Annotated in this window: 114 protein-coding genes (2 of these 114 cut by a window edge); 72 read left to right on the forward strand and 42 right to left on the reverse strand. The window is 55.5% G+C overall.

All coding sequences use genetic code 11. The features are described from left to right. From pyrC to grxB, 3 genes are all read right to left on the reverse strand, one after another. On the reverse strand, positions 1-232 hold the 5' end (the start) of the coding sequence (gene pyrC / locus EBC_RS09920; protein WP_013201649.1) for a dihydroorotase. The gene continues 815 nt to the left of window position 1, outside the view; only the first 232 of its 1,047 coding nucleotides appear in the window; its start codon is at positions 230-232; the stop codon falls past the left edge of the window. A 164-nt stretch (positions 233-396) separates the two neighbouring features. Next, positions 397-963 (reverse strand): lipoprotein, encoded by a 567-nt coding sequence (locus EBC_RS09925; RefSeq protein WP_013201650.1) that lies wholly within the window; start codon positions 961-963, stop codon positions 397-399. Between the two features lie 154 nt (positions 964-1,117). Then, positions 1,118-1,765, reverse strand: coding sequence for a glutaredoxin 2 (gene grxB / locus EBC_RS09930; RefSeq protein ID WP_013201651.1), 648 nt, complete (start codon positions 1,763-1,765; stop codon positions 1,118-1,120). A 282-nt stretch (positions 1,766-2,047) separates the two neighbouring features. Between grxB and rimJ the strand changes: the two genes are divergently transcribed. The 4 genes from rimJ to murJ all read left to right on the forward strand — a co-directional run bounded on the left by rimJ (position 2,048) and on the right by murJ (position 5,833). Beyond that, on the forward strand, positions 2,048-2,638 hold the full coding sequence (gene rimJ / locus EBC_RS09935) for a ribosomal protein S5-alanine N-acetyltransferase (RefSeq protein ID WP_013201652.1): 591 nt from the start codon (positions 2,048-2,050) through the stop codon (positions 2,636-2,638). Positions 2,639-2,642: 4 nt separating this feature from the next. Next, complete coding sequence (locus tag EBC_RS09940) at positions 2,643-3,284, forward strand: DUF480 domain-containing protein (protein ID WP_013201653.1); 642 nt, start codon at positions 2,643-2,645, stop codon at positions 3,282-3,284. 1 nt (position 3,285) lies between these two features. Next, positions 3,286-4,209 (forward strand): Gfo/Idh/MocA family protein, encoded by a 924-nt coding sequence (locus EBC_RS09945; protein ID WP_013201654.1) that lies wholly within the window; start codon positions 3,286-3,288, stop codon positions 4,207-4,209. An 85-nt stretch (positions 4,210-4,294) separates the two neighbouring features. Next, positions 4,295-5,833, forward strand: a complete 1,539-nt coding sequence (murJ, locus tag EBC_RS09950; RefSeq protein ID WP_013201655.1) for a murein biosynthesis integral membrane protein MurJ — start codon at positions 4,295-4,297, stop codon at positions 5,831-5,833. A gap of 37 nt (positions 5,834-5,870) precedes the next feature. Here the strand turns inward: murJ and EBC_RS09955 are convergent, their stop codons facing one another. The 5 genes from EBC_RS09955 to flgA all read right to left on the reverse strand — a co-directional run bounded on the left by EBC_RS09955 (position 5,871) and on the right by flgA (position 8,399). Further along, positions 5,871-6,209: a helix-turn-helix domain-containing protein gene (locus tag EBC_RS09955; protein WP_013201656.1), complete on the reverse strand. Its 339-nt coding sequence runs from the start codon at positions 6,207-6,209 to the stop codon at positions 5,871-5,873. Continuing rightward, positions 6,206-6,544: a type II toxin-antitoxin system RelE/ParE family toxin gene (locus EBC_RS09960; RefSeq protein WP_041691966.1), complete on the reverse strand. Its 339-nt coding sequence runs from the start codon at positions 6,542-6,544 to the stop codon at positions 6,206-6,208. Before EBC_RS09960 ends, EBC_RS09955 begins: the two co-directional genes overlap by 4 nt. Positions 6,545-6,893: 349 nt before the next feature. Continuing rightward, positions 6,894-7,325, reverse strand: a complete 432-nt coding sequence (flgN, locus tag EBC_RS09965) for a flagellar export chaperone FlgN (RefSeq protein WP_013201657.1) — start codon at positions 7,323-7,325, stop codon at positions 6,894-6,896. A gap of 4 nt (positions 7,326-7,329) precedes the next feature. Next, the gene (gene flgM / locus EBC_RS09970) at positions 7,330-7,629 is read right to left on the reverse strand and encodes a flagellar biosynthesis anti-sigma factor FlgM (protein WP_013201658.1); all 300 of its coding nucleotides are present in this window, start codon (positions 7,627-7,629) and stop codon (positions 7,330-7,332) included. 101 nt (positions 7,630-7,730) lie between these two features. Continuing rightward, a complete protein-coding gene (gene flgA / locus EBC_RS09975) occupies positions 7,731-8,399 on the reverse strand; it encodes a flagellar basal body P-ring formation chaperone FlgA (protein WP_013201659.1) in 669 nt (222 codons plus the stop codon). A 157-nt stretch (positions 8,400-8,556) separates the two neighbouring features. Here flgA and flgB point away from each other — a divergent pair, with 157 nt between their 5' ends. The 11 genes from flgB to flgL all read left to right on the forward strand — a co-directional run bounded on the left by flgB (position 8,557) and on the right by flgL (position 18,488). Next, positions 8,557-8,970: a flagellar basal body rod protein FlgB gene (gene flgB / locus EBC_RS09980; RefSeq protein WP_013201660.1), complete on the forward strand. Its 414-nt coding sequence runs from the start codon at positions 8,557-8,559 to the stop codon at positions 8,968-8,970. Between the two features lie 3 nt (positions 8,971-8,973). Beyond that, positions 8,974-9,378 (forward strand): flagellar basal body rod protein FlgC, encoded by a 405-nt coding sequence (gene flgC / locus EBC_RS09985; RefSeq protein WP_013201661.1) that lies wholly within the window; start codon positions 8,974-8,976, stop codon positions 9,376-9,378. Between the two features lie 11 nt (positions 9,379-9,389). Then, positions 9,390-10,061 carry a flagellar hook assembly protein FlgD gene (gene flgD / locus EBC_RS09990; protein WP_013201662.1) on the forward strand — a complete coding sequence of 224 codons (672 nt, stop codon included), beginning with the start codon at positions 9,390-9,392 and terminating at the stop codon, positions 10,059-10,061. 29 nt (positions 10,062-10,090) lie between these two features. Continuing rightward, positions 10,091-11,335, forward strand: coding sequence for a flagellar hook protein FlgE (flgE, locus tag EBC_RS09995; protein ID WP_013201663.1), 1,245 nt, complete (start codon positions 10,091-10,093; stop codon positions 11,333-11,335). 21 nt (positions 11,336-11,356) lie between these two features. After that, positions 11,357-12,112: a flagellar basal body rod protein FlgF gene (locus EBC_RS10000; RefSeq protein ID WP_013201664.1), complete on the forward strand. Its 756-nt coding sequence runs from the start codon at positions 11,357-11,359 to the stop codon at positions 12,110-12,112. A 17-nt stretch (positions 12,113-12,129) separates the two neighbouring features. Further along, positions 12,130-12,912: a flagellar basal-body rod protein FlgG gene (flgG, locus tag EBC_RS10005; RefSeq protein ID WP_013201665.1), complete on the forward strand. Its 783-nt coding sequence runs from the start codon at positions 12,130-12,132 to the stop codon at positions 12,910-12,912. Between the two features lie 66 nt (positions 12,913-12,978). Next, entirely contained in the window at positions 12,979-13,677 is a 699-nt protein-coding gene (locus tag EBC_RS10010; RefSeq protein WP_013201666.1) for a flagellar basal body L-ring protein FlgH, read from the forward strand. Between the two features lie 11 nt (positions 13,678-13,688). After that, on the forward strand, positions 13,689-14,798 hold the full coding sequence (locus EBC_RS10015; RefSeq protein ID WP_013201667.1) for a flagellar basal body P-ring protein FlgI: 1,110 nt from the start codon (positions 13,689-13,691) through the stop codon (positions 14,796-14,798). Next, a complete protein-coding gene (flgJ, locus tag EBC_RS10020; RefSeq protein ID WP_013201668.1) occupies positions 14,798-15,736 on the forward strand; it encodes a flagellar assembly peptidoglycan hydrolase FlgJ in 939 nt (312 codons plus the stop codon). The genes EBC_RS10015 and flgJ overlap by 1 nt, the downstream gene beginning before the upstream one ends. A gap of 118 nt (positions 15,737-15,854) precedes the next feature. Next, positions 15,855-17,507: a flagellar hook-associated protein FlgK gene (gene flgK / locus EBC_RS10025; protein WP_013201669.1), complete on the forward strand. Its 1,653-nt coding sequence runs from the start codon at positions 15,855-15,857 to the stop codon at positions 17,505-17,507. A gap of 21 nt (positions 17,508-17,528) precedes the next feature. Then, the gene (gene flgL, locus EBC_RS10030) at positions 17,529-18,488 is read left to right on the forward strand and encodes a flagellar hook-associated protein FlgL (RefSeq protein ID WP_013201670.1); all 960 of its coding nucleotides are present in this window, start codon (positions 17,529-17,531) and stop codon (positions 18,486-18,488) included. 160 nt (positions 18,489-18,648) lie between these two features. On the opposite strand, the gene rne is transcribed toward flgL, so the two are convergent. Further along, positions 18,649-22,482: a ribonuclease E gene (gene rne / locus EBC_RS10035; RefSeq protein WP_013201671.1), complete on the reverse strand. Its 3,834-nt coding sequence runs from the start codon at positions 22,480-22,482 to the stop codon at positions 18,649-18,651. 571 nt (positions 22,483-23,053) lie between these two features. On the opposite strand from rne, the gene rluC reads away from it, so the two are divergent. After that, on the forward strand, positions 23,054-24,016 hold the full coding sequence (rluC, locus tag EBC_RS10040; RefSeq protein WP_013201672.1) for a 23S rRNA pseudouridine(955/2504/2580) synthase RluC: 963 nt from the start codon (positions 23,054-23,056) through the stop codon (positions 24,014-24,016). A 92-nt stretch (positions 24,017-24,108) separates the two neighbouring features. Here rluC and EBC_RS10045 read toward each other — a convergent pair whose 3' ends face one another. Continuing rightward, positions 24,109-24,693 carry a Maf family protein gene (locus EBC_RS10045; protein ID WP_013201673.1) on the reverse strand — a complete coding sequence of 195 codons (585 nt, stop codon included), beginning with the start codon at positions 24,691-24,693 and terminating at the stop codon, positions 24,109-24,111. Positions 24,694-24,835: 142 nt separating this feature from the next. On the opposite strand from EBC_RS10045, the gene yceD reads away from it, so the two are divergent. The 22 genes from yceD to EBC_RS10155 all read left to right on the forward strand — a co-directional run bounded on the left by yceD (position 24,836) and on the right by EBC_RS10155 (position 43,443). Next, positions 24,836-25,357, forward strand: coding sequence for a 23S rRNA accumulation protein YceD (gene yceD / locus EBC_RS10050; RefSeq protein ID WP_013201674.1), 522 nt, complete (start codon positions 24,836-24,838; stop codon positions 25,355-25,357). Between the two features lie 14 nt (positions 25,358-25,371). After that, positions 25,372-25,542 (forward strand): 50S ribosomal protein L32, encoded by a 171-nt coding sequence (rpmF, locus tag EBC_RS10055; RefSeq protein WP_013201675.1) that lies wholly within the window; start codon positions 25,372-25,374, stop codon positions 25,540-25,542. 26 nt (positions 25,543-25,568) lie between these two features. Continuing rightward, the gene (plsX, locus tag EBC_RS10060) at positions 25,569-26,603 is read left to right on the forward strand and encodes a phosphate acyltransferase PlsX (protein WP_013201676.1); all 1,035 of its coding nucleotides are present in this window, start codon (positions 25,569-25,571) and stop codon (positions 26,601-26,603) included. Between the two features lie 5 nt (positions 26,604-26,608). Beyond that, a complete protein-coding gene (locus EBC_RS10065; protein WP_013201677.1) occupies positions 26,609-27,562 on the forward strand; it encodes a beta-ketoacyl-ACP synthase III in 954 nt (317 codons plus the stop codon). Positions 27,563-27,576: 14 nt separating this feature from the next. Further along, positions 27,577-28,500, forward strand: coding sequence for an ACP S-malonyltransferase (gene fabD, locus EBC_RS10070; protein ID WP_013201678.1), 924 nt, complete (start codon positions 27,577-27,579; stop codon positions 28,498-28,500). Positions 28,501-28,518: 18 nt separating this feature from the next. Continuing rightward, a complete protein-coding gene (gene fabG, locus EBC_RS10075; RefSeq protein ID WP_013201679.1) occupies positions 28,519-29,253 on the forward strand; it encodes a 3-oxoacyl-ACP reductase FabG in 735 nt (244 codons plus the stop codon). A gap of 154 nt (positions 29,254-29,407) precedes the next feature. Beyond that, positions 29,408-29,644, forward strand: a complete 237-nt coding sequence (gene acpP, locus EBC_RS10080; protein WP_013201680.1) for an acyl carrier protein — start codon at positions 29,408-29,410, stop codon at positions 29,642-29,644. A 94-nt stretch (positions 29,645-29,738) separates the two neighbouring features. Next, entirely contained in the window at positions 29,739-30,980 is a 1,242-nt protein-coding gene (gene fabF / locus EBC_RS10085; protein WP_013201681.1) for a beta-ketoacyl-ACP synthase II, read from the forward strand. Positions 30,981-31,149: 169 nt separating this feature from the next. Next, positions 31,150-31,950, forward strand: a complete 801-nt coding sequence (pabC, locus tag EBC_RS10090) for an aminodeoxychorismate lyase (RefSeq protein ID WP_013201682.1) — start codon at positions 31,150-31,152, stop codon at positions 31,948-31,950. Positions 31,951-31,962: 12 nt separating this feature from the next. Then, on the forward strand, positions 31,963-32,982 hold the full coding sequence (gene yceG / locus EBC_RS10095) for a cell division protein YceG (protein ID WP_013201683.1): 1,020 nt from the start codon (positions 31,963-31,965) through the stop codon (positions 32,980-32,982). Continuing rightward, positions 32,972-33,604: a dTMP kinase gene (gene tmk / locus EBC_RS10100; protein WP_013201684.1), complete on the forward strand. Its 633-nt coding sequence runs from the start codon at positions 32,972-32,974 to the stop codon at positions 33,602-33,604. The genes yceG and tmk overlap by 11 nt, the downstream gene beginning before the upstream one ends. Further along, positions 33,601-34,599, forward strand: coding sequence for a DNA polymerase III subunit delta' (gene holB / locus EBC_RS10105; RefSeq protein WP_013201685.1), 999 nt, complete (start codon positions 33,601-33,603; stop codon positions 34,597-34,599). The genes tmk and holB overlap by 4 nt, the downstream gene beginning before the upstream one ends. A 9-nt stretch (positions 34,600-34,608) precedes the next feature. Next, positions 34,609-35,403, forward strand: coding sequence for a metal-dependent hydrolase (locus EBC_RS10110; protein WP_013201686.1), 795 nt, complete (start codon positions 34,609-34,611; stop codon positions 35,401-35,403). A gap of 290 nt (positions 35,404-35,693) precedes the next feature. Next, positions 35,694-37,127 carry a PTS glucose transporter subunit IIBC gene (ptsG, locus tag EBC_RS10115; protein WP_013201687.1) on the forward strand — a complete coding sequence of 478 codons (1,434 nt, stop codon included), beginning with the start codon at positions 35,694-35,696 and terminating at the stop codon, positions 37,125-37,127. Positions 37,128-37,297: 170 nt separating this feature from the next. Continuing rightward, positions 37,298-37,648, forward strand: a complete 351-nt coding sequence (gene hinT, locus EBC_RS10120; RefSeq protein ID WP_013201688.1) for a purine nucleoside phosphoramidase — start codon at positions 37,298-37,300, stop codon at positions 37,646-37,648. A 25-nt stretch (positions 37,649-37,673) separates the two neighbouring features. Then, the gene (locus EBC_RS10125; RefSeq protein ID WP_013201689.1) at positions 37,674-38,042 is read left to right on the forward strand and encodes a YcfL family protein; all 369 of its coding nucleotides are present in this window, start codon (positions 37,674-37,676) and stop codon (positions 38,040-38,042) included. Positions 38,043-38,052: 10 nt separating this feature from the next. Beyond that, the gene (lpoB, locus tag EBC_RS10130) at positions 38,053-38,649 is read left to right on the forward strand and encodes a penicillin-binding protein activator LpoB (RefSeq protein WP_013201690.1); all 597 of its coding nucleotides are present in this window, start codon (positions 38,053-38,055) and stop codon (positions 38,647-38,649) included. Further along, the gene (thiK, locus tag EBC_RS10135; RefSeq protein ID WP_231853685.1) at positions 38,609-39,478 is read left to right on the forward strand and encodes a thiamine kinase; all 870 of its coding nucleotides are present in this window, start codon (positions 38,609-38,611) and stop codon (positions 39,476-39,478) included. The genes lpoB and thiK overlap by 41 nt, the downstream gene beginning before the upstream one ends. A 22-nt stretch (positions 39,479-39,500) precedes the next feature. Further along, on the forward strand, positions 39,501-40,511 hold the full coding sequence (gene nagZ, locus EBC_RS10140; RefSeq protein ID WP_041691968.1) for a beta-N-acetylhexosaminidase: 1,011 nt from the start codon (positions 39,501-39,503) through the stop codon (positions 40,509-40,511). A gap of 24 nt (positions 40,512-40,535) precedes the next feature. Beyond that, entirely contained in the window at positions 40,536-41,078 is a 543-nt protein-coding gene (ycfP, locus tag EBC_RS10145; RefSeq protein ID WP_013201693.1) for an alpha/beta hydrolase YcfP, read from the forward strand. Positions 41,079-41,299: 221 nt separating this feature from the next. Continuing rightward, positions 41,300-42,604 carry an NAD(P)/FAD-dependent oxidoreductase gene (locus tag EBC_RS10150; RefSeq protein WP_013201694.1) on the forward strand — a complete coding sequence of 435 codons (1,305 nt, stop codon included), beginning with the start codon at positions 41,300-41,302 and terminating at the stop codon, positions 42,602-42,604. A 299-nt stretch (positions 42,605-42,903) separates the two neighbouring features. Continuing rightward, positions 42,904-43,443, forward strand: a complete 540-nt coding sequence (locus tag EBC_RS10155) for a glycine zipper 2TM domain-containing protein (protein WP_013201695.1) — start codon at positions 42,904-42,906, stop codon at positions 43,441-43,443. Positions 43,444-43,559: 116 nt separating this feature from the next. Here EBC_RS10155 and mfd read toward each other — a convergent pair whose 3' ends face one another. Both mfd and EBC_RS10165 read right to left on the reverse strand, forming a co-directional pair. Beyond that, positions 43,560-47,003 carry a transcription-repair coupling factor gene (mfd, locus tag EBC_RS10160; RefSeq protein WP_013201696.1) on the reverse strand — a complete coding sequence of 1,148 codons (3,444 nt, stop codon included), beginning with the start codon at positions 47,001-47,003 and terminating at the stop codon, positions 43,560-43,562. Between the two features lie 74 nt (positions 47,004-47,077). Beyond that, positions 47,078-47,287 (reverse strand): hypothetical protein, encoded by a 210-nt coding sequence (locus EBC_RS10165; protein ID WP_013201697.1) that lies wholly within the window; start codon positions 47,285-47,287, stop codon positions 47,078-47,080. A gap of 272 nt (positions 47,288-47,559) precedes the next feature. Between EBC_RS10165 and lolC the strand changes: the two genes are divergently transcribed. The 5 genes from lolC to cobB are packed head-to-tail and all read left to right on the forward strand — an operon-like array spanning position 47,560 to position 52,460. Then, complete coding sequence (lolC, locus tag EBC_RS10170; protein WP_013201698.1) at positions 47,560-48,759, forward strand: lipoprotein-releasing ABC transporter permease subunit LolC; 1,200 nt, start codon at positions 47,560-47,562, stop codon at positions 48,757-48,759. Next, complete coding sequence (gene lolD / locus EBC_RS10175; RefSeq protein WP_013201699.1) at positions 48,752-49,456, forward strand: lipoprotein-releasing ABC transporter ATP-binding protein LolD; 705 nt, start codon at positions 48,752-48,754, stop codon at positions 49,454-49,456. Before lolC ends, lolD begins: the two co-directional genes overlap by 8 nt. Then, positions 49,456-50,700, forward strand: a complete 1,245-nt coding sequence (lolE, locus tag EBC_RS10180; RefSeq protein WP_013201700.1) for a lipoprotein-releasing ABC transporter permease subunit LolE — start codon at positions 49,456-49,458, stop codon at positions 50,698-50,700. The genes lolD and lolE overlap by 1 nt, the downstream gene beginning before the upstream one ends. 4 nt (positions 50,701-50,704) lie before the next feature. Next, positions 50,705-51,616, forward strand: a complete 912-nt coding sequence (gene nagK / locus EBC_RS10185; RefSeq protein WP_013201701.1) for an N-acetylglucosamine kinase — start codon at positions 50,705-50,707, stop codon at positions 51,614-51,616. A 10-nt stretch (positions 51,617-51,626) separates the two neighbouring features. Continuing rightward, on the forward strand, positions 51,627-52,460 hold the full coding sequence (gene cobB / locus EBC_RS10190; RefSeq protein ID WP_013201702.1) for a Sir2 family NAD+-dependent deacetylase: 834 nt from the start codon (positions 51,627-51,629) through the stop codon (positions 52,458-52,460). 708 nt (positions 52,461-53,168) lie between these two features. Here cobB and EBC_RS10195 read toward each other — a convergent pair. Further along, the gene (locus tag EBC_RS10195; RefSeq protein WP_013201703.1) at positions 53,169-54,569 is read right to left on the reverse strand and encodes a PTS transporter subunit EIIC; all 1,401 of its coding nucleotides are present in this window, start codon (positions 54,567-54,569) and stop codon (positions 53,169-53,171) included. 291 nt (positions 54,570-54,860) lie between these two features. Here EBC_RS10195 and EBC_RS10200 point away from each other — a divergent pair, with 291 nt between their 5' ends. Continuing rightward, a complete protein-coding gene (locus EBC_RS10200; RefSeq protein WP_013201704.1) occupies positions 54,861-56,060 on the forward strand; it encodes an enolase C-terminal domain-like protein in 1,200 nt (399 codons plus the stop codon). Here EBC_RS10200 and EBC_RS10205 read toward each other — a convergent pair. Both EBC_RS10205 and EBC_RS10210 read right to left on the reverse strand, forming a co-directional pair. Then, positions 56,057-56,773 carry a GntR family transcriptional regulator gene (locus tag EBC_RS10205; protein WP_013201705.1) on the reverse strand — a complete coding sequence of 239 codons (717 nt, stop codon included), beginning with the start codon at positions 56,771-56,773 and terminating at the stop codon, positions 56,057-56,059. The genes EBC_RS10200 and EBC_RS10205 overlap by 4 nt on opposite strands. 31 nt (positions 56,774-56,804) lie before the next feature. Then, positions 56,805-57,995 carry a benzoate/H(+) symporter BenE family transporter gene (locus EBC_RS10210; protein ID WP_013201706.1) on the reverse strand — a complete coding sequence of 397 codons (1,191 nt, stop codon included), beginning with the start codon at positions 57,993-57,995 and terminating at the stop codon, positions 56,805-56,807. A 92-nt stretch (positions 57,996-58,087) separates the two neighbouring features. Here EBC_RS10210 and EBC_RS10215 point away from each other — a divergent pair, with 92 nt between their 5' ends. From EBC_RS10215 to EBC_RS26015, 3 genes are all read left to right on the forward strand, one after another. Beyond that, on the forward strand, positions 58,088-58,648 hold the full coding sequence (locus EBC_RS10215; protein WP_013201707.1) for a helix-turn-helix domain-containing protein: 561 nt from the start codon (positions 58,088-58,090) through the stop codon (positions 58,646-58,648). A gap of 113 nt (positions 58,649-58,761) precedes the next feature. Then, positions 58,762-59,991: a peptidase T gene (gene pepT / locus EBC_RS10220; protein ID WP_013201708.1), complete on the forward strand. Its 1,230-nt coding sequence runs from the start codon at positions 58,762-58,764 to the stop codon at positions 59,989-59,991. 110 nt (positions 59,992-60,101) lie between these two features. Continuing rightward, positions 60,102-60,677, forward strand: a complete 576-nt coding sequence (locus tag EBC_RS26015; protein ID WP_197535584.1) for a hypothetical protein — start codon at positions 60,102-60,104, stop codon at positions 60,675-60,677. A gap of 65 nt (positions 60,678-60,742) precedes the next feature. On the opposite strand, the gene EBC_RS10235 is transcribed toward EBC_RS26015, so the two are convergent. The 8 genes from EBC_RS10235 to rluE all read right to left on the reverse strand — a co-directional run bounded on the left by EBC_RS10235 (position 60,743) and on the right by rluE (position 68,655). Continuing rightward, positions 60,743-61,870 carry a ribosomal protein uL16 3-hydroxylase gene (locus EBC_RS10235; protein ID WP_013201710.1) on the reverse strand — a complete coding sequence of 376 codons (1,128 nt, stop codon included), beginning with the start codon at positions 61,868-61,870 and terminating at the stop codon, positions 60,743-60,745. A 103-nt stretch (positions 61,871-61,973) separates the two neighbouring features. Beyond that, positions 61,974-63,434: a two-component system sensor histidine kinase PhoQ gene (gene phoQ, locus EBC_RS10240; protein ID WP_013201711.1), complete on the reverse strand. Its 1,461-nt coding sequence runs from the start codon at positions 63,432-63,434 to the stop codon at positions 61,974-61,976. Positions 63,435-63,438: 4 nt separating this feature from the next. Then, positions 63,439-64,107 carry a two-component system response regulator PhoP gene (gene phoP, locus EBC_RS10245; RefSeq protein WP_013201712.1) on the reverse strand — a complete coding sequence of 223 codons (669 nt, stop codon included), beginning with the start codon at positions 64,105-64,107 and terminating at the stop codon, positions 63,439-63,441. Positions 64,108-64,234: 127 nt separating this feature from the next. Then, positions 64,235-65,605, reverse strand: coding sequence for an adenylosuccinate lyase (purB, locus tag EBC_RS10250; RefSeq protein WP_013201713.1), 1,371 nt, complete (start codon positions 65,603-65,605; stop codon positions 64,235-64,237). Between the two features lie 28 nt (positions 65,606-65,633). After that, complete coding sequence (gene hflD / locus EBC_RS10255) at positions 65,634-66,278, reverse strand: high frequency lysogenization protein HflD (RefSeq protein WP_013201714.1); 645 nt, start codon at positions 66,276-66,278, stop codon at positions 65,634-65,636. Positions 66,279-66,351: 73 nt separating this feature from the next. Further along, positions 66,352-67,455 (reverse strand): tRNA 2-thiouridine(34) synthase MnmA, encoded by a 1,104-nt coding sequence (mnmA, locus tag EBC_RS10260; RefSeq protein ID WP_013201715.1) that lies wholly within the window; start codon positions 67,453-67,455, stop codon positions 66,352-66,354. Between the two features lie 57 nt (positions 67,456-67,512). Then, entirely contained in the window at positions 67,513-67,989 is a 477-nt protein-coding gene (locus EBC_RS10265) for an NUDIX domain-containing protein (protein WP_013201716.1), read from the reverse strand. Between the two features lie 33 nt (positions 67,990-68,022). Next, positions 68,023-68,655, reverse strand: coding sequence for a 23S rRNA pseudouridine(2457) synthase RluE (gene rluE, locus EBC_RS10270; protein WP_013201717.1), 633 nt, complete (start codon positions 68,653-68,655; stop codon positions 68,023-68,025). A 132-nt stretch (positions 68,656-68,787) separates the two neighbouring features. Here rluE and icd point away from each other — a divergent pair, with 132 nt between their 5' ends. Beyond that, positions 68,788-70,038 carry an NADP-dependent isocitrate dehydrogenase gene (gene icd, locus EBC_RS10275; RefSeq protein ID WP_013201718.1) on the forward strand — a complete coding sequence of 417 codons (1,251 nt, stop codon included), beginning with the start codon at positions 68,788-68,790 and terminating at the stop codon, positions 70,036-70,038. Between the two features lie 131 nt (positions 70,039-70,169). On the opposite strand, the gene EBC_RS10280 is transcribed toward icd, so the two are convergent. The 3 genes from EBC_RS10280 to EBC_RS10290 form a co-directional block, all read right to left on the reverse strand. Beyond that, entirely contained in the window at positions 70,170-70,640 is a 471-nt protein-coding gene (locus EBC_RS10280; protein ID WP_013201719.1) for a GNAT family N-acetyltransferase, read from the reverse strand. Beyond that, positions 70,640-71,167 carry an AAA family ATPase gene (locus EBC_RS10285; RefSeq protein WP_013201720.1) on the reverse strand — a complete coding sequence of 176 codons (528 nt, stop codon included), beginning with the start codon at positions 71,165-71,167 and terminating at the stop codon, positions 70,640-70,642. The genes EBC_RS10280 and EBC_RS10285 overlap by 1 nt, the downstream gene beginning before the upstream one ends. A 221-nt stretch (positions 71,168-71,388) precedes the next feature. Next, entirely contained in the window at positions 71,389-72,219 is an 831-nt protein-coding gene (locus EBC_RS10290) for an alpha/beta fold hydrolase (protein ID WP_013201721.1), read from the reverse strand. A 315-nt stretch (positions 72,220-72,534) separates the two neighbouring features. Here EBC_RS10290 and EBC_RS10295 point away from each other — a divergent pair, with 315 nt between their 5' ends. Together EBC_RS10295 and EBC_RS10300 are read left to right on the forward strand one after the other, a co-directional pair. Further along, the gene (locus tag EBC_RS10295) at positions 72,535-72,915 is read left to right on the forward strand and encodes a putative holin (RefSeq protein ID WP_013201722.1); all 381 of its coding nucleotides are present in this window, start codon (positions 72,535-72,537) and stop codon (positions 72,913-72,915) included. Further along, a complete protein-coding gene (locus EBC_RS10300; protein ID WP_013201723.1) occupies positions 72,902-73,189 on the forward strand; it encodes a phage holin family protein in 288 nt (95 codons plus the stop codon). Before EBC_RS10295 ends, EBC_RS10300 begins: the two co-directional genes overlap by 14 nt. Before the next feature lie 8 nt (positions 73,190-73,197). On the opposite strand, the gene EBC_RS25740 is transcribed toward EBC_RS10300, so the two are convergent. Both EBC_RS25740 and EBC_RS10305 read right to left on the reverse strand, forming a co-directional pair. Next, on the reverse strand, positions 73,198-73,335 hold the full coding sequence (locus EBC_RS25740) for a hypothetical protein (protein WP_157868011.1): 138 nt from the start codon (positions 73,333-73,335) through the stop codon (positions 73,198-73,200). A gap of 121 nt (positions 73,336-73,456) precedes the next feature. Continuing rightward, complete coding sequence (locus EBC_RS10305; protein ID WP_013201724.1) at positions 73,457-74,146, reverse strand: XRE family transcriptional regulator; 690 nt, start codon at positions 74,144-74,146, stop codon at positions 73,457-73,459. Positions 74,147-74,425: 279 nt separating this feature from the next. On the opposite strand from EBC_RS10305, the gene EBC_RS10310 reads away from it, so the two are divergent. From EBC_RS10310 to EBC_RS10330, 5 genes are all read left to right on the forward strand, one after another. Next, positions 74,426-74,893, forward strand: a complete 468-nt coding sequence (locus EBC_RS10310; RefSeq protein WP_013201725.1) for a lysozyme family protein — start codon at positions 74,426-74,428, stop codon at positions 74,891-74,893. Further along, positions 74,890-75,240 carry a DUF7940 domain-containing protein gene (locus EBC_RS10315; protein ID WP_013201726.1) on the forward strand — a complete coding sequence of 117 codons (351 nt, stop codon included), beginning with the start codon at positions 74,890-74,892 and terminating at the stop codon, positions 75,238-75,240. The genes EBC_RS10310 and EBC_RS10315 overlap by 4 nt, the downstream gene beginning before the upstream one ends. Continuing rightward, positions 75,237-75,509: a hypothetical protein gene (locus tag EBC_RS10320; protein ID WP_041691969.1), complete on the forward strand. Its 273-nt coding sequence runs from the start codon at positions 75,237-75,239 to the stop codon at positions 75,507-75,509. Before EBC_RS10315 ends, EBC_RS10320 begins: the two co-directional genes overlap by 4 nt. A gap of 161 nt (positions 75,510-75,670) precedes the next feature. Then, on the forward strand, positions 75,671-77,422 hold the full coding sequence (locus EBC_RS10325) for a glycosyl hydrolase family 28-related protein (protein ID WP_013201728.1): 1,752 nt from the start codon (positions 75,671-75,673) through the stop codon (positions 77,420-77,422). Positions 77,423-77,721: 299 nt separating this feature from the next. Further along, a complete protein-coding gene (locus EBC_RS10330) occupies positions 77,722-77,919 on the forward strand; it encodes a hypothetical protein (RefSeq protein WP_013201729.1) in 198 nt (65 codons plus the stop codon). A gap of 15 nt (positions 77,920-77,934) precedes the next feature. Here the strand turns inward: EBC_RS10330 and EBC_RS10335 are convergent, their stop codons facing one another. Together EBC_RS10335 and EBC_RS10340 are read right to left on the reverse strand one after the other, a co-directional pair. After that, entirely contained in the window at positions 77,935-78,177 is a 243-nt protein-coding gene (locus EBC_RS10335) for a hypothetical protein (protein WP_231853687.1), read from the reverse strand. Positions 78,178-78,273: 96 nt separating this feature from the next. Continuing rightward, positions 78,274-78,519, reverse strand: coding sequence for a DinI-like family protein (locus EBC_RS10340; RefSeq protein ID WP_013201731.1), 246 nt, complete (start codon positions 78,517-78,519; stop codon positions 78,274-78,276). 205 nt (positions 78,520-78,724) lie between these two features. On the opposite strand from EBC_RS10340, the gene EBC_RS10345 reads away from it, so the two are divergent. Together EBC_RS10345 and EBC_RS10350 are read left to right on the forward strand one after the other, a co-directional pair. Then, the gene (locus tag EBC_RS10345; RefSeq protein ID WP_013201733.1) at positions 78,725-78,949 is read left to right on the forward strand and encodes a YgdI/YgdR family lipoprotein; all 225 of its coding nucleotides are present in this window, start codon (positions 78,725-78,727) and stop codon (positions 78,947-78,949) included. Between the two features lie 111 nt (positions 78,950-79,060). Beyond that, entirely contained in the window at positions 79,061-79,465 is a 405-nt protein-coding gene (locus tag EBC_RS10350; RefSeq protein WP_041691970.1) for a hypothetical protein, read from the forward strand. A 7-nt stretch (positions 79,466-79,472) separates the two neighbouring features. Here EBC_RS10350 and EBC_RS10355 read toward each other — a convergent pair whose 3' ends face one another. Both EBC_RS10355 and ldcA read right to left on the reverse strand, forming a co-directional pair. Continuing rightward, positions 79,473-80,135: an MBL fold metallo-hydrolase gene (locus EBC_RS10355; RefSeq protein WP_013201735.1), complete on the reverse strand. Its 663-nt coding sequence runs from the start codon at positions 80,133-80,135 to the stop codon at positions 79,473-79,475. Positions 80,136-80,150: 15 nt separating this feature from the next. After that, positions 80,151-81,071, reverse strand: coding sequence for a muramoyltetrapeptide carboxypeptidase (gene ldcA, locus EBC_RS10360; RefSeq protein WP_013201736.1), 921 nt, complete (start codon positions 81,069-81,071; stop codon positions 80,151-80,153). Between the two features lie 292 nt (positions 81,072-81,363). On the opposite strand from ldcA, the gene emtA reads away from it, so the two are divergent. After that, positions 81,364-81,987, forward strand: a complete 624-nt coding sequence (gene emtA, locus EBC_RS10365; protein WP_371732187.1) for a membrane-bound lytic murein transglycosylase EmtA — start codon at positions 81,364-81,366, stop codon at positions 81,985-81,987. 53 nt (positions 81,988-82,040) lie between these two features. On the opposite strand, the gene EBC_RS10370 is transcribed toward emtA, so the two are convergent. Further along, on the reverse strand, positions 82,041-82,778 hold the full coding sequence (locus EBC_RS10370) for a flagellar brake protein (protein WP_013201739.1): 738 nt from the start codon (positions 82,776-82,778) through the stop codon (positions 82,041-82,043). Positions 82,779-82,963: 185 nt separating this feature from the next. Here EBC_RS10370 and EBC_RS10375 point away from each other — a divergent pair, with 185 nt between their 5' ends. Further along, complete coding sequence (locus EBC_RS10375) at positions 82,964-83,212, forward strand: GlsB/YeaQ/YmgE family stress response membrane protein (RefSeq protein ID WP_013201740.1); 249 nt, start codon at positions 82,964-82,966, stop codon at positions 83,210-83,212. Between the two features lie 62 nt (positions 83,213-83,274). Here EBC_RS10375 and EBC_RS10380 read toward each other — a convergent pair whose 3' ends face one another. From EBC_RS10380 to treA, 3 genes are all read right to left on the reverse strand, one after another. Beyond that, positions 83,275-85,392 carry a TonB-dependent siderophore receptor gene (locus EBC_RS10380; protein ID WP_013201741.1) on the reverse strand — a complete coding sequence of 706 codons (2,118 nt, stop codon included), beginning with the start codon at positions 85,390-85,392 and terminating at the stop codon, positions 83,275-83,277. A 226-nt stretch (positions 85,393-85,618) separates the two neighbouring features. Beyond that, positions 85,619-86,896 (reverse strand): MFS transporter, encoded by a 1,278-nt coding sequence (locus tag EBC_RS10385; protein WP_013201742.1) that lies wholly within the window; start codon positions 86,894-86,896, stop codon positions 85,619-85,621. A 119-nt stretch (positions 86,897-87,015) separates the two neighbouring features. Next, positions 87,016-88,683 (reverse strand): alpha,alpha-trehalase TreA, encoded by a 1,668-nt coding sequence (gene treA, locus EBC_RS10390; protein WP_013201743.1) that lies wholly within the window; start codon positions 88,681-88,683, stop codon positions 87,016-87,018. Between the two features lie 410 nt (positions 88,684-89,093). Between treA and EBC_RS10395 the strand changes: the two genes are divergently transcribed. From EBC_RS10395 to glnT, 9 genes are all read left to right on the forward strand, one after another. Beyond that, entirely contained in the window at positions 89,094-89,984 is an 891-nt protein-coding gene (locus EBC_RS10395) for an ABC transporter substrate-binding protein (RefSeq protein ID WP_013201744.1), read from the forward strand. Beyond that, the gene (locus tag EBC_RS10400) at positions 89,984-91,648 is read left to right on the forward strand and encodes an FAD-dependent oxidoreductase (RefSeq protein WP_013201745.1); all 1,665 of its coding nucleotides are present in this window, start codon (positions 89,984-89,986) and stop codon (positions 91,646-91,648) included. Before EBC_RS10395 ends, EBC_RS10400 begins: the two co-directional genes overlap by 1 nt. Then, on the forward strand, positions 91,636-92,418 hold the full coding sequence (locus EBC_RS10405; RefSeq protein ID WP_013201746.1) for an SDR family NAD(P)-dependent oxidoreductase: 783 nt from the start codon (positions 91,636-91,638) through the stop codon (positions 92,416-92,418). Before EBC_RS10400 ends, EBC_RS10405 begins: the two co-directional genes overlap by 13 nt. Then, positions 92,415-93,185, forward strand: a complete 771-nt coding sequence (locus EBC_RS10410) for an amino acid ABC transporter ATP-binding protein (protein WP_013201747.1) — start codon at positions 92,415-92,417, stop codon at positions 93,183-93,185. Before EBC_RS10405 ends, EBC_RS10410 begins: the two co-directional genes overlap by 4 nt. 88 nt (positions 93,186-93,273) lie before the next feature. Beyond that, positions 93,274-94,191 carry an amino acid ABC transporter permease gene (locus tag EBC_RS10415; protein ID WP_013201748.1) on the forward strand — a complete coding sequence of 306 codons (918 nt, stop codon included), beginning with the start codon at positions 93,274-93,276 and terminating at the stop codon, positions 94,189-94,191. 57 nt (positions 94,192-94,248) lie between these two features. Beyond that, positions 94,249-95,322 carry an LLM class flavin-dependent oxidoreductase gene (locus EBC_RS10420; RefSeq protein ID WP_231853711.1) on the forward strand — a complete coding sequence of 358 codons (1,074 nt, stop codon included), beginning with the start codon at positions 94,249-94,251 and terminating at the stop codon, positions 95,320-95,322. Continuing rightward, on the forward strand, positions 95,312-96,478 hold the full coding sequence (locus EBC_RS10425) for an aromatic ring-hydroxylating oxygenase subunit alpha (protein WP_013201750.1): 1,167 nt from the start codon (positions 95,312-95,314) through the stop codon (positions 96,476-96,478). The genes EBC_RS10420 and EBC_RS10425 overlap by 11 nt, the downstream gene beginning before the upstream one ends. A gap of 9 nt (positions 96,479-96,487) precedes the next feature. Further along, on the forward strand, positions 96,488-97,474 hold the full coding sequence (locus tag EBC_RS10430) for an aldo/keto reductase (protein ID WP_013201751.1): 987 nt from the start codon (positions 96,488-96,490) through the stop codon (positions 97,472-97,474). 12 nt (positions 97,475-97,486) lie between these two features. Next, the gene (gene glnT, locus EBC_RS10435) at positions 97,487-98,854 is read left to right on the forward strand and encodes a type III glutamate--ammonia ligase (protein WP_013201752.1); all 1,368 of its coding nucleotides are present in this window, start codon (positions 97,487-97,489) and stop codon (positions 98,852-98,854) included. A 56-nt stretch (positions 98,855-98,910) separates the two neighbouring features. Here the strand turns inward: glnT and EBC_RS10440 are convergent, their stop codons facing one another. Next, positions 98,911-99,549, reverse strand: coding sequence for a TetR/AcrR family transcriptional regulator (locus EBC_RS10440; RefSeq protein WP_013201753.1), 639 nt, complete (start codon positions 99,547-99,549; stop codon positions 98,911-98,913). 88 nt (positions 99,550-99,637) lie between these two features. On the opposite strand from EBC_RS10440, the gene EBC_RS10445 reads away from it, so the two are divergent. Next, positions 99,638-100,639 (forward strand): alpha/beta fold hydrolase, encoded by a 1,002-nt coding sequence (locus EBC_RS10445; protein WP_013201754.1) that lies wholly within the window; start codon positions 99,638-99,640, stop codon positions 100,637-100,639. Positions 100,640-100,695: 56 nt separating this feature from the next. On the opposite strand, the gene EBC_RS10450 is transcribed toward EBC_RS10445, so the two are convergent. The 3 genes from EBC_RS10450 to EBC_RS10460 form a co-directional block, all read right to left on the reverse strand. Then, positions 100,696-101,121, reverse strand: a complete 426-nt coding sequence (locus EBC_RS10450) for a DUF3830 family protein (RefSeq protein WP_013201755.1) — start codon at positions 101,119-101,121, stop codon at positions 100,696-100,698. A gap of 16 nt (positions 101,122-101,137) precedes the next feature. Beyond that, positions 101,138-101,617, reverse strand: coding sequence for a cucumopine synthase-related protein (locus EBC_RS10455; protein ID WP_013201756.1), 480 nt, complete (start codon positions 101,615-101,617; stop codon positions 101,138-101,140). A gap of 235 nt (positions 101,618-101,852) precedes the next feature. After that, the gene (locus tag EBC_RS10460) at positions 101,853-102,866 is read right to left on the reverse strand and encodes a LacI family DNA-binding transcriptional regulator (RefSeq protein WP_013201757.1); all 1,014 of its coding nucleotides are present in this window, start codon (positions 102,864-102,866) and stop codon (positions 101,853-101,855) included. A 260-nt stretch (positions 102,867-103,126) separates the two neighbouring features. Between EBC_RS10460 and ascF the strand changes: the two genes are divergently transcribed. Together ascF and EBC_RS10470 are read left to right on the forward strand one after the other, a co-directional pair. Continuing rightward, positions 103,127-104,587, forward strand: coding sequence for a PTS cellobiose/arbutin/salicin transporter subunit IIBC (gene ascF, locus EBC_RS10465; RefSeq protein ID WP_013201758.1), 1,461 nt, complete (start codon positions 103,127-103,129; stop codon positions 104,585-104,587). A gap of 14 nt (positions 104,588-104,601) precedes the next feature. Further along, entirely contained in the window at positions 104,602-106,032 is a 1,431-nt protein-coding gene (locus EBC_RS10470) for a 6-phospho-beta-glucosidase (protein ID WP_013201759.1), read from the forward strand. A 57-nt stretch (positions 106,033-106,089) separates the two neighbouring features. Here the strand turns inward: EBC_RS10470 and fumA are convergent, their stop codons facing one another. Both fumA and EBC_RS10480 read right to left on the reverse strand, forming a co-directional pair. Continuing rightward, entirely contained in the window at positions 106,090-107,736 is a 1,647-nt protein-coding gene (gene fumA / locus EBC_RS10475) for a class I fumarate hydratase FumA (RefSeq protein ID WP_013201760.1), read from the reverse strand. A 165-nt stretch (positions 107,737-107,901) separates the two neighbouring features. After that, positions 107,902-109,413 (reverse strand): anion permease, encoded by a 1,512-nt coding sequence (locus EBC_RS10480; RefSeq protein WP_041691971.1) that lies wholly within the window; start codon positions 109,411-109,413, stop codon positions 107,902-107,904. Positions 109,414-110,035: 622 nt separating this feature from the next. On the opposite strand from EBC_RS10480, the gene EBC_RS10485 reads away from it, so the two are divergent. Continuing rightward, positions 110,036-112,778, forward strand: partial view of a flavocytochrome c gene (locus EBC_RS10485; RefSeq protein ID WP_013201762.1) — the 5' portion only. Its footprint extends 35 nt past the window's final position; the window shows 2,743 of its 2,778 coding nt (coding positions 1-2,743); its start codon is at positions 110,036-110,038; its stop codon lies beyond the right edge, outside the window.

The following is a 112,778-nucleotide window of genomic DNA, read 5'->3' on the forward strand; positions in this document are numbered from 1 at the left end:
TCATCAGTGGGGTGAAGTGATGCCCGTCAGGGATGGCATCCAGAATACGATTGCGGTAAGCAATGGCGGCAGCAACGCTGGTGACCGGTGGCACCAGGTTCGGCATCACAATCGCCCGGCCATTGACCTCGCTGGTAAAGGGCAGCACGGTTTTCAGCATCTCATCGTCACGCAGATGAATATGCCAGTCGTCAGGACGGCGAATGATAAGTTGCTGAGGTTGTGCGGTCATTTTGCTGCTCCGGCAGAAGTGAAATCGGGTTGGCGATTTAGCCGGGTACTAAGCATAGGGATAAAGGCAGGGGAATGCACCTGCTTTGTGTGCAGCGGGAGGAAATTAGCGTTTCAACCTGCGCTGAGCCGACAAAGGGCACAGCGCGTGCTGAAACGGCATGATTACTGGCTAACGAAAGGGATAATCAGCTCGCCTGGCTTCACTTCCAGCCCTTTGGCAAAACGTTTGGCCAGCGACTCAGCCTTGCTGCGATCGGTGCTCAGCACATAAGCCGGTTTCTGATTAAAGTAATCCTTCAGCGACTGGTTCAGGTAAGGCGTCAGGGTTTTCAGAATGCCCTGCATCTTTTCAGGCTGGACCTGAACGTCGACCAGTTCCATATCCTTCAGGAAGATGGCGCCTTGCTCTTTATCAAAGAACGGCTGCGCTTTCATCGTCAAGGTCATGTTCGCCTGCTGTGGGCCGAACAGCGAACTGATGTTGACCTTCGCGTTGCCTGAAAGAGTCACCTTATTCGGCTCTGCGCGGCCAATCTGGCTGCTGAGATCGGTCAGCACAATGTGGGCATCGACCAGACCGGCCACGCCAATCTGCTTCTCGTAGTTATTGTGTTTTGCCAGCGCCTGGTTCACTTCCTGTTCACTGATGCTGTACTGCGTCAGTTGATTACAGCCGGTCAGTAAACCCACCAGCAGCAGGGCGCATAGCCCGAAAAATGCTTTGTTCATGGTTATCCTCTGTCTACAAATCGTCAGCAACCCTTCTGACGTGAGACAATAGAGTGCCCGACAATGGCAATGGAGTCACCAGGACAAAGGGTAAACGGAAAGGAAAAAAAGTGTGAGGAAATGCAGCAGGGCCACGAATGTGGCCCTTGGAAAATCAGGACGCGATCGAGGACAACAGCGTGACCTGCGTCTGTTTGGCCATATTGTCACGGTAGTCCGCCACGCGGCTTGGGTACTCCACGCCTGCGATCAGCGACAGCGAACGCAGCACCGGGAACAGATGAATATCATCCATCGACAGCTCACCGTTGACCGCATTGGCTTTCACAATCAGCTTATCCAGCTTACGTAAGTCGTCGTTCACGTTCTTGATGTAGCCTTCGGCATGCAGCTTGAGCTCGGCGAAACTGCCCAGATTCGCTTCTTTCTTCTCTTTGAAATAGCGGCGGGCTTCCGGCGTAGCGAATTCAGCAAACGGTGCCTCAGCAATGCGTGGCAGCAACAGCTTATTCAGATAGCTGTTGATGTGGCGCAGCCAGTCAGAAATCGCCGGATTGGTTTTACCGGTCACCAGCGGCTCGCGATCCTTATTATCAATGTAATGCACGATATCCAGGCTTTCCGGCATGCAGCTGCCATCTTCTTTCATCAGGATAGGCGCCATCTTTTGCCCAATCAGCTTCTTCGGCAAGGCTTCATCGTCGCTCAGCATCACCACCAGTTCGACTGGCAGATTTTTCAGGCCGAAAATCATGCGGGCTTTTACACAGAACGGGCAGTGATCGTAGATATAAAGTTTCAAGAACGCCTCCTTACAGCGGTGACGGCGGGCGGGCCGCCATCAATCATTTGAATGCATTAGGGAAGTATGGAAGAGATCCCAGCACAGGGCAAACTGCGACCGGACATTACTTGTGCAAAAGAGATTTTCGGAAATTTTATGCGCATTATTTTACCGGTCACTGCCCTGGCGGTTATAGTGGTTTGTAAGCGCAGAAAATGTCGGCCATCTGGCCCAGGCTAAGCAGTTCTGCTGTGCGGGTTGACCCGCTTAAATCCTTTATCGGCCGGATCAGGAGAGAAGATGTTTGGCTATCGTTCCGCTGCCCCGAAAGTCCGCCTGACTACAGACAGGCTAGTGGTTCGTCTTGTTCATGAACGCGATGCCTGGCGTCTGGCGGATTACTATGCTGAAAACCGGGCTTTCCTTAAACCCTGGGAACCGATCCGCGATGAAAGCCACTGTTATCCGTCTGGCTGGCAGGCGCGTCTGGGCCTGATTGCCGAAATGCATAAACAGGGCAATGCGTTCTATTTTGTGGTGATGGATCCTGAAGAGAATGAAGTGCGTGGCGTGGCAAATTTCAGCAACGTGGTGCGCGGCTCATTTCATGCCTGTTATCTGGGCTATTCGCTGGGCGAGAAATGGCAAGGGCAGGGGATGATGTTTGAAGCCCTGCAGTCTGCGATCCGCTATATGCAGCGCCAGCAGCGCATGCACCGCATTATGGCCAACTATATGCCGCATAACCAACGCAGCGGCGATTTGCTGGCCCGGCTGGGTTTTGAAAAAGAAGGCTATGCCAAAGCGTATTTACTGATTGATGGACGCTGGCAGGATCACGTGCTGACTGCGCTGACCGCCAAAGAATGGACACCTGAACGTCGCGGATAACTTAATGAAAATTCACCTTTCGGCCGTAGAGGCCCGCATTATTGGCTGCCTGCTGGAAAAGCAGGTCACCACGCCCGATCAATATCCGATGTCACTGAATGGCGTAGTGACGGCCTGTAATCAAAAATCCAACCGTGAGCCGGTGCTGTCGCTGAGTGAAGTTAGCGTGCAGGACACGCTGGATATGCTGGTGAAAAAGCATCTGGCCACCCCGCAAAGCGGTTCTGGTCAGCGGGTAGTGAAATACGAACACCGTTTTTGTAATTCCGAGTTTGGTCAGCTGAAATTTACGGCGGGTGAACTGGCGCTGATCGCCACCTTATTGCTGCGCGGCGCGCAAACGCCTGGCGAGTTGCGCACCCGCAGCACGCGCCTGCATGAGTTTGCCGATATGGCAGAAGTGGAACAGGCGCTGCAGGCGCTGGCTTCGCGTGAAGACGGCCCGTTTGTGGTCAGATTAGCGCGTGAGCCCGGCAAGCGTGAAAGCCGCTATATGCATCTGTTCAGTGGCGAAGTCGATGAGGCCGCCTTAGCGTCAAACGACGTCCCACAGGAAAATGACGACCTGCGTGAACGTGTCGCCGAGCTGGAAAGAGAAATGGCTGAGATTAAGCAGGTTCTGGCACGACTAACCGGGGAAGACTGAGATGACGGCATTGAAAGTGGGCATTATTGGTCTCGGTGGCATCGCGCAAAAGGCGTGGTTGCCGGTAGTCACGCAAACCGCCGGCTGGGAGATTGCCGGCGCGTTCTCACCCAATCAGCAAAAAGCACGGGTGATTTGCGACAGCTATCGCATTCCTCTGATGGGCAGCGTGGCTGAGGTGGCGGCGGCCAGCGATGCGGTCTTTGTGCATACCTCAACCGCCAGCCACTTCAGCATTGTTAAAGAACTGCTGATGGCGGATGTGGATGTCTGCGTCGATAAACCGCTGGCAGCGAAACTCAGCGAGGCGGAACAGTTGGTCGAACTGGCTCACCGACGGGGACGCAAGCTGATGGTGGCCTTTAACCGTCGCTTTGCGCCGCGTTATCTGCAGCTGAAGGATCATCTTGGCAGCCTGGCGTCGCTGCGCATGGATAAGCACCGCAGTGACAGCGTGGGGCCACACGATCTGTTTTTCACGCTGCTGGACGACTACCTGCATGTGGTCGACACCGCATTGTGGCTGAGCGGCGGCAGAGGGAAACTGCAGAGCGGCAGCCTGCAGACCACCGATGCCGGCGAAATGCTGTATGCCGAACACCATTTTTCCCAGGATGACATTCACATCACCACCAGCATGCATCGCCGTGCCGGCAGCCAGCGTGAATCGGTGCGTGCCGTGACCGATGGCAGCCTGTTGCTGGTCGATGAGATGCGCGATTTCCATCAGGAAACGGCCGGTAAGCTGGTGATCGATCCGATACCCGGCTGGCAAACCACCCTTGAGCAGCGAGGCTTTGCCGGCGCGGCGCAGCACTTTATCGCTTGCGCACAAAATCAGACAATGCCGCAAACCTCCGGAGAGCAGGCGCTGATGGCGCAGCGGGTGGTGGAAAAGCTCTGGCGAGAGATTGACCGGGAATAATCCGCTGTAACAAAGCAGTGTGGTGATTTGCCGCAACATCAGTAAACTGTGCCCGAGATATTTCAAGCCAAAAAACCGGAAGAACATGAACCTGTTGAAATCGTTGGCAGCGGTCAGCTCCATGACCCTGTTTTCGCGCGTGCTGGGATTTGCCCGCGATGCCATTGTGGCAAGAGTTTTTGGGGCGGGAATGGCGACGGACGCCTTCTTTGTGGCGTTCAAACTGCCTAACCTGCTGCGGCGTATTTTTGCCGAAGGCGCGTTCTCCCAGGCCTTCGTTCCGATCCTCGCCGAATACAAAAGCAAGCAGGGCGAAGAAGCGACCAAAGTTTTCGTGGCCTACGTTTCCGGGTTACTGACGCTGGCGCTGGCGATTATCACCATCGCCGGGATGCTGGCGGCTCCCTGGGTGATTCTGGTGACCGCGCCAGGCTTTGCCGATACGGCGGATAAATTTGCCTTAACTTCCGCGCTGCTGCGCGTGACTTTCCCCTATATCTTCCTGATTTCTCTTGCCTCGCTGGCCGGGGCCATTCTGAATACCTGGAACCGCTTCTCCGTTCCGGCGTTCGCACCCACCTTGCTCAACGTCAGCATGATCGGTTTTGCCCTGTTTGCCGCACCGCATTTCCATCCGCCGGTGATGGCGTTGGCGTGGGCGGTCGTTGCGGGCGGCGTGCTGCAGTTAGGCTATCAGTTGCCGCACCTGAAGAAGATTGGGATGCTGGTGCTGCCGCGTCTGAACCTGAAAGATGCTGGCGTCTGGCGAGTGATGCGCCAAATGGGCCCGGCGATCCTCGGGGTGTCAGTCAGCCAGATCTCGCTGATTATCAACACCATTTTTGCCTCTTTCCTGGTGTCGGGTTCCGTCTCCTGGATGTACTACGCAGACCGTCTGATGGAGTTCCCGTCCGGCGTGCTGGGCGTGGCGCTGGGCACCATTCTGCTGCCTTCGCTGGCAAAAAGTTTCTCCAGCGGCAATCACGATGAGTATTCGCGCCTGATGGACTGGGGATTGCGGCTCTGTTTTGTGCTGGCATTACCCTGTGCGGTGGCGCTGGGCATCCTGGCGAAACCGTTAACCGTCGCCTTATTCCAGTACGGCAAATTCAGCGCGTTCGATGCCTCCATGACCCAGCGCGCGCTGGTGGCGTATTCGGTCGGTTTGATGGGCATTATTGTGGTGAAGGTGTTGGCACCGGGCTTCTATTCGCGTCAGAACATCAAAACGCCGGTCAGGATTGCCATCGCCACCTTAATTATGACGCAGCTGATGAACCTGGCGTTTATTGGCCCGCTGAAACATGCCGGTCTGTCGCTGTCGATCGGTCTGGGTGCCTGCCTGAATGCGGCGTTGCTTTACTGGCAGTTGCGTAAGCAGAAGATCTTCCATCCTCAGCCTGGCTGGAGCGGTTTCCTGCTGCGTTTGTTTATCGGTGTGGCGGTAATGGCGGCGGCATTGCTGGGCATGTTGCATGTGATGCCAGACTGGGCGACCGGTAATATGCTGTCGCGGCTGTTACGTCTGGCCGGCGTCTGTGCCGTTGGCGGCGCGGTGTTCTTTGCGGTGCTGGCAATACTCGGCTTCCGCGTTAAGGACTTTGCCCGTCAAACTCAGATCTGATAAAACGCAAAACCCCGCTCAGGCGGGGTTTATTTTTTTACTCGATAGTCATCTTGACGTGTTTGCCTGTATTGGCAACCATCGTCACTAAAGAGTCCAACGTAAATTTTTCTGTCTTCTGATTAACCACATCTGATACACGAGGCCGTGATATATGGAGCAATTTTGCTGCTTCACTCTGTTTATGCCCCTTATCTTCCATCCAATCTGAGATCACGCTCATTAATTGCCTTTTCATGGCCTTGGTTTGAGCAATATCGTCTTTGGATTTGGCCAGTAGCATTTCTGCTTCAGAAGGTTCAAAACCCAGTTCCGCAAAAATATTACCGCCAGCTTTAGTGATGTGGCGTGACGTGGTATCAATTTTATCAGTCATAATTCTCTCCGCTCAGCAACTACGGCCCTATAGCGTGCTTTAATTATTGCTACGTCAGATGGACTCGTCTTCTGCGTTTTTTTTTTAAAACTGTGTAGCACGTAGACTGCCTCTGCAAATTTTGCAACATAAACAACGCGATACTGATTTACATTATCCTCAAGCCGTATTTCAATAACACCGGCACCCCAGTCGTTTATTCTTTTGAAATCACGAGGGTCTTCACCATGTTGTACTCTTCCCAGTTCAAAACCGGCGATCCTTTTGGCATCATCGGGAAACGCTAAGAGGTCGTTGTACGATGAACCTCGCCAGTCAATTGCTTTTTCACCCATCCTTGAGCGTCCCTTTACACCGTGTTTATGTATAAAATTTTATACGCCCACATTACAAAGAGCAAGTTCCTTTGCTGGCGCAGTTCGTTTCATCTGGCCTAACTGATTGGATTGTGGTGAAAGTGTTACGGGCTGGCGTTTAGGAGCGGGAAGGGGGGAACTGCTTTCTGGCGGCTACATGGGTACGAGGAATAAACATTCGTCAAACGCAATCAAGCCGGGTATTCCTGGCCTTAAGGAAGGCCTGGCAATAGTGCTCTATAAAAATACCCGGCCATAAAGTGCAAATGTCAGATCGCTGATGCAGGCCGTTGACTGGCTGGGTTTTCCTGACTTTTGAAAACCCAGCCTACACTTTACGGCTGATAAAACTGCTGGTGGTCGCCTGGCCATCCGGGCCGTAAAACTTCTGAGTCTGGTGCGGCTTTAACACTTCCAGCGCCTGCTCGGTAAAGACAATCTGGTGATTCAGCAGCAATCCATTATGCAGATTGGTATCGCGCAGCTTCACGGTCTGCTCCTGAATGTCTGCCCAACGGCGGCCCATATCAGGATTGAGGCTGTAAGGGGCATGCAGCCCAGCCTCTTTTTCCGCATCACGGCGCATTTGCTCAATAAAATTAAGCGTCGCCAGCAGGGAGTTTTTGTCTTCGGTAATGCGTTGCAATAAGCTGCTGTTGATCTGACCGCCCGAGAGCTGTTGTTGCTCGGCTGTCATTACGTCGGCCAGACTTTTCAACACTTCCAGCATTTTATCAAGCGCGGTCAGCAGCTTCTGCATTTACTTAGTTACCTTCTAAAGAATCTTTTGCCTGCTGAATCAGGGCATCGGCAATTTTGCCGGTATCCATCTTCAATTCGCCATTGCGAATAGCTGTTTTTAACTCTTCAACACGGGCGGTGTTGATGTCTTGTGAACTGGCCTTGGTCAGCTGAGACTGTGCGCCGCTCAGAACAACCTGAGTGCCGGCTTCAGTGGTTTTGCTGCTTTCTGCCGGACGCGCTTTGGGTGCCGCTGTTTCGCTGGTATCGCGAGGTTGCACGGTTGCTGCCGGTTTCAGAGGTTGAGTTCTGTCAATGCTCATTATTTGACTCCTGTATAATCAGGCGGTGTATCGACCTGATAGCTAAGTGTACTATGTCTGTTATTAACACTATCGGCAGAACTGAACCCTTCTTTAGTGCTTTATAGCGTTATAAGAATAATCCCATCCGCCCCGACTTTTCCACTGACTATCTGACCTGAACTCATCCTCACCCGAACCAGCTGCGCGGTGGTGGCGTTGTTCATTGCGCGCCCCTCACTGCTGATACTAAAACCGCCGCCGTTGGCCGTCACCGTCACGTTCTGACCGGCTTTAACCCGCCATGGCTGCCGGACCATCATCTGCGTCAGCGGCTGGCCAGGAATGATATCCCGTAGCGCCACGGCGTCGGTCACTTCCTCTGCCGACATCACCGTCCTGGCGGGCAGGGTATCTAATCTGCCGCGCTGAATTTTCACATCGTCGGCGGTCAGGGTACCACCGCGGATCACCTGGCGGGCCGCGACCAGATAGTCGCCGGTCACCTGCACCTGAACCTGAATATAACGACGGTTCTGATCGCAGTTGGCGGCCACGCTCATATTGCCCCACATCCGGCTGTTGCCCGGCAGGGAGAATTGCGGCTCGGCACAGTCCGGCCACTGCGACTGCGGCGTTTTAACCACCACGGAGAGAGTATCGGCATTCTGGCCGGTTTCCCCATAGCGGGATTTAAAAAATTGATTGAGCTGAGCCGTTAAGTCGCCCGCACTGGCCGACAGGGTCACCAGTCCCAGCAAACTCACCCACAAGGCTGTCATTCCCCGCATTCTCGCTTCTCCCATAAATCAAACTGGCACTGATTCTACTCCTGGCCCGTTCAGGTCAAGGCGCAAAATAGCAACATAATTTAGCGCTATTCAGACGATGACTATTGCGTGCCTTGTTTATTCTGTCAGCTCTGAATTTTCATTTTGCGGAGGAAGCATGCTCGACAAACTGGACGCGGCACTACGGTTTAACACCGAAGCTTTAAACCTGCGTGCCCAGCGGCAGGAGATCCTGGCATCCAACATCGCCAATGCTGATACGCCAGGCTATCAGGCTCGCGATATCGATTTCGCCAGTCAGATGAATAAGGTGATGGAGCAGGGGCGTGCGGAAGGATCGGGACTGTCGCTGGCGGTGACGTCAGCACGCCATATTCCCGCGGAAACGCTGCAGCCCGCCTCTATCGATCTGATGTACCGGGTTCCGGACCAGCCTGCGATGGATGGCAACACGGTTGATATGGATCGCGAGCGTACTCAGTTCGCGGACAACAGCCTGAAATACCAAACCGACCTGACCGTGATCAGCGGTCAGATCAAAAGCATGATGGCCGTGCTACAGGGGCAATAATTTATGGCTTTACTGAATATTTTTGATATCGCCGGGTCCGCCATGAACGCCCAGTCACAACGTCTGAACGTCAGCGCCAGTAACCTGGCCAACGCCGACAGTGTGACCGGGCCGGATGGTCAGCCTTATGTCGCCAAGCAGGTCGTTTTCCAGACGGATGCGGTTCCAGGCTCACCGACCGGTGGGGTACGCGTTGCTCAGGTTGTTGACGATCCGACGCCAGCCAAGCTGGTGTACGAACCGGGCAACCCCATGGCGGATGCCAAGGGCTACGTGAAAATGCCTAACGTCGATGTAGTCGGGGAAACGGTCAACACCATGTCCGCGTCACGCAGCTATCAGGCCAACGTGGAAGTGTTGAATACCGTCAAACAAATGATGATGAAAACCCTGACGATGGGTCAATAAGGAGCAGGCTGATGGGCATTGCAGTTGGCGTCAATGAGAAACTTGATAATTCCTCCATCACTACCGCCGCGTCGACTACCGACACGTCGGCAGCGGACCTGCAAAGTAACTTCCTGACGCTGTTGGTCACCCAGTTACAGAACCAGGATCCCACCAATCCGATGGATAACAGTCAGCTGACCACCCAGCTGGCGCAGATCAATACCCTGAGCGGCATTGAAAAACTGAACACCACGCTGGGATCGATTTCCGGCCAGATCAACAGCGGACAGTCTTTGCAGGCGACCACGCTGATTGGTCACGGTGTGATGGTCGATGGTACTCAGGTGCTGGTCGGCAGCGGGCAGACCACGCCGTTTGGCGTGAGCCTGGAGCAGGCGTCTACTGCGACCACCGCAACCATTACTGATTCATCCGGCAAGGTGGTGCAAACCATCAATCTGGGCGGCCTGAGCGCCGGCGTGCATACCTTCTCATGGGATGGCAGCACCGCCGATGGCACCACCGCGGCAGACGGTAAATACAGCGTTTCACTGAGCGCCAGCAACGCATCCGGGCAACTGGTTACGCAGCCGCTGAACTATGCGCTGGTTAATGGGGTGACTAACGACACAAGCGGTGCCGTTTTAGACCTCGGCACGATGGGTACCACTACCGTCGCGAATGTTCGTCAGATTATTTAACAACTTAACCCTCTTTCAGGAGTGAACACATGGCATTTTCACAGGCAGTCAGTGGCTTAAACGCCGCGTCCAGTAACCTTGATGTAATCGGCAACAACATCGCCAACTCCGCAACGGTCGGCTTTAAATCCGCTACCGTTTCTTTTGCCGACATGTTTGCTGACTCTAAAGTGGGCCTGGGCGTAAAAGTGGCTGCGGTAACACAGGACTTTAACGACGGTACCACTACCTCTACCAGCCGTGGCCTCGACGTGGCGATCAGCCAGTCTGGCTTCTTCCGTATGACCGATACCAGCGGCGCGGTGTACTACAGCCGTAACGGCCAGTTCACCCTGGACGCTAACCGCAATATCGTTAACGCCGACGGCCTGCAGTTGACTGGCTACCCGGCAACCGGTACGCCGCCAACCGTGCAGACCGGTGCTAACCCGGTGGCGCTGAACGTGCCAACCACCGCGATGTCAGCAAAAGCCACTTCCGCTGCGGCGCTGGTTGCTAACCTGAACTCCACTGACAGCACGCCAACCAAAGACTGGGCAACCACCAATACCGACCTGTCCAGTATTGACGTTGATACCTATAACAGCAAAGCGACGATGACCACCTATGACTCGCTGGGTAACGAACACAACATCAACCTGTACTACGTTAAAACCGGTGATAACAGCTGGAAAATGTATCCGGTTGATGGCACCACGGGCCAGAGCGCAGCAGGAGCCGGTGCCAACACCGATGGTAGCTACAATGTGACCTTCAACTCGAGCGGCCAGATGACCAGCCCGACCGCCACAGTACAGCTCGCCACCGCGACGCTGAATGGTTCGGCAGCAGGCACCTTCAACCTGAACCTGGCCGGCAGCCAGCAGCAGAACACCGGCACCAGCACCTTCGGTAACCCAACGCAGGATGGCTACAAGCCAGGTGACCTGACCAGCTACCAGATCAACAACGACGGCACCGTCGTCGGCACCTACTCGAATGAGCAGACGCAGACGCTGGGTCAGATTGCTCTGGCTAACTTCGCTAACCCGGAAGGCCTGAAGTCTGAAGGTAACAACGTCTGGTCTGCCACTAACTCTTCTGGCCAGGCGCTGGTGGGGCTTGCCGGTACCGGTAACCTCGGCACCCTGACCGCAGGCGCGCTGGAGTCTTCCAACGTCGATCTGAGTAAAGAGCTGGTGAACATGATCGTGGCACAGCGTAACTATCAGTCTAACGCCCAGACCATCAAAACTCAGGACCAGATCCTCAACACCCTGGTCAACTTGCGTTAATCCGGCTAACAGGATCGTCTTATGGATCACGCGATATATACCGCAATGGGGGCTGCCAGTCAGACCCTCGAGCAGCAGGCAGTGACGGCGAGCAATCTCGCCAACGCCTCCACACCGGGCTTTCGTGCGCAGCTGAACGCGCTGCGCGCCGTGCCGGTGGAAGGTCTGTCGCTGCCAACCCGTACGCTGGTGACGGCTTCTACCCCTGGGGCAGACACCTCCCAGGGATCTCTCGACTACACCGAGCGTCCACTGGACGTGGCTGTCCGTGAAGACGGCTGGCTGTCAGTGCGCGCGCCGGATGGGACGGAAGCCTATACCCGCAACGGTAATATGGAACTGAACCCGGCCGGTCAGCTGACCATTCAGGGCAACCTGGTGATGGGCGACGGTGGACCGATTGCCGTGCCGCAGGGTTCGGAAGTGACCATTGCTGCTGACGGCTCTATTACCGCGCTGAACCCGGGCGATCCGCCGAATGCCACCGTCCAGTTGGGCCGTCTGAAACTGGTGAAGGCTGTCGGTTCAGAAGTGACGCGCGGCGATGACGGTTTATTCCGTCTCACCGCGACCGCTCAGGCACAGCGTGGTGCCGTCCTGCAAACCGATCCCACCATTCAGGTGATGCCCGGTGTGCTGGAAGGCAGCAACGTCAAACCGGTTGAAACCATGGTCGATATGATCGCCAACGCACGCCGCTTCGAGATGCAAATGAAAGTGATCTCAAGCGTCGATGAGAATGAACAACGCGCTAACCAGCTGCTGTCAATGAGCTAAGCGCAGAGGAAATCACTATGATCCGTTCCCTATGGATTGCCAAAACCGGTCTTGACGCTCAGCAAACCAACATGGACGTCATCTCGAACAACCTGGCAAACGTAAGCACCAACGGCTTTAAACGCCAGCGCGCCGTGTTCGAAGACCTGATGTACCAGACAATTCGTCAGCCAGGCGCCCAGTCGTCTGAGCAGACTACCTTACCGTCAGGTATGCAGCTGGGTACCGGTGTTCGTCCGGTCGCCACCGAGCGTTTGCATACTCAGGGTAACCTGAACAAAACCGACTCGTCGAAAGACGTGGCGATCAGCGGTCAGGGTTATTTCCAGGTGCAGATGCCAGACGGCACCCTGGCCTATACCCGTGACGGCTCTTTCCAGACTGACCAGAACGGCCAGCTGGTGACCAACGGCGGCTTCCCGGTTCAGCCGGCGATCACCGTTCCGGCGAATGCCTTAAGCATGACTATCGGCCGTGACGGCGTGGTCAGCGTAACGCAGCAGGGGCAGACGCAGCCGGTGCAGGTTGGACAGTTAACCCTCAGTACCTTTATTAACGATGCGGGCCTGGAAAGTAAGGGTGAGAACCTTTATCAGGAAACGCAGGCTTCCGGTGCACCGACCGACAGTACGCCAGGCAACAACGGCGCCGGTCTGCTGTATCAGGGCTATGTGGAAACCTCCAACGTTAACGTCGCCGAAGAGCTGGTCAGCATGATCCAGACTCAGCGCGCTTACGAGATCAACAGTAAAGCAATCAGCACGTCCGATCAGATGCTGGCCAAACTGACGCAGTTGTAATGCCAATGTGGTCGGGTTCGCCCGACCCTGAATAAAAGAACTCTCATTATTAAAGGTAGTGATTCCATGGCGAAGCAAATCCCAATGCCTGGACGTTTGTTGGTAGCCTCGTTGCTGCTGACACTTAACGGTTGTGCTCTTGTACCCCGTACGCCACTGGTCGAAGGTTCGACAACGGCCCAGCCGCTGCCTGCTTCGCCGCCGGTTGTTAACGGCTCTATTTTCCAGGGGTTGATGCCGATGAACTACGGCTATCAACCGCTGTTTGAAGACCGTCGCCCACGTAACATTGGCGACACGCTGACCATTACCCTGCAAGAGAACGTCAGTGCGAGCAAAAGCTCCACGGCAAGTGCAGGACGCGACGGCAGCACCACGCTCGGTCTGACCGTGCCAAGTTCGCTGACCGGCCTGTTGGGCGGTGATAAAACCAATATCGATGCCTCCGGCAAAAATGACTTTGCAGGCAAAGGTGGCGCCACGGCCAACAACACCTTTACCGGCACCATCACCGTTACCGTCAATCAGGTGCTGCCGAACGGCAACCTGAAAGTGGTCGGTGAAAAGCAGATTGAAATTAACCAGGGAACGGAATTTATCCGCTTCTCGGGCGTGGTTAACCCTCGCACCATCAGCGGCAGCAACGCCGTGGTGTCGACTCAGGTTGCGGATGCCCGCATTGAATACGTCGGTAACGGCTACATCAATGAAGCGCAGACGATGGGTTGGCTACAAAGGTTCTTCCTGAACCTGTCACCGTATTAAGAGGTTCCACCATGCGTAATATGATTTTTCGTTTCACCCTGCTGCTGCTGCTGGCTGGCTTCAGTGCTTTCGCCAACGCCGATCGCATCCGCGATCTGACCACCGTCGGCGGCGTCCGTGAAAACCAGCTGATCGGTTATGGCCTGGTTGTCGGGCTGGATGGTTCGGGTGACCAGACCACCCAGACCCCGTTCACCACCCAGAGTCTGAACAACATGTTGTCCCAGTTAGGCATTACCGTGCCGGCTGGCACCAACATGCAGTTGAAAAACGTGGCGGCGGTGATGGTCACCGGCAAGCTGCCGGCTTTCGGTCGCCAGGGACAAAACATCGACGTGGTGGTTTCCTCAATGGGTAACGCCAAAAGCCTGCGCGGCGGCACCCTGTTGATGACCCCGTTGAAGGGCGTCGACAACCAGGTTTATGCGCTGGCGCAGGGTAATATTCTGGTGGGCGGGGCAGGTGCGTCCGCGGGCGGCAGCAGCGTCACCGTCAACCAGGTAAACGGCGGTCGTATCACCGGTGGAGCGACCATTGAACGCGAGCTGCCGAACAACTTCGGCACTTCCAGCGTGATCAACCTGTTCCTGAATGAAGAAGACTTCAGCATGGCGCAGCGGATCACCGATGCCATTAACGCCCGCAGTGGTTATGGCTCGGCGCAGGCGCTGGACGGTCGTACCGTACAGGTGCAGGTTTCCGCTAACGGCACCTCGCAGGTGCGCCTGCTGGCCGATATTCAGAACATCGATGTTTCCGTACCGATCATGGACGCTAAAGTGATCATCAACTCGCGTACCGGCTCGGTGGTGATGAACCGCGAAGTGCAGCTGAGCAGCTGTGCCATTGCGCAGGGTAACCTGTCGGTCACCGTCAACCAGTCGCAGAACGTCAGTCAGCCGAATACGCCGTTTGGTGGTGGTCAGACCGTGGTGACGCCGCAGACGCAGATCGATCTGCGCCAGAGTGGCGGAGCGCTGCAAAGCGTCAATGCCAGCGCCAACCTCAACAGCGTAGTGCGTGCCCTGAATGCGCTGGGTGCCACGCCAATCGATCTGATGTCTATCCTGCAATCCATGCAGAGTGCCGGTTGCCTGCACGCAAAACTGGAAATTATCTGATGAGCGATTCCCAATCTCTGATGGGAGCGGCGTATGACAGCCGCTCACTGAACAACCTGAAGCGCCAGGCCAGCGGCGATCCTAAAGCACATGCAAAGGAAGTCGCCAAGCAGGTCGAAGGGATGTTCGTACAAATGATGCTGAAAAGTATGCGTCAGGCGCTGCCGCAGGATGGCCTGCTGAGCACCGAGCAAACGCGTCTTTATACCTCGATGTACGATCAGCAGATTGGGCAACAGATTGCATCTAAAGGGCTGGGCCTCGCCGACATGATGGTCAAGCAGATGGAGCAGGCGGCGCCGCTGGATGAGAAAGCCGGTACCGTGCCGATGTTGCTGGATAAAGGCTTTATCAACACGCTGCCGCCGCTGGCGATGGAGCAGCTGGTGCGCAAGGCCGTTCCGCGCCTGCCGGCGTCTGATGCCACCATGAGCGGTGACAGCAGCGACTTTATTTCCCAGCTTTCCCAGCCCGCTAAGATGGCCAGTGCGGAAAGTGGCATCCCTCATCACCTGATCCTCGCCCAGGCGGCGCTGGAATCCGGTTGGGGACAGCGTCAGATCCGCACCGCTGAAGGCAAGCCAAGCTATAACGTGTTTGGTATTAAAGCCTCGGCGAACTGGCAGGGAAAAACCACCGAAATTACTACCACCGAATATGAGAATGGCGAAGCGAAAAAGGTGAAGGCCAAATTCCGCGTGTATGACTCCTATTTCGATGCGTTAAATGACTACGTCAAGCTGATCGCGAATAACCCGCGATACAGCGCCGTAACCACTGCCGCCACGCCGGAGCAGGGCGCTAAAGCCTTGCAGGAAGCGGGTTACGCCACCGATCCGAAGTATGCCCAAAAGCTGGTCGGCATGATCCAGCAGTTTAAAAATATGGGCGAAAAAGTCGTCAAGGCTTACAGCCAGGATATTGGTGATTTGTTCTGATTTTTACTCAAGTTTGTCCCGGTTTTACCGATAACCTTTTCAGGCCGGATTTGTGTTAAAGCACCCCGGCGACTTTTAATGCCGGCCCGTGCTGTGTCAGGGTAAACAAGGAACCGACATGTCTAACTTAATTAATACCGCATTAAGCGGGATAAACGCGGCTTCGGCAGCGTTGAATACCACCAGTAACAACATCAGTAATTACAGCGTTGCGGGCTATTCACGTCAGACGACCGTCCTTGCTCAGGCCGGCAGCACGCTAAGCGGGACAAACTACTACGGTAACGGTGTTTCCGTTGCCAGCGTCAACCGTGAATACGATGCGTTCATCACCAATCAGCTGCGCGCGGCCAGCACGCAGTCCAGCGCACTGACCACGCAATATAATCAGCTGTCGAACATTGACGATATGTTCTCCAGCACCACCAATACGCTGTCGACTAACATCCAGGATTTCTTCTCCTCGATTCAGACGCTGGTCAGCAATGCTGATGATGCGTCTGCGCGTCAGGCGGTATTGGGCAAGGCCAGCGGCCTGGTAAACCAGCTGCAGGTGTCCGATACCTATCTGCGCAATCTCGACAGCAGCCTGAATACCTCCGTGACGTCCACGGTCGATCAGGTCAATGGCTACGCCAAACAGATCGCCAACGTCAACCAGCAGATCGCCAAGCTGAAAGGCTCTGGCGACGGCAACCCACCGAACGATTTGCTGGATCAGCGCGATCAACTGGTCAGCAACCTGAATAACCTGGTGGGCGTTACCGTCAGCCAGCAGGACGGCGGCAGCTATAACATCAGCATCGGCAACGGCATCTCGCTGGTTACCGGCGACAGCTACAACACGCTGGCAGCCGTCCCATCCAGCAGCGATCCAAGCCGGTTGACCATTGCGTCGGTGAATCCAACCACTGGCGCAACCAGTGAAATTCCTGAAAAGCTGGTAACCACCGGTTCACTCGGCGGCTTACTGGCTTTCCGCAGCGACCTGGATAATACCCGTAATCAGTTAGGTCAGCTGGCGATGGCGCTGGGCTCCAGCTTCAACACCCAGCATGAAGCCGGTTATGACAGCAACGGTGATGCCGGTGAAGCCTTCTTTAATCTGGGCAGCCCGGCGGTTATCTCCAACACCAAGAACACCACCACCGCCTCAGTGAGTGCGCAATGGACCGATACCAGCAAGGTTCAGGCCTCAAACTACAAGGTCAGCTACGACGGCACCAACTGGAGCGTGACCCGCAATTCAGATAACGCCAGCATCACGCCGACCATGGGCACCGACACTAACGGCAACTCCACCCTGAGCTTCGATGGCTTGCAGCTGACGGTCAGTGGTTCGCCGGCCAAAAATGACAGCTTCCTGGTGAAACCGGTTGCTGATGTCGTGGTAAACATGGGCGTCAATATTACCGATGAGTCTAAAGTTGCCGCAGCCGGTGCCGATGATGGTGTCAGTGATAACACTAACGCCCAGTCGTTGCTGGATCTGCAAACCAAAAACGTCATTACCGGATCAAAAACGCTGACGCAAAGCTACGCCAGTATGGTCGCGGATATCGGTAACAAAACCAGTAACCTGGAAACCACCAGCACCACCCAGACCAACGTCGTGACGCAGCTGACCAATCAGCAGCAGTCAATCTCCGGCGTAAACCTGGATGAAGAATACGGCAACCTGACGCGTTATCAGCAATATTACACTGCCAATGCCCAGGTCATTCAAACCGCCAGCACCATTTTTGACGCGCTGATCAGCGCCGTTAGCTGATGACCGAATAAGGAGTTCATGATGCGACTCAGTACTGCCCAAATCTATGATCAACAGATGCGTGGGATCTCAAGTTCTCAGGCCAGCTGGTTGAAAGTGGGCGAGCAACTCTCTTCAGGTAAGCGGGTTGTGAATCCGTCTGATGATCCTGTCGCTGCCGCGCAAGCGGTGGTGCTGTCACAGGCTCAGGCACAAACCAGCCAGTATTCTACGGCCAGGGGTTTTGCCACCAACAACATCTCGCAGGAAGAAACCAACCTGCAGCAGGTGACCAGCGTTGTTCAGCAGGCGCAAACCATCGTGGTTGCAGCCGCAAACGGCACCCTGTCTGATGATGACCGCGCGTCTTATGCGCAGCAGTTGACCGGGATCCGTGACCAGTTGCTGAACCTGGCGAACACTACTGACGGCAACGGCCGTTACATGTTTGCCGGCTATCAGACCGATAAAGCCCCGTTCACTCAGGATGCTAACGGGGATGTGACCTATGTCGGTGGCGATACGCCAATCAGCCAGAAAGTCGACTCTAACCGCACCATGGTCACCAACCATACCGGTAGCCAGGTCTTTACGTCACTGACCAGCAACCCAACGGCTGAGCCGGACGGCAGCGCCAGTGAGAGCAATATTTTTACCACGCTGAATACCGCGATTAAAGCGCTGAACACCCCGCTGGAAAGCGCGGACCAGGCGACGTCAGATGCCGCTTCTGCGGCACTGGATAAGACCAACCGTGGCTTGAAGAACTCGCTGAACAACGTGCTTGCTGTGCGTTCCGTACTGGGTACGCAGTTGACCGAGCTGGACAACCTGGACTCGAAAGGCGATGACACCAAGGTGAATCAGGCTACGCAGATGAGCAATCTGGTCGATGTTGACTACACCAGTGCTATCTCGTCTTACACCATGCAGCAGACGGCATTGCAGGCCTCTTATAAAGTCTTTACCGACATGTCCAGCATGTCACTGTTCAAAATGTAATTAAAGCTTCACCAATTTTGAGCGTGCTTAAACCGGGTACGTTCAGTTTCTCCCGCTATCAGCGTTAACCTTCTGATAGCGGGTTTTTTTTGCCCTGAATATATTGAGGTAAAAAAAAAGCCCCGGTCATAAGACCAGGGCTTTTTCAGTCAGGCGACAGTTACTCTGGGCGAGTTGCCGGAGCCGTTGCCTGATGGGTTGCAGCATGCCCGCCTGCAGAACCCTGACCATCGAACTGATAGTCAGGGCGTACCCAGTCACTTGCACGCGCAGGTTCAGCCTGATACTCAGGTGCAGGCGCTTTAGTCATTGGCGCCGTTGCGTGGTGCTTGTAAGCGGGCTGAGCGGTAACCGCTGCAGCAGCAGGTGCCTGAGCCGCTGGTGCTTCAACTGGCGCAGCAACAGGAGCCTGAGCCGCTGGTGCTTCAACCGGCGCAGCAACAGGTGCCTGAGCAACTGGTGCTTCTACTGGTGCAGCCACAGGGGTCTGAGCAACTGGGGCTTCAACCGGCGCAGCAACAGGTGCCTGAGCCGCTGGTGCTTCTACTGGTGCAGCAACAGGAGCCTGAGCAACCGGTGCTTCAACCGGCGTAGCAACAGGAGCCTGAGCAACCGGTGCTTCAACCGGTGCAGCAACAGGAGTCAGAGCAACTGGGGCTTCAACCGGCTCGTCACGGGCAGGAACAGGTGCATGCGGCTCGGTTGCAGTGACATCGGCCACGGCTTCCGGTGCTGCCAACACTTCTTCTACCTGCTGTTCCAGCGCCGGGCTGACGTCAGAGGCGGCTTCTTCAGCCTGATGGCTGGCTTCTTCTGCCACACGCTGCTCTTCAGCCTGCTTCGCTTCAACCACAATCTCTTCTACCGCGTCGACAGCCTGAACTGCCGGAGCCTCTTCAGCTGGCACAGCCTGTTGAGTCACAGCATCAGCGATAACTTCGTCAGCGGCAGACACCACAGACGGCTCTTCATTAACGGCTGTTTCGATAGCAGTCGTTTCGTCAGTGTTCACCAGCGTCACTGCCGGGGTATTTTCCGGCTGTGGCTCAGAGAAATGCACCGGCTGAGCTTCAGCAATCACTTCAGGCTGTGCAGCGTCTGCTGTTGCAGCCACGGCAATCGCATCAGCCGTATCCTGATGACCGTACTCTGGCACCACAGACTGCTCGTGTTCATGCTCATCCGTTGCCTGAGCAACAGGATAGGTGATCCACACTTTACCGGAAGCCATTTCTGGCGACGCAGCCGCGAAGGTCAGTGGCATTGGCGACTGGTTCGGGTAGCGCTCATCACGGTAGCGACGGCGACGTTGACCGCTGACGCGCAGATGACGAGGAGAGCGACGTGAACGACGTGGCATGCTGTTGCTGTCACGATCTTCGCCTTCTTCCGCGTCACTGGCGTGTTCTGCCGCAGGGAAGTCAGCAGTCTGCTCCAGTACCGGTGCAACCTCGTCTTCTGTCGGCGCAAAAGAGCGAGCCGCAGTTTGCTCAGCCGTTTCGATACGCACTTTCTGATCCAACTGACGCGGCTTACGGCGCGGCATAACCTGAACGTGCTCATCACCGTCAACATCAACGGAAGCATCAACAACGGTTTCAGGAATCTCAGCGATTTCAGCGACTTTCTCTTCCTGCACTGGCGCGCGTTTTTCGTCCTGACGACGACGTGGCTGACGCTCACGACGCGGCTGTTGCTGTTGTGCATCTTCGGCGACAGCCTGCATCAGCAGATCTTCCGGAGACTCAACGGCCGGCGCATTACGCTTGTTACGACGGTTCTCTTCACGGCTTTCAGCAGCAGGATCGCGGTCGCGAGTCATGCGCTCATTGCGGTTAGAGTTACGGTCGTTACGCGGGGTGCGCTCGCTGCGATCGTTACGCTCATTACGTTCCGGACGGTCAGAAGTCCGCTCGTTGCGATCCGCATTGCGGTCAGTATTGCGATCGGCGTTACGCTCGTTACGGTCAGAACCGTTACGGTCATTACGCTCGTTGCGGTCATTGCCATTACGCTCGGTGCGTTCGTTACGCTCAGAACCATTACGATCGGCATTGCGTTCGTTACGGTCGCCATAGCGCTCACCGCGTTCGCCGCTGTTATTGCGGTCACGACGGTTATTCTGACGGCGGTTATTACGACGTTCACCCCGTGGCGCTGCCGCTTCAGGAGCTTTCTCTTCCACCACAACGGCTGGCTGAGGCTGTTGTTCTACTGGCTTCTCTTCACCGGCAAACATTTTCTTCAGGCCGCGGAAGAAGCGACTCATCAGGCCGGTTCCCGCTTCGGCAGGGGCTTTAGCCGCCGCCGCAGGGGCTGGCTCTGCTGCTACTGCTGCCACCGGTGGCGCTTCAGCAACAACCGCTTCCTGTGGTGCTGGTGGCGCATCAGGCATCACAAACGCGGCCAGAGCCGGTTGCTCAGGACGTTTGCGCTCGGCGTGCTCTTCTTCAGAAGGCAGCGCCATTTCGGCTTCATGCAGCTTCGGCAAGTGGTAGCTGAGGGTTTGTGTCTCTTCACCGGTGCGCACACGCAGAACGGAGTAGTGTGGGGTTTGCATCTGATCGTTTGGCACGATGATGGCCCGCACGCCGCCCTGGCGTTTTTCAATCGCGCTTACCGCTTCGCGTTTTTCGTTCAGCAGGTAAGAGGCAATCTGCACTGGAACGATTGCGTGAACTTCTTTGGTGTTCTCTTTCAGCGCTTCTTCTTCAATCAGACGCAGAATAGAGAGTGACAGCGATTCGTTATCACGGATGGTGCCGGTGCCGCTACAGCGTGGGCAGACGTGATGGCTTGACTCACCCAGTGATGGGCTGAGGCGCTGACGGGACATCTCCAGCAGGCCGAAACGCGAAATGTGGCTGATCTGAATGCGGGCGCGGTCCTGACGAACGGCTTCACGCAGACGGTTTTCAACCGCACGCTGGTGACGAACCGGGGTCATATCGATGTAATCGATAACGATCAGGCCGCCAAGGTCACGCAGGCGCAGCTGACGGGCAATTTCGTCTGCCGCTTCCAGGTTGGTGTTGAAGGCCGTTTCTTCGATATCGCCACCGCGCGTTGCGCGAGCGGAGTTGATATCAATGGCGGTCAGCGCTTCAGTGGTGTCGATGACAATCGAGCCGCCAGAAGGCAGGCGCACTTCACGCTGGAAGGCAGATTCGATTTGCGATTCGATTTGATAGTGGCTGAACAACGGAATTTCACCGGTGTAGAGCTTAATTTTGCTGCTGAAGTCCGGGCGGCCCAGGGCAGCGATATGCTGACGAGCAAGCTCCAGAACTTTCGGGTTATCGATAAGGATTTCACCGATATCCTGACGCAGATAATCGCGGAAGGCGCGGACAATAACGTTGCTTTCCTGATGGATCAGGAACGGAGCAGGGCGGCTGTCAGCGGCTTTTTTAATCGCGTCCCAGTGCTTCATCCGGAAGCTTAAGTCCCACTGCAGCGCTTCGGCAGATTTGCCAACGCCTGCGGTACGAACGATCAGACCCATCCCTTCTGGCAGCTCAAGTGCAGAGAGCGCCTCTTTCAGTTCAGTACGGTCATCACCTTCGATGCGACGGGAAATACCGCCAGCACGTGGGTTATTCGGCATCAGCACCAGATAGCTGCCGGCCAGACTGATAAAGGTGGTTAAGGCGGCGCCTTTATTTCCACGTTCTTCTTTATCGATCTGAACAATAACTTCCTGACCTTCACGCAGTACGTCCTTGATATTAGGGCGACCATGGGAATTGTAATTACTTGGGAAGTATTCGCGGGAGATTTCTTTCAGAGGGAGAAAACCGTGTCTTTCAGCACCGTAATCGACAAATGCTGCTTCAAGACTTGGTTCAATGCGGGTGATCTTGCCTTTATAGATGTTGGCTTTTTTCTGTTCGTGTCCTGGGCTTTCAATATCCAGGTCGTACAGGCGCTGTCCATCCACCAGGGCGACACGCAACTCCTCCTGCTGAGTTGCGTTTATCAACATTCTTTTCATCGTAACTTACTCATTATTCTTACATTAGTGACAAAGCTACGGGCAATAGTAACGCTGGACGCGAGTAACCGATGGCCCCGAGTCTCATCGCAAAAACGTCAACCTCACGGTTGTGGTCTGCTAAGGGGCGCAAAATCTCGGCAGCCTGTTTTTCATATGGAAAAACAGCGCTTTTAAAAAGGGGGGAACCGCCAGTGAGTAACCAGAGTGAACCAATCCCGTCTTGTCGTCCAGGCTGCAACCCGCAGCCCGCTAAATGCCTGATTGCACAATACGTCTTACGCCATTGCTGCGTGTATGGGCTATCCGGCAAACTTTCTTATTACGCTTTTTTCTTGTTTCACAAGGTTTAGCGAGGAAAAACAGTAGCATTATTCCATTGCTAACCTTGTGATAGCAAGGTGACTTTAGTGGCTCTGTGAAGTTTATTCCGGCTTTTATGGCGATTTGCATCTCAATTCCACAAATTGCCCAAAAACTGGTCATAAATCATCAGCCACAAGGGTCACCGTCAGTTAAGCACAGAAAAAGAGGTGGCGCTATCCTGGCGCTCTATTTAGAATCGCCGACCATGAAAACCAATACTCCCGCAGTACGAATGGTGACGATTTCTGCCGATGAGGCAGGACAGCGCATCGATAACTTTTTACGCACGCAGCTCAAAGGCGTGCCGAAAAGCATGATTTATCGCATTTTGCGTAAGGGCGAAGTGCGCGTGAATAAAGGTCGCATCAAGCCAGAATATAAGCTTGTTGCCGGCGATGAGATCCGCATTCCGCCGGTTCGCGTGGCAGAACGTGAGGAAGAGGCGATTTCGCCGAAGCTGGATAAAGTGGCGGCCTTAGCCCACGCCATCGTCTATGAAGATGATTACATCCTGGTGATGAACAAACCGTCCGGCACCGCCGTGCACGGTGGCAGCGGCCTGAGCTTCGGGGTAATCGAAGGATTACGCGCCCTCAGACCCGAAGCCCGTTTCCTTGAACTGGTACATCGCCTTGACCGTGATACCTCGGGCATCCTGCTGGTCGCGAAAAAGCGTTCAGCACTGCGCTCGCTGCATGAGCAGTTGAGAGAGAAGGGGATGCAAAAGGATTATCTGGCGCTGGTTCGGGGTTCGTGGCCATCGCATATCAAAGCCGTACAGGCACCGCTGTTGAAGAATATTCTGCAAAGTGGTGAGCGTATTGTGCGCGTGAATAGCGAAGGCAAGCCGTCTGAAACGCGTTTCAAAGTTGAAGAGCGCTACGCGCATGCCACGCTGGTTAAAGCCAGCCCGATCACCGGGCGAACCCACCAGATCCGCGTTCATACGCTGCACGCGGGCCATCCGATTGCTTTTGACGATCGCTATGGCGAGCGCGATTTTGATGCGCAGCTTGCGGGTACGGGTCTGAAAAGGCTGTTCCTGCATGCGGCTGCGTTGAAGTTCACCCATCCGAATACCGGTGAAGTGATGCGTGTCGAAGCGCCGCTCGACAATGAGCTGAAGCACTGCCTGGAAGTCCTGCGCAAAACCGCACCGGCGAAGTAGCCGTGGATTAGGTGGCGGATAGACAGTGCAAAAGTACTTAGCGTCGCTTTTGCACTGTGTTGCCCGATTAAACGGGCAACACTGACGCTTTTTCAATTCCTTAGCGGATCGATCCCGGCCGCACGTAGCATCTCGCAAAGCGCAATCAGTGGCAGCCCGACCAGGGTATTGGGATCGCGGCCTGAAAGGCGGTCGAACAGCGTGATCCCCAACCCTTCGCTTTTAAAACTCCCCGCGCAGTTCAGTGGCTGCTCTTTCGCCACATAACTCACGATCTCCTCTTCGGTCAAGGGACGAAAATCGACGTTAAACGGCTCGCAAATCACCTGTAACTGCTGAGAACCACTGTCGTACACCGCCAGACCGGTATAAAAAATCACGCTGTGGCCGCTGGCCTGGCGTAATTGCTGATGCGCATTGTCAGCAGTATGCGGCTTGCCGGTTATTCTTCCGTCAATCACGCAGACCTGATCGGAGCCGATAATCAGATGATCCGGGTAGGTTTCCGCCAGCGCCTGCGCCTTGGAAGCGGCGAGTCGCATCACAAGATCGGTAGCGGATTCATCAAGTTGCGCGCTTTCGTCCACCTCGGGTGCGGCAGTGATAAACGGGACCCCCAACTTTTCCAGCAGGGACTTTCTGAAAGGGGAGGTTGAAGCAAGCACCAGTCGTGTCATATTTTTTTCCAGAATAGATAGCGAATCAGTTCAAGGCATTTTAAACTGTGCGCCGCATTGGATGCGAATATTGGGTGAAAGATGCTGTAAACCGGCCTTTTTCTTTGACTCTATCTCGTTTGAAAGTTAATATGCGCGCCCTATGCAAAAAGTAAAATTACCCCTGACTCTCGATCCGGTTCGTACCGCTCAAAAGCGCCTTGATTATCAGGGTGTTTACACCCCTGAACAGGTGGAGCGTATTACCGAATCGGTAGTGAGTGTGGACAGTGATGTAGAGTGCTCGATGTCGTTCGCCATCGACAATCAGCGGTTAGCAGTATTTAACGGTACTGCGGCGGTCTCCGTAACCCTGTGTTGTCAACGCTGCAACAAGACATTTCCGCATCAGGTCCACGTGACGTATTGTTTCAGCCCGATCGTTACTGACGAGCAGGCTGAGGCACTGCCGGAAGCGTACGAGCCGGTCGAGGTCAACGAGTTTGGTGAAATCGATCTGCTGGCGGTGGTTGAAGATGAAATTATCCTCGCCCTGCCTGTCGTTCCGGTGCATGATTCTGAACACTGTGAAGTGTCCGAGGCGGACATGGTCTTTGGCAAGCTGCCTGCAGAGGCAGAAAAACCAAACCCATTTGCCGTATTAGCCAGTTTAAAGCGTAAGTAATAGGAGTAAGGTCCATGGCCGTACAACAGAATAAACCAACCCGTTCCAAGCGTGGCATGCGTCGTTCACACGATGCCCTGACCACAGCATCTCTTTCCGTAGATAAAGTTTCTGGCGAAACGCATCTGCGTCACCACATCACTGCGGATGGTTACTACCGCGGTCGCAAGGTCATCGTTAAGTAGTTCTTGCGGATACGCAAGGCGATACTTTGCCACGTCTGACCCTGGCGATAGATGCCATGGGCGGGGACTTCGGTCCCTGCGTGACAGTGCCTGCTGCAATGCAGGCACTGGCCTCTAACACACAGCTGCATCTTCTTCTGGTCGGCGATCCCGACAACATCTCGTCATTTCTCGCAAAAGCTGATTCTGCCTTATTGGCACGTCTGCAGGTGATCCCTGCTGAGTCGGTTATTGCCAGTGATGCCAAACCCTCACAGGCCATTCGCCACAGCCGTGGCACGTCCATGCGTGTGGCGCTTGAGTTGGTGAAAGAAGGGCGGGCGCAGGCCTGTATCAGCGCCGGAAATACCGGTGCGCTGATGGGCCTGGCAAAAATGATGCTCAAGCCGCTGGACGGTATTGAGCGCCCGGCGCTGATGACGGTATTACCGAATCAGCTCAAGGGTAAAACCGTGGTGTTGGACCTGGGCGCAAACGTCGAGTCCGACAGCGCGATGCTGGTACAATTTGCAGTGATGGGCGCGGTGATGGCGGAAGAAGTTCTGTCGATACACTCTCCCCGGGTGGCGTTGCTGAATATTGGTCAGGAAGAGACCAAAGGGTTAAGTAGTATTCGCGATGCCGCAGTTATCCTGCGTGCATCGCCAGAAATTAACTATATTGGATACCTCGAAGGCAACGATCTTCTTACCGGGAAAACGGACGTGATGGTCTGCGATGGTTTTGTGGGCAACGTCACCCTGAAAACCATGGAAGGCGTGGTAAGAATGTTTCTTTCGCTGTTGAAATCACAGGGCGAAGGTAAAAAAAGGGCCTGGTGGATGACGCTGCTGGCACGTTTGATAAAAAAACGTCTGGAAAAGCGCTTCGGCCACCTCAACCCCGACCAGTACAATGGCGCCTGTCTGTTAGGATTGCGCGGCACGGTGATTAAGAGTCACGGTGCGGCCAATCAACGCGCATTCGCTGCGGCGATCGAACAGGCAGAGCAGGCGGTGGCGCGGCAAGTCCCAGAGCGGATTGCTGCCCGCCTTCAAGCTGTATTACCTAAGAGTGAATGACGTACATGTATACGAAGATTATCGGTACAGGCAGCTATTTGCCTGAACAGGTGCGGACTAACGCCGATCTGGAAAAAATGGTGGATACATCGGACGAGTGGATTGTCACCCGCACCGGTATCCGTGAACGTCGCATTGCCGGGCCGGATGAAACCGTTGCCTCAATGGGTTTCCACGCCGCAGAACGCGCGCTGGAAATGGCCGGCATTGATAAAAATGATATCGGACTGATTGTGGTGGCGACGACCTCCTCCAGCCACGCCTTCCCAAGCTCAGCCTGCATGATCCAGCAACTGCTGGAGATTGAAGATGCCGCGTCTTTTGACCTTGCGGCTGCCTGTGCAGGCTTCACCTATGCCCTGAGCGTGGCTGACCAGTACATCAAGAACGGCGCGGTAAAAAATGCGCTGGTGATTGGTGCTGACGTGTTGGCACGCATGCTCGATCCTGAAGATCGTGGCACCATCATCCTGTTTGGTGATGGCGCAGGCGCGGTGGTGTTAGGCGCCAGCGAAGAACAAGGCATCATCTCGACCCATCTCCACGCTGATGGCCGTTACGGCCAGTTGCTGACCCTGTCTAATCAGGATCGTCAGAACCAGCAGCAGCCTTCCTACGTGACCATGGCCGGTAACGAAGTGTTTAAAGTGGCTGTTACCGAGCTTGCACATATCGTTGAAGAGACGCTGCAAGCCAATAACCTCGATCGTGAAGCCATTGACTGGCTGGTTCCGCATCAGGCCAACCTGCGTATTATCAGTGCCACCGCCCGCAAGCTGGGTATGGGCATGGAGAAAGTCGTGGTTACGCTCGATCGTCACGGCAATACCTCCGCCGCTTCCGTGCCTACCGCACTGGATGAAGCCGTGCGTGATGGTCGCATTCAACGTGGTCAGCTTATTCTGCTGGAAGCCTTCGGCGGTGGATTCACCTGGGGCTCGGCGCTGGTTCGTTTTTGATTAAGGATTTCACAATGACGCAATTTGCTATGGTTTTTCCGGGACAGGGCTCCCAGACGGTAGGCATGCTGGCTGAGCTGGCTGCAGAGAATCCGCTGGTTGAGAAAACCTTCGCCGAAGCCTCGGCTGCGCTGGGTTACGACCTGTGGGCACTGGTGCAGCAGGGACCTGTAGAAGAACTGAACAAAACCTGGCAGACCCAACCGGCTTTGCTGACCGCATCTGTTGCTATTTTCCGCGTTTGGCAGGAAAAAGGCGGTAAGATGCCTGCAATGCTGGCGGGACACAGCCTGGGCGAGTATAGTGCGCTGGTTTGTGCAGGTGTGATCGCCTTCGATGAAGCGATCAAACTGGTTGAATTGCGTGGCAAACTGATGCAGGAAGCGGTGCCAGAAGGCACGGGCGCCATGCAGGCCATTATCGGTCTGGATGATGCGTCAATCGCGAAAGCGTGTGAAGAGTCGGCTCAGGGACAGGTTGTCTCCCCGGTTAACTTCAATTCGCCTGGTCAGGTTGTTATTGCAGGAAATAAAGAAGCGGTAGAACGCGCTGGCGCAGCCTGTAAGGCTGCCGGTGCCAAACGTGCTCTGCCGTTGCCTGTGAGCGTACCTTCTCACTGTGCACTGATGAAACCCGCAGCCGATAAACTGGCTGTTGCGCTGGAAAAACTGACCTTCAACGCCCCGACATTCCCGGTGGTTAACAACGTTGATGTGCAGTGCGAAACCTCAGCAGAGGCCATTCGTAGCGCGCTGGTTCGTCAGCTGTACAACCCGGTCCGTTGGACTGAGTGTGTGGAGTTTATGGCGCAGGAAGGCGTGACGTCACTGCTGGAAGTTGGCCCTGGTAAGGTGCTGACAGGCCTGACGAAGCGTATTGTTGACACCCTGACTGCGGCTCCGGTAAACGATCCGGCCAGCCTGTCAGCGGCGCTTTAACAGTAGACGAGGATGAACATGAGCTTTGAAGGAAAAATCGCACTGGTTACCGGTGCAAGTCGCGGCATAGGCCGTGCTATCGCTGAAACGCTGGTAGCACGCGGCGCGAAAGTTGTCGGTACAGCGACCAGCCAAAGTGGCGCGGACGCCATCAGTGCTTATCTGGGCACCAATGGCAAAGGCCTGCTGCTGAATGTGACTGACAGTGCGTCAATTGATGCGGTGTTAGAAAATATTCGTGCTGAATTTGGCGAAGTGGACATTTTAGTCAATAATGCTGGCATTACGCGTGATAATCTACTGATGCGTATGAAGGATGATGAGTGGCAGGATATCCTGGACACAAACCTGACTTCCGTATTCCGCCTGTCAAAAGCGGTAATGCGCGCTATGATGAAGAAACGCGTAGGCCGAATCATTACCATTGGTTCTGTAGTCGGAACGATGGGTAATGCGGGCCAGGCAAACTACGCAGCAGCAAAAGCGGGTTTGATCGGCTTCAGCAAGTCACTGGCGCGTGAAATCGCGTCACGTGGTATTACCGTTAACGTCGTGGCGCCAGGTTTCATTGAAACCGACATGACGCGCGCGCTGACTGAAGATCAGCGTGCGGGCATTCTAGCGGAAGTGCCAGCGGGTCGCCTCGGCGGCGCGCAGGAAATCGCGAATGCCGTAGCATTTTTAGCCTCCGACGAGGCTGCGTACATCACTGGTGAGACGCTGCACGTCAACGGCGGAATGTATATGGTCTGATAATCACGAAATATATTTGCGTTATTTGCGGTTATACCCGCAAAATAGCGTAAATTCGTGGTTTGACCAGCCGGGATTTAGTTGCATCTTTTTCACCATTTTATACACTACGAAAACCATCGCGAAAGCGAGTTTTGATAGGAAATTTAATAGTATGAGCACTATCGAAGAACGCGTTAAGAAAATCATTGGCGAGCAGCTTGGCGTTAAGCAGGAAGAAGTCGTTAACACTGCCTCTTTTGTAGAAGATCTGGGCGCTGATTCTCTTGATACCGTTGAGCTGGTAATGGCTCTGGAAGAAGAGTTTGATACCGAGATTCCGGACGAAGAAGCTGAGAAAATCACTACTGTTCAGGCTGCTATTGATTACATCAATAATCACCAGGCATAAGTGAGCATCTCCAGGCGGTCATTCGACCGCCTGAGTTTTTTCTGTACACCCCATACTGTTCCATTGTCATTTTTTCCCTCCCTGGAGGACGAACGTGTCTAAGCGTCGTGTAGTTGTGACCGGTCTTGGCATGTTGTCTCCTGTCGGCAATACCGTAGAGTCCACCTGGAATGCTCTTGTTGCCGGTCAGAGTGGCATCAGCCTGATCGACCATTTTGATACTAGTGCCTACGCAACGCGTTTTGCTGGCTTAGTAAAAGATTTTAACTGTGAAGAATTTATCTCGCGCAAAGATCAGCGCAAGATGGATGCCTTCATTCAGTACGGCGTTGTCGCTGGCATTCAAGCCATGCAGGATTCCGGTCTGGTCATTACTGATGAGAACGCCGATCGTATTGGTGCCGCTATTGGCTCCGGTATCGGTGGTCTCGGTCTGATTGAAGAAAACCACGATTCGCTGATCCACGGCGGCCCGCGTAAAATCAGTCCTTTCTTCGTTCCCTCCACGATTGTAAACATGATAGCGGGTCACCTGACTATTATGTTCGGCATGAAAGGTCCAAGCATCGCTATTTCCACGGCCTGTACTTCCGGTGTGCATAACATTGGCCAGGCTGCACGTATCATTGCTTACAATGATGCCGACGTGATGCTGGCAGGTGGTGCCGAGAAGGGCAGTACGCCTTTGGGTATGGGTGGCTTTGGCGCCGCACGTGCGCTTTCAACCCGCAATGACAATCCTGAGGCGGCAAGCCGTCCATGGGATCGCGATCGCGATGGCTTCGTGCTGGGCGATGGTGCTGGTCTGGTGGTGCTTGAAGAGTACGAACACGCGAAAAAGCGTGGCGCGAAAATTTATGCGGAACTGGTTGGTTTCGGCATGAGCAGCGATGCTTACCATATGACTTCACCACCGGAAGATGGTGCAGGCGCCGCTCTGGCAATGAAAAATGCGCTGAGAGATGCGCAGTTGTCACCCGAGCAGATTGGCTATATCAATGCGCACGGCACCTCCACGCCAGCCGGTGATAAAGCTGAAGCCCAGGCAGTGAAAACGGTCTTCGGTGCCAGTGCAGGCAGCGTGATGGTGAGCTCCACTAAATCCATGACCGGTCACCTTTTAGGGGCTGCAGGCGCCGTAGAGTCGATTTTCTCTATTCTTGCCCTGCGCGACCAGGTTATCCCGCCAACCATCAATCTGGATAACCCGGATGTTGGTTGCGATCTGGATTTTGTCCCGCACACAGCCCGTCAGGTAAAAGGTCTGGAGTACACCTTGTGTAACTCCTTCGGATTTGGCGGAACCAACGGTTCGTTGATTTTCCGTAAAATTTGATTGTTGCCTTACCTTGAAGAAGGCCCGCTCTGCGGGCCTTTTTTGTTGCTAAGCGCGCAGCGGGTCGGGCTTTTTATCTCTCTATACAATTATGCACAGACAATCGGATGAATCTGCAGCGGCATAAAGGGTATCTTTACCGCTGTGCGATGTTCACTCAGGGGGAGCAATGGTCTGGATTAATGGCGAGCGGCAGGACAGCCTGCAGGCGCGCGATCGTGCCGTGCAGTTCGGTGACGGCTGTTTCACCACCGCCCGCATTTTGCAGGGTGAAATCGTGATGCCCGAGGCCCATGTGCAGCGCCTTAAACTCGGCTGCGAGCGCCTGATGATCGCCAACGTCGACTGGTCAGCGCTGCAGGATGAAATGCGTTTTGCGGCAGCGACCCGTACTGATGGCGTGCTGAAAGTGATCCTTTCGCGCGGAGTGGGCGGTCGGGGCTACAGTGCCGCCGGATGCCAACAGCCCTCACGGATGATCTTCCTCTCTGACTACCCCGCGCATTATCATCCGTTGCGCCGCACCGGCGTGACGTTGGCGTTAAGCTCGATCCGCCTCGGCAGAAACCCGCTGCTGGCCGGTATCAAACACCTTAACCGGCTTGAGCAGGTGCTGATACGTACAGAGCTTGACCAGACTGGCGCAGACGAGGCGCTGGTGCTTGACACTGACGGTAGCCTGGTGGAATGCTGTGCGGCAAATTTGTTCTGGCGTAAGGGAGAGCAGGTGTTTACGCCCGATCTTCGCCATTCAGGGGTGAACGGTATTCAACGCCAGCGGGTGATCCAGCGACTGCGCGAGCTGGGGACCGCCGTGCAGGAAGTCAGCCAGCCGCTTGAAACACTGGCCGACGCGGACGAAGCGATCATTACCAATGCGCTGATGCCGATCCTGCCGGTGCGGCAGATAGGGAACTGGCACTATTCCTCGCGGCAGCTGTTTACTCTGTTACACCCTCAAGACGATTAACATGGATATTTCATGACAGTAAAAAGAAAACTCTTCACCGGGATTGTCGTCATCGTCGTGGCGGCCATCGCCTTCAGCTACTGGCAGATCCGCCAGTTTGCCGACTCGGCGCTGACCATCAACAAAGAAACGATCTTCACGCTGCCGGCGGGTTCTGGACGTGTGGTGCTGGAAGCCGAACTTAACCGCCAGCATATCGTGCCGCAAACGGTCTGGTTTGGCTGGCTGTTGAAGCTGGAGCCGGAACTGGCGAAGTTTAAGGCCGGGACCTATCGCTTCACCCAGGGCATGACCGTCAGGCAGATGCTCGATCTGCTGGCCAGCGGGAAAGAAGCTCAGTTCCCGTTACGTTTGGTTGAAGGGCAGCGTTTGCAGGAGTGGCTGGCACAGCTGCGTGCAGCGCCTTATATCAAGCACACGCTGTCTGACGATAAGCTGGCGACCGTTGCCGCTGCACTGTCATTACCCGAACAGGATGTGGAAGGCTGGCTCTTCCCGGACACCTATGCCTATACCGCCAATACCACCGACGTGGCGCTGCTGAAGCGGGCTAACGAGCGGATGGTGAAACTGGTGGATAACCAGTGGCAGGGCAAAATGGACGGCCTGCCGTACAAAGACAAAAACGATTTGGTGACCATGGCATCGATCGTCGAAAAAGAGACGGCTTTAAGCGACGAACGCAGTAAGGTTGCCTCGGTATTTATCAATCGTCTGCGCGTCGGTATGCGTTTGCAGACCGATCCCACGGTGATTTACGGCATGGGCGACAGCTACAAAGGCACCCTGACGCGTAAAGACCTGGACACGCCAACCCCTTATAATACCTACGTCATTGCCGGTATGCCGCCAGGGCCGATTGCCATGCCGAGCAAAGCCTCGCTGGAAGCGGCTGCACATCCGGTGAAAACGGACTTCCTCTATTTTGTCGCAGACGGCAAAGGTGGACACACGTTTACCACTAATCTGGCCAGCCATAATCGTGCGGTTCAGGCGTGGCGTCTTGCGGTGAAGGAAAAAAATGGACAGTAAATTTATCGTCATCGAAGGGCTGGAAGGGGCGGGTAAAACCACTGCCCGGGATGTGGTGGTCGCCACGCTGCGTGAGCAGGGTATCAGTGACATCGTGTTCACGCGCGAGCCGGGCGGCACGCCGCTGGCGGAAAAGCTCCGTGACCTGATCAAGCAGGGCATTGACGGTGAGCGGGTGACGGATCAGGCTGAACTGCTGATGCTGTATGCCGCGCGCGTTCAGCTGGTTGAAAACGTAATCAAACCTGCGCTGGCCAGCGGTGCCTGGGTCGTGGGCGATCGTCACGATCTCTCTTCCCAGGCGTATCAGGGCGGCGGACGCGGCATGGACATTGCCCTGATGAGCCAGCTGAAACACAGCGTGCTCGGCGAGTTTGCGCCAGATATGACCATCTATCTCGACGTGACGCCAGAAATTGGCCTGCAGCGCGCCAGAGCCCGTGGTGAACTGGATCGCATCGAGCAGGAGTCGCTGAACTTCTTTATCCGCACCCGTCAACGTTACCTGGAGCTGGCCGCCAGCGACAGCAGGATCCAAACGGTCGATGCCACGCAGTCCATTGAGCAGGTCAGCGCCTCGATCCGTCAGGTGCTGGTCGCATGGCTGAAGGAACAGCGATGATCTGGTATCCGTGGCTGAATCAGCCCTATCGTCAGATCCTCAGCCAGCACCAGGCCGGGCGTGGTCATCACGCATTGCTGCTGCAGGCGCTGCCGGGGATGGGCGATGCCTCGCTGGTGTGGGGCATCAGCCGCTGGCTGATGTGCCAGCGCCGTGACGGGTTGAAAAGCTGCGGTGAATGCCATGCCTGCCAGCTGATGCAGGCGCACACCCATCCGGACTGGTACAGCCTGGAAGCGGAAAAGGGCAAGAGTTCGATTGGCATCGATGCGGTGCGTAGCATCACCGAAAAGCTTTACCACCATGCTCAGCAGGGTGGCGCGAAGGTGGTGTGGATCCCGGATGCGGCTCAGCTGACCGAAGCGGCGGCGAATGCGCTGCTGAAAACGCTGGAAGAGCCGCCAAAAAACACCTGGTTCCTGCTCTGCAGCCAGCAGCCTGCGCAACTGCTGGCGACGCTGCGCAGTCGCTGCCTTAACTTTCACCTTTCTCCACCGGATGAGGCGCAAAGCCTTAACTGGCTGCTGAAGCAGGTCTCCACCACAGAACAGGATGGCATAACCGCTTTACGTCTCAGTGGCGGTGCGCCGGCGGCTGCACTCAGTCTGTTAGAGGAAAAGCGCTGGGCGGCCCGCCAGTCGCTGTGTAACGCGCTACCGACGGCATTGCGCGAGGATATGCTAAGCTTGCTGCCCGCGCTGAACACCGATGATGCCGCGCAGCGCACCGGCTGGCTGTGTGCCTTACTGGTCGATGCATTGAAATGGCAGCAGGGTGGCGGCCAGTATATTGCCAACGTCGATCGGCAAGCGCTGATTGCCGATATGGCCCTGCAACTGCCGACCAGCGCACTGCATGAAAGCGTGCGCCAGTGGATGGTCTGCCGCGATCGTCTGCTTAACGTTGTTGCCGTAAACCGTGAATTATTACTGACCGACCAGCTGCTGGGATGGGAGCAAATGCTTACCCCGGCGGCGTCTGGTCAGACTGAATAGAGAAGAATTATGTTTTTAGTTGATTCGCACTGCCATCTCGATGGACTGGATTATGACACCTTGCACAACGATGTCAGCGACGTGCTGGCGAAAGCCGCCGCGCGCGATGTGAAATTTATGCTGGCAGTTGCCACCACGCTGCCGGGTTATAAAGCGATGGTTGAGCTGATTGGCGATCGCCCGAACGTCGCCTACTCCTGCGGCGTTCATCCGCTGAATCAGGAACAGCCCTATGACTTTGCCGAACTGCGCCAGCTGGCTGCAGACCAGCGGGTGGTCGCCATGGGTGAAACGGGTCTCGATTACTTTTATCAGAAAGAGACTAAGGAGCAGCAGCAGGCATCTTTCCGCGAGCATATCCGCATCGGACGCGATCTGAACAAACCGGTGATCGTCCATACGCGTGACGCGCGTGAAGACACGCTGGCGATCCTGAAAGAAGAGAAGGTGGAAGGCTGTGGCGGCGTGCTGCACTGCTTCACCGAAGATCGGGAAACGGCCGCCAAACTGTTGGATATGGGTTTCTATATCTCGTTCTCGGGCATCGCCACCTTCCGCAATGCGGAGAGCATCCGCGAAGCGGCACGCTGCGTGCCACTCGATCGTATGCTGGTCGAGACGGATTCACCGTACCTGGCGCCGGTGCCGTTCCGCGGCAAAGAGAATCAGCCCGCTTACACGCGTGATGTTGCCGAATATATGGCGGTGGTCAAAGGCGTCAGCATTGAGCAAATGGCTGAAGCCACCACAAAGAACTTTTCCGATCTGTTCCACGTGCCGCTCTCCCGGTTAACCGACGCATAACGACGGCGTTCACGTCAGCCGGCAGCGGCTGTTGATGCAATTCCGCATCGCTCTTTTGGGTGATGCGGTTTTTTATTGTGCAAAACCTGGCATTTTCTGGCCATTTGAACTAGACGATGTGCAAAGCTTCGATGAAACGTGATGCTCATCAAACTAAATTTTAGCGATTTATTTTACTCTTCGTAATAAATACCGAGAACGCTAAGACGTTCCGAAAATAGCGGGGATCTCCCCTCCGTTATCACGCGTAACGCGCGTAAAACAGCAATCATACTCAGGAGCTTCACACTATGTTTAAAAATGCCTTTGCCAACCTGCAAAAGGTCGGCAAATCGCTGATGCTGCCGGTGTCGGTTTTGCCGATAGCCGGTATTCTGCTGGGCGTTGGTTCTGCCAACTTCAGCTGGTTGCCTGCCGTGGTTTCTCACGTCATGGCGGAAGCCGGTGGTTCAGTCTTCGCCAATATGCCGTTAATCTTCGCGATTGGCGTGGCGCTGGGCTTCACCAACAATGACGGCGTTTCGGCACTGGCCGCCGTCGTTGCCTATGGCATCATGGTGAAAACCATGGCGGTGGTCGCGCCGCTGGTGCTGCATTTACCGCCGGCGGAAATCGAAGCCAAACATCTGGCGGATACCGGCGTACTCGGTGGCATCATTGCCGGTTCGATTGCGGCATACATGTTTAACCGCTTCTACCGTATCAAGTTGCCGGAATATCTGGGCTTCTTTGCCGGTAAACGCTTTGTGCCGATTATCTCTGGCTTCACGGCGATCTTCCTCGGTGTGGCGCTCTCCTTTGTCTGGCCACCGATTGGTACGGCGATTCAGGACTTCTCACAGTGGGCGGCTTACCAGAACCCGGTTGTTGCCTTCGGCCTGTATGGTCTGATTGAGCGTACGCTGGTGCCGTTTGGCCTGCACCATATCTGGAACGTTCCTTTCCAGATGCAAATTGGTGAGTTTACCAATGCGGCGGGTCAGGTATTCCACGGTGATATCCCACGCTATATGGCGGGTGACCCAACGGCGGGCAAACTTTCCGGCGGCTTCCTGTTTAAAATGTACGGTCTGCCAGCGGCGGCTATCGCTATCTGGCATTCAGCGAAACCAGAGAACCGCGCCAAAGTGGGCGGCATTATGATCTCCGCTGCACTGACCTCGTTCCTGACCGGCATCACCGAACCGATTGAGTTCTCATTCATGTTCGTGGCCCCGGTGCTCTACGCCATCCACATTCTGCTGGCCGGTCTGGCGTTCCCAATCTGTATCCTGTTAGGAATGCGTGATGGCACCAGCTTCTCTCACGGCCTGATCGATTTTGTGGTGCTCAGTGGCAACAGCAGCAAAATCTGGCTGTTCCCGGTGGTCGGTGTCATTTATGGCCTGATTTACTACACCGTATTCCGCTTTGTGATCACCAAATTCAACCTGAAAACGCCAGGTCGTGAAGAGACCACCGCAGAGCAAACGGTGGGTAACGCCAGTGAGATGGCCGGTAATCTGGTCGCAGCCTTTGGCGGCAAAGACAACATCACCAATCTGGACGCCTGTATCACCCGTCTGCGTGTCAGCGTGGCGGACGTGACCAAAGTCGACCAGCCTGGCCTGAAAAAATTAGGCGCGGCGGGCGTGGTGATTGCCGGGTCCGGTGTTCAGGCCATTTTTGGCACTAAATCCGATAACCTGAAAACCGATATGGACGATTATATCCGTAACAGTTAAGGGTTTATTCCGTGACGAAAGGGGAGCTGAGGCTCCCCTTTTTCATGCCCGTACAAGCCGAATGCTGACATGCCAGGCGATTAGCGTAAGAAATGTCACGGGAAGGTTGAAAGAAAACGGCTAACTCACTCATACTGCCTGAACTCTACTTTTCGTTAAGGAAGTGACTGATGGCTGAAGAAACGATTTTCAGTAAAATTATCCGCCGTGAAATCCCGGCTGACATCGTCTATCAGGATGAGCTGGTGACCGCCTTCCGTGATATCTCGCCAAAAGCGCCCACCCATATTCTGATCATTCCCAATATTGTGATCCCAACCGCCAACGATGCGGTGCCAGGCCATGAAGCGGCGCTGGGCAGGATGATCACCGTTGCGGCTAAAATTGCCAAAGATCAGGGCATTGCCGAAGATGGCTACCGTCTGATCATGAACTGCAATAAACACGGCGGGCAGGAGGTTTATCATATCCACTTCCATCTCGTCGGTGGTCGTCCTTTAGGCCCAATGCTGGCTAACTAGCCCTCTGATACGGACACACCTCACTATGCGGGCGATTGCCACAGGCATAACGTTACTGGCGCTGCTCAGCGGATGCAGCAGCCCTCCCACCACCATCAATACCTCGCAGTCGTTGGTGATGGAGTCATCGGTCCTGTCAGCCGGGATCACCACCGATCAGCCGGTGATGTCCGAAAATGAAGGGCAGCAGCGGGCCTCCTCGGTGCTTTATAACCAGCAGGTGAAGCCGGTAACCGTTCACTACCGTTTCTACTGGTATGATGACAAAGGTCTGGAAATCACCCCGTTTGAAGCCCCGCGCACCACCACCGTGGCCGCCAATGGCAATATTGAAATATCATCGCAAACCGGTAACCTGACGGCGAGCAAAGTCAGGCTCTATTTGTATCTTTAGGAGTTATTGCGTGGAAAGGAAGTTAATCAAACTCTCGGGTGTCGTGTTACTGGCGCTGATCCTGGCGGGCTGTGTGAATGAACAGCAGCAACCGCAGAAGCCTGCGCCGGTCGAGCCGGTGCAGCCGACTCAGCCAGTCCAACCGCCTGTTGAGCCACCGCCAGCGGAAACCGTACCACAGCCGCCGAAGTTCCAGTCCATTAACTGGGATGCCAGCGTCTCGCCATTGATTGCGCAGATGCTGAAAGCCGATGGCGTCACCGCCGGCAGCGTTCTGCTGGTGGATGGGGTGAAAAACAGCACCAACGGCAGCCTGCAAATCTCTAAAGCTACCGCTGCGCTGCACACGGCACTGGATAATAATACCCAGTTCACGCTGGTCACGCCGCAGCAGCTAGCGACCGCTAAGCAGACGCTGGGCCTGTCAGCAGAAGACAGCCTGGGCTCACGCAGTAAAGCAGTGGGTCTGGCGCGTATTGTTGGCGCGCAGTATGTGTTGTACAGCAACGTGCAGGGCGATGTGAAAACGCCTTCGCTGCAAATGCAGCTGATGCTGGTGCAGACTGGTGAAATCATCTGGTCAGGCAACGGTGTCGTCCAGCATTGATCCGGCGCTTGCCAGGCTGATCACCCAACAGTTTCCGGCGGCGCAATCCGCCGGTTCTTTTTTTCCGCTGACCGGGCTCACCGGCCAGACCGGAAAAGTCGTGGTGGGCGACCTGACCTTGCTGGCTCGCCATCAGCGAAAAGCCGAGCCTGTTCCCGGCGTCGATCGCCGTCGCGAGTACCATATTCTGCGCAAACTCTCAGGCAGTGGTCTTGCACCAGCGGTGCAGGGTTTTAACGCAGAGTGGTTACTGCTGGGCTGGCAGCCTGGCGAAGCGCTGGATCGGCAGGGGTTTATTCAGCACCTTGAGGCGGTTGCCTCAAAGGTGGCCACCTTGCACGCGCAGCCACTGAGCGGCTACCGGCTTTCTCTGCTGTCGCTGTTACAGCAGTACTGGCAGTTAAGTTGCCCGACGCGTCGCCATCATGGCTGGCTGCGGGCGCTTAAAAAGTGCCAACAGCAGGGTGAGCCCAGGCCGCTGCGGCTGGCGTTACTGCATATGGATATCCATGGCGGCAATGTCATCCGTCATCGGGACAGCTTGCAGCTTATCGACTGGGAATACGCCAGTGATGGCGATGTGGCGCTGGAGCTGGCGGCGATAGTGGCGGGCAACGGCCTCAACCAGCAACAACAACAGCAGCTAACGGCTTGCTATGCCGCGCAACAGAATATTGACCAGCAGGCGCTGACGCATCAGATGCAGCGCTGGCAGCCGTGGCTGCGACTGCTGATGGCCAGCTGGTATGAGCTGCGCTGGCAGCAGACTCAACAACCGATGTTTTACACGCTGGCAGCAGAAGCCTGGCAGCGGGTGTTATCAGATTAAGAGGTGAAGTGTGGGACCGGTAATGTTAGACGTGCTCGGCTACGAGCTGGATGCAGAAGAGCGTGAGATTTTACAGCACCCGCTGGTCGGCGGGTTGATCCTGTTTAGCCGTAATTATCACGATCCTGCGCAGCTGGCCGAACTGGTCAGGCAAATTCGCGCGGCTTCGCGCAACCGGCTGGTGGTTGCCGTCGATCAGGAAGGCGGACGCGTTCAGCGCTTTCGTGAGGGCTTTACCCGTTTGCCCGCCATGCAGTCTTTCTACGCGTTAAATAACGAAGCGAAGGCCGCCGAGCTGGCCCAGCAGGCCGGCTGGTTAATGGCCTCAGAAATGATCGCCATGGATATCGACATCAGCTTTGCGCCGGTGCTGGATATCGGCCACGGCAGCGCGGCCATTGGTGAGCGCAGCTTCCATGAAGATCCGGCCATCGCTTTACGCATGGCGCGTCAGTTTATCCGCGGGATGCACGACGCGGGTATGAAAACCACCGGCAAACATTTCCCCGGCCATGGTGCGGTCAGTGCCGATTCGCACAAAGAGACGCCGCGTGATGACCGCAGCGAGCAGGAAATTCGCCAGCACGACATGCAGATTTTCAAACAGCTGATTGAAGAGCAGGCATTGGATGCGATCATGCCGGCGCATGTTATCTATACTCAGATCGATCCCCGTCCGGCAAGCGGATCGTCCCACTGGTTACAGACCGTGCTTCGCGGCGAGTTAGGGTATGACGGCGTGATTTTCTCGGACGATCTGTCGATGGAAGGTGCGGCGATTATGGGCAGCTACGCAGAGCGTGGCCAGGCATCGCTGGATGCCGGCTGCGATATGATACTGGTCTGCAATAACCGTCAGGGTGCGGTCAGCGTGTTGGATAATCTGTCGCCGATCAACGCCGAACGCGTCAGCCGGTTGTATCATCGGGGAACATTTACCCGCCAGCAGCTGCTGGATTCGCCTCGCTGGAAAGAAGCGAACAAGGCCCTGACCGCGCTGCAATCGCGCTGGCTGGAGCAAAAAGGCAGCTGACGGCAATTCTCCACGAGGATGGCGATGATCATTTATCTGCACGGTTTTGATTCCACCAGTCCGGGGAACCATGAAAAGGTTCTCCAGCTGCAGTTTATTGACCCGGATGTGCGCTTGCTGAGCTACAGCACGCTGCATCCCAAGCATGATATGCAGTATCTGCTGAATGAGACCGATAAACTGCTGCGCAGCACTGACGATGAAAGGCCGTTGATTTGCGGCGTGGGCTTAGGTGGCTTTTGGGCCGAGCGCATTGGTTTTCTCAGCGATATCCGCCAGGTCATCTTCAATCCGAACCTCTGGCCTGAAGAGAACATGGTGGGGAAAATTAATCGCCCGGAAGAGTATGTCGATCTGGCGACGAAATGCGTCAGCAATTTCCGCGAGAAGAACCGTGACCGCTGCCTGGCCATTCTCTCACGCAACGATGACGCGCTGGACAGTCAGCGTTCGGCAGAGGCGTTGCAAAGCACCTATGAGATTATCTGGGACGACGTGCAGGGCCATAAATTCAAAAATATCGCGCAACATCTGCAACGCATCAAGGCCTTTAAAACCCTCGGTTAACGCTTAAGGGCGCAGTCATCCGGCTGCGTCCTGCCCCTTATTTCTTCGTACTATTCTGAGATCGTTGGTAAAAATTGACCTGCATCAATTTTAAGAGATCTCTGCTTCATCCCCGTGCTATTCTGCCAGCAGATAGCGAATTAAACTCGCCAACCCTATGTTTACTAAGGATATTAATTTAACCTTTAGTTAACGATCGGTTCACAATTTAAGGGGGTCAATTGACTACACCACTGAAGAAAATTGTCATTATTGGCGGAGGGGCAGGTGGACTTGAACTTGCTACTCAGCTGGGTCACAAGTTGGGGCGTAAGAAAAAGGCTGAAATCACTCTGGTCGATCGTAACACCAGCCACCTGTGGAAACCGCTGCTGCATGAAGTGGCCACCGGATCGCTGGATGAAGGGATTGATGGACTGAGCTACCTGGCGCATGCCCGCAATCACGGTTTCCAGTTCCAGCTGGGCACGCTGACCGATATCGACCGCGAAGGCAAACGCCTGCAGCTGTCTGAGATCCGCGATGCGCAGGGTGAGCTGTTGGTCCCTGAACGTGAACTGGCCTATGACACCCTGGTGATGGCGCTGGGCAGTACCTCTAACGACTTTGGTACGCCGGGTGTAAAAGACCACTGCATCTTCCTTGATAACCCGCACCAGGCGCGTCGTTTCCACAATGAAATGCTCAACCTGTTCCTGAAATTCTCTTCCAGCGAAGGGCCGCAGGACACAGTGAACATCGCCATTGTTGGTGCAGGCGCCACCGGCGTCGAGCTGTCGGCCGAGCTGCATAATGCGGTCAAACAGCTGCACAGCTACGGTTACAAGGGGCTGGATAACAGCGCGCTGAACGTCACGCTGGTGGAAGCCGGTGAGCGTATTCTGCCAGCGCTGCCGCCACGTATCTCCACCGCGGCGCATCAGGAACTGACCAAGCTGGGCGTGCGGGTATTAACGCAGACCATGGTGACCAGCGCCGATAAAAAAGGACTGAACACCAAATCGGGCGAGTTTATCGATGCCGATCTGATGGTGTGGGCAGCGGGGATCAAAGCGCCTGACTTTATGAAAGAGATTGGCGGTCTGGAAACTAACCGCATCAATCAGCTGGTGGTGAAGCCTACGCTGCAAACCACACTGGATGACAGCATCTTCGCCATTGGTGACTGTGCATCCTGTGCACTGCCATCCGGTGGATTTGTGCCGCCGCGCGCGCAGTCTGCTCACCAGATGGCTTCGTTGGTACTGGGTAACATCCTGGCGCAGATTAAAGGCCAGAGCCTGAAATCCTATGTCTATAAGGATCACGGTTCGCTGGTGTCGCTCTCTCGCTTCAGTACGGTGGGAAGCCTGATGGGTAACCTGATGCGCGGTTCGATGATGGTGGAAGGGCGCATTGCGCGTTTCGTTTACATTTCGCTGTACCGTATGCACCAGGTGGCGCTGCACGGCTACTTCAAAACCGGCCTGATGATGCTGGTTGGCAGCATTAACCGGGTGATCCGTCCGCGCCTGAAAATGCATTGATCGCAATTTAGTCGTTGTAGTACCACAGTATTTGCAAGCATCAAGGCTTATAGTGACGCGTTTACTATAAGCCTTTCTTCTTTTACCGCCCCGCAAAGCCGTCGATCGGAACACTCTTAAAAGCTTTCTCTTATGGTAACTGGACGTGATTTCGTCCGGTATTCTTATTGTCACAATTGGTCCTGATGCGCAAAATTACCCCAACACCACATGGCGCGTCGCGCACGCCAGGTAATGGTCTCTGCTACGGAATGGGCTGCAGGCTAAATTGCGCGGTAACAATTTCAGGAGAACGTCCTGTGAATAAATCAATGTTGGCAGGTATCGGAATTGGTGTGGCAGCGGCCCTGGGCGTCGCTGCTGTTGCAGGCATGAACGTTTTTGATCGCAGCCCGCAGTATGCGCAGGTGCTTTCCGCAACACCAATCAAAGAAACGACCAAAAACCCACGTCAGGAATGCCGTAACGTGACGCTGACACACCGTCGCGCCGTGCAGGATGAGCACCGTATTGCCGGTTCAGTACTGGGCGCGGTAGCGGGTGGCGTGTTGGGCCATCAGTTTGGCGGCGGTCGCGGTCGCGACGTGGCAACCGTTGCCGGTGCAGTGGCCGGTGGCTACGGTGGTAATCAGGTGCAGGGCGCACTGCAGGATCGGGATACCTACACCACCACCGAGCAGCGCTGCAAAACCGTTTACGACAAGCAGGAAAAAATGATGGGTTATGACGTTACCTATAAAATCGGTAACGACCAGGGCAAAATCCGTATGGATAACGACCCAGGCACCCGTATCCCGCTGGACAGTAATGGTCAGCTGGTGCTGAACGACAAAGCGTAAAATCCGGCAGTTGACGCCACGCGCGTAGCTGCCTGATAAGATGCTTACTGTCGTGGGCATCTCGCGGACAGAAAAAAAGCGGCTGATTAGCCGCTTTTTTTATTGCTGAGTCAGGCTCAGGCGGCGTTCGCCAGTACCTGAGCCATAAAGTCACCGACCCATTTCATCCTTAACTTGCGGTCAGCCAGGTCGCGGATAAACTTGATTTTGGTCGGGCCATCAAGCCGCCAGTGCTGCGGTTCCTTCTGCAACAACCCAATCAGCCAGCCTGGATTAGCCAGATTCTTCTCGGCGAACTCAATAAAGCCGCCTTTGTCGCTGGCTTCCACCCGACGAATGCCGATCTTCTTCGCCATCAGGCGCAGCGAAGCAGTGTCCAGCAGATTACGTGCGGCATCCGGCAACAGGCCAAAGCGGTCGATCAGTTCGACTTTCAGATCCTGCAACTCGCCTTCTTCCTGCGCGCTGGCGATCCGTTTATAGAACGACAGACGGGTGTTCACATCCGGAATGTACTCATCTGGCAACAGGGAAGGCATCCGCAGCTCAATGTCAGTCTGACTATTGGTCAGATCTTCCAGCGACGGTTCACGGCCTTCTTTCAGCGCCTCAACGGCATTTTCCAGCAGCTCCATATACAGCGAGAAGCCAATGGTTTCCATCTGTCCGCTTTGTCCTTCACCCAACAGCTCACCCGCGCCACGAATTTCCAGATCGTGGGTCGCCAGCGCAAACCCGGCGCCCAAATCTTCCAGAGAGGCGAGTGCTTCCAGACGCTTATGCGCATCGGACGTCATCGCTTTCGGATGCGGCGTCATCAGCCAGGCATACGCCTGGTGGTGTGAACGTCCCACGCGGCCGCGCAACTGGTGTAACTGTGCCAGACCGAAATGGTCCGCGCGCTCGATGATGATGGTGTTGGCGGTCGGAATATCGATACCGGTTTCGATGATGGTGGTACACACCAGCACGTTGAAGCGCTGATGGTGGAAATCATTCATCACCCGTTCCAGCTCGCGCTCACGCATCTGACCGTGGCCGATGGCCACACGGGCCTCCGGAACCAGTTCAGACAGGCGATTAGCCGCTTTCTCGATGTTTTCGACGTCGTTGTACAGATAGTAAACCTGGCCACCACGCAGCACTTCACGCAGGATAGCTTCGCGCACCACCAGATCGTCGAACTCACGCACAAAGGTTTTTACCGCCAGGCGACGTGCCGGTGGCGTGGCAATAATCGACAGGTCGCGCATGCCGCTCATCGCCATATTCAGCGTGCGCGGGATCGGCGTGGCGGTCAGCGTCAGGATATCCACGTCGGCGCGCATCGCTTTAATGCGTTCCTTATGACGCACGCCGAAGCGGTGCTCTTCATCGACGATCAGCAGTCCCAAATCGCGCCACTTGATCTCATTGGCCAGCAGTTTATGCGTGCCAATCAGAATATCGATTTTGCCTTCTCTGGCCTGCTCAAGGATCGCCGTTTGTTCTTTGGCGGTTCGGAAGCGGGAAAGCATCTCAATGCGCACCGGCCAGTTGGCGAAACGGTCGCGGAAGTTATCGTAATGCTGCTGAGCAAGCAGGGTGGTCGGCACCAGCACCGCAACCTGTTTGTGGTTTTCCACCGCGAGGAAGGCAGCTCGCATCGCCACTTCGGTTTTACCGAAGCCGACGTCGCCGCACACCAGACGATCCATCGCCAGCGGCTGGCACATATCACTGAGGACGGCATTGATTGCCTGCGCCTGGTCGGGGGTGGTTTCGAACGGGAAACTCTCGCAGAACAGCTGATATTGCTCACGATCGTGCTTAAAGGCAAAACCGCTCTTGGCTTCACGCTGGGCGTAGATATCCAGCAGCTCCGCGGCCACATCACGCACTTTCTCGGCGGCTTTCTGCCGCGCCCGTGACCAGGCATCGCTGCCGAGCTTATGCAGCGGCGCGTTCTCATCCGCACCGCCGGCATAGCGGCTGATCAAGTGCAGCGACGACACCGGCACATACAGCTTGGCGTCACCGGCGTAGGTCAGCATCAGGTACTCGGCGGTGATACCGCCGGTTTCCAGCGTGGTCAGCCCGATGTAGCGACCCACGCCATGCTCGAGGTGCACCACCGGCTGCCCGGAACGCAGTTCGGCGAGGTTACGGATTAATACATCAGGGTTAATGGTGCGGCGGCTGTCCTGACGACGACGGCTGACGCGTTCGCCCAGCAGATCGCCTTCGCAGATAAACGCCCGCTGGCGCAAACCGTCGACGAAGCCTTTTTCGCTGGCACCAATCATCAGATAGTGACCGGCCGCTTCGGCTTCGGCAAAGGTATGCACGCCCTGAGGCAAAATTTTAATCCGCGCCAGCAACTCCTGCAGCGCTTCACGGCGGCCTTCACTCTCAACCGAGAAGATTACCGGGCCGCTGAATTCTTCCAGGAAGCGACGCAAGGTATCCAGCGGCACTTTGGCCTGCGCCTGCACCGCCAGATCCGGCAGCGGGTGATACTGCAAGTTGGTATTAGCGGCTTTCTTCGGCAGCTCTTCGCTTTTTAACTGCACGCGCGGCCAGTTTTTCAGCTCGCTAAACAGCTCATCGGTGCGCAGCCAGAGCTTTTCTGGCGGCAACAGCGGGCGCATAGGATCCACGCGGCGGCTTTCAAAGCGGGAGGTGACATCCAGCAGGAAACGATCGGCGCTGACTTCCAGATCGCCGGTGTTCACCAGCAGGGTGTTTTCCGGCAGATAGCTGAACAGCGCCGGCAACGGCTGGTCGAAGAACAGCGGCTGCCAGTACTCAATGCCGGTCGGCAGCGTGCCTTTGCTCACCTGCTGATAAATGTGTTCGGACTCGCGGCGCACCTCGAAATGTTCGCGCCACTGGGTGCGGAACAGCTCAATCGCCGCTTTGTCGGTCGGGAATTCATGCGCCGGCAGCAGGTTAACCGCCGGAACCTCTTCCAGCGTGCGCTGGCTGTCGACGTCGAACAAGCGCAGGCTGTCGATCTCGTCATCAAAGAAGTCGATGCGGTAGGGCTGGTCGCTGCCCATCGGATAGAGATCCAGCAGCGCGCCACGGGTGGCGTATTCGCCATGTTCCATCACCTGATCGACGTGACGGTAACCGGCCTGTTCAAGCTGGCTGCGCAAGGTATCGCGCGACAGCCGCTGGCCTTTCTTCATCACCAGCGCGTGCCCGTGCAGGAAGCTGTGCGGACAAACCCGCTGCAACAGCGTATTCACCGGCAGGATCAGCACACCGCGTTCCATCATCGGCAACTGGTAGAGCGTGGAAAGGCGTGAGGAAATAATGTCCTGATGCGGTGAGAAACTGTCAAAAGGCAGCGTTTCCCAGTCGGCCAGGCTCATCACCGGCTCGTCGGTAAACTGTTTGATCTCATCATACAGGCGGAGGGCATTTTGCATGTCGGGGGCGATTAACATCACCGGGCCAGGATGGCGTTCGATGATTTCAGCGCATTCCACCGCACAGGCGGCACCGGTCAGTTGACCTAACTGGCGCTGGTCACCTGCTTTTACGGGCAGGGTGTAACGAATGTGTTCAGGCATAATCAGTCAGACGGTCTCTTCGCAAAATGGAGAGCAGGGAACCGTGTTCCCCTTCAGCTAACCGGAGTATACCTCTATTTCGGCGATTGTTGGGTGTAGTGCATCTTAGGTCGGTCAATGTTTGCCCAGATCAGCTCTTTTTCACCGTGATAGCTGTGGTTGCCGTCATCCCACTTTACGTAGTAACCCGCGGGTGAATCGCCCTGTTCGAACACGTTCACTACCATGCCTTTAATGTCGCCGGTTTTGTGCCTGACAATGCTGCCTTTAGGATATTTAGACATTTTTACCACTCCTGGGCTGACTCTACGGCGATATTGCACTTAACGTATTACCTCTTTTTGAGAGGGGTTAATAGTATTGTAAGCCGATTCACGGCCGACAATTGAGCAATTAGCGGCTGTTTTTTGTGCGATATCGCGGTGATGAGGGCCATTGTTGCCGTTGCTGACAAAACAAAGCTGCACAGTCAGCGGCTTAGAGGTTCCATAACGCCGGGCTAACCTTTATTATCTTCGATCACTTTTTGCCAACGCTTTGCCAGAAGACGGATTACATGTATCAACCTGTCGCGTTATTTATCGGTCTGCGCTATATGCGTGGACGAGCTTCAGACCGCTTCGGCCGGTTTGTTTCCTGGCTCTCCGCCATCGGCATCACGCTTGGCGTGCTGGCGCTGGTCACCGTGTTATCGGTGATGAACGGTTTTGAGCATGAGCTCGAGAAGAGCACCCTCAATTTGATGCCTCAGGCGCTGATTACCAGCGACAAAGGCTCGATCAATCCGCAACAGCTGCCGGCTGACAGCCTCAAGCTGCAAGGAACGAAGAAAATTACGCCGCTGACCACCGGGGATGTGGTGCTGCAAAGCGCCCGCAGCGTCGGCGTGGGCGTGATGCTGGGCATCAACCCGGATGAACCGGATCCCCTTTCGCCTTATCTGGTGAACGTCAAGCAGACCGATCTGCAGCCCGGCAAATATAACGTGATCATTGGTGAACAGCTGGCGACCCAGCTGGGCGTGAAGCGCGGTGAAGAGCTGCGTCTGATGGTGCCTTCTGCCAGCCAGTTCACGCCGATGGGCCGCTTGCCGAGCCAGCGTCTGTTCACCGTGGTGGGCACCTTCGCCGCCAACAGTGAGGTGGACGGTTATCAGATTCTGGTAAATCAGCAGGATGCCTCAAGACTGATGCGTTATCCGGCGGGCAACATCACCGGTTGGCGTCTGTGGCTGGATAAGCCGCTGCAGGTTGACAGCCTCAGCCAGCAAAAGCTGCCGGAAGGGCTGGTATGGAAAGACTGGCGCGAGCGTAAAGGCGAGCTGTTCCAGGCGGTGCGCATGGAGAAAAACATGATGGGCCTGCTGCTGAGCCTGATCGTCGCCGTGGCAGCCTTTAACATCATCACCTCGCTGGGTCTGCTGATCATGGAGAAGCAGGGCGAAGTGGCGATCCTGCAAACCCAGGGCTTAACCCGCCGGCAAATTGTGATGGTGTTTATGGTGCAGGGTGCCACCGCAGGCATTGTCGGCTCGGTGCTGGGCGCGCTGCTCGGCGTGCTGTTAGCCAGCCAGCTGAATAACCTGATGCCGTTGATTGGCGCGTTCCTTGATGGCGCGGCGCTGCCGGTAGAAATTTCCATTCCGCAAGTGATCACCATTGTGGTAACGGCGATGGTCGTGGCGCTGCTTTCCACGCTGTATCCTTCATGGCGCGCCGCCGCCGTACAACCCGCTGAGGCTTTACGTTATGAGTAACCCGATTCTGTTGCAGTGCAATGACCTGTGCAAACGCTATCAGGAAGGCAGCGTCCAGACGGATGTGCTGCGCAATGTCTCCTTCAGCGTGGCCCCTGGCGAAATGATGGCGATTGTCGGCAGCTCCGGCTCCGGTAAAAGCACCCTGATGCATCTGCTGGGCGGGCTGGATACGCCCACCTCTGGCGATGTGGTGTTCAACGGCAAATCCCTTAACGGCATGAGCTCCTCGGCGAAGGCTGAACTGCGTAACCGCGAGCTGGGCTTTATTTACCAGTTCCACCATCTGTTGCCGGACTTTACGGCGATGGAAAACGTGGCGATGCCGCTGCTGATTGGCAAAGTGGGCAAAGCCGAGGCCGAAGCCAAAGCGATGGAGATGCTGACGGCCGTGGGTCTGGATAAGCGTGCGAAACACCGTCCGTCCGAGCTTTCCGGCGGCGAGCGTCAGCGTGTGGCCATCGCCCGTGCGCTGGTGAACAATCCGCGTCTGGTGCTGGCGGATGAGCCCACCGGTAATCTGGATGCCCGCAACGCGGATGCCATTTTCGATCTGCTGGGCGAACTGAACGTGCGTCAGGGCACGGCTTTCCTGGTGGTAACCCACGATTTACATCTTGCGAAGCGGCTTAACCGCCAGATGGAGATGCGTGACGGCCAGCTAAGCGGAGACGTGTTACTGGCAGGGAAGGCGTAATGGCGGGCAATCTTTCTCTTCTTCTTGGCCTGCGGTTCAGCCGTGGGCGTCGCCGTAGCGGCATGGTGTCGTTGATCTCGGTGATTTCCACCGTCGGTATTGCGCTGGGCGTGGCGGTACTGATCGTGGGGCTGAGTGCGATGAACGGTTTCGAGCGCGAGCTGAATAACCGTATCCTGGCGGTAGTGCCGCATGGCGAAATCGAGCCGGTCAATCAGCCCTTTACCGGCTGGCAGCAACTGCTGCCGAAGGTAGAGCAGGTGAAAGGCATCGCTGCGGCTGCACCGTACATCAACTTCACCGGGCTGATTGAAAGCGGCGCGAAGCTGCAGGCGGTTCAGGTGAAGGGCGTCGATCCTCAGCAGGAAAACAACCTGAGCGCGTTGCCGAAGTATGTGCAGAACAATGCCTGGCAGAGTTTCAGCGCCGGCAAACAGCAAATCATTCTTGGTCAGGGCGTGGCGACCAGCCTGAAAGTTAAGCAGGGCGACTGGCTGACCATCATGATCCCCAACAGCGATCCCGAGCATAAGCTGCTGCAACCGAAGCGCGTACGTTTGCAGGTGAGCGGCATTTTAGCGCTCAGCGGCATGTTGGATCACAGCCTGGCATTGGTTCCACTGGGCGATGCGCAGCAATATTTAGGCATGGGTGACAACGTCACGGGCATTGCGCTGAAGATGAGCGACCCGTTTGCCGCGCAAAAGCTGGTGCGTGATGCCGGTGAAGTGACGCATTCTTACGTCTATATCCGCAGCTGGATTGGCACCTATGGCTACATGTATCGCGATATCCAGATGATCCGCGCCATTATGTATCTGGCGATGGTGCTGGTGATTGGCGTGGCCTGTTTCAACATCGTTTCAACGCTGGTGATGGCGGTGAAGGATAAGAGTGGCGACATTGCGGTATTGCGCACGCTCGGGGCGAAGGATGGCCTGATCCGCGCTATCTTTGTCTGGTATGGCCTGATGGCCGGGCTGGTCGGCAGCGTCAGTGGCGTGGTGGTTGGCGTGCTGGCGGCATTCAACCTCACGCCGCTGATTCGCGGAATTGAAACCTTAACCGGCTATCATTTCCTGTCCGGCGATATCTACTTTATCGACTTCCTGCCATCAGAAGTGCACTGGTCAGATGTGGCTATCGTGTTGGTCACCTCGCTGGTGCTGAGTCTGATTGCCAGTTGGTATCCCGCACGGCGGGCGAGCAAAATCGACCCGGCGCGTGTACTGAGCGGACAATAACAGCATGTATTACGGTTTTGACGTTGGCGGCAGCAAGATTGCGCTGGGGGTGTATAACCTTCAGCTTCAGCAGGTCTGGACTAAGCGGGTCGTCACGCCAAAAGACGACTATCAGGCGCTGGTGGATCTGCTGGTTGCGCTCACGGAAGAAGCCGATGCCTTTAGTGGTCAACGGGGCAGCGTGGGCATTGGCGTGCCAGGGATCCCGGTGCCGGACGATGGCACGCTGTTCACCGCCAACGTGCCCGCCGCGACGGGCAGAACGTTGCAGGCCGATCTCTCGCAACGGCTGGGTCGCGATGTGCGCATCGATAACGACGCCAACTGTTTTGCCCTCTCGGAAGCCTGGGATGAAGAGTTTCAGACCTATCCGGTGGTGATGGGGCTGATCCTTGGCACTGGCGTTGGCGGCGGACTGATTGTTGACGGCAAGCCGTTAACCGGGCGCAATTACGTGGTGGGCGAGTTTGGCCACACGCGTTTGCCGATTGATGCGCTGGACGTGCTGGGACAAAACGTAGTGCAGCCGCGATGTGGCTGTGGCAAGACTGGGTGCATTGATTCCTGGCTGTCGGGCTCGGGATTTTCCCGCCTCTGGCAGCTGCATAATCAGCAGGCTCTCAGTGCACCCGAGATTATCTCCCGCTATTATCAGGGAGATCCGCAAGCCATCGCCCATACCGACCGATACCGGGAGTTGCTGGCCGTTTGTCTGGGTAACCTGCTGACGCTGGTAGACCCGCATCTGGTTGTACTGGGGGGTGGATTGTCCAATTTCGACGCGCTGTATGACGGCCTGGCAGAGAAGGTAAGACCTCATCTGCTGCCGGTTGCCAAACCACCGAGGTTTGAAAAGGCGCGTCACGGAGACGCAGGTGGAATGCGCGGTGCCGCATTCCTGCACGTTAAGGAATAGAGAAATTATGATGCGAACTCCCCGTCGCCGACTGCGTCTGGCGCGATACAAGAAGACCCGACGCCAGGTGCACCAGCGTTTTCGTCAGCGTATTTTTGAGCGCGATCGCAATATTGAGATAGCCCAACATCCATTGCCACGCGTGGTGGTGTTGACCGGCGCAGGTATTTCTGCCGAGTCGGGTATCCGGACTTTCCGCGCGGCCGATGGCTTATGGGAAGATCATAAAGTCGAAGATGTGGCCACGCCGGAAGGTTTTGCGCGCGATCCGCAAAAAGTGCAAGACTTCTACAATGCCCGCCGTCGTCAGTTGCAACAGCCGGAGATCCAGCCGAACGCCGCCCACGAAGCGCTGGCGGAACTGGAAGCCGCGTTGGGCGATCATTTCCTGTTGGTGACGCAGAATATCGACAACCTGCATGAGCGTGCAGGGAACAGTCACGTAATCCACATGCACGGTGAGTTGCTGAAAGTGCGTTGTGCCACCAGCGGGCAGATCCTGCATTGGGGTGATGACGTTAAGCCAGAAGATCGCTGTCATTGTTGCCAGTTCCCGTCAGTATTGCGTCCCCACGTCGTCTGGTTTGGCGAGATGCCATTACAGATGGACGAGATTTACGCGGCATTGAGCGAGGCCGACTATTTCGTCGCCATCGGAACATCAGGCCACGTTTACCCCGCCGCAGGTTTCGTTCACGAAGCCAAATTGCAGGGCGCGCATACCGTCGAGCTGAACCTCGAGCCCAGCCAGGTCGGCAGTGAGTTCGAAGAAAAAGACTACGGTTTAGCGAGTGAAGTCGTGCCGAAGTTTGTGCACAATCTACTGGCTAAAATCGCGCGGTAATTGCTGAAGGTAAGTAGTTGAGGCGAAGAGGTTGTCGCCGCTGATAGCCAGTAAGTCGTCTGCGTGGCCCGGTATCCCGTTCAGGGAGAGAAGGTTGAACGCAAAGACGCCGTAAACCCATCCCTGGGGGCTCAGCGGCGACATCCCTGTCGCCGAAGACTCGCTATCAACCTTCTCTCCCTTCCTCGACGCTTCAGTGTCACCTGTTTAAATGGGGATGCACACGTCAAAACCGTTTACAGCGGCATACTTTGGAATTGTGCGTCTGGGAAACACTGCAGCAATGCCGTGCCACCGAGCTGGTCTTGATCTGTGCGTCCACGAATACAGCCACCGACACCAATGCTATTGGGTGGCGGCATAGAGTGCCTTAGCCGAGTGTCTGCGGCAGGGATGCCGCAGCCAAGCCTACAGGGATGTATTTACGGCGTCTCGGATAAGGCACTCTATGCTGACGCCGTTTCACCCGAGCTGGTCTTGACCTGTGCGTCCACGAATACAGCCAACGACACCAATGCTATTGGGTGGCGGCATAGAGTGCCTTAGCCGAGTGTCTGCGGCAGGGATGCCGCAGCCAAGCCTACAGGGATGTATTTACGGCGCCTCGGATAAGGCACTCTATGCTGACGCCTTACCCCCGGAACCGGTTTTGATCTGTGCTGACACCGTGCCACCGCACTCACCCATGACCTCAACTCCAAAACCCCATCACGCCTCGCTCTCAACCACCTGCTCAGCACTCTCCGATGGTTTATTCCTGACCAACAACATCGTCAGCGTAAACGACAACACCAACGCTATCGCCACGCCCATCAAGGCGAAAACGAAATAGGGACCGATGTAGGCGGGCAAACTGAAGATGCTCGACAGGATATAACCGTATAACCGCACGCCGAAGAAGGCGATAAAGGCCGAGGCTAATGAACTGGCAATGGTGGCAGCGATAAAGGCTTTCTTATAACGCGTTAACACCCCAAACAGCGCCGGCTCGGTAATCCCCAATAACGCTGATATCGCTGCAGAAAGCACCACGGACTTCTCCTGACGCGTCTTGCAATGCAGCCAGATAGCGAATGTCGCGCCGGCTATCGCCATGTTTGCCATAAACATCATTGGCATCAACATGTCATAGCCGCGATCGGTAAAGTTCTGCAACGCAATCGGCGTCATGGCGTGATGCATTCCCGTCAGAATCGCTACCGGGCGAATGGCACCGACCACCAGACCCGCGAAGCTTGCCGAAATGCCAAATAACCCTTCGATAAACCAGGCCAACAGCTTGCCCAGCCAGATGCCCATTGGTCCAATCACCACCAGCGCGACTAATGCAGCAATAAACAGCGTCAATGTCGGGGTGAAAACCGTTTTTAGTACGTCCGGCATAAACCGGTCGACCCAACGATGGATATAACTGAGCGCCAGCACAGAGAAAATAATCGGGATCACGCTGGAGGCGTAATTAAACACCGATACCGGCACCACGTTGAAGAAGTAAATGGTGTCCACCGCGCCGGGTGCATGGCTGGCCAACGCTTTCGCTGCGTCAATCAGCGAGGGATACATCAGACAGGCCGCAACCGCCGCAGCCAGATACTCGTTGGTTTTGAACATCTTCGCGGCTGAAATTGCCAGGAAAAACGGCAGAAAATAGAACACGCCGCTGGCAATCAAATCAATGACCACCACCGTATCGCTGCTGGCTGAAATCACCTTCAGGGCAATCAATCCTGCCAGCAAACCTTTGATCATCCCGGCACCCGCGATGGCCGGTACAATCGGACCAAATACCCCGGAGACCGTATCCATAAATAGCGAAATTAGCCCTTTTCTGGCTTTTCCCGCGGCGGCTGGCCGATCGGCATCCGGCGACACCTGAGGCAAAATCGCCTGATACCACTCATTGACCTTCGGCCCGATAATGATCTGAAACTGATCGCTCTGAATCTGTGCGCCTAATACTCCCGGTAACGCCTTAATATCGGCCTGGCGTATTTTGCTCTTATCAACCAGATCAAAACGCAGACGGGTCATGCAGTGCCAGACTTTATTTATATTTCCGGCGCCCCCTACCAGCTCTATTATCTTTTGACTTGTCGCGGTAATTCCCATGAAGCCTGCTCCTGAAACGATCTGATATTCCAGGCGAAATAGTAGAGAAACCCTCAACCTAAAACAAACCAATAAATGTTGATTCAGCTCACAGTTCGCCATCAGCAGGCGTTAAAAGTCAGGCTAATCAATAATTGGTCTGGTTTTTGGCGATAATATTGACGCTTTTCAGACCAAAAAAACAGACGAAAAAAAGGGTTTACGCCAGCCGATAAATAGCTTCATAGTACTGCACATTAACCGGGGTAAACCTCTTCAGTGACCACCTGATCCAGACCGGAGCCTATTTTAATGTCACCCACGCTGATTAAAAATATTGAATGTTTTATCACTAAACCTGACCGCCATAATTTGATTGTGGTCCGTGTGACCACCGATAAAAATATCATTGGTTATGGCTGCGCAACCTTCCAGCAACGCCCACTGGCGGTGAAAACCATGGTGGATGACTATCTTAAGCCATTGCTGATTGGCCGCGATGCCAATGCCATTGAAGATTTGTGGCAGATGATGATGGTGAATGCCTACTGGCGGAATGGTCCGGTGATCAACAATGCGGTCTCTGGCGTGGATATGGCGCTGTGGGATATCAAAGGGCAGCTGGCCGGTATGCCGCTTTATCAGCTCTTCGGCGGTAAATCGAAAGATGCCATCGCTGTTTACAGCCACGCGTCGGCGGAAACGCTGGAAGGCCTCTATCCCCAGATCGATACATTACTCGCCGACGGTCATCGTCATATTCGCTGCCAGCTTGGCTTTTACGGCGGCACGCCGGAAGGGATGCACAGCACCCGACAGCCCACGCCAGGCGCTTACTACGATCAGGATGAATATATGGCCAACACCGTGGCGATGTTTAAGGCGCTGCGGGAAAAGTACGGCAATCGCTTCCATATCCTGCACGACGTCCACGAACGCCTGTTCCCACAGCAGGCGATCCAGTTTGCCAAAGCCGTTGAACCTTATCAGCCGTACTTTATCGAAGATATTGTCTCGCCTCAGCAATCCGGCTGGCTGGAGCAGGTGCGTGCCCATTCCTGCGTGCCTCTGGCGCTGGGTGAACTGTTTAACAATCCGGCCGAATGGCACGACTTGGTGGTTAACCGTCGCATTGATTTTATCCGCTGCCACGTCTCTCAACTGGGCGGAATCACCCCGGCGCTGAAACTGGCGGTGCTCTGTCAGGCATTTGGCGTGCGGCTGGCCTGGCATGGGCCGCCGGATATGACGCCAATTGGCGCGGCGGTGAATACCCATCTGAATATCCACCTGCATAACGCCGCGATTCAGGAATTCAATCCGTATGGTGCCAATACGCTGAAGGTCTTCCCACAGGCAGCCCAGGCGGAGCAGGGCTATCTCTATCCGATAGACCGGCCGGGCATTGGGGTGGGCTTTGAACAACAGGCCGCAGAAGCGTTTCCGGTTGCGTATCGCGCGCATGAATGGACGCAGAGCCGCTTACCCAATGGCGCCATGCATACGCCTTAACCCGTAGACTGGCGGAAGGTCAGGCTGTCGTGATTAAACGGGATGACGTAGGTGCAGTTGTAATGGATATCCACCACCTCGCTGATCTCAAATACGCGGCCGCCTTCCAGAATCCCCCGGCTGTTGATCTGCATCGCCGGAATGCCTTTTTTGCAGGCAAGCAACGCCGCCTGCTCTTTATTGACCGCAATCGCCTGATAACTGGTCAGCAGATGCGAAATGCGGAACCCGCGACTCAAAACGTATTTTTGCAGTGAACTCTCAATAATGTGCTGGTTGAGATCCGGAAAATCGGCTACCGGCAGTTTCGAAACCTCAATCTGCGTGCGCGCATTATCCACGTAACGTACCCGGCAAAACCGCCAAATCCACGCGTCTGCCGCCAGGCCAAACACCTGACGTTCGTCCTTATCCGGCAGCTTTTTATGCAGGCTGATCAGCTTAAAGCCAATCTGGTCGAAACGCTTTTCGGTGATCGAGTTATAGACCAGGGGATTGGTGCGGGCGCGCTCGCTGATGTAGATGCCCGATCCCTGCACCACATTGACTACGCCAATGCTCACCAGCTTCTCCAGCGCCTGGCGGATGGTAAAGCGCGACACGCCATACTCTTCCGCCAGCTGTCGCTCTGGCGGCAGCTTACGCTGCGCCGGATCGTGTTGCTGATAGATTTTGCTCAGCAAATCCTGAGTCACAAAGTCTTTCTTTTTCATCGTGCTGCCACCACTCGCTCGGGGATAACTACTATACCTCAACGGGCTTTTTCTTCGGCAGAGAAAGGATCAGATGGGTGATCACGCCACCCACCAGGCCCCAGAACGCGGCTCCGACACCAAGCAAACTCAGCCCGGACGCGGTGATCAGGAAAGCGATCACCGCCGCTTCCCGCTGTTTCTCGTCGGCAAGGGCGCGTTGCAAACTGCCAGCGATGGTCCCCAGCAGCGCCAGTCCGGCGATGGTGTGGATCAATGCCGGCGGCAGGGCGCTGAATAACTGTCCAATCGCGGCGCCAAATAATCCTGCCATCAGGTAGAAAAAGCCGGCGCAGGCCGCACCCCAGTATCGCCGCTGAGGATCGGGATGCACATCAGGCCCCATACAAATCGCGGCGGTGATCGCGGCAATACACACCGAGAATCCGCCAAAAGGTGCCAGAAGCAGCGAGGCCAGGCCGGTCCAACTCATCAACGGGGAAATGGGTACCTGGTAACCGGCGGCTTTGAGGGTGGCAATGCCCGGCGCATTCTGTGACGCCATGGTCACCACAAAAAACGGGATGCCAATGCCGAGCAGCGTTGAGAGGCTAAACTCTGGGGCAATAAATTGCGGCAGGGCAAAGCGCAACGGCTGATGGGAGAAGTGGATCTCACCGCTGAACCCGGCGATCAGCAGGCCGGCGACCAGCGTCAGCACGATGGCATAGCGGGGCAGATAGCGCTTTGCCAGCAGGTACGCCAGACACATGCTGGCGGTCAGCGGAAAGTTAAGCTTCAGCGCGCCAAAGGCATCCAGACCAAACCGCAGCAGGATCCCGGCGAGCATCGCGGCAGAAATCGCCTGCGGGATATAGTTCATCAGCCGCGCAAACAGACCGGTCACACCGCACAGGAAAATCAGCCCTGAAGCGAATATGAAGATGCCAATCGCTTGCGCAATCGGCGTGCCTGGCAGACTGGTCACCAGCAGCGCCGCGCCGGGCGTTGACCAGGCGGTCAGAATCGGCGCGCGGTAGTAAAGCGACAGTCCCAGTGACGTCACGCCCATCGCCAGGCCGAGCATACTTAGCCAGCCACCGATTTGCAGCTCAGAGGCACCGGCGGCACCGGCGGCCTGAAAAATGATCGCCGCTGAACTGGTATAGCCCACCAGAACGGCAACAAAACCGGCCACGACGGCCGGGAAGGTCAGATGCTGAAAGGAAAACGGCGGGCGCATGGCAGGTTCCTGTTTGTACGTTATAACGCACACGCTACCACTGTGCGTTATAACGTACAAGCGCTATACTGAGCCCCGGACTGACTGGAGGAATGATGGAACCCGACCTTGGACAAACGTTGAAATCACTGCGAACGTCGCGCGAATGGAGCCTGACGATGGCGGCGGAGCAGACTGGCGTCAGTAAAGCCATGCTCGGGCAGATAGAGCGCGGCGAATCCAGCCCGACAGTGGCCACGCTGTGGAAAATCGCCACCGGCTTTAACGTCCCTTTTTCACTTTTTATCACCGCCACCACGCCGCCATCTTCAGCAGAGGTGCAACGCAGTGGCTCCATTGCCAGCTGGCAGCAACACAGCGGCAATATGCAGGTCACACCGGTGTTTCCTTTCGATCCGCAGTTGGGATTTGATATGTTGGCCGTCGAGCTGGCGGCGGGCGCGTCCAGCGACTCTTCGGCCCATGACCACGGGGTGATTGAACATGTGATCGTGCTCAGCGGCAGGCTAGCGCTGCAGGTTAACGATCGCTGGCACAGTTTGCAGACCGGGGAAGGGTTACGCTTCCAGGCCGACTGTCCGCACAGCTATCGCAATGAAACCGATCGGGTGGTTCACTTCCAAAGCCTGATCCACTATCCCAAAACCCACTAAAATACCGTCAGAAGGCAACAACAGCCGGGTAACTTGCTGCAGTAGTGACCTGGAGCAATATTCTGATGGGTGAGGTTTCACATACTACGCATTCGCATTCAGAGGGACGGCAGATGAATAACTTACTCGATCGCTTCTTAAACTATGTTTCTTATGACACGCAATCGAAAGGCGCCGCACGTCAGGTGCCGAGCACCGAAGGACAGTGGCAGCTGGCGCGTGTGCTGCAGGCGGAGCTGACAAGCCTGGGGCTCAGCGACATTACGCTCAGCGATCACGGCATTGTGATGGCGACGCTCCCCGCGAATGTCGACTGGGACGTGCCGACGATTGGCTTTATTTCGCATATGGACACCTCGCCGGACTTCACCGCGAAACACGTTAATCCGCAAATCGTCGAAAATTATCGCGGCGGCGATATTGCCCTCGGCATCGGCGATGAAATTCTGTCGCCCGTGATGTTCCCGGTATTGCACAGCCTGATTGGCCATACGCTGATCACCACCGACGGTAAAACCCTGTTAGGCGCTGATGACAAAGCCGGCGTTGCCGAAATTATGACGGCGCTGGCGCGGCTGAAAGCCGGGAATATTCCGCACGGTAAAATCCGCGTGGCCTTTACGCCAGACGAAGAGATCGGTAAAGGCACCAGCTGTTTTGATGTAGCGGCCTTTGGCGCGGAATGGGGTTACACCGTGGATGGCGGCGGAATGGGCGAGTTCGAATTTGAGAACTTTAACGCGGCTTCCGCCACGGTAAAAATTACCGGCAATAACGTTCATCCCGGCACCGCTAAAAACGTGATGGTGAATGCGCTGGATTTGGCGATGCGCTTCCATGCGGCGATGCCGGAAAAAGAAGTGCCGGAACACACGTCGGGCTATGAAGGTTTTTACCATCTGCACAACATCAAGGGCAGCGTGGATAAAGCCGAGCTGCACTACATCATCCGTGATTTTGATTTTGAAAGCTTCACCGCACGTAAGCAGTTGATAAGGGATCTTGCGGCAACGCAAAGCAAAAATCTGCAGGCGGGTTGCTGCATAGACGTTCAAATTGATGATAGCTACTTCAATATGCGCGAGAAGGTTGAGGCCCATCCACATATTGTCGAACTGGCGCTGCAGGCGATGCGCGAGTGCGATATCGAACCGGACGTGAAGCCGATCCGCGGCGGCACCGATGGCGCGGCGTTATCCTTTATGGGATTACCGTGCCCGAACCTGTTTACCGGCGGCTATAACTATCACGGCAAGCACGAGTTTGCCTCGCTGGATAATATGGAAAAAGCGGTGACGGTCATTATGCGCATCGCGGCGCTAACGGCAGAAAAAGCGAAATAAAAATAAAAAAGGCCGATGCAGATCGGCCTTTTTTTATAGCAAAATATTGTTCAGTCTTACAGCCTTAAAAAGGAAATTGCAGACAGTGGCGACAAGGAGTTGATTGTGCGATGAAATGGCTAATTATACTTATATTCACATTACTCACTGGTTCCTGCTCATCATCTGGCGTAAAAAAAGCAGAAGAAACGTTATTTAATAAGGTCATGATGGCATCACAAAAAGAGGATATCCAAAGCTTATCAGATGCTGATTATGATCAGATATCCCACTACATTTCCGCAGGTGACGCACGCTGGGTAGATCTTTATCCAAAACTGAGGAAGTCGCCATTTCTGGGTATTACCTCTTTGCAAGAGGGTTTGAATATATCTATGGCCTATGCTTTACCTGAAAACCCATCGGAGGTTTTGAAGTTCGTTGATGAGTTAAATATAGGTGCTATATGCGGTGCGCCATTCATTGAACCCACGCAGGATGAAATGGATAAATACTTTTCTAAAACCAACGCCGCACTTAACAGATTATCTTCAGAAGCGTATTGGAAAAAAAGATGTTTATTAGAATTAAACAAAAGCAGGCGCAATAACTCATCTACCGTGAGGTGCAGACTTCAATCGCCATTCCTTTCAGGGAAAATGCCTGACGCTGATGTGTTATTACGCAAAAAAATTCCGTCTGCTTAATGAACTGCACCTTACTCAGTTGGCTATGCAACTTTTAGGGTGCAGATCATATTCAGGGCTGTCTACTATTCTTCGTCGCTGAAATACCAGTAACCGCTGTTGACCAGCGCCGCCAGCTGGGCGAGGAACGACGGATCGTCCAGCGCTTCGGCCAGGTCCTCTGCGCCAAGCTGATGCAGGTTAGCAATGGCGGTCAGGGCTGCATGATGAGGAGATTCCATCTGCTCGCCGTTCACAAACACCGCAGAGCCGATGGTCAGCACGCGCAGACCGCCAAGGCGGGATAACTTATCACCCTGTTGCAGCGCATCGTAAATCTCATCTGGCTGATACGGCGGTTCTGGCGGTGCCACATCCAGCTCATGGCGCGATTGCGAAATAAACTCACCGAACCACTGGTTGAATTGCTCCGGCTGGTTGATCACGTCGATCATCATCGCGCGGATGCCTTCCAGTTCTTCGGGCAGGATCTCAGCTTTGTGTTCACGTGCCGGCACATCCGGATCGCTGAAGCGGTGGCTGCCCAACTCACGGGCGATAGCATAGTCAGCGAAGCCGCTGATCAGTTCACGTCCGCTCGGCGCACGGAAGCCAACAGAGTAGTTGATGGCGTTTTCCAGCGAGTAGCCTTCATGCGGGAATCCTGGCGGAATATACAGAATGTCGCCGGGCTCCATTTCTTCATCAATGATCGCGTCGAACGGCTCAACCTGCAGCAGGTCAGGGTGCGGGCAATGCTGTTTTAACGGCACCTTATCGCCCACGCGCCAGCGACGGCGGCCGGTGCCCTGAATAATAAACACGTCGTACTGATCGAAGTGGGGACCCACACCGCCGCCAGGGACCGAGAAGGAGATCATCAGATCGTCGGTACGCCAGTCAGGCAGGAAACTGAACGGGCGCATCAGCGCGGCTGAAGGCTCGTGCCAGTGATCCACCGCCTGCACCAGCAACGACCAGTTGTTCTCACCAAGGTGATCAAAACTCTCAAACGGGCCGTGGCTGACCTGCCATTTTCCGTCCTGATGGCTGACCAGACGGCTGTCGACTTCGTTTTCCATCGCCAGCCCGGCCAGTTCGTCCGGGGAGATTGGGTCAACGAAATTTTTAAAGCCACGCTTAAGCACTACCGGACGTTTCTGCCAGTAACGCTGAATAAAATCTGCGCAGTTGAGATCGAGTTGATAATCCATGAAGGGAGTTCCTGAAACGCTGAATTTAATCGATTATAACAGTGCCGGGCGGGGTCGGGGTAACCCATTTGCTCGGCACTGCTCAGGGAAGCGGCGGTCGTCACTATTCGTCGGTGTGTAAGACTTCCTGACGCCGGAATATCACTTCCATGCGCGCGCCACCCAACTCGCTGGTGGAGGCGACAATGTCACCGGCATACTGCTCAAGAATATCTCTCGCTACCGCTAAACCCAGACCCTGGCCTGGACGCAGGGTGTCGGCTCGCTGTCCGCGGATAAAGATCATGTCCCGTTTGCTTTCAGGGATGCCTGGACCGTCATCCTCAACGATAAGATGCAGCTCTTCGTCGGTCTGACGCACGCTGATTTCGACAAATTCCAGGCAATATTTGCAGGCGTTATCCAGCACGTTGCCCATCACTTCCATCAAATCGTTATGTTCGCCAACAAAGGTCAGTTCAGGGGAGATATCCAAGGTAAGCACTACGCCTTTACGCTGATAAACCTTATTCAGCGCCGAGCACAGGCTGTCCAGCAGCGCCGGAACCGAATGCAGTTCGCGCTTCAGCACGTTGTGATCGGCCTGCATACTGGCGCGGTGCAGGTAATAACCAATCTGTTGTGAAATACGACTGATCTGCTCAAGCATAATCGGCTCGGCCTGCTCAATCGACAGATTCTGACCGCCACGCAGCGAGCGCAGGGTGGTTTGCAGCACCGCCAACGGGGTTTTCAGACTGTGGGTTAAATCACTGAGCGTGGTGCGATAGCGGGTGTAACGCTGACGCTCGTTATCCAACAGCAGGTTGAGGTTGCGCACCAGGCTTTTCAATTCCTGAGGCGGGCGGGGATCCAGCGTGTCGCGCGTGCCACCTTCCAGCTCGCGAACCTGCGCCGCCAGCGTGCCGATCGGGCGCAGACTCCAGTGCGCGGCCAGCCATAACAGGGGGATCACCAGCAGCAGGTTCACCAACAGCACATAACTGAACCATGACCAGACCACGTCTGAATGCTGCAACTCCTGCGGAATGGTATCGACCACCACAATGGTCAGCGCAGGCAGGTTCGGCGTCGCATCATAACGGTTAACCGCCACCGAGTGGGTGAAGGTGTCGTTATTATCATCGTCGTAAGCGGTCAGTTTATTCTGCGCTTCGGTATTATTTCCCAACGCTTCCCGACTGGTGCTGTTGTCGGTATCGATCTCGTAGAAATCCGAACTTTTCAGCCATTCGCGCTTAATCTTATTGCGGATTTCCGGCACGTCGCGCAGTTGCCACAGCAGCTTGCCTTTCTCGTTATAGATATACACCAGCGTCGGGAAATTCAACGAAACCCGCTCTGGCTGGGCGATGGTTAATTTACCGTCCTGCCACTGCGCAAGGGTGAAGAACAGGTTACTTTCACCGCGCATCACCCGGTAAGTGTTCTTATCGAAGCTCATTACGTAGCCGACCACCGCCACCATCCCGTAGGAAAGTGACAGGATCAGCACCACGGCAGCAGTAGCCACCAGGAAGCGGGCGCGGAGCGAGAAGGGCGTTTTTGGGCGGAAATCTGGCATCTGTTTACAAATCGAACCTGTAGCCCTGACCGCGCACGGTGGTGATCACATCCAGCGGATGTTCAGCCTGCATTTTCTTGCGCAGACGGCCCATCAGGACATCGATGGTATGGCTTTCACGCAGTTCAGCATCCGGATAGAGCTGCAGCATCAGCGAATCTTTGCTGACCACTTTGCCTGCATTGCGGATCAGCGTTTCGATGATGGTGTATTCAAACGCGGTCAGCTTAATTTGGGTGTCGTTAATGGTCAGCTCACGGCGTGAGAGGTCGACCTGGAAAGGCGCTAACGAAATAATTTGTGAGGCCAGACCGCTGTTACGGCGCATCAGCGCCTGCATGCGGGCAACCACTTCTTCAATATGGAAAGGTTTGGTGACGTAATCATCGGCACCGGCTTCCAGCGCTTCTACCTTTGCCTGCCAGCCTTCACGCGCGGTCAGCACCAGAATCGGTTGCTTAACATCTTCGCTGCGCCAGCGGCGGATCAGCGCCATGCCATCTTCATCGGGCAGGCCTAAGTCAACCAGAGTGATATCAGGCGTGTGTTCGTTGAGGAAATAGTCGGCTTCTTTCGCATCTTCAGCGGCATCAACCTGATGGCCCATATCCCGCAACTGTACGGCGAGATGGTGACGAAGCAGTTGATTATCTTCCACAACCAGTACGCGCATAATTTATCCTTTCTGTCTGACAGTGTTACGGCCCCAGAGCCTTGTTATAAGTCTTTGCAGAGTATAGGTGAAAGCAGATAAACAGCAGGTTAACGCGGGCCGACTAGCGCCGGCCCGCGAGGCAGTATTACTTCAGGTCGTCGACCATCTGAATCGCACGGCCAATGTAGTTAGCCGGGGTCATCAGTTTCAGGCGGGTTTTCTCTTCTTCCGGCAGCGCCAGGCTGTCGATAAACGCTTTCATGCCTGCGGCATCCACACGCTTGCCACGGGTCAGCTCTTTCAGCTTTTCATACGGCTTTTCAATGCCGTAGCGGCGCATCACGGTCTGAATTGGCTCGGCCAGCACTTCCCAGTTGTGATCCAGCTCGTCCAGCAGACGGTCACGGTTCACTTCCAGCTTAGAGATGCCTTTCAGCGTCGACTGATAAGCGATTACCGCATAGCCGACACCCACGCCGAGGTTACGCAGCACGGTGGAGTCAGTCAGGTCGCGCTGCCAGCGTGAAACCGGCAGTTTGCTTGCCAGGTGCTGCATCATGGCATTGGCCAGACCCAGGTTGCCTTCTGAGTTTTCGAAGTCAATCGGGTTAACTTTATGCGGCATTGTGGAAGAACCGATTTCGCCAGCGATGGTTTTCTGCTTGAAATGGTTCAGGGCGATATAACCCCAGACATCACGATCGAAGTCGATCAGGATGGTGTTGAAGCGCGCCATGCAGTCAAACAGCTCGGCAATATAGTCGTGCGGCTCGATCTGCGTGGTGTACGGATTCCAGGTGATGCCCAGGCCGGTGACAAAGCTTTCGCTCAGTTCATGCCAGTCCACTTCCGGGTAAGCGACAATGTGCGCGTTGTAGTTACCGACAGCGCCGTTGATTTTACCCAGCATTTCAATGCGTTCTAGCTGACGAAGCTGACGCTCGAAACGGTAGGCCACGTTCGCCATCTCTTTACCCAGCGTAGACGGCGTGGCCGGCTGACCGTGGGTACGGGAAAGCAGAGGAATATCGCGGTACTGCACGGCCAGGTCTTTCACGGCGGTGATGATCTGGGTCCAGTAAGGCACGATCACTTCACGGCGTGCGGTTTCCAGCATCAGTGCGTGAGACAGGTTGTTGATGTCTTCAGAGGTACAGGCGAAGTGGATGAACTCAGAAACCGCATGCAGCGCGGCGTTTGGCTCCACCTTCTCTTTCAGGAAGTACTCAACCGCTTTCACATCATGGTTGGTGGTGCGTTCGATGGTTTTGATGCGCGCTGCATCTTCCACGCTAAAATTGCTGACAATCGCATCGAGGAAAGCGTTTGCGTCGGCATCAAATGCAGGAACTTCCTTGATCTCTGCGCAGGCGGCCAGTTTCTGTAACCAGCGAACTTCCACTTCCACGCGGAATTTCAGCAGGCCAAATTCGCTGAAAATGCCACGTAACGGGGTGATTTTGTCGCCATAACGGCCATCAACGGGTGAGACGGCAGTCAGAGAGGATAATTCCATCAGTGCAACTCCTGGATCGGTTAACAAATTAGAGTGAAGACTCGGGCATACGGGACAGCATTTGCTTCGCCTCAGCGGCGAGGCGATTACGTGAAAACATTAACTGCAGGCGACCGCCGCCGACCTGGTGCCAGAGTACCGCAGAACGGATGCCGGCAAGCAGGGTGGCGCGGACTTTGCTCTGGATCTGCGCATTCTGCAACACGGCGGGCGAGCCGGTAACCTGAATGCGTGGACCGAGCGGGCTAATCACATCGACATAAATGGCCGCCATGGCGCTCAGCAGCGTGTCGGAATCTAAATCATAGTGCGCCAACTGGCGATCTAACTGGCTGACGCGCTGAGAAAGGTCGTTCAGCGCGGTTTTATTGGCGCTGAGCTTACGCTCAAGCACCATCATACTCAGCGTATAGCGGGTCAGTTCGGCACCGGCACCGTGGCGGCTGCTGCTGTTTAACACCGCCAGCAGCGACTCAAGACCGAAGCGCAGATTCGCTTCATCATTACCATAAATCGCCAGCGTGGAGGCCGGGTTAAGATCGACCACGCTTTGCAGCGAGGTTTTCAGCGGCTCTGCCGGACAATGGCCCTGATGCGCCAGTTGCTGGACCAGATGAGCAGACTGGCAGATGCCCGCGAGGGCCAGCGTAATATCGTAATAATTCTTCGCCACGGTAACTCCTGTAAATCCCCTTGTTCAGGGGTTACGCCAGTATGCTGATATCATTCTCAGGGGCAGCGTGCGCTTAAAGCAGCGGCATGCGTGCTTCGATAATCCCACCACCCAGGCAGATTTCATCAAGGTAAAACACCGCAGACTGGCCCGGTGTGACAGCGGCAACCGGCTCGTCGAAGCGGACTTCAATCCGATCTTCGCCTAATGGCGTCACGGTGCAAGGAATATCGGCCTGGCGGTAACGGGTTTTGACCGTGCAACGCAACGGCGCCGTGAGGATTTCACGGTCCACCCAGTGCAGCTGTTGTGCCACCAGGCCAACAGACATCAGGCGCGGATGTTCATGGCCCTGTGCCACCACCAGGATGTTATTGGCGACATCTTTATCGACCACGTACCAGGGTTCTTCGCTGCCGGCTTTGGTGCCGCCAATACCCAAACCTTTACGCTGACCCAACGTATGGTACATCAGGCCCTGATGTTCACCGACCACTTCTCCTTCGGCATTTAAAATCGGACCTGGCTGAGCCGGTAAGTAGCGGCCCAGGAAGTCACGGAATTTGCGCTCGCCGATAAAGCAGATGCCGGTCGAATCTTTCTTCTTAGCGGTGATCAGCTCAAGCTCTTCGGCAATGCGGCGCACGTCCGGTTTCGCCAGTTCGCCAACCGGGAACAGGCTCTGCGCGATCTGCTCGTGGCCAAGGGTGTAGAGGAAGTAGCTCTGGTCTTTATTATCGTCCAGCCCGCGTAGCAGGCGGCTTTTGCCATCAACATCCTGGCGACGAACATAGTGACCGGTGGCGATAAAGTCGGCGCCCAAATCTTCGGCGGCAAACTCGAGGAAGGCTTTGAATTTGATCTCTTTGTTGCAGAGAATATCCGGGTTAGGCGTGCGTCCGGCTTTGTACTCTTCCAGGAAGTGCTCAAAGACGTTATCCCAGTACTCGGCAGCAAAGTTTACCGTATGCAGGTAGATACCTAATTTGTCGCAGACCGCCTGCGCATCGGCCAAATCTTCCGCGGCGGTACAGTATTCCTCACCGTCGTCCTCTTCCCAGTTTTTCATAAACAGGCCTTCAACCTGATAGCCCTGCTGTTGCAGTAACCAGGCGGAAACCGAGGAGTCAACACCGCCGGACATACCGACGATCACTTTTTTCTGGCTTAGAGACATGAGAAATACCCGACTTTAGTGGCAGTTAAAGGCTGCCCTGTAAAATTGCGGCATATTCTACCACGCGTCTGCCGCGGGCGCATCCTCGCTAAATGGCCACTGAAACGCGCTTAGCACCTCCAGTGGATAGCGCGGCCCTTGCTGATAAATCCGGATACTTTCCGCAACCAGCGGAGAACGGAGCTTTTTCGCGTTGAGGATCTCGTCCGGTGGCAGCCACCAGCAGCGATCGATATCGCGATCCTGCGGGTAAGTCGGCAGCACGTTCGGTAAATCCAGCGCGAACAGAAAGCGTAAAAACGGCGTATTATCCGGCGCGATCCATTGATGCAGGCGCAAAAACGCCTGCGGAACGCCTTCCAGCCCCGTCTCTTCATACAGCTCGCGCACCGCGGCCTGCAGCAGGGTTTCATTAGCTTCCAGATGACCGGCAGGCTGATTCCAGGTCGCGCGTCCTCTTACCATCTCTTCCACCACTAAAAATTGCCCTTCGGCTTGCACAACGGTGGCCACGGTGACGTGGGGTTTGAACATGGCTGACTCCTTGCTGGTAATGGCTTAAGTGGCTCAAAGAGGAAATTCGGCGGTGACGTCTCGCCATTCGCCCGGCGGTAAATCCTGCAGCATCTGCGTGCCCATCGCAAAACGAATTAAGCGCAGGGTAGGGAAGCCAATCTGCGCGGTCATCCTTCTGACCTGGCGATTACGCCCTTCGTATAAGGTGATCTTTAACCAGCTGGTGGGAATGGCTTTTCGCTCGCGGATCGGTGGATTACGCGGCCATAACCACTCCGGTTCGGCCACTAACTCTGCGCCGGCGGGCAGGGTCGGGCCATCTTTCAGATTAACGCCATCCCGCAGCGCCTGAATATGGCTGATATCGGGGATGCCTTCCACCTGAACATAGTAAATTTTCCCGGTGCGTTTTCCGGGCTGAGTCAGCGTGGCCTGCAGCGCGCCGTCGTTGGTCAGCACCATCAGCCCTTCGCTGTCGCGGTCCAGGCGTCCTGCGGCGTAAACACCGGCCACCGGGATGAAATCCTTCAACGTACTTCGTCCCGCTTCATCGCTGAACTGGGGCAGCACATCAAAAGGTTTGTTAAAAATAATGACACGGCGTGGACCTTTATCGACCTGACGGGCGCTAGAGGACGGGCTGAATCGTTTAACGCGGTGATTCTTAACGGAAGATTTTCGCATATGCTTTGCACTTTAAAACCATGAGCGCATTATACCGCAATCCGGAGATGATTGGCGCGACGTGAATATTCAAGTAGTATTGACGCGCATCTTACAAATCATTAACAAAAAAAGCGCTCGAAGGAGAGGTTAATGGAAAGCAAAGTAGTTGTTCCGGCGGAAGGTCAGAAAATCACCCTGGCGAATGGAAAACTGAACGTACCTAACAACCCTATCATCCCTTTCATTGAAGGTGACGGTATCGGTGTGGACGTTTCTCCAGTGATGATCAAAGTTGTCGATGCCGCTGTGCAGAAAGCTTATAACGGTGAGCGTAAAATTTCCTGGATGGAAATTTACACCGGTGAAAAATCGGTAGAGCTCTACGGCCCGGACGTTTGGTTGCCAGAAGAGACGCTGGACCTGATCAAAGAGTACCGCGTGGCGATCAAAGGCCCACTGACCACCCCAGTCGGCGGCGGTATTCGTTCCCTGAACGTGGCTCTGCGCCAGCAGCTTGATCTCTACATCTGCCTGCGTCCGGTGCGTTATTACACCGGCACACCAAGTCCGGTTAAGCGTCCAGAAGAGACCGATATGGTCATCTTCCGTGAGAACTCCGAAGATATCTATGCGGGTATCGAGTGGAAAGCCGGTTCTGCAGAAGCGGATAAAGTGATCAAGTTCCTGCGTGATGAAATGGGCGTGAAGAAAATTCGCTTCCCAGAGCAGTGCGGTATCGGCGTTAAGCCGTGTTCAGAAGAAGGCACCAAACGCCTTGTTCGCGCTGCCATCGAATACGCAATCACCAACGATCGTGACTCGCTGACGCTGGTTCACAAAGGCAACATCATGAAGTTCACCGAAGGTGCCTTCAAGGATTGGGGCTATCAGCTGGTGAAGGAAGAGTTTGGCGGTGAGCTGATCGACGGCGGCCCGTGGATGAAGATCAAGAATCCGAACACTGGCAAAGAGATCGTTGTAAAAGACGTGATCGCCGATGCGTTCCTGCAGCAGATCCTGCTGCGTCCGGCTGAGTATGACGTTATTGCCTGTATGAACCTGAACGGTGACTACATCTCCGACGCCCTGGCGGCGCAGGTTGGCGGTATCGGTATTGCGCCTGGTGCAAACATCGGTGACGAGTGTGCACTGTTCGAAGCGACCCACGGCACCGCACCTAAGTACGCTGGTCAGGATAAAGTGAACCCAGGTTCAGTGATCCTGTCCGCAGAAATGATGCTGCGTCATATGGAATGGTTCGAAGCCGCAGACCTGATCGTTAAAGGCATGGAAGGCGCAATCGCTGCCAAAACCGTGACCTATGACTTTGAGCGTCTGATGGATGGCGCTAAGCTGCTGAAATCTTCAGAGTTTGGCGACGCAATGATCAAACACATGTAAGTGTGTTTGCTGCGATAAGAGGAGCCTTAGGGCTCCTTTTTTTTCGTCCACAGAAAGGAGCGGGGTAAATCCTCCCAGCGTCGCCACAAAGGGTTCATTAAGGTCAAACTGACGATATTTCCCTAAAGGCATCATATGTTGATCACCATATCAATGCAGGGCAGAGCGCCCGCGCTGGCCGAGTGATAGACGGTTTCTTTAACTAATGTGAATCCCTGTTTTTGATAGAAGCTCAGGGCGTTTGGTGTGGAAGAGAGCGTCAATTTCCTGATGCCACGCTTTATGGCCTCCTGCTTTAAGGCGGTGACGATCGCCGCTGCATAACCTTTTCCCCAATACGCCGGCAGGGTGAAGATGGCTTCGATGCTGTTTTCTGCCAGGTCCAAAAAGCCGGTCGCCACGGGGAAGCTCTTCGAAGGATCATCGATGACAAAGAAGGGGTTGTTGAGCACCGCCTGACGATATCCTTCTGGCATCTGTTCTGGTGTCCAGGCCCGCAATGCTTCGGCAGAATAGACACCCTTACATCCTGCGCGCAGTGCCTGATTACGTATATTCCACAACTGTTCAACCTCTTCAACAGCAGCGAGTCTGACGGCCATTACTCTTCTCCTTCATCTTCAGACGAATGCACTATCACCCTAAACCCTTCGTCAGCCTGCGGCGCTTCAAAGTAGCGGCTAATCAGCTCGAACTGCGCGTCGGTTGCGGCGAAGTCATGGTTTCCGCCAGCGTTTCTGGCCTGCAGGCGCGCCTTACAGCGGGTGTCAGCGACATCGAGGTAATGCAGTTGCGGTAGTGCAGAGGCGGATTCGGCAATTTCCCGCATCCATTTGCGTAGCGACAGCGTATTGGCCGGGAAATCCAGCACCACGGAAAGGCCCGATTCCAGCAGCGCGATCAGATGGGGTGTCATCGCCGCACGCAGCTTAGCCGAACAGCGGACATAATCTGCCACGCTGTTCATTTCATCGCGGTACAACGCCGCCAGCCAGCGATCTTCAGAAATGAGTAGCGTAGCGGGCGCCTCAGCCAGTTGACTCGCCAGGGTCGATTTGCCGGAAGCAATTTTCCCGCACAGCAAATGCAGGGTGGGGGAGGAAGCGTTTGGAAGGGAACCGGTAGACATTTTTAACCTCGCTGTATGTAACCAGACAAGGCGCCCGCCTTATCTGGCGGGTATCGACTGAAAGACGAACGTTATCCCACCGGAATTACGGGTGTAATAATCATCATCTGGGTGGTAGAGGAATCAGGGTGCATGGTTTAAAAACTAGCAGAAGGCAGGGGGTGAAGTCTATCGCCGCGATCTGCACAGCAAAAAGGGGGCATCCCGCCCCGCAGGCGCGATCAGCTTTTAATAAAGTTGAGCAAATCCTCATCCACCTGATCTTTATGGGTACTGCACAATCCGTGCGGCGCACCCGGATAGACTTTTACCGTTGGGTTTGGCAAAAGCTTGATGGCCGCTTCACTGGACGACTTCGGCGGCACAATCTGATCGTCGTCGCCGTATAGCACCAGCGTTGGGATGGTCATCTTCTTCAGGTCTTCCCGTTGATCCGTTTCGGAGAAGGCCGCCACACAGTCATATAACGATTTAAGCGATCCCTGCATTCCCTGCAGCCAGAAGCTGTCGCGCAATCCCTGTGAGGACTGCGCAGAGTCGCGGTTAAAACCATAAAAGGCAGTGGGGAAGTCCTTAAACAGTGAGGATCGATCCTTCAGCAAGCCCTCGCGGATCCCGTCGAACACCGTTTTGGGTAAACCGTCCGGGTTAAAATCGGTCTTAACCATAATCGGCGGCACCGCACCAATCAGTGCCGCTTTTGCCACGCGTGAGATGCCGTGACGGCCGATATAGCGGGCCACTTCGCCTCCGCCGGTAGAGTGGCCGATATGCACCGCATCCTGTAAATCCAGCGCGGCGGTCAGTTCAGCCAAATCGTCAGCGTATTGGTCCATATTGTTGCCGTCCCAGGGTTGGGAAGAGCGGCCGTGTCCCCGACGGTCATGGGCGATCACCCGATAACCGTGCGAAGCCAGGAAAAACATCTGATCTTCAAACGCATCCCCGGACAAAGGCCAGCCGTGGCTGAACACTATCGGCTGGCCTTTGCCCCAGTCTTTATAGTAAAGGCTTGTCCCATCTTTAAGTTTTAGATAGCTACCTGATGACATTATTTCACTCCTCACACAATTAACTGATTGATTGGGAATAACATTACCTGTGGCAGGTCGGGCTGTTAAAGGCTAGTTCATAGCCTTGAAGTTGTCGCATCGCGCACGGTGAATTCGCCGGAGTTGAAGGAAAACAACGGCATAATCAGCGCCAAAAAATAATGAATTAAAGTGCTCACGCGTACGCATTAAGCGATCTAAGGTATTACTATCAGCAGCAACAGCGCAGACAAACGAATTTTTGGAACCCTGGCCCCGGCCGGGGTTTTTTGTTGCTCAAATCCTTGAGAAGACGCTGTAGCAAAAGGGGGCATTATGGTCGGGAACTTACTCGCCGTTAGCGCAGGCGCGGCATCTTCAGCAGGTTCATTGTTGTCCGGTCCGATGGCCGGCATCAATTATGGGGTGTTATTCGGTGCCTTTGCGGGGGCTGTTTATTATGTTGCCAGCGCCGTCGATCTCAGACTGATTGTGCGTGCAGCCTATTTCCTTGTCTCGTGGATTGTGGGGGTGTTTGGCTCAGGGCTGGCAGGTGCCAAGCTGGAACAGTTATCGGGCTATACCGACCGTCCGCTGGATGGGCTGGGAGCCATATTACTTTCCGCCGTGGCAATCAAAACCTTAACCTTATTCAGTGAGCATGATCCGGTCAGCTGGCTGGCACGCCTTAAAGGAGGTTTCCATGGTAACAAATGATCCTCTGGTACTCACCAACGTCGTCACCGCCACCGCCATTGCGCTGCGGCTCATGATGTTTCGCAAACCGGGCGCCCACCACCAATGGTGGGCATCGTGGCTGGCTTACTTAATTGTGCTGTCCTACGCCTCGATTCCTTTCCGCTATTTCTTTGATGCTTACGCCCATGCCAGCTGGGCGTCGGTGATGGTTAACCTGATTTTTGCCGCAGCCGTCTTTCGGGCGAAAGGCAATGTGGCGCTGATTTTTGCCGTGCTGCGACCACAGAAATAGGTTAACCGTCACTCTTTCACCCCTGGCGGCAACGCCAGGGCTTTATCAATCCGGCGGTTACTGCCGGTCAGGGCTTTAGTGAGCTGGCGATCCAGTTTTTTGCAGGCCTCGCGATAGCGTAGGGCCCGGCGTTGTCGTGAGTTCATCAGTGCACCTCGTTAAGGAGAGTATCGGTAAACTAACCTTAGAAGGGGTTTTTATATGCGTCAAACGCATTAAATAGCGGGGAAGGAAACAAAACCCGCCGGAAGCGGGTTGCACAGAGACTTAGCCATGGCGGCGGAACTGTTGCGACTGGCTGAGCATTACCCGGCCGGCCACATGCAGCATCGCCATCTCCTCAGCGGAAATCGTCCACTCTTTATAGCGGGGGTTATCGGAAATGACATACAGTTCTGACTTCACTTTTTGCAGGCGTTTTACGAACATATCGCCATTGAAATCAAAAACGTAAATCCCATCACCATCGAAGAAGGGGACGCTGACGTCGACAAAAATCAGATCGCCAGGTTCAATGGTTCCTTCCATGCTGTCGCCCCGGACGTTTATCAATTTAACAATGGCCTCAGGTTTATTGCCAAAAATAACGCTGGCTTCCTTCCGCACATATTCAATAGATCTAATGACCTGAACCACTTCTCTGGCCGGTGAACCCTCACCCGCACTGGCAGAAACATCAAGGACGTCAACACGATACACATCATCTCTCCCCATTTCGGTTAACGAAGATACACTGTATAAATCACCAGTATTCTTCAGCTCTCCTGATGAGAATAGCGCAGAAATCGGCACTGCGAGTGCATCCGCCAATTTTTGTAGCAACGCATCGCTGTATCCCTGCACCCCGCGTTCCAGTCTGGACAGGTTCCCGACATCACTTCCTACCTGCATTGCTAACGCGTTTAGCGTCATCTTCTTCGCTTTGCGAAGCTGTCTGATTCTTTCTCCGGGTTTCATTAAGCGTTCACACCTTTTTTATGCGTTTTACACAAATCGCCTTGCGCAATAAAATACTGCCTACTAATATGCGTATAGCGCATTAAGTAACGTCTCCACGCAACATCTGAAGCCGTTACGCTCTTTACACAATCTGGCCGCGCCGATACAGGTGCCTGTAAACCTCGCATTTAACCTGCCTGTCGAACATTTTTCCACAGGTGAAAAATGATTCCTACGCATTTTTCAGCCAGCCTTGCTGTCTGATACTCATTTTTTGCGTCAAGAGGAGTATTTACCATGAGTCAGATAGTTTCCATCCTAAAGTATGAAGAAGGGTATCGCGACGTTCCCTTTATAGACACCCTGGGCTATCCCACCGTGGCCGCAGGGATCAAAATCGGTCCAAAAGGCGCGGCCCTGACCAGCTATATCTTCAAAGTGCCGGCGCCGGTCGGTGAGCTGTGGATGCAGATGTTGGTCGAGAGCAAAATTTTTGAGCTAAAGCAGCGCCCACTGCTTGCCGATGCGCTTCGCCAGTGCAATGAGGCGCGGGCCGACATCCTTTACAGCATGGCCTATCAAATGGGGGTGGAAGGGCTGTCGGGATTCAAAGAGAGCCTGAAAGCGATGTCACGCGGCGACTTTTCCTCTGCGGCGGACGGCATGCTGAACAGCCTCTGGGCCAGGCAGACGCCGGCCCGGGCGAAACGTCATGCTGCGGTGATGCGCAGCGGCACCTACGACTGCTATCGGGGGTTGCTATGAAATTCGCCCTCTATCTCTGCGCCATCCTGATGACCATTCTGCTGCTGTTAACGATCCGCAAGTACAGCTCGGTTGAGTTTGTGCATCATGCCAGGCTGCTGTTCAAAACCTGGTCGGTGTGGCTGGCTTCAGCCGGATCGGTGATCAGCGCCTGGGTGCAATCCTTTCCTGATTCCGCGATGCGCGCCTGGCAGCTGTTACCGCCCGATGCCAAAAGCGTTATTCCCCCCAACTACCTCGGCATGATTGGGGCATTTATGGTGGCGATGGCGGTGATGGCGCAGTTTGTCCGCCAGCGGCCGTTAGCGACTGAACGAGAGAAACTCGATTGCGGAGAACACACATGAATCGTCTGCAACTACTGGGGGCGGGATGGCGTTTGCTGTCCGGCCTCCGCACCCCGAAGCAAAATGAGGACATTATCATGACTGATACCACCACGATCCCCGAAGAGAGCAACGGCCCGTTAAGCAGCAATACCCAAACTCGCCAGGTCACGGTAATCACCAATGACGTGGTGCTGGAAAAAGTCGGCGAGTTGCTGAGCTCGGTCGGGCACAACATCGATGAGTACGCCGAAATCGTCGCGCTGGCCAAGAAGCTGGTAACAAAATAGCGTTACCGGCACTGAATCCCTTTTATCTCCAGGCGGCCTGGCCGAAATCATTCTAATACCCTGCAACGTAACGTCCCATCTCCATCTCAATCTCCATCTCAATCTCCATCCTGCCCGTCACGGGCATCTCACTGTACGTAACCATCCATCCGGAGGTCTTTATGATCGAAGTAAACTGCTTTGCTGATTTGCGAACCACTGCGCCAACGAAAGCCGGTGATATTGCGGCACTCAAACGCTACTACGACAAGGATTCCAGTTTTCATGGCGGCGGCGACTTTGTCGGCTTCCTCGGCACCACCACGCTGAGCGATGACGGCGGCTCGATGGCGAAGGGCAGCACCTTCTACTGGAAGCGCATCATTAATGACACCGAACAGGTGAATTTGTACCATTTTGGCGCGAAAGGTGACGGCGTCACCGACGATACCGACGCCTTTAAGCGGATGTTTAGCTGGTCGCAAGGCTATGATGTTAATGCAAAAGATATTGGCGTGCGTTTCCCGGCAGGCAAGTTTTTAATCTCGCCTGTCGACCTCAGCGCCAGCGAAATCCCGTGTTTCGCTTTGTACGGTGACGACGCGCCGTATGGCGTCACGCCCAGAACGGTGATTAACTCTGACAAATCGATCAACACGGTGTTCAAGGTGAATGCCCGCCGGACCATCATTCGCGGCATCAGCTGGAACGGCCAGGCCACGGCGGATACGGCCAGCAATACCGGGGCGATCACCGCGGACATGCTGTCCAACGTGCAGCCGTTCTTTGAGAACACCACCATTGAAGGGGAGTTCGTTAATATCCGCTGCTTCCGCGTGCAGTATAACGGCGGCACGGCGGTGAAACTGCTGGATACCCTCGACACGCGATTCGATCAAATCTATTCGCAAAATACCTATGCCCGGGTCTTTGACGTCAGCTGGTCTAACTCGCCAAACGGCGTCTGGGATCACTCGACCGCCATTGAGCTGTCGAATGCCAACTTCCAGTACGGTTATGGCGATGCCACGCTGAAGATGCCGCGATTAACCCAGGGGCTGATCCGCAACGTCTGGGTTGAACATACCCGCTTCCCCGGTGATTTAAGCAACGGCCAGTGGATTATCGATGCCCTGAGCCTGGAGGATTGCGCCAATCCGCTGCTGTTGAATAACAGCCGGGTGCTGCTGCGTCAGCTCAGCCTGCAGGCCGGTGCGACGGTCAATCTGGACAATACCTCCGATCGCTGGCTGTCAGGCTATGAGAGCGGCTGGCGTCGTGATGAAAACTTTGGCACCACCATGACCGGATCGATGAAAGCCGGCTGGTACAGCGGCTATAAGCTCAGTAACACCTCGGACACCGATAAATGGTATCGCATCGGCAAATTTGTCTTCCCGAAAGCCAATCAGCAGTGGACGCTGGAGATGGTCAGCAAACAGTCGACGGCCAATCCTTCCGGCACCGCGGCCAGCCCGCTGCAAACCATCTCCTCGGGCGTCACCTACCTGAATCTGCAGCGCTGCGTCAGCTCGGTGTGGGCCGATATGTTCCATCGCGGCACCACGGCGGTGGTTGACGTCAAGTATGCGCGCAGCTATCAGAATATCGTCGAGGTTTGGGTGAAGCTGAAAGCGGGCAGTGGCGACACCATGTTTAACGTGCGATCGACCGGGCCAACGCGGTTTGAAGCCGGGGAGTGTTCCTTATTTACACCGGATCTGTCGGAGGTTACCGATCTGACCACCGTCGGCACCGTCACGCCCAACGCGCGCTTAAGTTTCCACAACGGCCTGGCGGGCATCGGCGCCAATGAAAATGGGGTCGTGACCTTAGCGACAACGGAGGCGGCATCCCCGGTCAGCGCGGCCCCGGTGGGGTATATCACCCTTAACGTTAACGGGATAGATCGTAAATTCCCTTACTTCAGCTGAATAGTAGCTTGCTAACGAAAACCGCCTGCTAAGGGCGGTTTTTTTTCGTCTGAGGATTTTAAGCGAACTTTTACAGCTAAAGGGCTGGTAGTCAGTGGCAAAGGGTGAAATAGTGCTGATTCATCACCAGGATTAATCTGTTTTTTGCCGTGATTTTTTCTGATTTGGGCGGATAAAACGCCTTTTTGGTCAAAAAAGCGTAAAAAACGGACGTTTTTACACTCCGGCAGAAATCGGGGGTTGAGATGGCGGAGTGTTGATCCGTAAAATAGGGCCAAAACGCAAATCAGGAGAATTCTGTGTCAGAAGCTGCTTCAATCGAAGATAACCCCAACCGACTGGAAGAAGCGAAAAACATCGCTTTGGGCTGGCGTATTGTTGGCAATATCGAACCGCAGACGCTTGAAGATGCCATTCAAATGCTGCGCGACAGTGCGGCCCATGCCGCGAAAGTTTACGAATTGTTGTATGCGGAAATTGCTCAACGGGCGAAATAGTCCGGCGACTGCGTATTATGCCGTCTGTGCCAGACCCGGAGAGCGAGAGTCACGCCACGCCTCCCAGCATCTTGCAGGATCGATATCACGGTATCCTCGTGACGGATCCATCCCCCGGACAAGGTTGTCCGGCACGGAAATGCAGGTGGCATTATCACGAATTTGTTCCACTTCCTGCTGCGTCAACCCACTGCCTTTTTGCTTTTCAGCGTTCACCAGTAAACTGACCAGTGACGGAATATAAAGTACTGCCATCATCGCATTCCCAATCGTTATGCCCTGGGAACATCTTCGGCTCAGCGGGTGAAAACTTTAGCGATGGACGCGCACAGTGTGAAAAATGCCCACCGTCGTTTAAAATTCTTCTGACACCAGCCACTGATCGGCTTCATCGAACATCTCTTCAATGATCCGCAGCATCACCGACTTGTCACTCTTACTGGCATCGGTTTTCACGCCATTAGCCTGCATCGGTTTTACCTTCACTTCGGCAGCCGGGAAAACGCGTTGAATACGCTTCTCCAGCTCGTTCAGAATCAGTTCCTGCGCATTGGGCAATCCGGCAACGTTGCGCTTATCGTAAGTCAGTTCTACAAACATGGGGTTATCCTGGTTATAAATGCTGGATAAAAATACAGTTAATGTCCGCAACCTTCAATGAAAATTTGCCCTCCAGGAATAAACTGAAAAATGGCCTCGCGCCGCCAATCTGTGAAGCAAACGGAATTCTCCGCAACATTCATCAAATTAACGAAAATCACCAGGCTACACTGCACAGTGTTGAATCCAATGAAGGAAACCTAAAATGAAAAAATTAGCTTGTGCACTGACCTTACTCGCTGGCGGATTGCTGCTGGCAGGCTGTTCCAGCGACCATGTTCTGCAGATGAAGGATGGCAGCACCGTGGTGGTCCAGGGGAAACCTGAAGTCGATAAAGCCACCGGCATGGTGATGTATACCGATGAAAATGGTAAGCAGCAGGCGGTGAATCAGGATCAGATCAAAGAGATGAACTCGCTGAATAATTAATCTCGGCCGGGGATTTAGTAACACTTAAGGCAAACGTGGGTAGCGTCCTGTGGTAGGCTTTCTGACATATAGTCAATGAAATCAGAGAGAATCGCCCGGAGACCGCTGCCCATGTTCCGCACTATCGCCACTGGATGTTTGCTCGTCTGTGCCACCTTTGCTGCACAGGCTAACAACGACACGCCGCCACTCAACACCGAATTTCAGATTACCTGCCCAGGCCGCCCCACGATGACCGTCACCCAGGCGCAATATGGCCTGACCACCCTTATGTGGCCGGGCGATAATTTCCAGATTGCGGCGGGTAATCAGCGTTCCAAAACGGATAACGGGGTAAAGGTGTCGATCGTGCTGTTCCGCAATGGCGATCAGATGGTGGTGAACACCTCAGACGACGACACCTTCTTCTCCTACAGCGGCGTACAAAAGCTGGTGCCCTGTAGCCGCAGTAGCGAGCGTGAAAACAGCGCGGTCGATCTGCAACGTACCGATTCGTCCGGCAACGTTGCCTCCTGATCGCCGGCTAGTCAGGCAGCCGTTGGCGCAGATCCAGCGGCGAACTCTCCGCCTCATCCAGCAACGCCAGCCATTCGCGCATCGTCACTTCCTGCCACGACAAATGACCGGCGGTAGTGCCCATCAACACCACGTCGGGCCTCAGCGCCCGATAGAACTCAATCGACTTTTTCAAATCCGCTTCGTTGCTTTCCGGCACCAACACCGTCACCCAGCGATCGTGTGACATGGTGATGGTGTCGCCAACAAACAGATAGGTTTTGCCAAAGGGTGAGGCATACAGATAGCTGGTGCTGCCCGGCGTATGACCCGGCGTGGGAACCACGTGAAAGCTGCCACAGTGCAGCTCAGCCTGATTGAAGGTGTCGTCAGCTTCGACATACGGGCTGATCGCGCCCAGCGCCTTATTATGACAATACAAGGCCGCGTTAAAGCGCGTTTGCAGTAAACGGGCACCCGGCCCGGCTTCATGGGAGTGGGTCAGATAATGGCGGATAATCCCGCCCAAATCTTCAATCGCCTGATGGTCGTTCAGATTCTCCACGCGGGAAATCAGTAAGTTTCCCCGCGTATGCTGCAGCAAAAATCCATGCATCATCAGTTCCGGCTCATGCTCACTGGCCGGAAACTCCGGGGTTGAAACCCAGAGATCCTCGTACAACTGCTTCATGGGCGCTCCGGATGGTTAACGAAGCGTAGGGTGCCCTGATAGCGTCAGCGTGCTGCTTGAACCCTTGACCTGTAAATGTCCCTGCGCGCCTAACGGAAGCGTCACGGTATTCCAGTGATGGCCAAATTCAAGACCGGTAACCAGCGGTACGCCCGTTACCTGACGAATCAGCGTCCAGACGCTGTCGAAGTCATAGCCATTGTCATAATCGGTGAGTGTCGCGCCGGTAAAGCTGCCGGTCACAATTGCCTTCTGTCGTGGCAGGATGCCGCTCTGTGCCAGCTGAAGAAGCATTCTCTCCACGCGGAAAGGGTGCTCATTCACATCCTCGATCACCAGAATGCCGTCTTCAATCTCCGGCAGCCAGGGTGTGCCCATCATCGAGGCAATCATCGCCAGATTACCGCCCCAGACGGTGCCCTGTACGTCGATATCCTGCGGCTGCGTTTCCCAGCTAAGGGTTAATTTAGGCGAAGTCAGCGCGCGCCAAAAGTGGTCAACGGTGAAATCAGATAAAACCTCAGCGCCAAAATTGCCGGTCAGCATCGGGCCACTGAAGGAAATGGCACCCTGTTTCAGCAGCGGAAGCTGGATAGCGGTGAAGTCGCTGTGGCCACACAGCGCCACCGGCTGGTCTTTCAGGCGGGCAGCGACAGCGGCAAAATCAATCTGCGGCAGCAGCCGGGTCGCGCCATAACCGCCACGCACCGCCAGCAGGATATCCGGCAGATCCTCCATCTGCGCCAGACCGTTTATATCCTGCAAACGTTCGGCATCATCCCCCGCAAAGCGCTGGTGACGGCGGGCTATCACCTCGGTATTCACCACGTGATGCCCTTGATCCTGCAGCCGTTTTACCGCCAGCTGCGCGGCCGGCTGATTATGGCAATAGCCAGAAGGAGCAATCAGATGAAAAGTGCGCGGAGTAACGGACATAATGTTCACTTTAATCCTCGGTGCGGCGAAAGATCGGCCGCATTTCAACGGCATTTTGCAGGCAGCGCGAAAAAAAAGTCGCCTTCAATCACAATCTGTGTGATTTTTATCCACTTCGAAAGGAATTTTTTTACGCCACTGACGGTCCAATACCCCTGATGATGACGAAAAGCATACGTGAAGTCACCCGCAAGCGCGTCAAATTCAGAGTTTCGGTAATTTTCTTTTGTCCGGCGCACGCTATTGTAAGGCGCGAGGCTAAGGCTCAGAGGATGAAAACAGCGTGAGAAAAGTGAAAACGGTTGCGATACTGGGCGTGTTACTGCTGGCGGGATGTGCCAGTGAACCGCATAAACAAACAATAACTCAGCAGCAAACGCCGTTAACCCAGGCGCCGCCAGAAAAGGTGGCTCAGGCCTGGTCGATGTTCACGGAGAGCGCAGCAAACAACTACGGGGTCGATCCAAAGCTGGTAGATGCCATTATTTCAGTCGAATCGGGCGGCAATCCAACGGTAGTCAGTAAGTCGAATGCCATTGGATTGATGCAGATTAAAGCCTCAACAGCAGGCCGTGAGGTGTACCGGGTTCAGGGAAGAAGAGGGCAGCCAAGCAGTAAAGAGCTGCGCGATCCGGTGAGGAACATTGATATCGGTACGGCCTATCTGAAGATCCTACAGGACCAGTCGCTGGCCGGCATCCGCGATCCGAAAACCCTGCGTTACGCCACCATCGTGTCGTATGCCAACGGTGCCGGTGCGTTGCTGAGAACCTTCTCACGCGATCGGGATCAGGCGATTGCAATGATTAACTCAATGTCGCCGGAAGAGTTTTACCAGCACGTGCAGAATAAGCATCCTGCCGCTCAGGCACCGCGTTATCTGTGGAAAGTGACCACCGCTTACCGCACCATCTAAAGGGTCCGGCGTGCTGACTGCCCGGCACGCCGCCTGTTCTTCAGGTCGGCAATCTACTGGAAGCGAGTGGCTTTATCGCGCGCCAGGCGCTCAAGAGAAAAAATCACCTGCTGAAGCGAACGTTCTTCGCCCGCATTTAATGAACTGAAGCGGAAGCTCAGACGTGGGGTGACCACGGTTTCATTCTTATTGCCGACAATGCTGCGCTTACCGACGTTGATCAGATACGCATCCACTTCAAAACGGCCATATTCCCCCAGCTCAACGCGCAGCTTCTTAAACTGCTCGCCACCGTGCAGCCCTTCCGGGATCGGCGAATCGCCCAGTACGCCAATGCCGCCGAGTGACAAATCCTGCAGACGCATCCGGCCTTCGCCGCTGCCGTCGGGCCACTGCACGTAGCAATAAAATATCGGGTCAAGCGGGGCATTCACGCGGAAAAATTCCCGCCGTTGGATCATCCACAGAATATCTGGCAGGTCGGCACCAAAGGCGGGCAGGCCATCAAACTTATCGTCAGTCAGCGTGCCGAGAGCGAATTCGACCTTCGCCCCGTGCGTTTCCGCCGTCAGATGCAGGTCTTCGGCGTCCATCGCCAGCTGGTTTTCATGATCGTTACTGCCCAAATCGAGCACCATCCGATCCTTGTCGGCATCCAGCAATTTGGTAATAAACTGGCCACGCGCGTGAGAGACCAGGATTGGCGTCTGATTTTTCATCAGATTCTTCAATACCGCCAACACCGCCAACGGGCCGCGTTTCAGGTACTGTTCATTATCGTTATCTTTCACATTCCACTCCGGTTGACTGCCAGAAAACACGCTTTGAGCGGTGATACGTCGAAGTATCGGCATCTCAGCGTGACGCTTTAGGGCTGAAACAAAAAAAACTGACAAAAAGTTTAGATTTAAATCACAGAGTTAGAATCCTGTCCTATACTATTCCCGTCTAATCAGTAAGTAACAAGGAGCTGTAAATGGGAATTTTATCTTGGATCATCTTTGGTCTGATCGCAGGGATTATCGCTAAGTGGATTATGCCAGGTAAAGACGGCGGCGGATTTATCATCACCGTGGTTCTCGGCATCATCGGTGCTGTGGTCGGCGGCTGGATCAGTACGCTGTTCGGCTTCGGCAGGGTAGACGGGTTTAACTTCGGCAGCTTTGTTGTCGCGGTGATCGGCGCGATTGTGGTGCTGTGGATTTACCGTAAAGTGAAAAGCTGACCAGCGATGGGCAGTAAAGGAAAGGGAGACGATATCGTCTCCCTTTTTTTATGGCTGGCGGATTAGAAATCGTAGCCGACGGTCGCCACCACGGTGCGCTCTGCGCCCCAGTAGCAATAACCGGTGCCGTAACAGGCCGAGACGTAATCACGGTCAGTCACGTTATTGGCATTAACCTGCACAAACGCGCCTTTCAGGCTGCTGTTCCAGGCGCCAAGATCGGCACGCACAGAAGCATCAAACAGCGTGGTGGAGGGCAGACGGGTGGTGTTTTCGTTATCCGCCCACTGCTTGCCGATGTAACGCACACCGGCACCGACGCTGATACCCCAATCCAGCTGGTATTTCGCCCAGGCCGAGGCCATGGAGTTTGGCGTAACGTACGGCGTGTGGCCGTCGTTGCCATCCACAGAATCCTTAAAGCGCACGTGGTTCATGGTGTAGTTAGCAATGGTGCTCAGACGAGGCGTGATCTGGTTATGTGCTTCCAGTTCAAACCCTTGTGAATGCACCTTACCGGCAGGCTCATAATAGGAACCGACCACAACGCGGTTACCCACGTCTTTCTGCGTCAGATCGTACACCGCAACCGAGTAGAGATCGGACGTGCCGTTCGGCTGGTATTTCACCCCGGCTTCATACTGCTCGGAGGTGGTTGGCTTCAGCAGATTGCCATCTTCACCGGACAGTGACTGCGGCGTAATGGCCTGGCTGTAGCTGGCGTACGGCGAAATGCCATTGTCGAACGCATACAACAGGGCAGCACGGCCACTGACGTGGTCGTCCTGACGACGGTTTTTGGTGCTGGTGGAGTAATCATCCGTTTCCGACACGATGCGGTCATAACGGCCAGAGAGGTCGAGGTGCCATTTCTGCCAGGTCATTTCATCCTGCAGATAGACGCCGGTCTGGTAATAACGACGCTGCGAATCGGTAAAGTCATAGCTCAGACGATCGCCGACGGCCTGGCCGGTTAAGGCGTTCAGCTGATTTGCATAGCCGCTGGCATCGCTCAGATCGTTCTTGTACTGGTGGTATTCCCCGCCGAGCACCACTTTGTGATCCACTTCGCCAGTGGCGAAATCGGCTTCCAGCTGGTTATCAATGGCGTACGCATCCAGCGAGGAGCGTGAACCGGAGTAGTAGCGGTTCAGCAGGTTCGGGTTAACGGCGTCCCAGCCAATCTGATAAACCTGATCGAGGTCGACGTTGGAGTGGGAATAGCTGGCGTTAGAACGGAACGCCCAGGTGTCATTAAAGCGGTGAGCGAATTCGTAGCTGTAAATCTGCTCGTTACGCTTGAACTGATCCAGCGAGCTGTCGCCGTCGTAGAAACCGTTGCTCAGCTTGCGGCCGTTATGTTCGGTAATGCTGCCATCGCCCGGCACGGCACCGTGATAGCCACCTGACGGGTCTTTCTGCAGATAGGCACGCAGCAACAGCGAGGTATCTTCATCCGGCTGCCACAGCACGGAAGGGGAGATGGCATATTTTTCTTCCCGGGTGTGATCGTACTGGGTGTCACTGTTGCGGGTGATACCGGTCAGACGAAACGCCCACTGATCGTTGATCGCATTGGTGTAATCAAAGGCGGCGCTGTTGGTGGAATTGGTGCCGGTAGAGGCACGGAAGTGGCCTTCAGGCGTGAACTGTGGACGCTTGGAGGTTTCCATCACCAGTCCACCCGGCACGGTCTGACCATACAGGGCAGAAGACGGGCCTTTGATCACATCGATACGGTCCAGGAACCAGGGATCGACCTGCAGGACGTTATAGCTGCCCGGATCGCTCATCAGACGCAGGCCATCGAGGAAGATGTTATCAACATCCCCACCGTGGAAGCCGCGCAGAGAAACGGTGTCATAACGGGTTGCGGCACCGGCGAAGTTAGTAAAGGCACCGGCGGTATAGTTCAGCGCCTGGTTAACGTCCATCGCGCCCTGGTCTTCCATCTGCTGACGGGTAACCACGGAAACGGACTGGGCGGTGGTGATCAGCGGACGATCGGTTTTGGTTGCGCCTTTGCTGGTTTTAGCCGTGTAACCCTCTGTTGGCGTGGTCGCCGTTTCTGCGGGTTGCGCGGTAACGACCAGCGTCTCGGCCGCAAAGGTGAAAGCAGGTGTAGCCAGAGCGATGGAGCAAAGCAAAGCAGAACGCTTTAAAGAAAAAGCCATTCTCATTGTCAATTCCCTTACAAAATGCGAAGAAAGGTCCGCCGACGCTGTTACAGTGAAAGACGCGTCGTGACGGTAATGTAAAGATATATGATAATCTCAATGAGAATTATTATCTTTCCGTAACATACTTTCAAGCATTGAATTTGCTTATCTATTCACTTGCAAAAATAAGGGAATTATATCGCCGGCAGGAGAGGCCAGCGGAGCGCGCCGCTGGCTTGAGGTGAGTCTAAGGCTTGAGGTCGTGCAGATGATCGTCGCGGTTTAGCGTCAGCAGCGCCAGCGCACTGATCGCCCCGGTGATCATCACATACCACGCTGGTATATAGATATTTCCGGTTTGTTTGATCAGTCCGGTGATAATCAGCCCGGCACAGCCGGAGAAAACGGCGTTAGAAAGTGAATAGGCCAGGCCCAGGCCGGTATAGCGAATGCGGGTAGGAAACATCTCGGCCAGCATCGCCGGACCGGGACCGGCAATCATCCCCACTACCGCACCGGCTATCAGAACGGCTAATCCTTTCAGCCAGAGCGCGGCGTCCGGTTGCTGCAACAGGGCCAGCAGTGGGTAGCTAAACAGGACCACCACCAGCATCGCCAGTAGCATAATACTGCGCCTTCCATAGCGATCGCTGAGCCTTCCCGCCGGTAAAATGGTTAACGCAAAACCGACGTTGCCCAATACGGTAGCCAGCAACGCCTGCTGAAAACTGGCATGCAGTGCGGTCTGTAGCCACGAGGGCATCACCACCAGGAAGGTGTAGCCCGCGGCTGACCAGCCCATCATTCTGCCGATACCCAGTACGATGGCTTTCACAACTGAAGACAGCGGCGCGGGTTCAAGCTTCTGCGCTTGGGCAAAGGTGGGCGGCTCTTCCAGCTGTGACCGCAGCCACAGCGCCACCAGCCCCATCGGTAACGCCAGCAGGAAGGGGATTCGCCATCCCCAGCCTTTCAGCTGTTCAGGCGTGAGCAGCGCCGACAGCAAGGCCACCAGACCGGCACCCGCCAGTAACCCCAGCGCGACGGTGAAGGACTGCCACGCGCCGTAGCGTCCGCGTTTTCCCGCCGGGGCAAATTCGGTCATCAGCGCCACCGCGCCACCAAATTCCCCGCCGGCGAACAGCCCTTGCAGCATCCGCAGCAGGGTCAGAAGCAGCGGTGCCGCCACGCCGACGGTGGCATAAGTGGGCATCAGTCCAATCAGAAAGGTCGCCAGCGTCATCAGCAGCAGCACCGCAATCAGCGTCGGCTTGCGGCCGATGCGGTCGCCGATGCGGCCAAAAATCATCGCGCCAATCGGCCGACAAAAGAAGGCCAGCGCAAAGGCGGCGTAGGTGAGGATCAGGCTGGTCAGGTCGCTCTCACCTTCCAGATGGAAAAAGTTTCCGGCGATAACGGTCGCCAGAAAGCCATACACCGCGAATTCATACCATTCAATAAAGTTGCCAACCGATCCGGCAATTAACATTTTTTTCTCAGGGAAGCGAGAGTCAGTGGTCTGCATAAAGGGAGGTCCTGGTGAGGGGGTTAACGCAGAGTGCCTTTAATAGTCACGGAAGAACAATAGGATAGGGTTATCACCGCGGCTGCCGGTTGGGCCGGCAGCCGCGAGGGTTGCAACGCTTACTGCGTTTTCGTTATATCACTCACGTTATTACAGGTGCTGTTTTTCGGGCAGTAGAGGTCCATCAGCTTCAGCGTCACGCCGTTGGTCCAGCCGAAACCATCCTGCAACGGATATTCACCGCCGCCACCGCCACCGAGCCCTTTACCTTCCACCACATATTTTTCGACCAGCTTGTGTTCCTTGTCATAGGTGGCCTGCACGTTCTGCAGGAAGCGCATGCCGACATCCTTCGCCAGCGCCTGCTTACCATAATTATTCAGTCCCTGAACCGCCGCCCATTGCAGCGGTGCCCAGCCGTTTGGCGCATCCCACTGCTGACCGTTGTTGACGTTGGTCGTTGCCAGTCCACCTTCTTTCAGCAGCTGGGACTTCACCGCGTCAGCAGTGCGGGTGGCGTGCTCTTCCGTTGCCGCCTGCAGATACAGTGGGAACAGGGTGGCCGCCGTCAGCTGAGGACGGATGGTGGCTTTCTGCCAGTCATAATCGGCATAGAAGCCCTGCTTATTGTCCCAAAGGTAGCGGTTGATCGCCGCCTGACGTTTCTTCGCCAGCGCGTCAAATTTCTTCACCGCATCGTCGTTTTTCGTCACTTTATTGGCGCGCGCCAGCGTTTGCTCCAGATGGAACATCAGCGCATTCAGATCGACCGGAACAATCCGCGTGGTATGGATGGTGGAGAGATCGCCCGGCTTATCAAACCAGCGCGAGCTGAAGTCCCAACCGGAGGCGGCGCCGGCACGCAGATCGCGGTACAGCTCAGCTTTATTGCGGTTGTTGGCCTTCTGCGCGGTGGCGATGTCATCCATATAGGATTCGGTACGCGGTACGTCGCGGGCGTCCCAGTAGCGGTTCAGCAGCGTGCCATCCTTCAGCTTCACCACCCGTTTGCTGGCCTGGCCCGGCTTAACGCTGTCGGCGTCCGCCATCCAGTAGTTGTACTCTTTCTGCAGCTCAGGCAGGTATTTGCTGTAAGCGCTGTCGCCCTGATGCTGAGCCAGCAAATCGACCATCATGCTGAAGAACGGCGGCTGCGAGCGGCTGAGGTAATAGCTGCGGTTACCGTTAGGAATATGGCCGTAGGTATCCAGCTCGTGGGCAAAGTTTTCCACCATATCCTGCACGCGATCCCAGTGGCCGCTCTCGGCGAGGCCGAGCATGGTGAAGTAGCTGTCCCAGTAATAGACCTCGCGGAAGCGGCCGCCAGGCACCACGTACGGTTTCGGCAAGGGCAGCAACGAATCCCACTGGCTGGCCTGCTGCGTCGAGCGGGTCAGCACCGGCCAGAGGCCATTAATGTGTTCGCGCAGGCTCTGTCCGGACGGCGGAACATACTTTTCACCGGCAGCCGGCAGGGTAAAGTTAGCCTCAACAAAATGGCGTAAATCAAAGTTGCTCTGTTTCTTCTGCATCTGCCAGTCGGCCAGAATCGACGTTGGATTGCTTTTAGGCACGGCATCGGCAAAGGTTTTTTGATCCGGGTAGAGTTTCGCCGCCTGAACCGCATGGAACAACGGCCCCAGCCGGATATCGGGTGGCTGAGGTGCACTACTCAGCAGATGTTGCCCGGCATCATTCTCTGCCGCATAGCCCGTTTGTGTCAGCGCTGCGACCATTAACGGCAGCACCAGAACCGCTTTCCATTGACGCTTCTCAACTCTCTGCATAGGTAGTTCTCCATGTCCAGACGATGGCTGTCTGTAAGTTATTGACCCTGAAACAAACTTTAGACGACTTTCTTTGGTCCTACATCGGCTATGCCGCGAAATGTGAACTGGTCAGGGTTTTGCACTGACCGAATCCATCGCTTAAACGGCGGCACGCTGCACCAGCAAATGATCTCCCCTGCACCGTTGTGGTGATAATTTGAGCGCTGAATTTCTGCTCACTCTGCCCTTATCGCAGGCAAACCCTTGTGCTGCTGTTAATTAATTAGTTATTTAAAAAATGGCATAAGGCTTGCAAAACTGATGCTGAGAACATCAGCCGGAAGTCGGGGCAACGTTCTGATTCACTTATTGCTTTTTTTATCATCAGGGCCTTCAGGCGACTCGCCTAACTATCCGGAGTTAAAAGCATGAGAATAAAAACACTGTTGTTAAGCGCCGTGACCGCCTGCTCCCTTGGCGCTTTTTCTTTGTATGCGCAGGCGGCCGACACGCCGCTGGCGATGGATGCTGCACTGCATGCGCAGCTGCCCGACAAGATCCGCAGCAGTAAAACCCTCAATCTGGTTACCGACGCGCACTATCCTCCCTGCGAATCCTTCGCGGAAGACAATAAAACCATGGTCGGATTTGAACCTGACCTGTGGAACGCGCTGGGTGAGGTGTTGGGCGTGACGGTGAAGCCGGTCTCAATCGACTTTGCCGGCCTGATCCCCGGCGTGAAAAGTGGCCGGTTTGATGTGGCGATGGAGTGTATTTCCGACAGTCTGGAGCGTGAAAAACAGGTGACTTTTGTTAACTACGCCTATGCCACCAGCGAGGTCTACACCCTGGCAACTGAGACAGCCATTAAATCGGATCCTCTGACGCTCTGTGGCCTCAAAGTCGGCTTGCAGACCGGTACTGATTTCGAACATGCCATTAACGAAATTTACTCCCCGAACTGCAGCAAAAATGGCAAGCCTGACATTCAAAAAGTGACGCTGGCGTCGGCGGATGCGGTGCTGCTGGCACTCTATTCTGGCCGGGTCGATTTCGTCCTGAATGATGCGGCGTCCGTCGATGACATTAAGAAGAAGGCACCGAAGCCGATCCGCACGGTTTCCATGCCGCTGATGCCGAAATACTACCTGGGCATTGTTGTCGCGCATGAAAACAAACAGCTGGCTGACGTGCTTCTGAAGGCAATGAACGTGCTGATTGCCAATGGCACCTACAACAAGGTGATGGACAAATGGGATCTCGGTCCGATGAAACTGGAAAAACCGGGGATTAACCTCACCAGCACGACGCCGCTGTAATGTCGGTCAATTACGCTGACGAAACCCGGCACTGTGATGTGCTGGTGGTCGGGTCAGGAGGGGCAGCACTGAGTGCTGCCCTGCGGGCCGCTTCAGCCGGACTGTCGGTGATCGTGGCCGAAAAATCGGCCTGGCTGGGCGGCACCACCGCCATGTCGGGCGGAGCCACCTGGGTACCGGCGAATCATCATGCCAAAGCCGCCGGACTGGCTGACTCGCCCGAAGAAGCACTGCGTTATCTCACCGCCAGCGCGCCGGAAGGCTGGGCAGCAACGGAATCCGAACTCTGGCAGGCGTTTGCCGAAAGCGCAGGGGAGATGCTGCAGTTTATTGAGCGTCAGACGCCGTTACGATTTGCCCTGACCCCGGAGGCCGACCCGCTGCATCACCTGCCGGGTGCGAAAGCGCAGGGACGGATGGTCGCGCCTCTGCCGTTACGTGCCTCAACGCTGCGGGGCCGACGATGGGCGATTCGGCCTTCGCCACTGCCGCAGCTGTTTACCTACCACGAAACCATCGGGCTCGATATCTGGCATCACCCGCTGCGCGAAAGCCTGCGGATGGCGCCAAAACTGGCCTGGCGGGCGTTAACCCGTACGCGAACCAAGGGCGCAGCATTGATCGGCGGCCTGCTCGAAGGCTGTCGGCGTCTGGGCTGCCAGGTGGAAACGCAGGCCCGGGTGGAAACGCTGGTGACCAGCGACGCGGGTCGCGTGACCGGCGCGTTGATCAATCAGGAAGGCAGATTATTGCAGATCCTCACCACGCGCGGTGTGGTGCTGGCCTGCGGCGGTTTTGAGTGGGACGCGCAACGCCGGAACCTGCACTTCCCAGGCAATACCGATTTTATCGCCAGCCCGCGCAGTAACAGCGGTGATGGTCATCGCATGGCGGAAGCGATTGGCGCGCAGCTGGCACATATGGATCAGGCGACGATCGGCGGCGGCATCCCCAGCCGCTATCTGGGGGAGTCGTATGGCCTGTCGGTGTTTTTTCAATACGAGCCGGATGCCATCCTGGTCAATAAGCGGGGCCAGCGTTTCGTCAATGAATTCACCTTTAACCTGGGAGAAGCGCTGGATGCCCGCCAGCCGGATGGCAGCCCGGAGCAGCTGCCGGTGTGGATGATTGCCGATGGCGGTTTGTTGCGCCGTTCGCCGCTGCTGCGCTATTACGCATGGCGTTCCCGCGGTTGGCTGCGCAAGGCACCGACGCTGACCGCGCTGGCGGCGCAGATAGCGATACCGGCAGAGGCTTTAACCGCCAGCGTGACCCGCTTTAATGGCTTTTGTCTGGGGGGCGAAGACGGTGATTTTCAGCGTCATCTTTCGTCTGCACACGGCAAAAGCGATAAGCGACTACGCGGCGGATTACTGCCAATTGAACGCGCGCCGTTCCTGGCCATCCCGTTTAACCGCACCTTTCTGGCCACCAAAGGCGGTCCGCGCACCGACCGCTATGGCCGGGTAATGCATAAAAACGGCAGCGTCATTCCGGGGCTGTTTTGCGCCGGCGTGGCGATGGCCAATCCGATCGGCACGCGTGCGGTGGGTGCGGGCACCACCCTTGGGCCAAATCTGACCTGGGGCTACATCTGCGGGCGGACGCTGGCGGAAGGCGTCCCGGAAAATGCACAAACGGAGGCACTGCCATGCACGGCTTAGCGGGAAAAACGGCGCTGGTGACCGGCGGCTCGAAGGGCGTGGGCCTGGCGATTGCGCAGGCGCTGGCACGGAATGGCGTCAATATTGCATTACTGATCCGCGCGGACAGCGCAGCGGCAGAAACTGCGGTGGCTTCACTGCGGGAGCTGGGCGTGAAGGCCGGTTACTGGTTGGCGGATATGACGGTGCGGGCGGAGGTGGTGTCCGTGCTGGAAGCGATGCGCGACGCGTTGGGTAACATTCAGCTGCTGGTCAACAATGCGGGCAGCACCGCGCCGGCACCGTTGCTTTCCCTGACCGATCGGCAATGGCAGCAGGTGGTCAGCGCCAATCTTACCGGCACCTTTGTGGTGTCCACCGAGGTGGTGCGTCGAATGGCCGGCGGCGGCGTGGTGATCAATATCGCCGGGGCGTCGGCCCACCGCTGTTATCCGGGAGCCGGTGCGTATGGGCCTTCCAAGGCGGCGGTGGTCAATCTCACCCAGCAAATGGCGCTTGAATGGGCGCCGTCCGGGATCCGCGTGTGCGGCGTCAGTCCGGGGCCGATTCGCCCGGCAGGAACCGGCTGGCAGCAGCACGAACCTGAACTGGCTGAAGAGGTCAGCCGCCTGCCGCTCAAACGTGCCGGCACGCCGGAAGAGATTGCGCAAACCGTCTGCTTTCTGGCGTCCGATGCTGCCAGCTATATCACCGGGCAGATGCTGCTGGTGGATGGCGGCGGTGCCAGCACCTGGTATATGACTCAGACAGCGTCAGGAGGAACACCATGACAGCGCAAGTGGCAGTGGTAGAGGCACTCCAGGTCAGAAAATCCTTTAGCGGCGTCGAGATCCTGAAAGGGGTCGATCTGACCATTGAGAAAGGCGACGTGGTCTGCCTGATTGGGCCATCCGGTTCCGGTAAATCGACCTTTTTACGCTGCATCAACCATCTGGAAAAAATTGATGGTGGCGCGCTGTACGTCGAAGGCGAGATGGTCGGCTACCGGCGGCAGGGCGATCGGCTGTACGAGTTAAAAGAGTCAGAAGTGGCGCGCAAGCGTCGTCAAATCGGCATGGTTTTCCAGCGCTTCAACCTGTTCGGCCATATGACCGCGCTGGAGAACGTGATGGAAGCGCCGATCACCGTCAAAAAAATCCCGCGCGCGCAGGCACAAAAAGAAGCCGAAGCGCTGCTCGATCGGGTTGGGCTCAGCCACCGCTATCATGCTTATCCATCGGCGCTATCGGGCGGCCAGCAGCAACGGGTGGCGATTGCCCGCGCGCTGGCAATGAAACCCGGCCTGATGCTGTTCGACGAGCCGACGTCCGCACTGGATCCCGAACTGGTGGGCGAAGTGCTGGACGTGATGCGCGTGCTGGCGCAGGAGGGCATGACCATGGTGATCGTCACCCACGAAATGTCATTTGCCCGTGAAGTGGCGTCAAAAGTGGCGTTTATGGACAACGGCGCGATCGTCGAAACCGGTGCGCCGCAGGCGATATTTAGCGCGCCGGTTCATCCGCGAACGCGGGATTTTCTCACGCGAATTTTGTAATCGATTGAGCAGGGATTGTGTTGACGGATCCGCGCTCGTAGTGTTAATTAATCGATTAATTAATTCGACTTTCTGCAGGGATCCTCCCATGCGTAACGAAAAGAGAATTGCGATGACAGAGAACCACCAGGCGCTTAACGACACCCGACTGCGGGCCAGTAAAGAGAATCCTTACCCGCATGACCAACTGAAGGTGGTGCCTTCGCGCTATGTCGGCCGCTGGATATCGGCAGTGGTGATTGTGGTGCTGATTGCGCTGGTCGCCGAGTCGATGATAACCAACCCCAACTTTGGCTGGGCGACGGTGGGGAAATACCTGTTCTCGCCGACCATCCTCAGTGGACTGGTTACCACCAGCTGGTTAACGCTGGTCATTATGCTGCTGGCGATTGTGCTGGGCGTCGTCATCGCGGTGATGCGGCTGTCGACTAACCCGTTGCTGTCTGGCTTTAGCGGCGGCTGGATTTGGTTCTTCCGCGGCACGCCGGTGCTGGTACAGCTGATCTTCTGGTACAACCTGGCGGCGCTCTATCCGACGGTAAATATCGGCATTCCCGGCGTGTTTTCCCTGTGGCAGGGCAGCATGAACGACCTGATCACCCCATGGACGGCGGCAATCCTCGGCCTGGGGCTGAACGAGTCGGCCTATATGGCGGAAATTATTCGCGCGGGGATCTCCTCGGTCGATGACGGTCAGCAGGAAGCCGCTCGCGCGTTGGGCATGACCAAAAACCAGTATTTAAAACGGGTGATCTTACCGCAGGCGGTGCCGTTTATTATTCCGCCGACCGGCAACCAGATTATCGGCATGCTCAAGACCACCTCGCTGGTCAGCGTGATCTCACTCTCCGACCTGCTCTATTCGGCGCAGGCCATTTATTCACGAACGTACGAAAATATTCCGCTGCTGATTGTGGCGTGCATCTGGTACCTGGTCGCGACAACGCTGCTCAGCGCTGCGCAGACCCGCATAGAAAAACATTACAGCAAAGGTCGGGTGAGGTAACTCACCGTGGGTCAGTTTGTCCGGGGAAAACGTATGAGACTGGGTTTATTTAACTTGATGTCTTTTAAGGATAACGCCCGAGGTCTGCAAGGGGTTATTCAGGACACGCGCGAAATGATTCAGCTGGCAGAAGCCATCGGTTTTGACACCGCCTGGTTTGCTGAACACCATTTCACCAATTACTCGATCAGCGTGTCGCCACTGATGATGGCGGCACATATGGCGGGATACACCCAACGCATCAAACTGGGGACGGCGGTGATCGTACTGCCGCTCTACCACCCGATGCGCATTGCGCAGGAGATCGCGCTGGTGGATCGGCTGACCGACGGTCGGCTGGTGCTGGGCATTGGCAGCGGCTATCAGGCATGGGAATTCGATCGTTACGGTCTGGATGTGGACGCGCGAACCGATCGGCTGCTGGCGAACTGGCAAATGGTCAGCGATGCCCTGACCACGGGACACACCCAGTCAGCCGATCGCCACGGTGCGCCGCTGGTGACCGATTTTCTGCTGGATACGCTGCAAAAGCCGCTGCCGCCGCTGTACATCACCTCGACCAATCCGTCGGTGCTGAAGGCTTTCCAGCCGTGGCAGGCAACGCCGTTTATGACCGCCGGTTATCGCGGTACGCACAAGCTAAGGCAGACGGTGCGCGATGCCCGAGCCGGCTGGCAGGCGGCGGGTCTCAACGGCGATATGCCGGTGGCGATCCAGCAATACATCCACGTGACCGACAGCCGCAGCGAAGCGCGTGAAGCTGCAGACCGTGCGATGTTCGTCGCCAGGATGATCGTCGCGCTACAGGGTGACACCCAGGTCAGCGCGGAAGCGTTTATCGACGCGCCGCCGTTCGTCGGGGAGCCGACGCTGGACCAGGTATGTGACAACCTGATGTTTGGCGATGCGGAAACGGTGGCCGAACGCATTCTCAGCGAAGTGCGTGAAATCCGTCCCAGCCACTACAACTGCTTTTTCCAGTTTGGTGATATGCCGCTAGCCCGGGCACGCCGTTCGCTTGAGCTGTTTGGCGAACGGGTGATCCCGCTGCTGGAGGCGGAGTTAGGCCGCATTACCGTCGATTTTAATCCTGCACTGTCAGGCCATCAGGGGGGAGTTTATGCAAACTGAAACGAAAATAGACTGTCGTTATGACGACGGCGAAGCGATTGCCCGGCAGATCCTGGCGCAACAAAGCGACAATGCGGCGAGGGCCGAAACCCTGCCGGCGGAAGCCTACAACAGTGACGCGTTCTTCCGTATTGAAGCGCAGAAGGTACTGCGGGAGGACTGGCTGTTTGTCGGCCATGTGGCGCAGCTGCCCAATGAGAACGACTACTTTACGCTGGATGTGATCGGCGAGCCGCTGCTGGTGGTGCGCAATGCACAGGGCATCCGCGTGATGTCCAACGTCTGCCTGCACCGCTGGGTGCCGATCGCCAGCGGCAGCGGCAATTCGCGGGTCTTCGTTTGTCCGTTCCACAACTGGAGCTATAACACCGAAGGCAAACTGACCGGCGCACCGTCGATGCAGCAGGCAGAAGGTTTCGATCGCCATGACTGCCAGCTGCCGCAAATCCGCCATGAGATCGTCGCCGGCATGATCTTTATTACCTTCTCGGCAACCCTGGCACCGTTAAGCGATCGTCTGGGGCCGCTGGTGCCGGTGCTGGAAAAATACCACCTTGCGGATCTGCACTGCGCTTTCACCCTCGATTACGACTGTCCGTTCAACTGGAAGATGGCAGTGGAAACCTTCATTGAGTGTTATCACCACGCCGGCGTACACCGTACCACGCTGGAAGACAGCTTCCCGGGTCGCCTGACCTGGATAGGTGAAGACACGCCGGGCTGGACCGTTTGCCATCAGCCGCTGCGCAAAAACGGCGATATCAGTGAAATCATGACCGCCGGGCTGGAGCCCTTCGGCGGGCTGGAAGGCGATGATTTACGGCGCAGCGATCTGCTGCTGCTGTATCCCACCTGCCTGATGTCGCTGAATCCTGACCGGGTGACCATCAACGTCATTCTGCCGGTCAGCAAATCGATGTCGGTCTGGCATCGCGTGGTGCTGGTGTCGAAACCGGCGGCCGCGCGCAGCGACTTTGCGGATACCGTCGAACGGATGCGCGCGGGAGTGATGACCATTGTCGCCGAAGATCTGGAAATCAACGCCGAACAGCAGCGCGGCAGCCGCTCGCAGCTGGCCCGGCCTGGACGGCTCAGCCATCTGGAAACGTCCGTCTGGCATCTCGCCAACTATCTGAAACGCAAACTGACCGCCTGAGGAACTGCGATGAGAACCCTGAAGCTGGGCCATTCCGGCCTGGAAGTGTCTGCCCTCAGTCTGGGCTGTGTCACCTACGCGCCGCCAGCGGCCAGCGGCTACAGCTGGACGTTTGACGAAGAGCAAAGCCGCACCTTTATCCGTAAAGCGCTGGAGCTGGGGATCAACTTTTTCGACACGGCGAATATCTACGCCAAAGGGGCCAGTGAAGAGGTGTTGGGCCGGGCGCTGAAAGATTTCGCTAACCGCGATGAGGTGGTGATTACCAGCAAACTCTATAACCCGATGCGTAAGGGGGCCAACAGCAAGGGCCTGTCCCGCAAGGCGATTTTCGCCGAGTGCGACCACAGCCTGCGCCGTCTCGGCACCGATTATATCGACCTGTATCAAATTCACCGCTGGGATTACGACACCCCGCTGGAGGAGACGCTTGAGGCGCTGCACGACCTGGTGAAGGCCGGCAAGGTGCGCTATCTCGGCGCGTCTTCGATGTATGCCTGGCAGTTCAGCAAGGCGTTGCAGGTGCAGAAGTATCACGGCTGGTCGCGCTTTATTGCCATGCAGAATCACCTCAACCTGCTGTACCGCGAAGAAGAGCGCGAAATGCTCGACCTGTGCGCCAGCGAAGGGGTGGGCGTCACGCCGTGGAGTCCGCTGGCGCGCGGCAGGTTAACCCGACCGGTTGAGGCGCAGCAAAACAGCGAGCGCGGCGGCAAAGATTCTTATGCGGAATTTCTCTACCGGGCAACCGAAGAGGCGGACCGTCGGGTGATTCAGGCGGTGACGGCGGTGGCGACAGCGCGCGGCGTGTCGCAGGCGCAGATTGCGTTAGCCTGGCTGTTCACACGCAAAGCCGTGGCCTCGCCGGTGATCGGCGCGACGAAATTTCTCCACCTTGAAGAGGCGGTCGCCGCCAGTGAATTGACCCTTACTGCGGAGGAGATCGGCCAGCTTGAAGCGCCGTATGTCCCGCACCCGATCGTTGAACACAGTTGAGGCAGGAAGAAGATGAAAACAGCCGGAGAGATCGCAGAGATTAAGCAAAGCCTGAAAGCCAAAGGCGTGGAATATTGCATTGGTGCTTACGTGGATATTCACGGCGTACCCAAGGGCAAAGTGGTGCCGATTGAGCATCTCAGCCATATGGCGGAGGGCTCGGAACGCTATACCGGCTACGCGCTGGATGGCCTCGGGCAATTGCCGAACGAAGATGAACTGACCTCGGTGCCGGATCTGGACCATATCATCCAGCTGCCGTGGGAGCCGAAAATCGCCTGGATGCCGGCGGATAACCACTTCCAGGGCAAACCCTATGCGCTGAATACCCGCGTGGCGCTGCAAACCGTGTTGAAGCAGGCCAACGAGATGGGATTCGGCTTTAACCTGGGAATTGAATGCGAAATCTATCTGCTGAAGCGCAATGAAGATGGCTCGCTTTCCGTACCGGAAAAAGACAATAAACTGACCAAGCCGTGCTATGACCTGCAGGGCTTCGTCGACCAGTTTGCCTGGCTGGATAAAGTCTCCAGCACCATCAACGCGCTGGGCTGGGACCTCTATTCGCTGGATCACGAAGATGGCAACTCCCAGTATGAATTCGACTTTAACTATGCCGATGCGCTGACCTCCTGCGACCGGTTTATCTTCTTCCGCTTTATGGCCAAGCACTACGCCAAAGAGATGGGGCTGGTGGCCACTACTATGCCGAAACCCTTCTCGGATAAGACCGGCACCGGTGCGCACTTTAATATGTCGCTGTATGACCTGAAAACCGGCGATAACCTGTTCAAACATCAGGCCGGCAGCAGTGACGATCCCTGGGGACTGGGGCTGAGCGAAACCGGCTATCACTTTATCGGTGGCCTGCTGAAGCATGGCCGATCGTTGTGCGCCGCTTTCGCCCCGACGGTGAACAGCTATAAGCGTCTGGTGCGTCAGGGGGCCATGAGCTATTTCAGTTGGGCACCGGTGTTTAACTCCTGGGGATCGAACAACCGGACCAATGCGGTGCGCGTGCCGGCTGGTGGCGGTCGCTGCGAGTCGCGCAATGCCGATGGCGCGGTCAACCCGTATCTGGCGGCCACGCTGGCGCTGGCGGCTGGTCTGGAAGGGATCCGCGAAAAAATAGACCCACGTCAGCCCAACGAGGACAACCTGTACGCCATCAGTGAAGAAGAGCGCAAAGCACGCGGCATCGACTTCCTGCCGCAGAACCTGCTGGAAGCGGTGGAAGCCTTTGACAGCGATCCCTTTATTGAAGCGACGCTGGGCAAGGCGCTGAAGGATGAGTTTGTGAAGTACAAATTGCAGGAGTGGAACAGTTATCACCTGCATGTCAGCCAGTGGGAGATCGACCGTTACAGCACGATTTTCTAGCGTTAACGGGGGCGATCTGCCATTCGGCCGATCGCCCTCAGGCCATTAAGGCCTGATCAGACTGGCCGGGGTTCTAACTGCTCGAAGACAAAATTGCGCATCACCTGGATGGCCTGTTTGTATTTGAAGTTGGGGAACATCACGTTGCGGAACAGCACGCCATCAAGGAAGGTGGAGATCAGCATCGCCATATCGGCCGGATCCACTTCGCGGAAGGTGCCGGCAGCAATCCCCTGTTTGATGGTGTTTTTCAGGATCACCGACTCCTTCTCGTAAAAGGTCTTAATCGCTTTATCGATAGAAGGAATGCGGCCGTTGGTGCTGGAGTAGTCGAGGCTGATTTTTGCCAGCTTCTGCAACAGATGGAACTGAGAAATATGGATTTCAATCCATAAAAACAGAATGTCTTTGGGGCCGTTATCACTGCCAATCACGTTGTCGAATTTCTGGAAGGCATTGGTCACCGCGGTTTCGATCACCTTCACAAACAGATCTTCTTTCGAGCCAAAGTAATAATAAATCAGCGCGGAATTGAGGCCGGTGGCGGTGGCAATATCTTTGATTCTGACCGAAGAGTAGTTTTGATGGGCAAACAGTTCGAAGGCGGAAGATTGCAGCAGTTCAGCCACTTCGCTTTGGGATTTCTTGGCTTTTCTGCTGCCGGTCTCGCCGGTGGAGCGTGCTGCTTCCTTCATTCGTTGCCCCTTTGAGCCTAGCGTAAACCACACGTGTAATTAAGTTAACTGATTAATTAATCATATCATAGTCACGGAGAGAGTGGACATGAGCGAACGGAGATTTCATCCGCTGGGCAACCTGCCGTTGCAGCAGGGCGGCGTCCTCAACGACGCGATGATTGGCTGGCGCGCGTTTGGCGAACTGAACGCGGCCAGGGACAATGCCGTAGTGCTGTTTAGCTACTATACCGGCAGCGACGAAAGCTATTTGCCGTTGATTGGCACGGGCAAGGCGCTGGATCCGGCCCGCTGGTATATTGTGCTGATCAATATGTTCGGTAACGGTATCTCTACCTCGCCAGGTAACTCGCAAACGCAGCCAGGCAGCCAGTTTCCGCCGGTCACGCTGATTGATAATATTACGGCGCAGTACGATCTGTTGATCAATACGCTGGGGATTACGCAGATTGCCTTAGCCAGCGGCTGGTCGATGGGGGCTATGCAGGCCTGGCACTGGGCTGCCGCCTGGCCGGCGCGGGTGCGCAACCTGCTGGTGGTGTGCGGAACGGCGCGCTGCTGGCCGCTCAATCATCTGTTCCTCGACGGGGTAAAAGCCGCGCTACAGGCGGATGAAAGCTGGCAGGGCGGAAATTACCGTTCTCCGCCGCTGAAAGGGCTGGCCGCCTTTGGCCGGGTCTATGCCGGTTGGGCTTACTCGGCGCAGTTCTTCCGCGAGCACCTTTACCAACAGCTCGGCTTCGCCAGCCAGCAAGCGCTGTTGCAGTATTGGGAAAGCGATCATCAAAACTGGGATGCCAACGATTTGCTGGCGATGCTCTACAGTTGGCAGCAGGCCGACATCGGGCAGTTACCCGGCTACCAGGGGGATTTTAGCGCGGCATTACAGGCGGTCACAGCCAGAACCATCGTCATGCCGTGCGACACCGACAGCTATTTTACGCTGGAAGAGAGCCGGCTGGAGTGCGGGCAGGTTGGCGGTGAGTTCAGGCCGATCCATTCACCGTTTGGACACTGTGCCGGCGCGCCGGGTCGGGTAGCGGAAGCGTCAATGCAGATTGATCAGGCGATGCGCGACCTGTTGGGGTGAATTCGCGGCGCTGATTTTCAGTACGGATAAAGGGCCGGCGATCCCGGCCCGAAACGTTAACCAATAATACTGAGTTCCACCACCCGGCCCTGATCGAACCAGGTTTCCAGGCCGGTCACGCGCAGTTCCAGCGCGCCTTCCACCACTTCACCAATATACGAAATTGGCAGCGGCTCATCGGCGGTATCATCGCCATACACCACACAAAACTGCTGACGAGGGCTGTAATAACAGACCGCGCCGGTCACCTTGCCATACTGCTCGCGGCGCAGTTTGCCGACGTCTTCGGTTTTATATTTGTTTTCCCAGGGGGCGACGATCGGCATGGTGAAAAACACCATATCGCCAATCAACTTACCGTGCTGCAGGATGCTTTTCATCGGTAGCTTTTCGCGCAAAACGTTGCACAGATTCGGTACTTTATCGTCCCACACTTCAATCACGCAGACTTTCTCGTCCGCCACAGTCATTTGTAATTTCATCGTTGCTCCAGGCGTATCAGGCTTTGACGCGGCGGAAGCCGTCACCCAGCCCCCAGGGAAGAATAAAGTCGACCCACATATGCAGGCGGTTGGCCCAGGAGAGGGCCGCATGCGACAGGCGCACCAGCTCGTCCAGGCTCTGACATTCGGCCGCCACATGGACATAAGTGTGCAGCAGCTTTGCGGCATCCGGCAGGCTGACGAAGTCAAAGAAGTCGGCCTTGTAACCGATGATCTCGGTGATGATCATCTGCAGGGTTTTCAGATCTGCGCTGTCTGGATGGTCTTCCGCCACGCGGATCAGGCCCCATAACATCTCATCGGCCAGCGTGCGGGCTTCGCCTTCGGCAAAAATAATGGTGCTGAGATACTGCCCGCGCGCACCGGTGCCGCGTGGTACTTCACCGCGGCCAAGCGCCGCAATTTCAGCGGGCTGCTCAAACCAGATTTTCTCTCGCTGCTGATCGAAAAGCGCGATCGCGTCATCAACCGTCATAACTTTTCTCCTGTGGAGTGGTGTCGTTATAACCCTGCCCGAAATCTGGCACGGACCCGATTAATTAATCGAGTAATTAAATTTTGCAAAGTTTGTGCCAGAGCTGACTATAAATTAATCAGTTAATTAACAGTGGCTTGGCGGCAGGGAAAATAACAAGCAGGAACAGCGTGCTGTATGGCAGTGCGAATGCACCAAAACAGGCGGCGGCAGACCGGGAGCCCGCCGCCCGCCGCTAGCGGAAAGGTCCGTCAGCGACCGAATCCCGGACGATCATCTCGGAGACAAAGGTGTTTTGCTTGGCTAAATAGCCGCCATCGAGCATCGAAATGATCTGGCCGATCACTTCGTTGACCATCTCTTTGACCGGATCTTTAACGCTCGACAGGGCCGGGATCAAATAGGCGGCGGTCGGGATGTCATCGAACCCCATTACCGACACCTGGGCAGGTACCGCCAGGCCGGCCTGATTGAGTTTTTTCATCGCCCCGATCGCCATTTCATCGTTACTGGCCAGCAGGGCGCTAAAGTCGGTTTCGTTTTTCAGCAAGGTTTCCACCGCGGCCGCGCCGCTGGCGGGCGACCATTTCCCGCTCACGATCAGCTCGTCGCTGATCGGCAGGGCATGATCCGCCAACGCCTGCTTATAACCGGACAGGCGTTCCAGCGCGGTAGGGGAGTCCAGCGAACCGGTGATAAAGGCAATCTGCCGGTGACCGCGTTCAATCAGATAACGGGTGGCATTAAAGCTGGCGCCTTTATGGTCGCAGCAGATGCAGTGACTCTGGTGCTGGCGCAGTTTACGGTTCACCACCATCAGCGGCTTATTGTCTTTATCAATCAGCCGGTCCAGCGCATCCACCGATAAAAAACGCGGATAGATGATGATCGCGTCACAGCGTAGATCGTGCAGGAAATCAATCGCTTCCAGCTCTTCCTGCGCGCTGTTTTTGCCATCGACCAGCAATAGCTGGCGGCCGTTGGCATCGAGCTTTTTGGCCGCCTGCGAGATCAGTTCATTAAAGTAAGGGCCGTTATACAGGGTGTTGGTGACCACCAGGCCAATACACATTGATTTGCTGGTGGCCAGATTGCGTGCCAGCAAATTAGGCCGGTAACCGGCTTCTTCAATGGCCTTGTAGACCTGATCTTTGGTCTGCTGGCTGACGTAGCCTTTACCGGAAAGCACACGCGAAACCGTGGCCTTTGAGACGCCTGCTTTGGCTGCCACTTCCTGCATTGTTGACACAGGCCCCTCCTGGAAGAGTCAAAATGAAGCGTCATTCTACACATTCTGCAGACCACGCGATGAAATACCCGCTAATAACGATCGCTGTCACAAATTCAGATCGCCATTTACCAAATTGATTGAAGTTTAGCCCTGAGTTGAACATTCTCGTGTGAAACCGGTTACCTATTTTTCTCAGCGGTGCAGATTAACGGCCAACAAGAGACCGTGCTCCTGCAGCCTGAACGTCTAACCCTATGAATTCTGGAGAATAGTTCCTGATGGCCAAGAACTTTGCACCTCTGGCGCAGTCGATAGTCGCTGCGCTGGGCGGCGTGGACAATATCGCCGCCGTGACCCATTGCATGACCCGTTTACGCTTCGTGGTTGTTAACGCTGCCCAGGTGGATACGGCGGTGTTGAAGTCACTGACCGGCGTGATGGGCGTGGTAAGCAACGACACCCAGTGCCAGGTGATCATTGGCAATAACGTCTCTCAGGCTTATGCCGAAGTGCAGAAACTGCTGCCCGCCGACGTCGCGGCAAAAGAGATCGCCAGCAGCAACAAGAAATTCTCCTTTAAGCGCATTGGTGCGGGCATTCTCGATGCGCTGATCGGCACCATGTCACCGTTAATCCCGGCGATTATCGGCGGCTCGATGGTCAAGCTGCTGGCGATGATTTTGGAAATGTCCGGTGTCTTTACCAAGGCCGATCCGACGCTGGTGATCCTCAATGTTATCGGCGATGGCGCCTTCTTCTTCCTGCCGGTGATGGTCGCTGCCTCGGCGGCGGTTAAATTCAAAACCAATCTGTCGCTGGCCATCGCTATCGCCGGGGTGCTGGTGCATCCGGCCTTTATCGATTTGATGGCCAAGGCTGCCCAGGGGCAAAAAGTCGAGTTTATTGGCCTGTCGGTGACGGCGGTGAAATACACCTACACGGTGATCCCCGCACTGTGCATGACCTGGCTGCTGTCGTATATCGAACGCTGGGTCGATCGCATCACGCCGGTGGTCACCAAAAACTTCCTTAAGCCGATGCTGATTATGCTGATCGCCGCACCCATCGCCATCGTGCTGATTGGGCCGTTGGGCATCTGGATCGGTACCGGGATCTCTGCCGTGGTTTATACCGTGCACAGCTACCTTGGCTGGCTGTCGGTGGCGATCATGGGCGCGGCCTGGCCGCTGCTGGTGATGACCGGTATGCACCGCGTGTTCACCCCCACCATTATTCAGACCATTGCCGAAACCGGTAAAGAGGGCATGGTAATGCCGTCGGAAATCGGGGCCAACCTGTCGCTGGGCGGATCCTCACTGGCCGTCGCGTGGCGCACCAAAAACCCGGAGCTGCGCCAGACGGCGCTGGCTGCGGCGGCGTCCGCCATTGTGGCCGGCATTTCCGAACCCGCGCTGTACGGCGTGGCCCTGCGCCTTAAGCGCCCGCTGATTGCCTGTCTGATCAGTGGCTTTATCTGCGGCGCCGTGGCCGGAATTGGCGGCCTGGCCAGTCACTCAATGGCCTCGCCGGGCCTGTTCACCAGCGTGCAGTTCTTTGATCCCGCTAATCCGATGAGCATTGTCTGGGTGGTCGGCGTGATGGTGCTGGCGGTAGTGGTCTCGTTTGTTACCACCTTACTGCTCGGCTTTGAGGATATCCCGGTTGACGCGCCGCGCACCGCACAGAGTAAGCAGAGTGATGCCGTACCAGCGGCGTCCCTTGCCGTAAAAACACCCTGATAGAGAGGAAAGTCATGTCAGCAACACAGTTTCCCGACGGTTTTTTATGGGGCGGCGCATTAGCCGCTAACCAGGCCGAAGGCGCAAGTTTTGAAGGTGGAAAAGGGCTGACGACGGTGGACGTCATCCCGCATGGCACGCATCGTCTGGCGGTCAAAGTCGGATTAGAAAAGCGCGTTGCGCTGCGTGAGGATGAGTTTTATCCCAGCCATCAGGCGATCGATTTTTACCATCGTTACAAAGACGATATCGCACTGATGGCCGAGATGGGCTTCACCGTGTTCAGAACCTCCATCGCCTGGAGCCGCATCTATCCAAACGGTGACGAGTTGGAGCCCAATGAAGCCGGCATCGCCTTCTATCGCGATCTGTTTAATGAGTGCAAAAAACACAACATCGAACCGCTGGTGACGCTGTGCCATTTTGACGTGCCGATGCATCTGGTCACCGAATACGGCTCATGGCGTAACCGCAAGATGGTGGCGTTCTTCGCCCGTTATGCCCGCACCTGTTTTGAAGCTTTTGACGGGCTGGTGAAATACTGGCTGACCTTCAACGAGATCAACATCCTGCTGGCCAGCCCGTTCTCCGGTGCCGGACTGGTGTTTGAAGAAGGTGAAGACCCGTCTCAGGTGAAGTATCAGGCCGCGCACCACGAGCTGGTGGCCAGCGCGCTGGCGACCAAAATCGCCCATGAAGTCAATGCGGAGAACCAGGTGGGCTGCATGCTGGCCGGCGGAAACTTCTACCCCCGGACCTGCAAGCCCGAGGACGTTTGGGCCGCGCTGGAGAAAGACCGCGAAAACCTGTTCTTTATTGATGTGCAGGCGCGCGGCGCGTATCCGTCCTATACCCGTCGTCTGTTCGCCGAGAAAGGCATTAGCGTGAAGATGGAAGAGGGTGACGGCGAGCTACTGAAAAATACCGTCGACTTCGTGTCCTTCAGCTATTACGCCTCACGCTGTGCTTCGGCCGATATGAACGAGAACAACAGCAGTGCCGCCAACGTGGTGAAATCGCTAAAAAACCCGCATGTTCAGGTCAGCGACTGGGGCTGGGGCATCGATCCGCTCGGACTGCGTATCACCATGAATATGATGTATGACCGTTACCAGAAACCGCTGTTCCTGGTGGAAAACGGCCTCGGGGCCAAAGATGAGATTACCCCTGAGGGCGAGATCGTCGATGACTACCGCATCAGCTATCTGCGCGAGCACATTAAAGCGATGGGCGAAGCCATTGCCGATGGCATTCCGGTGATCGGCTATACCTCATGGGGCTGCATCGATTTGGTGTCGGCGTCCACCGGCGAAATGAGCAAGCGCTATGGCTTTGTCTATGTCGATCGTGACGACCAGGGGCAGGGAACGTTAGCGCGAACCCGCAAGAAATCCTTCTACTGGTATCAGAAAGTGATTGCCAGTAACGGTGCGGATTTGAGTTAGTTCAGGCAAAAAAAAGTGCCCTTGCTCTGGAAAGAGAAGGGCACCGGTCAGGCCAGCTTACTTAACGCATTTCGCGCACTGTTCCTGATGGATCTGCTGGAAGAAATCGTTGCCCTTGTCATCGACAAGAATAAAGGCCGGGAAGTTCTCCACTTCGATTTTCCAGATGGCTTCCATACCCAGTTCCGGGTACTCCACACACTCCAGGCTCTTAATACTCTGCTGCGCCAGCACCGCTGCCGGGCCGCCGATGCTGCCCAGGTAGAAGCCGCCGTGTTTCTGACAGGCATCGGTCACCTGCTGGCTGCGGTTGCCTTTCGCCAGCATAATCAGGCTGCCGCCCGCTTCCTGCAGCTGATCGACATACGAATCCATACGGCCTGCGGTGGTCGGGCCCAATGAACCGGAAGCATGACCTTCAGGGGTTTTGGCCGGACCGGCGTAATACACCGGGTGATCTTTAATGTACTGCGGCAAACCTTCACCGTTATCCAGACGCTCTTTCAGCTTAGCGTGGGCAATATCACGCGCCACGATAATGGTGCCGCTTAACGACAGGCGGGTTGAGACCGGATGCTGAGAAAGCTGATCGAGGATCTCTTTCATCGGACGGTTCAGGTCGATATGCAGTACGTCGCCTTCGCCCTGCTCGCGCAGTTCCTCAGGGATATATTTGCCTGGGTTATCTTCCAGCTTCTCAATCCAGATGCCTTTACGGTTGATCTTGGCTTTGATATTACGGTCTGCGGAGCAGGAGACGCCCATGCCCACCGGGCAGGACGCGCCGTGACGCGGCAGACGCACCACACGGATATCGTGCGCAAAGTACTTACCGCCAAACTGCGCGCCAAGCCCCAGCTGCTGCGCGGCAACCAGTAACTCTTCTTCCAACTGCACATCGCGGAAGGCCTGACCGTGCTCGTTGCCTTCGGTTGGCAGCCCGTCGTAATAGTGGGTGGATGCCAGTTTGACCGTCTTCAGGGTGCTTTCTGCCGAGGTACCGCCAATGACAAAGGCGATATGGTACGGCGGGCAGGCAGCGGTGCCGAGGGTCAGCATTTTACCGATCAGGTAATCTTTCAGCTTCGCCGGACTCAGCAGGGCTTTGGTTTCCTGATAGAGATAGGTCTTGTTGGCTGAACCGCCGCCTTTGGCGATGCAGAGGAACTTGTATTCATCGCCATCAACGCTATAGAGGTCGATCTGCGCCGGCAGGTTGGTGCCGGTATTGATTTCTTTATACATATCCAGCGCCACGGTCTGGGAGTAGCGCAGGTTGTCTTCAATATAGGTGTTGTAGACGCCCTGAGATAACGCCGCTTCGTCACCGCCGCCGGTCCAGACACGCTGGCCTTTCTTGCCGCTGATGATCGCGGTGCCGGTATCCTGGCAGGTTGGCAGAACGCCTTTCGCGGCGATCTCCGAGTTTCTCAGAAACTGTAACGCCACATAGCGGTCGTTTTGACTGGCTTCCGGGTCGGCCAGCACCGCAGCAACCTGCTGCTGGTGGGCAGGACGCAGCATAAAGGAGGCGTCATGGAAAGCCTGCTGCGCCATCACGGTCAGCGCTTGCGGGTCAACCTTCAACACTTCCTGACCATCGAACTCGGCAACGGAAACGTGATCCGCCGTCAGCAGGTAGTATTCGGTATCGTCAGCGGCGAGCGGGAAGGGATTTTGATAGTAGAAAGGTTTATTCGACATTTTTTTCTCACTTAATGACGCGTTGCTGCGTGAGCAACAGGCAATATCATTGGCGACAGCATCTTATTGGTTTTAGGCTTGCCGGCCCGCTAAGACCGGCAAGGGAAGAGATGATATAACAATTATTCAACATCTGCATGCTTCTGCGGCCGGGGCCGCAGCGGGTCAGAACATCATGACCATCCACGGATAACCAATCAGCATCAGGCCCGCCAGGAAGATGGCCCCGAAGATGGTGCCAAGGCGCCAGTAGTCTTTGGTTGGCAGGTAACCACTGCCGTAGTAAATCGGGCTTGGGCCAGTACCGTACGGGGTGATAATCCCCATCACACCCAGTGATGTCACCATCATCAGGCAGTAGACCGGCATATTGATGCCCGGTATGGCAGCGGCGATGGTCAGCATGGCCGGCAGCAGCGCGGTGGTATGCGCGGTGGTACTGGCGAACAGGTAGTGCAGCAGGAAGAAGGCCACCAGCAGCATCACCGCCGCCACCTGTGGGTCGATGCCGGTCAGCAGCTGACCACCTTCTTTACCTAACCAGGCAATAAAGCCGACGCGTGCCAGGCCATCCGCCAGCGCCACCAGGGTGGCAAACCAGGCGAAGGTGTTCCAGGCCGGTTTGTTGCTGGTAATGTCGTTCCAGTTCAGTACGCCGGTCCACAGCATCAGCACCACCACCAGCAGCGCGGCCATGGCCGGTTCAATCCAGGCGGTGGCAAAAATCCACATCAGCAGGGCGCTACAGACAAACACCAGCAGCAGAATTTCGTTGCGTGACAGTTTGCCGAGTTTTTCCAGCTCACCTTTCGCCCATTTTGGCACTTCGTCATTGATTTTGACTTCCGGCGGGTAGAACCAGTACGCCAGCAGCGGCATGGTCAGAATCAGCAGCACGCCCAGCGGCAGGAAGGCGAGGAACCAGGTGCCCCAGGAGATTTCAAAACCGACGATGCTTTTCACCAGCGCCAGCGCCAGCAGGTTCGGGGCCAGGGCCGACAGGAACATCGAACTGGTGATACAGGCGGCGGTGATCGCTACCCACATCAGGTAAGAACCTATTTTGCGCGCGCTCGGATCGTTCGGTTTAGACCCGTACAGCGGCGGCAGGTTGGCAATAATCGGGTAGATGGTGCCGCCGCTGCGCGCGGTGTTGGACGGGGTGAAAGGCGCCAGCAGTAAATCCGCGAAGGTAATGGCGTAACCCAGCGTCAGGCTGCGACGACCGAGGTATTTCACCAGAATCAACGCCAGACGACGACCAAACTGGGTCTTGTCATAACCGGCGGCAAACATAAAGGCACCGAAGATCAGCCAGACGGTGGAATTACCGAAGCCGCTCACCGCCCATTTAAATGACTCGGTGGCCATTTTAAATTTCGGGTTGGCCAGCTCGGCCGGGCTGAATAATAGCCACTGGCTAAACAGGGCGATTACCACCACCCCGGTCAGGCCGATTACCGCACCCGGCAGAGGCTCAAAGATCAACCCGACGATGACACCGACGAAGATAGCAAAGAAGTGCCAGGCATAGGGTTCCAGCCCGGCAGGCACTGGGGTCAGGAGCAGCAGCACGGCAACCAGCACCGGCAGGAACATCATAATCAGCCGTTTTTTTTGTCCCGCTGGGGCAGGAGGTGCCGCGACGGGTTCACTCAAAGTTGATGTCGTTTTCATAGTATTTGTCTGCAAGTTGTGGAGAATGCGATTTAACGCCCCGGTTTGTCTACAGCCACTTTTTTTAGTTTCTTAATCGTTACTTTAGCTATTTTACCGTGACATTTGAGTTAATTTCACTTCCTTATCTTACGTCTTCATATTTATATTAATGACAACGTGCGAATATAATGCGATTTACCTGTGACGCTAATTTTGATCTGGATCAATAAAATATTCTCGCCACCCTTAAATTAATATAAAAATATAATTCATTTAATAAAACTCAGTTTTCTGTATCAAGTCGACCACATCTTCGCTATCGCCTTGAACTTAAAGACAGTAGATTCAATTTCTTAAAAAATCCACTACGATTTTATGTGTATGATTTGTATGGGTTTATTTAGTATGTTAATGAAGGGTTGATTTTTTACTACTAATGATTAACAATTAAAGTGGGTATTTGAAGTATGGCCATCAATTAACCGACTTCAGTTCGTTTAAAAGTTTTATAACTAAAATTAACGGTTATATAAGAAAAGAAATTGTTATATTAACTGCATCACATCGGACCACTTAATTAAATGGAAAGTAACGCGTCCGCGACAGAATTCAAAACTTTTAAATTTTGGAGTTGATCATAATGCATACTCTCACCCCGATCCTGAATCCCCTGACTCTGCCCAATGGCGCGGTGCTGAAAAACCGCCTGCTGATGGCACCGATGACCACCTGTACCGGATTTTATGATGGCACCGTGACCAGCGAGCTGGTGGAGTACTACCGTGACCGTGCAGGCAGCATTGGTACGGTGATCGTGGAATGCTGTTTTATCGATCCTAAAGGCCCGGCTTTCCCCGGCGCCATCGCTATCGACAGCGACAACAAAATTTCCGGCCTGAGCAAAATTGCCCATGCCATTAAATCCAAGGGCTCGAAAGCGATTCTGCAGATTTACCACGGCGGCCGAATGGTTGAGCCTGAGCTGATTGGCGGCAGAACGCCGGTTGCGCCGAGTGCCATCGCCGCACCCCGTGAAGGTGCCACCACGCCGCAGGCGCTGACCGCGGAAGAAGTGGATGTGATGATCACCAAATTTGGTGATGCCGTTAACCGCGCGATCAAAGCCGGCTTCGACGGCGTGGAAATCCACGGCGCGAACACCTATCTGATTCAACAGTTCTATTCTCCGAACTCCAACCAGCGTGACGACAAGTGGGGCGGCAGCCGCGACAACCGCGCCCGTTTCCCGCTGGAAGTGTTAGAAATCACCCATAAAATGGCCGAACGCTTCGCGGATAATTCTTTTATTATCGGCTATCGCTTCTCGCCAGAAGAGCTGGAAGTTCCCGGCATTCGCTTCGATGACACCATGTACCTGCTGGAGAAGCTCGCCGCGCGTGGCCTGGATTACGTGCACTTCTCCGTCGGCCAGCTGCTGCGTTCTTCCATCGTCGACCGTGAAGATCCGACGCCGCTGATCAGCAAATTTATCGCCATGCGCTCTGAAACCCTCGCCAAAGTGCCGGTGATTGGCGTCGGTGGCGTGGTGAATAAAGAAGATGCCGAAAGCGCGCTGGAACATGGCTTTGACCTGGTGGCGATCGGTAAGGCCTGCATCGCCTATCCCGACTGGGCCGATCGCATTACCAACAACGAACACCTTGAACTCTATATCGACAGCAACAAGCGCGAGGCGCTGAACATTCCTGAGCCGCTGTGGCGCTTCTCGCTGGTCGACGCGATGATCCGCGATACCAGCACCACCGGCCGCAAATACAAAGCCGGCGTCTATCAGGAAAAAGTGGAAGCCGAAGCGCTGAAGCTGAAAATCAACGTCACGCTGGATACCGACCGTATCACCGACATTATTCTGGTGCCGGATGACACACTGGACGTGGACTTCACCACCACCTTTGAGAGCCTGCGCAGCCGCATCCTGGTCGCCAACAGCCCGCACGTGGACGCCATCACCGGCGCGACCACCCAGAGTGAAGCGCTGAAAAAAGCCGTTTCCCGCGCGCTGGCCACTTCCAGTAAAGAGCACGTGATTGAGGAAGGCGGCAACCCGGCGGCACCGGTGAATTACGATGTGGTGGTGATCGGCAGCGGTGGCGCAGGCCTGGCCGCCGCCATTCAGGCCAGCGATGACGGCGCTCACGTGGTGATCATCGAGAAGATGCCCACCATCGGCGGCAACACCATCAAGGCGTCGGTCGGGATGAACGCGGCAGAAACCCGCTTCCAGAAACTGAAAGGCATCGAGGACAGCAAAGACCTGTTCTATGACGAAACGTTGAAGGGCGGCAAATTCAAAAACAATCCGGTGCTGCTGAGAGAGTTCGTAGAGCTGGCGCCAGAAGCGATCGAATGGCTGGCCGCCAAGGAAATTGAGCTGTGCGATATCACCATCACCGGCGGCATGAGCATTGACCGTACGCACCGTCCGGCTGACCGGTCTGCGGTCGGTGGCTTCCTGATCAGCGGCCTGGTGAAAAACATTAACAAGCGCGATATCGAAGTGCTGCTGGAAACCTCCGTGGCGGAGATTCTGGTTGAGAACGGTGTGGTGACCGGCGTGAAAGTGGTCGATGAATACAACGACACCCGCATCCTGAATGCCAAAAGCGTGATTGTGGCCACCGGCGGCTTCAGCGCCAACCGCGAAATGGTGGTGAAATACCGTCCTGAACTGGATGGCTTCGTCACCACCAACCATGCCGGCGCCACCGGCAGCGGTATCGCCATGCTGCAGAAAATCGGTGCCGATACCGTGGATATGGGCGAGATCCAAATCCACCCGACGGTGGAGCAGACCACCTCCTACCTGATTTCCGAAGCCATTCGTGGCGGTGGGGCGATTCTGGTGAGCCAGGCGGGCAAACGCTTCTTTAATGAGATGGAAACCCGCGACAAAGTCTCCGCCGAAATCATCGCCTTGCCGGAGAAAAGTGCCTGGGTGATCTTTGATGAGCAGGTTCGTCTGAATAACAAAGCGGCCGACGAGTATATCGCCAAGGGCTTTGTGATCAGCGCACCGTCACCGCAGGAGCTGGCGATTAAGCTGAACATGGATCTCCATGCGCTGCTGGCGACGCTGGAACGCTACAACCTGTTTGTTGAAAAACAGGATGATGAAGACTTTGGCCGTAAAACCGCGCTACGTCATCCACTGAATCAGGGACCGTTCTACGCTATCCGCATTGCCCCAGGGGTTCACCACACTATGGGTGGCGTGACCATCAATCCGGACACCGCGGTGCTGGATGCGCAGAAACAGGTGATAGAAGGTGCCTGGGCGGCGGGTGAGGTGGTTGGCGGTATCCACGGTGCAAACCGTATCGGCGGTAACGCCGTGGCCGATATCATTATCTTCGGTATCCTGG

It is taken from the genome of Erwinia billingiae Eb661 (assembly GCF_000196615.1).
GTDB lineage: Bacteria > Pseudomonadota > Gammaproteobacteria > Enterobacterales > Enterobacteriaceae > Erwinia > Erwinia billingiae.

What these genes read in the sequence shown, in the direction of transcription:
- yceD (WP_013201674.1), top strand. Translation starts at nt 24,836, where the DNA reads ATGCAAAAAGTAAAATTACCCCTGACTCTCGATCCGGTTCGTACCGCT.
- EBC_RS10235 (WP_013201710.1), bottom strand. Translation starts at nt 61,870, where the DNA reads ATGGATTATCAACTCGATCTCAACTGCGCAGATTTTATTCAGCGTTAC.
- flgE (WP_013201663.1), top strand. Translation starts at nt 10,091, where the DNA reads ATGGCATTTTCACAGGCAGTCAGTGGCTTAAACGCCGCGTCCAGTAAC.
- EBC_RS10305 (WP_013201724.1), bottom strand. Translation starts at nt 74,146, where the DNA reads ATGAAACCCGGAGAAAGAATCAGACAGCTTCGCAAAGCGAAGAAGATG.
- ycfP (WP_013201693.1), top strand. Translation starts at nt 40,536, where the DNA reads ATGATCATTTATCTGCACGGTTTTGATTCCACCAGTCCGGGGAACCAT.
- EBC_RS10320 (WP_041691969.1), top strand. Translation starts at nt 75,237, where the DNA reads ATGAATCGTCTGCAACTACTGGGGGCGGGATGGCGTTTGCTGTCCGGC.
- lolE (WP_013201700.1), top strand. Translation starts at nt 49,456, where the DNA reads ATGGCGGGCAATCTTTCTCTTCTTCTTGGCCTGCGGTTCAGCCGTGGG.
- ldcA (WP_013201736.1), bottom strand. Translation starts at nt 81,071, where the DNA reads ATGTCCGTTACTCCGCGCACTTTTCATCTGATTGCTCCTTCTGGCTAT.
- rimJ (WP_013201652.1), top strand. Translation starts at nt 2,048, where the DNA reads ATGTTTGGCTATCGTTCCGCTGCCCCGAAAGTCCGCCTGACTACAGAC.
- EBC_RS10295 (WP_013201722.1), top strand. Translation starts at nt 72,535, where the DNA reads ATGGTCGGGAACTTACTCGCCGTTAGCGCAGGCGCGGCATCTTCAGCA.
- phoQ (WP_013201711.1), bottom strand. Translation starts at nt 63,434, where the DNA reads ATGCCAGATTTCCGCCCAAAAACGCCCTTCTCGCTCCGCGCCCGCTTC.
- EBC_RS10335 (WP_231853687.1), bottom strand. Translation starts at nt 78,177, where the DNA reads ATGATGGCAGTACTTTATATTCCGTCACTGGTCAGTTTACTGGTGAAC.
- lolC (WP_013201698.1), top strand. Translation starts at nt 47,560, where the DNA reads ATGTATCAACCTGTCGCGTTATTTATCGGTCTGCGCTATATGCGTGGA.
- acpP (WP_013201680.1), top strand. Translation starts at nt 29,408, where the DNA reads ATGAGCACTATCGAAGAACGCGTTAAGAAAATCATTGGCGAGCAGCTT.
- EBC_RS10350 (WP_041691970.1), top strand. Translation starts at nt 79,061, where the DNA reads ATGTTCCGCACTATCGCCACTGGATGTTTGCTCGTCTGTGCCACCTTT.
- pepT (WP_013201708.1), top strand. Translation starts at nt 58,762, where the DNA reads ATGAATAACTTACTCGATCGCTTCTTAAACTATGTTTCTTATGACACG.
- nagK (WP_013201701.1), top strand. Translation starts at nt 50,705, where the DNA reads ATGTATTACGGTTTTGACGTTGGCGGCAGCAAGATTGCGCTGGGGGTG.
- EBC_RS10430 (WP_013201751.1), top strand. Translation starts at nt 96,488, where the DNA reads ATGAGAACCCTGAAGCTGGGCCATTCCGGCCTGGAAGTGTCTGCCCTC.
- cobB (WP_013201702.1), top strand. Translation starts at nt 51,627, where the DNA reads ATGCGAACTCCCCGTCGCCGACTGCGTCTGGCGCGATACAAGAAGACC.
- nagZ (WP_041691968.1), top strand. Translation starts at nt 39,501, where the DNA reads ATGTTAGACGTGCTCGGCTACGAGCTGGATGCAGAAGAGCGTGAGATT.
- EBC_RS10425 (WP_013201750.1), top strand. Translation starts at nt 95,312, where the DNA reads ATGCAAACTGAAACGAAAATAGACTGTCGTTATGACGACGGCGAAGCG.
- EBC_RS10210 (WP_013201706.1), bottom strand. Translation starts at nt 57,995, where the DNA reads ATGCGCCCGCCGTTTTCCTTTCAGCATCTGACCTTCCCGGCCGTCGTG.
- EBC_RS10385 (WP_013201742.1), bottom strand. Translation starts at nt 86,896, where the DNA reads ATGCAGACCACTGACTCTCGCTTCCCTGAGAAAAAAATGTTAATTGCC.
- EBC_RS10395 (WP_013201744.1), top strand. Translation starts at nt 89,094, where the DNA reads ATGAGAATAAAAACACTGTTGTTAAGCGCCGTGACCGCCTGCTCCCTT.
- EBC_RS10280 (WP_013201719.1), bottom strand. Translation starts at nt 70,640, where the DNA reads ATGGCCGTCAGACTCGCTGCTGTTGAAGAGGTTGAACAGTTGTGGAAT.
- EBC_RS10415 (WP_013201748.1), top strand. Translation starts at nt 93,274, where the DNA reads ATGCGTAACGAAAAGAGAATTGCGATGACAGAGAACCACCAGGCGCTT.
- EBC_RS09925 (WP_013201650.1), bottom strand. Translation starts at nt 963, where the DNA reads ATGAACAAAGCATTTTTCGGGCTATGCGCCCTGCTGCTGGTGGGTTTA.
- flgJ (WP_013201668.1), top strand. Translation starts at nt 14,798, where the DNA reads ATGAGCGATTCCCAATCTCTGATGGGAGCGGCGTATGACAGCCGCTCA.
- EBC_RS10300 (WP_013201723.1), top strand. Translation starts at nt 72,902, where the DNA reads ATGGTAACAAATGATCCTCTGGTACTCACCAACGTCGTCACCGCCACC.
- EBC_RS10380 (WP_013201741.1), bottom strand. Translation starts at nt 85,392, where the DNA reads ATGAGAATGGCTTTTTCTTTAAAGCGTTCTGCTTTGCTTTGCTCCATC.
- EBC_RS10290 (WP_013201721.1), bottom strand. Translation starts at nt 72,219, where the DNA reads ATGTCATCAGGTAGCTATCTAAAACTTAAAGATGGGACAAGCCTTTAC.
- pabC (WP_013201682.1), top strand. Translation starts at nt 31,150, where the DNA reads ATGGTCTGGATTAATGGCGAGCGGCAGGACAGCCTGCAGGCGCGCGAT.
- mnmA (WP_013201715.1), bottom strand. Translation starts at nt 67,455, where the DNA reads ATGTCTCTAAGCCAGAAAAAAGTGATCGTCGGTATGTCCGGCGGTGTT.
- lolD (WP_013201699.1), top strand. Translation starts at nt 48,752, where the DNA reads ATGAGTAACCCGATTCTGTTGCAGTGCAATGACCTGTGCAAACGCTAT.
- EBC_RS10065 (WP_013201677.1), top strand. Translation starts at nt 26,609, where the DNA reads ATGTATACGAAGATTATCGGTACAGGCAGCTATTTGCCTGAACAGGTG.
- flgL (WP_013201670.1), top strand. Translation starts at nt 17,529, where the DNA reads ATGCGACTCAGTACTGCCCAAATCTATGATCAACAGATGCGTGGGATC.
- rne (WP_013201671.1), bottom strand. Translation starts at nt 22,482, where the DNA reads ATGAAAAGAATGTTGATAAACGCAACTCAGCAGGAGGAGTTGCGTGTC.
- ascF (WP_013201758.1), top strand. Translation starts at nt 103,127, where the DNA reads ATGGCCAAGAACTTTGCACCTCTGGCGCAGTCGATAGTCGCTGCGCTG.
- EBC_RS10010 (WP_013201666.1), top strand. Translation starts at nt 12,979, where the DNA reads ATGGCGAAGCAAATCCCAATGCCTGGACGTTTGTTGGTAGCCTCGTTG.
- flgC (WP_013201661.1), top strand. Translation starts at nt 8,974, where the DNA reads ATGGCTTTACTGAATATTTTTGATATCGCCGGGTCCGCCATGAACGCC.
- EBC_RS10375 (WP_013201740.1), top strand. Translation starts at nt 82,964, where the DNA reads ATGGGAATTTTATCTTGGATCATCTTTGGTCTGATCGCAGGGATTATC.
- flgM (WP_013201658.1), bottom strand. Translation starts at nt 7,629, where the DNA reads ATGAGCATTGACAGAACTCAACCTCTGAAACCGGCAGCAACCGTGCAA.
- EBC_RS10410 (WP_013201747.1), top strand. Translation starts at nt 92,415, where the DNA reads ATGACAGCGCAAGTGGCAGTGGTAGAGGCACTCCAGGTCAGAAAATCC.
- rpmF (WP_013201675.1), top strand. Translation starts at nt 25,372, where the DNA reads ATGGCCGTACAACAGAATAAACCAACCCGTTCCAAGCGTGGCATGCGT.
- EBC_RS10110 (WP_013201686.1), top strand. Translation starts at nt 34,609, where the DNA reads ATGTTTTTAGTTGATTCGCACTGCCATCTCGATGGACTGGATTATGAC.
- fabD (WP_013201678.1), top strand. Translation starts at nt 27,577, where the DNA reads ATGACGCAATTTGCTATGGTTTTTCCGGGACAGGGCTCCCAGACGGTA.
- EBC_RS10265 (WP_013201716.1), bottom strand. Translation starts at nt 67,989, where the DNA reads ATGTTCAAACCCCACGTCACCGTGGCCACCGTTGTGCAAGCCGAAGGG.
- EBC_RS09955 (WP_013201656.1), bottom strand. Translation starts at nt 6,209, where the DNA reads ATGACTGATAAAATTGATACCACGTCACGCCACATCACTAAAGCTGGC.
- treA (WP_013201743.1), bottom strand. Translation starts at nt 88,683, where the DNA reads ATGCAGAGAGTTGAGAAGCGTCAATGGAAAGCGGTTCTGGTGCTGCCG.
- EBC_RS10205 (WP_013201705.1), bottom strand. Translation starts at nt 56,773, where the DNA reads ATGAAAAAGAAAGACTTTGTGACTCAGGATTTGCTGAGCAAAATCTAT.
- EBC_RS10345 (WP_013201733.1), top strand. Translation starts at nt 78,725, where the DNA reads ATGAAAAAATTAGCTTGTGCACTGACCTTACTCGCTGGCGGATTGCTG.
- murJ (WP_013201655.1), top strand. Translation starts at nt 4,295, where the DNA reads ATGAACCTGTTGAAATCGTTGGCAGCGGTCAGCTCCATGACCCTGTTT.
- EBC_RS10165 (WP_013201697.1), bottom strand. Translation starts at nt 47,287, where the DNA reads ATGTCTAAATATCCTAAAGGCAGCATTGTCAGGCACAAAACCGGCGAC.
- tmk (WP_013201684.1), top strand. Translation starts at nt 32,972, where the DNA reads ATGGACAGTAAATTTATCGTCATCGAAGGGCTGGAAGGGGCGGGTAAA.
- EBC_RS10125 (WP_013201689.1), top strand. Translation starts at nt 37,674, where the DNA reads ATGCGGGCGATTGCCACAGGCATAACGTTACTGGCGCTGCTCAGCGGA.
- icd (WP_013201718.1), top strand. Translation starts at nt 68,788, where the DNA reads ATGGAAAGCAAAGTAGTTGTTCCGGCGGAAGGTCAGAAAATCACCCTG.
- mfd (WP_013201696.1), bottom strand. Translation starts at nt 47,003, where the DNA reads ATGCCTGAACACATTCGTTACACCCTGCCCGTAAAAGCAGGTGACCAG.
- EBC_RS10285 (WP_013201720.1), bottom strand. Translation starts at nt 71,167, where the DNA reads ATGTCTACCGGTTCCCTTCCAAACGCTTCCTCCCCCACCCTGCATTTG.
- flgK (WP_013201669.1), top strand. Translation starts at nt 15,855, where the DNA reads ATGTCTAACTTAATTAATACCGCATTAAGCGGGATAAACGCGGCTTCG.
- EBC_RS10340 (WP_013201731.1), bottom strand. Translation starts at nt 78,519, where the DNA reads ATGTTTGTAGAACTGACTTACGATAAGCGCAACGTTGCCGGATTGCCC.
- EBC_RS10195 (WP_013201703.1), bottom strand. Translation starts at nt 54,569, where the DNA reads ATGGGAATTACCGCGACAAGTCAAAAGATAATAGAGCTGGTAGGGGGC.
- phoP (WP_013201712.1), bottom strand. Translation starts at nt 64,107, where the DNA reads ATGCGCGTACTGGTTGTGGAAGATAATCAACTGCTTCGTCACCATCTC.
- fabG (WP_013201679.1), top strand. Translation starts at nt 28,519, where the DNA reads ATGAGCTTTGAAGGAAAAATCGCACTGGTTACCGGTGCAAGTCGCGGC.
- holB (WP_013201685.1), top strand. Translation starts at nt 33,601, where the DNA reads ATGATCTGGTATCCGTGGCTGAATCAGCCCTATCGTCAGATCCTCAGC.
- EBC_RS10325 (WP_013201728.1), top strand. Translation starts at nt 75,671, where the DNA reads ATGATCGAAGTAAACTGCTTTGCTGATTTGCGAACCACTGCGCCAACG.
- EBC_RS10215 (WP_013201707.1), top strand. Translation starts at nt 58,088, where the DNA reads ATGATGGAACCCGACCTTGGACAAACGTTGAAATCACTGCGAACGTCG.
- EBC_RS10480 (WP_041691971.1), bottom strand. Translation starts at nt 109,413, where the DNA reads ATGAAAACGACATCAACTTTGAGTGAACCCGTCGCGGCACCTCCTGCC.
- rluE (WP_013201717.1), bottom strand. Translation starts at nt 68,655, where the DNA reads ATGCGAAAATCTTCCGTTAAGAATCACCGCGTTAAACGATTCAGCCCG.
- flgA (WP_013201659.1), bottom strand. Translation starts at nt 8,399, where the DNA reads ATGCGGGGAATGACAGCCTTGTGGGTGAGTTTGCTGGGACTGGTGACC.
- EBC_RS10310 (WP_013201725.1), top strand. Translation starts at nt 74,426, where the DNA reads ATGAGTCAGATAGTTTCCATCCTAAAGTATGAAGAAGGGTATCGCGAC.
- EBC_RS10455 (WP_013201756.1), bottom strand. Translation starts at nt 101,617, where the DNA reads ATGACGGTTGATGACGCGATCGCGCTTTTCGATCAGCAGCGAGAGAAA.
- EBC_RS10015 (WP_013201667.1), top strand. Translation starts at nt 13,689, where the DNA reads ATGCGTAATATGATTTTTCGTTTCACCCTGCTGCTGCTGCTGGCTGGC.
- EBC_RS10400 (WP_013201745.1), top strand. Translation starts at nt 89,984, where the DNA reads ATGTCGGTCAATTACGCTGACGAAACCCGGCACTGTGATGTGCTGGTG.
- yceG (WP_013201683.1), top strand. Translation starts at nt 31,963, where the DNA reads ATGACAGTAAAAAGAAAACTCTTCACCGGGATTGTCGTCATCGTCGTG.
- EBC_RS10440 (WP_013201753.1), bottom strand. Translation starts at nt 99,549, where the DNA reads ATGAAGGAAGCAGCACGCTCCACCGGCGAGACCGGCAGCAGAAAAGCC.
- EBC_RS10045 (WP_013201673.1), bottom strand. Translation starts at nt 24,693, where the DNA reads ATGACACGACTGGTGCTTGCTTCAACCTCCCCTTTCAGAAAGTCCCTG.
- flgG (WP_013201665.1), top strand. Translation starts at nt 12,130, where the DNA reads ATGATCCGTTCCCTATGGATTGCCAAAACCGGTCTTGACGCTCAGCAA.
- EBC_RS10200 (WP_013201704.1), top strand. Translation starts at nt 54,861, where the DNA reads ATGTCACCCACGCTGATTAAAAATATTGAATGTTTTATCACTAAACCT.
- fumA (WP_013201760.1), bottom strand. Translation starts at nt 107,736, where the DNA reads ATGTCGAATAAACCTTTCTACTATCAAAATCCCTTCCCGCTCGCCGCT.
- rluC (WP_013201672.1), top strand. Translation starts at nt 23,054, where the DNA reads ATGAAAACCAATACTCCCGCAGTACGAATGGTGACGATTTCTGCCGAT.
- EBC_RS10355 (WP_013201735.1), bottom strand. Translation starts at nt 80,135, where the DNA reads ATGAAGCAGTTGTACGAGGATCTCTGGGTTTCAACCCCGGAGTTTCCG.
- EBC_RS09945 (WP_013201654.1), top strand. Translation starts at nt 3,286, where the DNA reads ATGACGGCATTGAAAGTGGGCATTATTGGTCTCGGTGGCATCGCGCAA.
- glnT (WP_013201752.1), top strand. Translation starts at nt 97,487, where the DNA reads ATGAAAACAGCCGGAGAGATCGCAGAGATTAAGCAAAGCCTGAAAGCC.
- EBC_RS10000 (WP_013201664.1), top strand. Translation starts at nt 11,357, where the DNA reads ATGGATCACGCGATATATACCGCAATGGGGGCTGCCAGTCAGACCCTC.
- ptsG (WP_013201687.1), top strand. Translation starts at nt 35,694, where the DNA reads ATGTTTAAAAATGCCTTTGCCAACCTGCAAAAGGTCGGCAAATCGCTG.
- EBC_RS10450 (WP_013201755.1), bottom strand. Translation starts at nt 101,121, where the DNA reads ATGAAATTACAAATGACTGTGGCGGACGAGAAAGTCTGCGTGATTGAA.
- EBC_RS09960 (WP_041691966.1), bottom strand. Translation starts at nt 6,544, where the DNA reads ATGGGTGAAAAAGCAATTGACTGGCGAGGTTCATCGTACAACGACCTC.
- EBC_RS26015 (WP_197535584.1), top strand. Translation starts at nt 60,102, where the DNA reads ATGAAATGGCTAATTATACTTATATTCACATTACTCACTGGTTCCTGC.
- purB (WP_013201713.1), bottom strand. Translation starts at nt 65,605, where the DNA reads ATGGAATTATCCTCTCTGACTGCCGTCTCACCCGTTGATGGCCGTTAT.
- EBC_RS09940 (WP_013201653.1), top strand. Translation starts at nt 2,643, where the DNA reads ATGAAAATTCACCTTTCGGCCGTAGAGGCCCGCATTATTGGCTGCCTG.
- flgB (WP_013201660.1), top strand. Translation starts at nt 8,557, where the DNA reads ATGCTCGACAAACTGGACGCGGCACTACGGTTTAACACCGAAGCTTTA.
- hinT (WP_013201688.1), top strand. Translation starts at nt 37,298, where the DNA reads ATGGCTGAAGAAACGATTTTCAGTAAAATTATCCGCCGTGAAATCCCG.
- EBC_RS10445 (WP_013201754.1), top strand. Translation starts at nt 99,638, where the DNA reads ATGAGCGAACGGAGATTTCATCCGCTGGGCAACCTGCCGTTGCAGCAG.
- EBC_RS10315 (WP_013201726.1), top strand. Translation starts at nt 74,890, where the DNA reads ATGAAATTCGCCCTCTATCTCTGCGCCATCCTGATGACCATTCTGCTG.
- EBC_RS10470 (WP_013201759.1), top strand. Translation starts at nt 104,602, where the DNA reads ATGTCAGCAACACAGTTTCCCGACGGTTTTTTATGGGGCGGCGCATTA.
- EBC_RS10405 (WP_013201746.1), top strand. Translation starts at nt 91,636, where the DNA reads ATGCACGGCTTAGCGGGAAAAACGGCGCTGGTGACCGGCGGCTCGAAG.
- EBC_RS10420 (WP_231853711.1), top strand. Translation starts at nt 94,249, where the DNA reads ATGTCTTTTAAGGATAACGCCCGAGGTCTGCAAGGGGTTATTCAGGAC.
- flgN (WP_013201657.1), bottom strand. Translation starts at nt 7,325, where the DNA reads ATGCAGAAGCTGCTGACCGCGCTTGATAAAATGCTGGAAGTGTTGAAA.
- EBC_RS25740 (WP_157868011.1), bottom strand. Translation starts at nt 73,335, where the DNA reads ATGAACTCACGACAACGCCGGGCCCTACGCTATCGCGAGGCCTGCAAA.
- flgD (WP_013201662.1), top strand. Translation starts at nt 9,390, where the DNA reads ATGGGCATTGCAGTTGGCGTCAATGAGAAACTTGATAATTCCTCCATC.